We start from the raw sequence: 115,343 nt of genomic DNA, 5'->3' as shown, positions 1-115,343 counted from the left end.
CAAGCTGATGATGCGGGTTCGATTCCCGCTGCCCGCTCCAGCCTTCATGCAAAAAGCCCACTCCTGCGAGTGGGCTTTTTGTTGTCTGTTTTTTGATGCCGGCGAGAGTGCCAGCTTGACCAAGCTGGATGGCGCAGAAATGGAAAAGGCGCCATCGGCGCCTTTTCAACTCGGGGAGAGGGAGGATTACTCCTGCTCCAGCTCGCCGCAGAAGCGATAGCCTTCGCCGTGGATGGTGGCGATGATCTCGGGGGTGTCGTTGACGCTCTCGAAGTGCTTGCGGATGCGGCGGATGGTGACATCCACGGTACGGTCGTGGGGCTTGAGCTCACGGCCGGTCATCTTCTTGAGCAGCTCGGCGCGGGTCTGGATCTGGCCCGGGTTTTCGCAGAAGTGCAGCATGGCGCGGAATTCGGAGCGCGGCAGCTTGAACATGTCGCCAGCCGGACTGACCAAGGCGCGGCTGTTGATGTCCAGAGCCCAGCCGTTGAACAGGTAACGCTCCACCAGTTTCTTCTCTTCGCCACCGGCGGCCACGTTCATGGTGCGGCTCAGCAGGTTGCGGGCACGGATGGTCAGCTCACGGGGGTTGAACGGCTTGGTGATGTAATCGTCGGCACCGATCTCCAGACCCAGGATCTTGTCCACTTCGTTGTCACGACCGGTCAGGAACATCAGGGCGATGTTGTCGTCCTCACGCAGCTCGCGTGCCAGCAGCAGGCCATTCTTGCCCGGCAGGTTAATGTCCATGATCACCAGATTGATGGTGTGGGAAGTCAGAGCCTGATGCATCTCGTCGCCATTGTTGGCTTCGAGCACGATATAGCCCTCTGCCTCGAAGATGCTTTTCAGGGTATTGCGAGTGACCAGTTCGTCTTCGACGATCAGAATGTGTGGTGTTTGCATGAGTATTCCCAGATTCTTATCAGTTAGTTATCTAAATTTTAACACTCTTTGGCGTTACCCGACCGGTCCTGAAAATTTATTACGTCATCCTGGGTATGAATGTCAGGTCGGATTATCGCGAATTTGGCATCAGCGTTGGCAAACATCCCTGTGCCACACATAGGCTCTCAATAAGTCTGATCGAGAGAAGCCTGGAAAGGTAGTCCATTACAAAAGTGGCTGCATTTTATCAGTTAACAGGCGCATAACAACACTCTTTGCCGTCAGATAGCAACTTTTTAACTCTGGTTTGATATAGGTCAAACCCTGAGTTCACAGCATGATACTTGGGGTTGCCCCCATTTTCGCCCTTATAAAATGTAATGGAATGTAACATGTGGTTGACATGAATTTGTGGGAAAACTACAGAAAAATCTGCTTTATTGCACCCTTTTCGGCGCCGAAATGGCCTGCCTACGCCATTGTGACGGCCTGGAATCCTGCCAGCCGCCAGCTGGGAATGCGTCGCAATACCCGCCGTCAGCGGGCCCTGTGGCGGGCCATTGCGGCGGTTCTTCGTTGGCAGGTGATGGGGCCTTGTCGGGGCAGTTCGCTGGATGAAAACTGGAAGGAGTCGTCGCTGCTGCTGGCCTCCACGCGCAGCGAGGCCATCCAACTGGCGGCCCGCTTTGGCCAGAATGCCATCTACTGGGTGGAACAGGGGGAGCTGTGGCTGCTGCCAGTGTTGCTGGCGGGGGAGCCACACCATCTGGGCAGAATTGAATCCCACTGGATTGTCAGGGGCTCTGCTTGATGAAAGAATGAGCGAATTCATGTCCATGGAAGGAGACTTATGATGCTGGATCTACTGCCCGATCTCTGTGACGAGTACGGCGATGCTCTGCAGGTGGCGGAGCCGCTGTTTCAAAATTTTGGTGGCAAGGCGCTGTTTCACGGCCAGGCAGTCACTCTCTCCTGTTATGAGGACAACAGCTTGGTGCGGGAGCTGGTCAACCGGCCCGGGCAGGGGCGGGTGATGGTGATCGATGGCGGTGGTTCCCTGCGCCGCGCCCTGCTCGGCGATCAGCTGGCGATCAAGGCGGCGGAGCAGGGCTGGGAAGGCATCGTGATCTACGGCGCCGTGCGCGACGTGGGCACGCTGGCGACACTGGCGCTGGGGGTCAAGGCATTGGCGCCCTGCCCGGTTAAAACCGAGAAGCGGGGACAAGGGGAACTGGATGCCGTGGTGTCGTTTGCCGGGGTGACCATACACCCGGGTGACTACGTCTACGCCGATCTCAACGGCGTGCTGGTGAGCGCCACCCGGCTGATCTGATCTCGCTAGAAGTTGAAGCCGACCCCGACGCTGAGGGATTGTTCGGTGCTAAAGGCGCTGACGCCGTAATTGGCGGTGATGGCCAGTTGCGGGGTCAGCAGGAGGCTGGTGTTGAGCTCCAGCAGGGTGCTGGGTTTGTTCACTTCCAGCTGTTTGAGCTGGCTGCCGATGTTGAGCATGGGGGAGAGCTGATAGCGCACCCCCGAGCTCAGGTTGTAGCCGGATTGCTCGCTGCTGGGACCGATGGCCGGGCCTGCTTCCATGTAGAGGCTGACACCATCGTGCAGCGGATACTGATAGCCGGTATTGATGAGCCAGAGATCGAAACTGTCGTTGTGATGAGTCTGATTGCCGAGCAGCACGCCGGAGTAACTCTTGACGTAGAGCTGGCTGTTGGCGTCGTTCTTGAGGAAATCCCAGTCGGCGGCCTGGGCGGTAAGGCTGAGGCATGAGACGAGTGCGATGACGGATGATTTGACCATTCTTTTCCCCTCCCTGGGTCCGGAACAGGAATACAAGCATGGCACATGCCAGCTGGTAGTAAAGGGAACCCCGATCACAATAAAACAGTTTTGATTTGCTCCGCTCTCATGATACACAGGCCCCCATCACCATGTTTCTTCCCCTATTTTGCTGATATCAAGAGGTGAACCCATGAACAAAAAACTGACTCTGCTGGCCGTATTGGCCCTGGGAGGCTGCGCCATGGCAACTGGTTCCAAGCTGACTCAACTGCAAGCTTCCACCTGGCAACTGCAAGGGGCGAGCGGCGACACCTTCACCCTGCAAGTCGCCGGTGACAAGGTGGCGGGCAAGGGCGGCTGCAACCGCTATTTCGGCGCCATCACCCAGCAGGGTGACGGTGTGCTGGCGCTGGGCCCCATGGGTTCGACCCGCATGATGTGCATGGGCGATCTGGCTGGCAAGGAGATGCTCTATCTGCAGAAGCTGGAGAAAGTGGCGAGCTTCCAGATCAGCGGTCAGCAGCTGGTATTGAGCGACGCCAACAAGGCGGCGCTGCTCACCTTCGATGCCATGCCTGCCGCCAAGTAACTGACGGTTTTGTCAGGGACTGTCGTAGCGCGAGCTGACGGCCCAACGCAAAAGGGACGCTACGGCGTCCCTTTTGCTATTTGCACTCCCTTTTGCAACTGGGCTCCCGGACAGGCTAGCCCCCCCGTTGAAACTTGAAGCGCTTCTTGCGCCGATAGGGATAGACATCCTCGAATACCCCCTCCTTGATGTTGCTCTGCAGCATCTTCCAGTAGTTGGCATCGAACAGCTCCTTGTGCAGCTGCATCATGATGTCGCGCACCTGAGGTTTTTGCAGCAAGAAGGTGGCGAACTCTTCGGGGAAGATGTCGTTGGGGGCCACCGAATACCAGGGTTCGGCGCTCCACTCGTCCTCGGGATAGCGCGGCGGCGGGATCTGGCGGAAGTTGCACTCCGTCATGTAGCAGATCTCGTCGTAGTCGTAGAACACCACCCGACCGTGACGGGTGACCCCGAAGTTCTTGAACAGCATGTCCCCCGGGAAGATGTTGGCCGCCGCCAGCTGCTTGATGGCGTTGCCATACTCCTCCAGCGCGAGCCGGGTCTGCTGCTCGTCCGCCTTGTCCAGATAGAGGTTGAGCGGGATCATCTTGCGCTCGGTGTAGAGGTGCTTGATCACCAGCTTGTCGTCGGTGAGGGTGAGCGCAGACGGGGCCACCGTCTTGAGCTCGGCCAGCAGCTCGGGCGAGATGCGATCGAGCGGAAACTCAAAGTTGGTGAACTCCTGGGTATCGGCCATGCGGCCCACCCGGTCGTGCTGTTTTACCAACCGGTACTTCGCCTTCACCTGCTCGTGGCTCACATCTTTGGGCGGTGTGAACTCGTCTTTGATCACCTTGAACACCACGTCATAGGAGGAGAGGGTAAACACGCTCATCACCATCCCCTTGATGCCGGGGGCGATGACGAACTGCTCCCGGCTCTGGGCCAGGTGCTGCTGGTAGTGACGATAGAGCTCGGTCTTGCCGTGCTTCTGGCAGCCGATGGCGTTGTAGATCTCGTAGTCCGGCTTGTGGGGCATGATCTGGCGCAGAAACAGCACGAACAGCGCCGGCACGGGGGCATAGACCATGAAGTAGGCGCGGGCGAAGCCGAACACGATGGAGGCTAGCTCAGGCTCGAAGATGACGGTGTCCACATAGATGCTCTGGCCGGTACTGAGCAGCGGCAGAATGAAGGGAAAAACCTGCCCCTTGACCCGGATCAGCCCCACCAGATAGGCGCCCTTGTTGCGGTAGAACACCTCCTTCAGCAGCTCGATGGCGAACGGTTCATCGTGCAAGATGGCCGGCCCGTTCTCGGCAAGATGACGCTGGATGTCGACAATATCCCGCTGTTTGTCCTCATAGGGCAGGGTGAAGCTGTAATCTCCCAGCAGCTGGCTCAGGGTCTGCGGCAGGTGGGCGAGATCGGTGCGATAGATGCGCAGCAGGGCGCTCAGGTCGGGATGCTCCCCCCGGCTGCGAAACGGATGGATATAGAGGTTCTCGTCGCGAATGTTGCGATGGCGGAAGATGCGGCGATAGACGGAGTTGAAGAAGGACTCCGCCACCTCGAAGTTCTCGCACTTGGGCAGCAGATCGCTGAACGCCCCCTTCACCTGCTTGAGCAGGGCCTGGCTCGGCAGGGTCGCCCCCATCATCTGCTTGATCAGCGCCGTGGTGGCGCCGACGTGGTGATCGTAGAGGCGAATACGCTCGCGCCCGGCGAGCTGCACCCCCAGCCAGTCGCTGTTCTCGAAGCGGCTCTTGCTGCCCTGGGTGATTTCGAGAAACCGGCTGTAAAACGACTCGAAGCGTTGCAGAATCGTCTCGGCGACGGCCTGTTCCAATGGCTGCTGCATCTCTCTCTTCCTTGTGATCTGTCGGGCCGATGGCGCCTGGGATTGGCTGCAATTTGTTCACATTCCCGGCCACTATGGCAACATTCAAACGTCTGTTCAAGTGGCAATTTTCGGGTGAAAACGGTAGATTGCGCCCCTGTTTTGCCGATGATCCGCTGTTGTTTGCGCATTCGGCCCTGCCCAGGAGAAAACCCGATGAAACTCTATTTTGTGCTGGTGGCCCCCGCCCGCCCGGCCAACGTGGGCGCTGCCGCCCGCGCCATGAAAACCATGGGCTTTGATGCCATGCGACTGGTGGCAAGCCGGGTGCACGAAGAGGAGGAGGCGAGCTGGGTGGCCCACGGTGCGCAGGAGATCCTGACCCAGGCCCAGGCGTTCGACACCCTGGAAGAGGCGCTGGCCGACATGGATCTGGTGGTGGCTACCACGGCCCGCCAGCGCGGCCGTTATCAGCACTACCTCACGCCGGCCGAGATCCGCGACCAGATCAAGGCCAAGCCGTCGCTGGACAAGATCGCCATCGTGTTTGGCTGCGAGGAGTCGGGGCTCTCCAATGAGCAGCTGGCCCAGGTCGACCTCATCAGCTATCTGCCGCTCAAGGTGAGCTACCCGTCCCTGAACCTGGGGCAGGCGATCATGCTGTACGCCTACGAGCTGAGCCAGTTGCTCGATGAGCCCGAGGTGCTAGCAGAAAATGTTGATAACGCCGGACAGGTTCGGGTGCTTAAAAGCAAAACAGCAGAAATTCTCGGTGATCTCGGAGTTTCGCAGGATGAAAAACTGCATCAGTGGGTGATGGACCGAGTGCCCATGCTGCCGCAGCGGGATTTGAATATGCTTCACCTGCTCTGCAAAGACCTTGCCCGCAAACTTGGCAAAGAGGTTTAGGTTGACAGCCCTGCGCCCGGCGCGGTATTGCTAAAAGCCAGCTTCGTTCAAGAGTGTTCGTCATGCAGTTATTCACCAACGTCATCACCACCACCATTATTACCGGTACCACCACAGGTGGCACTGGGGCCGGTTGATGCGCTGACGAACAAGCACAGAAATCAGAAAAGGCCCGTACCCACCCAGTACGGGCCTTTTTGTTGGATGATTTTCAGAACCATTTTCGGGCAAATTTGCAAGGATCACAGGGAGAGAAAGCGATGAGAGTGTTGAAGTTTGGCGGGTCGTCACTGGCCGATGCAGAGCGTTTTTTACGGGTCGCCGATATCGCGGTGAATACCCACGGCCAATCCCAGGTTGCCCTGGTGCTGTCGGCACCGGCCAAGGTGACCAACCACTTGGTGGCGCTGGTGGAGCAGACCAGCCGCGGCATGGATGCCAGCAGCACATTGTTCGAGATCAACGGCATCTTCTCCCGCCTGCTGGCAGGCTTGAAGGCAGCCTATCCGGCGCTGGATGACAAGGCGCTGCAGGCTCGTCTCACCAGCGAACTGGATCAGGTGGAGCGACTGATGCAGGGCATCCGCCTGCTGGGGCTCTGCCCAGACAACGTGCAGGCCCGCATCCTGAGCCGGGGCGAGAACCTCTCGATCGCCTTCATGCACGAGCTGCTGCGGGTGCGCGGCCTCGAGCTGGACATCATAGTGCCGGAACAGCTGCTGGTGACCGACGGCGGTTATCTGGAGGCTCACGTCGACATCGAAGCCTCCCGCCTGCGTTTTGCCGCCAAGGGCCTGCGCTCCGATTGCCTCTACCTGATGCCGGGCTTCACCGGCGGCAGCGACAAGGGTGAGACCGTGCTGCTGGGTCGTAACGGCTCTGACTACTCCGCCGCCGTGCTGGCCGCCTGCGTCGATGCCGAGTGCTGCGAGATCTGGACCGACGTCGAGGGCTGCTACAACTGCGACCCGCGCCTGGTGCCGGACGCCTATCTGCTGAAAACCCTCTCCTACAAGGAGGCGATGGAGCTCTCCTACTTCGGTGCCAAGGTACTGCACCCGAAAACCATCGCGCCGGTGGCCCAGTTCCACATCCCCTGTCTCATCAAGAACAGCTTCAACCCGCAGGGGCCGGGCACCCTCATCGGGGTCGAGCAGGGGGATGATGACCTGAAAGTGAAGGCCATCTCTGATCTCTCCGGCATGTGCATGTTCAACGTCTCCGGCCCCGGCATGAAGGGCATGGTGGGCATGGCCGGCCGCATCTTCTCCGCCGTCTCCCGCGCCGGGGTCAGCATCGTCCTCATCACCCAGTCATCCTCCGAGTACAGCGTCAGCTTCTGTATCCACAGCTATGACTGCGACAAGACCCGCAAGGTGCTGGAGCGCGAGTTCGAGCTCGAATTCAAGAACCAGCTGCTGGATCCGCTGGAGATCATGCAGGATCTGGCGATCATCTCCCTCATCGGTGATGGCATGCGCACCTCCAAGGGGATGGCGGCCCGCTTCTTCACCTCGCTGGCACAAGCCTCCATCAACATCGTCGCCATCGCCCAGGGTTCGAGCGAGCGTTCCATCTCTGCGGTGGTGCGGGATCGCAAGGTGGCGGAAGCCATCAAGGCCTGCCACCAGAACTTCTTCGGCAGCCAGCAGTTCATCGACTTGTTCGTGGTCGGCGTCGGCGGTGTCGGCGCGGCCCTGGTGGATCAGATTGCCCGCCAGCAGCCGGTATTGGCCGAGCAGGGCACCGGCCTGCGGGTGGTAGGCATCGCCAACAGCCGCCAGATGGCGGTCAACAAGGATGGGCTGAACCTCGCCAACTGGCGTGAACAGCTGGTGGAGGCCCGTGACAGCTTCAGTCTGGAAGCGGTGCAAAAGCTGGTGGAAGAGAGCCACCTCATCAACCCGGTGATCGTCGATTGCACCTCCAGCGAGGCCATTGCCGTCCAGTATGCCGACTTCCTCGCCGCCGGTTTCCACGTGGTCACCCCGAACAAGAAGGCCAATACCGGGTCGCTGGATTACTACAAGGCGCTGCGTCGCACCGCCCGTCAGACCCGTCGCAAGTTCCTGTACGAGACCAACGTGGGGGCCGGCCTGCCGGTCATCGAGAACCTGCAGAACCTGATCAAGGCGGGTGACAAGCTGCGCGCCTTCGACGGCGTGCTGTCCGGTTCGCTCTCCTTTATCTTCGGCAAGCTGGATGAGGGGATGGCTTTCTCCGACGCCACCAAGATTGCCCGTGGCAACGGCTTTACCGAGCCGGATCCCCGCGACGATCTCAACGGCATGGACGTGGCCCGCAAGCTGCTCATTCTGGCTCGCGAGGCCGGCATGGCGCTGGAGCTCTCCGATGTGGAAGTGGAGCAGGCACTGCCACCGGGCTTTGATGTGAGCGGCGATGTGGAAGCCTTTATGGCCCGCCTGCCGGAGGCTGACGGCTGGTTCCGCGACCAGTTCGCGGCGGCCCAGCGTGAAGGCAAGGTGCTGCGCTACGTGGGTTCCATCGAGGGTGGCAAGTGCAAGGTCGCCATCAAGGCGGTCGGCGCCGACGAGCCGCTGTTCAAGGTCAAAGACGGGGAGAACGCGCTCGCCTTCTTCTCTACCTACTACCAGCCGATCCCGCTGGTGCTGCGCGGCTATGGCGCCGGTACCGAAGTGACCGCCGCGGGCGTCTTTGCCGACGTGCTGCGCACCCAGAACTGGAAGCAGGAGTTGTAAGCATGAGTTCAGACATGTACCAGAGCGGCAGCGTGGTGGCCTATGCCCCCGCCTCCAGCGCCAACCTGAGCGTGGGATTCGATGTACTGGGGGCGGCGCTCGCCCCCGTGGATGGCTCTCTGCTCGGGGATCGCGTCCAGGTCAAGGCGGCCGATGTACCGTTTGCCCTCTCTTCCGTGGGCCGTTACGCCCACAAGTTGCCGGCTGACCCGAAAAAGAACATCCTCCATGACTGCTGGCTCGCCTATGGCGAGGCGCTGGAGAAGCGCGGCATCAAACTCAAGCCGCTCGAAATGGTGCTGGAGAAGAACCTGCCGGTGGGCTCGGGCCTGGGTTCCAGCGCCTGCAGCGTGGTGGCGGCACTCGAAGGGCTCAACGCCTTTCACGGCGCCCCCCTCAATGAACACGACCTGCTGCTGCTGATGGGGGAGATGGAAGGCAAGATCTCCGGCTCCGTCCACTACGACAACGTCGCCCCCTGCTATCTGGGCGGCATGCAACTGGTGCTGGAAGAGCACGGCGTCATCAGCCAGGGCATTCCGGTGTTTGAGCAGTGGTACTGGGTGGTCTGCTACCCGGGCACAGTAGTATCCACCGCCGCCGCCCGCGCCATTCTGCCGGCCCAGTATCGCCGGCAGGATTGCCTCACCTATGGCCGCCGGCTGGCCGCCTTCGTGCACGCCAGCTACACCGGGCAGGAGGGGCTGGCGGCGAGCGTATTGAAAGACGTGATTGCCGAGCCCTACCGCGCGGCGCTGATCGAAGGTTTTGCCGAGGTGCGGGCCCAGGCCGCCCAGAACGGGGCGCTGGCCACCGGCATCTCGGGCTCCGGTCCCAGCGTGTTCGTGGTGATGAAGGATCTGGCCCAGGCCGAGCGGATGAAAGATTGGATGGACGCACATTTCGTGCAGAACGAAGATGGATTTGCCCGGGTTTGCAAACTCGACATGGCCGGGGCACGGGTAACAGGAAGCGAGCTATGAATCTTTACAATATCAAGGACAAGAGTGAACAGGTGAGCTTCGCCCAGGCGGTGCGTCAGGGTCTGGGCCGCGAACAGGGTCTGTTCTTCCCCGAGCGGCTTGAGCCGTTGGCCGATGTGGATGCCTTGCTGGATCTGCCGCTGGTGGAGCGCTCCGCCCGCATCCTCAGCCACCTGCTGGGGGACGAAGTGCCCGCGCCTCAGGTACACGAACTGGTCAAGGCCGCCTTCACCTTCCCGGCGCCGCTGGTGAAACTCAAAGATGGCACCTATGCCCTTGAGCTGTTCCACGGCCCGACCCTGGCGTTCAAGGATTTCGGCGGCCGCTTTATGGCTCAGTGCCTTGCAGCGTTCCGTACCAACGACAAGATCACCATCTTGACCGCCACCTCCGGCGACACCGGCGCCGCCGTGGCCCACGCCTTCTACGGGCTGGAGGGGATCGAGGTGGTGATCCTCTACCCGAAAGGCAAGATAAGCCCGCTGCAGGAGGCGCTGTTCTGCACCCTGGGTGGCAACATCCGCACCATCGCCATCGACGGCGACTTTGATGCCTGCCAGGCGCTGGTGAAGCAGTCCTTCGATGACGAGGAGCTGAAAAAGGCGATCGGTCTGAACTCCGCCAACTCCATCAACATCAGCCGCTTGCTGGCCCAGGTTTGCTACTACTTCGAGGCGCTGGCCCAGCTGCCGAAAGCCGATCGCGCCAAGGCGGTCATCAGCGTGCCGTCCGGCAACTTTGGCAACCTCACCGCGGGCCTTATCGCCAAGGCGCTGGGGCTGCCGGTGAAGCGCTTTATCGCCGCCACCAACGCCAACGACACCGTGCCGCGCTACCTGAAAACCGGTCAGTGGGAGCCGCACCAGACAGTGGCCACTCTGTCGAATGCCATGGATGTGAGCCGCCCCAACAACTGGCCTAGGGTAGAGGAGCTGTGCCGTCGCAACGGCTGGGCGCTGGAGACCCTGGGTTCTGGCATGCGCAGTGATGCCGAAACCCGCGCAGCCCTCAAACGCCTGCACCAGCTGGACTATCTGTGCGAACCCCATGGCGCCATTGCCTGGGATCTGCTGGGCGAACAGCTGGCCGAGGACGAAGTGGGGGTGTTCCTCTGTACCGCTCATCCGGCCAAGTTCAAGGAGTCGGTAGACGAGATCCTGGGGCTGGACGTACCGCTGCCCGGTCCGCTCGCCAAGCACGCCGTGCTGCCGCTCCTGTCCCACAACCTGCCGGCGGACTTTGCCCCGCTAAGAGCGTTTCTGATTGAGTAAGACTGGTTGAGCAAAATAGCCGGGTGCTGAATGGCAGCCATAAAAAATCCCCCGATATCGGGGGATTTTTGTTTTCTGCGTTGAGGTCGAGAGCAACCAGAAATCGGGAGCAAGTTATTCCACGGCCGTTTTTTCACAGCTCGGGTTGCCCAGATCATCGTGAACACTGCAATCCCAGTTGTGCACCCCATCGCTGAGCTGGTCGTATTCCACCTTGGCTGCGGCCAGGTTGACCCCTTCCAGTTCGGTTGGCTGGACGTTTACATACCACACGCGTGTGCCGTCGGTGACGAAGTTCTCCTGCAGCGGTTTGATAAGGGTGCTGTCGACCCCTTTTGGCAGGGGAGCGATCCGCTGGTTGCCGCTATAGAAGCCGTCCTTGGTCACGGCCGAAGAGAAGTTCAGGCAGTGGAAGCTGGCGGCATCCACCTCTTGCTGGGGTTCACCCTCGAAATAGAGGGTGCCATCAATGTTGGCCCACCCTTGGCAGACGTCGTACAACGCCACTTTTCCTCGATGAGGGGTGACCTTGGTCTGGTCGGCCACATAGTAGTAGTGGCGCTGGTCAGCAGCCTGACCATGGGCCGTCTTCAGGTGTTTGGGGTCCGCTCCCTCGAGCAGTTCGCCGGTGACGAGAAAAACATGGCGATCGTCGCTGGCAAAAGGGTGGTCAAGCAATGCGAAGGCGGCGGTATTCACTGGCACCTTGATCTGCTCGCAATAGGCATAGGCCTGCTGCCCGCTCAGCAGAAAACTGCCGAGCGCTTTGGCAGTGTTGAGATCGAAGCTGTCGGGCAGTGGCTGGGCATTGCAGAAATAGCGCCCCTGCGAGTGGGCAATGCTGAAATCATCGTTGCGGTATGTGACATCAAAGTCTGTCGGCACAGCTCCGGCCAGCGGGATCCCCGCTTGATTGCCATAGGGTTTGAAGATGACCTTGCCGGCATCAAGCTGATAGGGAGCAACAATTTCTGCATGGCTTGCCAGCGGCAGACAGCACGCCAACAGGGCGCAGTAGCGAACATTCATAAGGGCTCACTGTTCATTGAGAAGGTGGGTGATGATGCGAAATGGCCGCCAGGGTTGCGAGAGCACAGCATGCCCCAAAACAGTGCCGTTTGGCACCATTCGTAGGTGGGTTTCCATATGGCAAGCATTAAGCGCCATTCGGGCAGTGACCTGAGGGGGGATAGGTGGTTCAGCCGGATGCCTTAGTTGCCTCTTCTGCTGGCAGTAGCACGTTGTGGGGGAGACAACATAAAAAGAGCCCGGCGGGGCTCTTTTTATGGATCGATAGCGGGCTGCTTAATTGGCTTTGCCAATCACCTGAGGGCTCGCTTCGCAGAAGTCGTAACCGTCGCAGTACTGCACCTGATAGACATACTCCTTGCCGGGGATCAGAGGATTCTGGTCGCCATTGATGTCGATATAGCGGTCGTCGTTGATGCCAAGTTTGGCCAGTTCGACAAACTTCTGATCTTGCGGCTTGTCGAGTTTCTCGGCGCGGGAGATGCGGGTGTATTTAAGCTGACGGGTCGTGATGGCGCTGTTGTCGGCATTGCTCCAGGCGAGCTGGACTTCGCTGACCAGATCATTGCTGGCCTTGATCCCGGCAGGCTGGTTGAATCTTGGGTACTGCACCTTGATGGTGGAACTGGCGATGCGCAGTCTAAGGCTGGTCAATGAGTCGAAGGAGGCAATGTTGTTGCCGCACAGCGAGAGATATTTCGGCATCGCCTTGTCATATTTCGGCTGATCCTGCCCATCGTAGAAATGCATCGAGAGCTGGGTATCGCCGCTGGAATAAGAGGTCGCCCGCTCGATGTTCTTGCGCTGGGACAACATGAAGTTGTCGGGTGAGCTGCTGGCCCCGACGGAGAGGGTCATAAAGGTATAAGAGTCGCTGGTGGAGGGCTGATAGAGATTATTGGTGCCCCGCAGGGAGTAGCTGCGATATTTCGGGTCCGAATACATGTAGGAGTAGAGATCCATGGTACCGGCAGAGGCACCTCCCTCAGCATTGACGCCGGTGTCATTGAAGTTGTGCCCGAACAGCAGGGTGGCGCCTTGCGGGGTATTGAGGCGATACATCTGGCAGCCATCGATGATCTGCTGGTATGTCAGTGTGGCGAAGTGGTGGGCAACAGTCTGCTCGGCCATGGCGGGTGCAGTCAGCATGGTCAGAGCGGCGAAGAAAGCGCGTTTCATATAATCGAATCCCGAATGAAAAAAGAGCGCACATTCTAGATCATGTCATCGATCAATCATGCTCCATATGGGTATTGAACTATCTCTCTAGAGGTGGTTTTCGTACGAGCCTTTATGGCGGCCGGGATTGGCCGACAACAGGATCTGATCCAGATGATGTGTGTTGACCTGCCCGCATACGTCGGGTTAGCCTCTTGGCTCCTTTGATATATGAGTACTTCCTCCGATGCGCATTTAACCTGTCCGCACCCCGCTTTTTGATTCCTCTCCCGCCTGGGAGATCGGGTGCGTCTTACCGTGACAGGTTGATGCTGATTCCTTGTTTGTTTTCCCACTTGTGGACACGTGTCCCTGTCATTTGGCTTGGCTCTTGGCCTGCGGCTCCCGCATTGGCCCACAGGAGTTCAGATGACCCATATCGCATGTCATATCAACGCCTTGCAGCTGCCCTTCGGCGCCTGTACTGGGCCCCTTACCTTCACTTTGCCCGCTGCGGGCTGCACCCTGATCGGCCGCAACGGCATCGGCAAGAGCCTGCTGCTCGAACTGCTGGCGGGCCAGCGCCGCGCGGCTTCTGGCAAGATTGAGTGGTTGACCCCCATTAGCTGGTTGTCCCAGTTTGCACCCGCTCAAGATCATGACGGCGCAGCCAGCGTGGCCGACCTTATCGGCTGGGGCGAGCCGCTGCGGGCCCTTGAGCGCATCGAGCAGGGGAGCTGCGCCCTGGACGATTTCGAGCGGCTGGCTGATCGCTGGAACCTGCGCAGCGATCTTGCCGACCTGCTGGCCGAGGCGGGCCTCAGACTCGATGCCCATGCCCCGGTCAGCACCCTGAGCGGCGGCCAGCTCACTCGTTTGCGCCTGCTGGCACTGTTTGCGAGACCAGCTCACTTTCTGCTGCTCGATGAGCCGGACAACCACCTGGATGCTAGTGGCATCGCGTGGCTGAGCCAGCGATTGGCCAGCCACAGTGGTGGTTATCTGCTGGTAAGTCACGACCGGCGCCTGCTCAATCAGGCCAGCCAGATACTGGAGCTGGGCGAGCAGGGGCTGCAGAGCGCCGGCCTCTCGTTTGAGGCATTTTTGGCGCAGCAGGCCGAGTTGCAGGCTGCCCGTAGCGCCCGGCTGGCGCAGGCGGAGCGCCGTGAAAAGGCGGCGGCGCGCAGCGTGCAAAAGGTGCGCGAACAGGCGGCCAGACGAGCCAGCCAGGGGCGGCGCGAGCGCGGCTCCCAGGCCAAGATCCTGCTCGATTTCAAAGCGGAACAGGCGGGAAAATCCCTTGGCAAGGTGCTGGATCGCCACGAGCGGGGCCACAGTGCCCAGCTGGAGGCTCGCGCGGAAGCTGCGGCCGCGCTGGCTGCGGTGCAGCCGCTTGTCATGCAGTGGCCGTCGGAAAGCGATCGCAAGGGGGCGGCCCAGCCGCTGGTGATCACGGCGGCGCGCCACGGGCGCTGGCATGGTCAGCAGGTAGATCTGGTGCTGCAACGTGGGGCTCGCTGTCTGTTGGCCGGTCGCAATGGCAGCGGCAAGTCGAGCCTGCTGCAGATGCTGCGCGGCGAGCTGGCACCCGATGCCGGCAGCTTTCGCATCAATGGCCGGATGGCCTGTCTCGATCAGGGGCTCAGCCTGATTGCGCGAGACCTCAGCCCGCTGGCCAATCTGCTGGCGGTTGCACCGACACTGTCCGAGAGCGACGCAAGAACCCGGTTGGCGGGTATCAAACTGCGCGGCGATCGCGCTCTGATGCCCTGTCATGGTCTGAGCGGTGGCGAGCGACTAAAACTGGGCCTGCTGATGGTGCTGGCGCAACTGCCAGACCTGTTGCTGCTGGACGAGCCGGACAACCATCTGGATCATGTCTCGCGCCAGCTGCTTATTCAGGTGTTGGCCGACTATCCAGGCACCCTGCTGCTAGTCTCCCACGATCCCGACTTTGTAGCCGGGGTGGGGATTGAAAGGGAGTATTGGTTGGAAGAGAAGAAGCAGACGCTGAAAAGCGTATAAGCCTCTGCACAAGTTCAAGAAGTAGGTGGACGAGAACCTGAGTCTGGATATGCCGCTGCCCGGCCCGCTGGCCAAGCTGCCGCAGCTCTCCCACAACCTGTCAGCAGAGTTCACCCGGTTAAGAGCTTTTCTGCTGGCTTGAGCCCTTGCCGCGAGCTAACCGATAGAAATAAAAATCCCCCGGCAACGGGGGATTATTGTATGGGTAAAGTTGATTCACGTTCGGTCTGCTGTGCAATAAGGCGGATAACTATCTGGGTTACCCCTCACATTAGCTGCTAAGTAACTGATCTTAATAGTGCTATATCTTGCCGGACGCTCTGCGGTGTCAGGCATTTACGCTATCTGGTGACAAAGTCTGAAGTGAAAGGGCTTCAGCGCATGATGCGTACTCCATGTCACATGTAAAAGCTTCACGAACGCAATGACCTACTATTCGGAATAATGGAATGGACCCGTACGGTTTTTTTCGACTGAGGTGGGGATAAAACTTGAGCCAGCCAAGTAATTGCTGGCTCAGAAAAATGGATATCCCATATTTTTTTGTTCACGAAAATGGTGGAGTTTGTGAAAAAAGGTTGTCTCCACACTGTATGGCACGATCAAGTGACTTAATCATGAGCATTTCATCGGATGTCATTGGTAGTTTTACACTTGCACAGGTGCAGTACTCAATCAAAACTTTTAGTCTGTCATTGAGTGCTTTTATCATGTTTAGGTCTATTTCAAAACAAACTTTGAATGTTGGGCTATTCAAGTTATCCTTTAGATTATTATATGAGGCCAAATAATTATTTGGTCTGTGTTTAAGCTCATGTTTCTCTCTGGTATATTCTTTATTTAAATTGAACTCACGCTCATGTAATGGTATGTCGTTATAAACAGAATGGAATTTTGGAGTTGAATATCTATAAGGGTTCCTTTCTATATCATCAAATGGCCCAAGATTATACCCCGTAGATATCATGGCGGCTGCTATTTGTTCATCTATAGTTCTGTTTGCTTTATTTTGATAAACAGCCATGAATATATCATTGATTGTGGCTATGTCTCTATTTTTATTTGATGTTTGATCAAAAACTGTTTTAATTTTTTCTTTTGAGAGGATTTTCTTTGATTTTCTAACCCATTTCACCGCTCTTTTTTGATGTTGTTTATGGGTGCTGTTCTCATAAGCAAAGTCAGCTTGCGCCTTTGTGCCTTTATAGATGATGCCTGTAATCTCCTCTAAAATAGAGCTTTTTTCTATATCGGCAGGTGAGCAAAAATCTATGTTTGAGGATAAATTTATACCAATAGATGCATATGCCTGCGCAACCAATCGAGAACAAAATTGACCTCGTGTCAGAGAATATTGAGGTTTATTGTCATTCGTAACAATCAATGCTTCTCGGATGCTATATGCGCTCCCACACATATTTCTGGCATATGTACATAATTTATTTTTAGATTCATCATCTAAGCCTGCTTTTGGGCGGAGAATTCGTAAATAATTTCCATTAGGCACTACAATTCTATTTGGGACTCGACTGTAGACGCCTCCTTGTACGGTAGCTTCAATGAGGGTGCCCCCTACATATATCATTGCATGAGAAAAACTCCCCTTTGTTTTTTCCATGATTAACTTTGAGTGAATACCTAACCCGCGTTCAAGGATTATATCACCAGGGATTAGTTTTAGTTCGTTTAAAAAATAGTACTCGTTATCGTTTTTATCGTTTTTATCGTTTTTATCGTTTTTATCGTTTTTATTTAATATGTTCATAAGTTACGTGACTGTTAATGGTGGGAATTAGCCTGTCGAGCTAAAGAGGAATTAATCCCCTGAAATACAACAGGCGCTATGAAAAATAGATGATGCAACATCCTCCTAAGCAAGGCGTGTTTTATCCATTACGTATGTTGGGCTGTGCTCAGCACCAATCTACGCACTGCATCAATCACTGTGCAAAACCCTACGCTACCGCCCATGGATTACAGCTTCCAATATGCTCCATTGACCAGCGAGGGCAGCAGCCCATCACTGATGAATAGGCACCGGATGGCTATGTTAAGCCAATCGAATCTGCTCTCACCAGTCAAAAAGTGACGTAACTATCAGGAATCTCTGCGTTTTATGCGCTGGCTCAAGAAATCGTAGAGGCAGGAAGCTGGATTCCCATGGCCCTTGATTTTATTGGGGGTTGGCGGGCGTGGCTGGGACAAGAGTGGCTGGCTTGCCGTTAAGGCGGAGCTGGCCGGAGAGAATCCCGCTTAGCCAATCGGCGCTATAGTGCGGGCTATGGTGCCCTGTGCTCCGTGGCCCTGGCTGGCAAGGCGAGGGATCTGCGGCAACAATCAGCTGTTGTCATAACAGTTACTTGCAATCAGATCATCATGCAAACGGGTCACCATGCCAACACATCACAATAAGGAACGTCATATGAAGCGTATTGCCATCCTGTTCGGCCTGCTCTGCGGCAGCGTGCTGCTGGCCAATCCGGTCTTTGCCAACGACGCTGCCCAGTTGCAGTGCGAGGCGCAGGCCGCGGCGAAAAAACTGGCGGGCGCCGCCAAGACCAGCTTTGTCGGCAAGTGCGTGAAAGATGCCGCCGGTGCTGTGAGCGGCGAATGCGAGAAAGCCGCGGCTGACAAGAAGCTGGCCGGTGCGGCCAAGAACAGCTTTATCCAGAAGTGCGTGAAGACGGGGGCGGCGATCGATCCGGCGGCCAAGTGCGAGAAGGCGGCGGCCGACAAGAAGCTGGCTGGCGCGGCCAAGAACAGCTTTGTCCAGAAGTGCGTGAAGGATAGCGCCGCCAAGTAAGGGGTTTTCTTGTCCGGTGTGTTTGCGGGGGGCCAGCAGGCCCCCCGCGCTTTTTGGGGCGCAGGGGCGTTATTGCTGGGCGGGTGACACGGCCCTTGCCGCAAGGGCTGGGCTGATTAAGAGCCAATAAGCGGTGGTGGAGGGGGGCAAGCGGGGCTGCCATGGAGAAGTTGCCGGAACTGGGATCTCGATCGGGGCAACAGGACTTTTGTCCTGCAAGGGGCGAGGGGGCGGGGGCTAGGATGCCCTCATCCACACGAGTCAAACTGGAGCACAACAATAATGACCGCTCATATCAATGCCAACCCGGGCGATTTCGCCGAGACCGTCATCATGCCGGGGGACCCGCTGCGGGCCCGCTATATCGCCGAGACCTTTCTGACCGATGCGCGCGAGGTGACCAATGTGCGCAACATGCTGGGCTACACCGGCTACTACAACGGCCAGCGCATTTCGGTGATGGGCCACGGCATGGGGATCCCCTCCATGGTGCTCTACGCTCACGAGCTGGTGAACGACTTCGGGGTCAAGCGCATCATCCGCATCGGCAGTCTGGGGGCGACCCAGCGCCACGTGCAGATGCGTGACGTCATTCTGGCGCAGGCGGCGGGCACCGACTCCCCGACCAATGCCAAGCGCAGCGCCGGTTACCAGATGGCCACCTCGGCCGACTTCGCCCTGCTGCACAAGGCGTTTACCAAGGCGCAGGAGAAGGCGATTCCGGTCAAGGTGGGCAATATCTTCACCGGCGACCTCTATTACGATCCAGACGACAACCTGATTCCGGCGCTGGAGAAGTTCGGCGTGCTCGGCATCGACATGGAGGTGGCCGGTCTCTACGGGCTGGCCCATCAGCAGGGGATCGAGGCGCTCGCCATCCTGACTGTCTCCGACCACTGCCTGACCGGTGAAGAGACTAGTGCCTCCGAGCGGCAACTCTCCTTCAACCAGATGATCGAGCTGGCGCTGCACACCGCGCTGTAAGCGCCGCGGCCCCGCCCAACCCTGCACGCACCCTGACCCCAAGAGAGATCCAATATGAACAATAAGCTCTCCCTCACTGCCATCAGCTTCCTGGCCAACTTTGTGATGGCCGGTTTTGCGACCCAGTTCGGCATGCTGATTGACCCCATCGCCGCCAAGTTCGGCGCCGACGTCAATCAGGTGGCCTCCATCTTCTCCCTGCTCAACGGCGGGGCGCTGGCGGGCACCATTGCCGCCTTCTTCCTCATCGAGAAAGTGGGCCTCAAGCGGATGACGCTGCTCTGCTACGGCCTGATCGCGCTGGCGGCGGCCGCGCTCCATCTGACCGGCTCGCTCTATGTGGTGATGGCGGCCATGACGGTAATTGGCCTGTGCGGCGGGGTGGGGCTCTGCATTGCGGGGACCCTGGTGGTGAGCGTCTGGCAGGCGCGGATGCAGAGCACCATGCTGGTGGTGCAGGATGCCACCTTCAACGTGGCCGGGGTGGTCTTTCCGCTTATCACTACCTACACCCTGACTCACGCCATGGCGTGGAGCTGGAGCTATCTGGCGGTGGGGGTGGTGGCGCTGGCGACCATGCTGGTGGCGGTGCTGACCAACTTTCGCAGCTGCGAGGCGGGCGGCGAGAGCGCCGGCAACGAGCACTCGGAGTGGAACCTCGGCATCATCAGCGGCGGGGTGGGGCTTTTTCTGGGCATGCTGGCGCTCTACACCTTCCTCACCTGGGCGCCCATGTTCGTGAAGAACAAGTTCGGCATCCCCTTCGAGGAGGCGGGCAACATCATCACCCAGTACTGGACGGCGGCCCTGCTCGGCGCGCTGGTCTCGACCGCCATCGTGACCCGCGTTGCGATCCGCACCTTCCTCCTGGTGATCATCACGCTGGCGATGGGGATGACGGCGCTGATCGTCACCACCGACAACCTGAGCCAGCTGCCATACCTCACCTACGGTTACGGCTTTGTCTGCGCCGCGCTCTACAACGCCTTTATCGCCTACGGGGTGTCGTTTGTGCGGCAGGCATCGAGCAAGAACGTCTCCTACATCCTTATCAGCGGCAGTGCGGGGGCCATGTTCAGCCCGGCCATCAGCGCCCTGTTCGAGCAGGTGATCGGTCTGCAGGCGGTGATGTACGCCATCCCGCTTATCTATGGCGTGATCCTCGCCATGTTGGTGGCCTCGCTGCGCATGGCCCGGCCGCAGCCTTGTCTCGCCTGAGCGGGAGAGTAAACAGCAAGAGGGGCGGTATCGACCGCCCCTCTTTTTTTGTCTTTAACCGGCAACTGATACCCGCGACTTATGGCTGCTCCAGAAAGGCCCTGAGCCCCGCCAGATCGCGGATCTGCAACCCCTCCTCACCGCGCTCCACCAGTCCCTTCTCCATCAGCTCTTTCACCGCCCGCCGGTAGACCCGGTCGGTCGTGCCGAAGCGTTCCGCCTCCTGATACCCCTTGCGAAAGCCGCTCACCGGATTGTCGTGACAGTGGCTGTGATAGAGGTCGAGGGCGATGTTGTAGCTGATGGGGTAGAGCATGCGGCAGGTGAAGATATCCACCGTGTCCTGATAGTCGATGGCAATGGCGGTGGCAAAGAAGAGCGCCACCTTGGGGTGGGCGACCAGCGCCTGCTCCAGCTGCTCGCCGTCGATGCGGGCCACTTCCAGTGGCTCCTCGGCGATGATGTCGAGCTGGCAGCGGTAGCCGGTGAAGAACTCCATCTCGCCAAAGAGCTGGTGGTCGCACTCAAGGGTGCCGAGCTGAAAGCGGCGGCCATTCATGGCGGTGTGGCCCATGGCGATGCGGCCGCTCTTGACCAGCACCAGATCCCGCAGCGGTTCGCCCTGGCGCATCAGGGGCTCCCCCTCGGGGATGAGACGCCGCTCCGTGATGCAGGAGCTGACCACCTGTTCGATGAGATCGTGGCCGGCTTGCCAGTGGGGCTGAAAGCGCCCCTTGAGAAGGGGTTTGAGTTGCATGGGGTTCCGGGTCGTCGCCAAACACAAACGGCTATTACACACCCTGCCGCTGGCAGACTCCAGCCCGAAGGCGCTGAGGGCCGGCGTGAGCATGCGAGGGTGTGACGAAGATCGGGCTGACAGGACTGAAGCGGGCACGGCTGGAGCGGATACGGCGGGAGCACAGCCCACGCCATCCGGCCCAGATAATCAGACCGGGCTCAGGGCGCTGGTACTGCTCTGCTCAAGGCTGGCGAGGGCCGTGCGCAGCCGGGCCAGGCCGATGGGCTTGTAGAGGCACTCGTCCATGCCGGCGGCCAGGCACCGCTCCCGCTCGCGCGCGGTGGCGTGGGCGGTAAAGCCCCAGATGGGCAGGGTGTGGCCGCGGGCGCGCAGGCGGCGGGTCAGCTCGAAGCCATCCATCAGCGGCATCTGGCAGTCGGTGATGATGAGCTCGAAGTCCTGATTCTGGATGGCCCGCAGCGCCTCGGCGCCGTTGCCGCGCACGCTCACCTCGTGGCCCAGGTGCTTGAGCTGCTGGCGCAGCAGCACCTGGTTGGCGTGGTTGTCGTCCACCACCAGCACCCGCAGCCGGCCGGCGGCGGCAGGGGATGAGGGGCGCTTGGGGGAGGGCACCATGGCCGACGTGGCATCGAGCGGCGCAGGCAACGGCTCGCACGCTGGCTTTGGCTCTGGCGCCAGCGGGGTGAGCGGCAGCCGGATCCTGAGTTCGGTGCCGGCGCCAAGCTCGCTGCTGACCGCTATCTTGCCCCCCATCAGCTGGCACAGCATGCGGGCGATGTTGAGGCCAAGACCGGTGCCGGCAAACTGGTAGGGGTCGTGGGCGCGGTAGAAGGGGTTGAACAGCCCGGGCAGCTTGTCGGGGGCGATGCCCACCCCGCTGTCGCGAATAAGCAGGTGCAACTGGGGTTGCTGCGCGCTCCCCACGAGGCTGGCCTGCAGGCTCACCTCTCCCCGCTCGGTGAACTTGATGGCGTTGCCGAGCAGGTTGAAGACGATCTGGCGCAGGCGCGGCCCGTCGATCAGCACCCGCGGCAGGGGATCCAGCTCGACCCGGTAGTTGAGCCCCTTCTGCTCGGCCATGCCCGCAAAGGCGCGAGCCACCGATTGCAGCAGCGGCGCCAGCTCGCACGGCTCGGGGGCCAGGGTCAGCTGGCCCGACTCGATGCTGGAGATGTCCAGCACGTCGCCGATGAGATCCAGCAGGCCGTTGGCGGATTCGGAGGCGATGCGCAGCTGCTCGCCGGTGTTGGGGGCGAGGGCGGGATCCTGGCTCGCCAGCTCCAGCATGCCGAGGATGGCATTCATGGGGGTGCGGATTTCGTGGCTCATGGTGGCCAGAAAGTCGCTCTTGGCGCGGCTGGCGCGGTCGGCCTGCTCCTTGGCGCGGCGCAGCGCCTCCTCCATGGTCTTGCGCTCGGTGATGTCGATCCAGCCGTTGATCACCCCGCTGATGGCGCCGCGGTAGTCAAAGTAGGGCACCATCCAGTGGTAGACGAACTGGCGCGGGCCGCGCTGGCTGAAGATGCGATCCGACAAGATGGGGCTACCGCTTTGCAGCACCTGCTGAAAATCCTGCTCCAGGGTGGTGATGGCCTCGGCGCCCAGCAGCCCCTTGAGCCCCTCGGCAAACGAGGTGCCGAGCACCCGCTCGATGGGGGCGTTGAGGATGGCCAGGTACTTGCTGTTGCAGAGGATCACCTTGCCGCGCTTGTCACGCACCACGATGGGGTGGGGCAGGCTCTCGCCGAGCGCCTCGATGAAGCGCACGTGCTCCTCCAGCTGGCGGCGGGAGGCCTGCTCCGAGCGGGCCAGCCGGTTGAGCATGCGATTGCGATAGAGCAGCAGCAGGGCGATGGCGAACAGGCCGGCCAGCAGCAGGTAGAAGTAGGGGGCGTTGCGCTCCATGAAGGTGGGCGCCGGCAGTTTGCGGTTGCGCCATTGGTAGCTCATGGTGGCCAGCTCGTTGGGAGCGATGGAGAGGATGGTCTTGTCGATGACATCCATCAGTATCCGGTTGCCCGGCAGGCTGGCAAAGCCCATCCGGATAGGTTGGTTGTCGGCGGGGCCGGCGATGCGGATCTGGCTGAGCCGGCCGCACTCCACCGCATGCTGGGCAAAATAGAGCGGCACGATGGCGGCGTCGAGCCGGCCGTCGTCGACCGCCGCCATCGCCTCGTCGGCGCTCTCCAGATAGCTCACCCGGCTGTTGTCGAGCCGCCGGGCGATGGGGTTGTAGTGAGTGCTGCCCACCCGCTTGCCGGCGAGTTGTGCCAGATCGCCGCTCAAGGCATCCCCCTTGCGTGCCACCAGCACATAGATGTCGTCGGTGGCATAGGGCAGGGAGGGGCGCAGCCGGTAGCTCTCGGCCACCGGGCGGGAGATGGCGCCGATGAGATCCAGCTCGCCCCTGAGCAGGGCCTCGTTGCGCGTGAGCTCCGAGCCATAACTGACGAACTCGAAGCGCAGGCCGGAGCGCCGGCTGATCTTCTCCAGCATCTCCACCGACATGCCGGTGAGCTGGTTGTCGTAGTCGCGCACCCCGTAGGGGTAGAGATCGTCCATCAACCACACCCTGACCGGGCCGGCCGTCGCCAGCCAGGCGCGCTCCTCTGCGCTGTAGAGATCGCTGGGGCGCTCGACGATGTCGCGGATGGGGCCGTTCCACTGGCTGAAGATGAGGCTGTGGGTGATGTCGCTCACCCCCGCCAGGGCGTGATTGAGCAGCGCCAGCAGCCGGGGGCTGTCGGCCGAGACCGCAAAGCGAAAGCCGTCTGCCGCGATGGCGGGCTGCGCCTGGCTGCGCTGCCGGATCTTGTCGAAGCGCTCGCTGTTGAGGTAGTGCAGGGAGTGGGGGTCGCTTAGCAACAGCGGCTCGCGGCCGAAGAAGACCGCATCGAAGGCCGCCACGTTGGAGGGGTAGTTGACCAGCACCAGATCCGGGTAGTAGCGCTTGAAGGCGGCCTCGTCCACATAACCCTGCACGGTGGCGACCCGCTGGCCCGGCAGCAGCAGCGGGCCCTGTTCGGCGGCGAGCGCCGAGAAGACGGGGGCACTGCTGAAATAGCGCTGGCTGAGGGCGATGCCCGCCTGGTCGGGGCCGCTCAGGCTGAGGTTGCCGAGATTGACGAGGTCAAGCTCCCCCGCCCGCAGCGCCGCCAGTGCGCTGCGCTTGTCGTCGAACACCCGCAGCTCGACCGGCTTTTGCAGGGTCTTGGCGACGATGTCGAGATAGTCGGCGGAGATCCCCTCGAAGTGCTCGTCCGGCCCGGTCATGGCGAACGGGCGGTAGTCGTGGCGCAGCACACCGACGCGCAGCAGCTGGTGTTGGGCCAACCACTGCTGTTCGGCCGCCTGCGTGGGGGCCGGGCTGTTCTGCAGGTAGTGACGGCTGTGCAGGGTGAGCGCCTGGGCGCAGAGGGGAAACAGCAGGCAGAGCAGCAGCAGGGGTCGAATAAGGTTCATTGCCGGCTTGTGCCCCTCCCGCTGGTCAGATGGTGATCGAAAGCGGCGATTCTACCGAAGAGCGGCGGACAATGAACCTCTATTCAGCAGTTTGTCAGTGCTGGCGCCATAAAAAATGGCGGGAAGCGACCCGCCATCTTGCGTTGTCTGGGCTCAACCGAAGCGATAGGAGCCCATGTAGAGGCTGCCGCCATCCCAGCTGTCGTGCAGCTTGACCGGCTTGTCCTGGCCGGCGGCGCCGAGCGCCACAAACAGTGGTCGCAGGTGATCGTCGTGGGGATGGGATTCCACCGCCCCCGGCGCCCGTGCCCGGTAATCTTCCAGCGCGGTCCGATCGCCCTCGCTCATGGTCAGCTCCAGCCAGTTGACGAAGCTGCGGGCCCAGCCCGGCACCGGCGAGTTTTCCGGCCCCAGTGCCCGCAGGTTGTGGGTGATGGCGCCGGAGGCCAGGATGCCGATCCCCTGGGCGCGCAGCTGTTGCAACGCCTCCCCCAGTTGCCACAGCTGGCGCGGGGTGAAGCTGGCCGGGATGGAGAGCTGCACCAGCGGGACGCTGCTGGCGGGATCCATCAGCGAGAGCGGCGACCAGACCCCGTGATCCAGCTCGCGGCGCACCGGCTCGGCGGGCAGGCCCGCCAGCAGCAGCTGATCGCTCACCGCCTCCTGCAGCCAGCGCGGGCTGCTGGCCGGCCAGCGGATGTGGTAGAGCGGCTCGGGGAAGCCGTAGAAGTCGTACATCAAGGCCGGGTTGGGCTCGACGTTGATCTGCAGCTCGCTGCGGGTAAACCAGTGGGCCGAGATGACCACCAGCCCCTTGAGATCGCCAAGGCGCAAATTTTTGAGGAAATGGGTCGCCGGCTGGTCGCGCAGAACCAGATCCGGGGCGCCATGGGAGATGAACCAGACGGGGGCGATAGACATGACAGACTCCATATGCGTTGTGCCGGTGCGCGGCGCACCGAAAACTGTGGGCCAGGGCGACATGCCACTGACGATATGGTCATTATCTGCCCCGATAATGAAGTTAACAATCCAGCGTAATGAATAAGCACTGTTCACTATTGGTTGATAGTGATGGGTGGGAAAGAGGGGGGGTCACCAATAACAAGGCCGGCGCAGTGGCCGGCCCTGGGAGATCAAACAGGCGACAGGCCTGCCATCAACAACTTACTGAATACCCAGCAGTTCCATGTCGAAGATCAGCACGGGCGCTGGGTGGGATCTGGCCGGCTTACTGAATACCCAGCAGTTCCACATCGAAGATCAATACAGATCCCGGCGGAATTTTGCCGGCGGCGCGATCGCCGTAGGCCAGGTTGGCGGGGATGTAGAAGCGGGTCTTCTCCCCTTCCACCATCAGCTGCACCCCTTCGGTCCAGCCGGCGATCACCTGGTTGAGGCCAAACTCGATGGGCTCGCCGCGGGCGACCGAGCTGTCGAAGACGGTGCCATCCAGCAGCTTGCCCTCGTAGTGCACCTTCACCTTGCTGGTGGCGGTAGGGTGAACGGTGCCGGTGCCCGGGGTCAGCACTTCATACTGCAGGCCGGAGGCGGTGGTGGTCACCAGGGGTTTTTCCTTGTTGGCGGCGAGGAACTCGGCGCCCTTGCGCACGTTTTCCACGGCCTGCTTCTTGTTGTTGCTGCTCGAGTAGAAGTAGTAGGCGACGCCGGCAACCAGCAGCGCGATCAAAACGAATTTCATCGGGTATCCCTATGTCGTGAAATGCCGAAAGGGCAGTGAGAGCGGCATCTTATCCCAGCCGGGAGGCGAGGGCGAGCCGGCGGGCGGCAAGATGTGACTGGACGGGCAAAGCCTGAGCCAGAGTCAGAACCGAGGGACGCAGCGCATCCCCCGGCCCCTGTCGTTACTTGGCGGCCACCATCATCAGGGCGGGCAGGGCGAAGAAGAGGCCTGCCACGTAACCGAGCGCCAGCAGCTTGTTCTCGCTGCCGACCCGGGCCAGCCCCTCGGCCGCCTTGACCGGCAGCTCGCGCAGGAAGGGCACCCCGTAGATGAGCACCACGGCGAACAGGTTGAACAGCACGTGCACCAGGGCGATGGTCAGCGCCAGCTTGGCACCGGCGCCGCTGATGGCGGTGGCGGCCAGCAGGGCGGTGATGGTGGTGCCGATGTTGGCGCCCAGGGTGAAGGGGTAGAGCTGACGGGTGCTGAATACGCCGCCGCCGGCCAGCGGGATCATCAGGCTGGTGGTGGTGGAAGAGGACTGCACCATCACGGTGACCAGGGTGCCGGAGGCGATGCCGGTGAGCGGGCCGCGGCCCAGCGCCCGGTGCAGCAGATCTCTGGCACGGCCCACCAGCACCCGTTGCAGCACCTTGCCGAGCCAGGTGACGCAGCCGAGGATCAGCAGGATGCCGATGCAGATGGTGGCGATGGCTGGCCCTTTGCCCGGCAGGAAGGCTACCAGGCCGTCGATGAAGGTGAGGGCCGGGGAGAGCAGCGGCTTCATGAAGTCCATCCCCTGCATCGACATGTCGGCGGAGCCCGCCAGCAGGTCGGCCAGCGCCTCTGCGCTCTTTTGCAGCAGGCCGAACATCAGTTCCAGCGGCAGGAAGATGAACACCGCCAGCAGGTTGAAGAAGTCGTGCACGGTGGCGGCGGCAAAGGCGCGGCGAAACTCGCCCCGATCCCGGATATGACCGAGAGAGACGATGGTGTTGGTGATGGTGGTGCCGAGGTTGGCGCCCATCACCATGGGGATGGCCATGCCGATGGGCAGGCCGCCGGCCACCAGGCCGACGACGACCGAGGTCACCGTGCTGGAAGATTGCACCAGGGCGGTCGCCAGGATGCCGAGCAGCAGGGCGACGAAGGGGTTGCTGGCGAAGGCGAAGATCTGGGCCGCGCCCTCGGCGCCGCCGGAGAAGCCCTTGAAGCCGTGGGAGACGGCGCCGACGGCAACCAGGATCAGGTAGATCAGAGTGATGACAGCGAGCCAGTTGAACAGTGGGCCGGTACGACGGGTCTGCTGTTGTGCAAAAGATGGGGTGCTGTGCATGAAGCCTCTTGGGACAGTCTGCGTGAAAATGGACGGGCGCATTAGACCAAGGCTCCATGACAGAAATATGACAAAGTGACACTTTTGTGATGCTTTGATGACATGAAAGGCGGGGCCCATTGGACAGGAGGTGTCGGAGCAGGCCGGGATCCCGGCCGGTTTGACCGCAGATCCCCCGTGCGGCTTGCAGCCGGGAGTCAGGGCGCTATGCTGCCCCCTTTCCTTCCCTCAACGAGAGTGATGTTGTTATGCGTGCATGGGTGCTGTGTCTGTCCCTGGGTCTGCTGTCTGCCGGTGCGCAGGCGAGCGTGTTCAAATCCGAGTGCAACCTCGACAAGGCGGTGAAGAACGAGGCGCTCAACGCGACCCTGGGGGTCAAGGGCAACTGCGATACCGACAAGCTGGTGCGCCAGCAGAAAGAGAAGGCCAAGGCCGAGGTGAAGAAGAACACCACGGACGTGCTGGACCAGAAAACCGCCGGCCTCAAAGAGGGCAAGAGCCAGCTGCAGGGGACCCAGCAGAAGGTCAATCAGGCCGGCCAGCAGCTCAAGCAGACCCAGCAGGATGTGAAGGCGGTGGCCAAGGATCCGCTCAAGGCGGCCGCTACCGCGGTGATCAATCAGGGCTGATCAGCCTGCCTGCTTTGGGCGGGGCCGCGAGCGCGGCGTGCACAGCAAGAAGGGGAGCCATGGCTCCCCTTCTGCATTTGTGCTTGTTCTTGCCGCCCTTACTGGGTATCGGCCGCCTCTTCGTACTGACGGAAGGGGATGCGGAACACCGCGAGGCGCAGGAACAGGTAGGTGACGCCAAGGCCAGCCCAGATCAGGCCCAGCTCCAGCGAGCTCTGCTCCAGGTTGATCCAGAGCGCGCCTATGGTGGCGGCGCCCAGCAGCGGCAGCACCAGGAACAGCAGGTGCTCTTTGAGGCTCTTGTTGCGCTTCTCGCGCACCCAGAACTGGCCGATGACCGACAGGTTGACGAAGGTGAAGGCCACCAGGGCACCGAAGTTCACCAGCGCCAGCGCCATGTCCAGATCGAACGACACCGCGGAGAGCGCCAGGGCGCCCACCATCAGCACGTTGATGGCCGGGGTGCGGAATTTCGGGTGGATGTAGCCGAACACCCGCTCCGGGATCATCCGATCGCGCCCCATCACGTAGAGGATGCGCGATACGCCAGCGTGGGCGGCCATGCCAGAGGCCAGCACGGCGACCGTGGTGCACACCAGCACCACGCTCTGGAACAGGGTGCCGCCGACGTAGAGGGCGATCTCCGGCAGCACGGCGTCTGGCTCCTTGAAGCGGGCCAGATCCGGGAAGTAGAGCTGCAGGAAGTAGGAGACGGCCACGAAGATGATGCCGCCGATCAGCGCGGTCAGCACGATGGCGCGCGGGATCACCTTGCCGGCGTTGGGGGTCTCTTCGGAAAGCGAGCTCAAGCCGTCAAAGCCCAGGAACGAGAAGCAGAGGATGGTGGCGCCGGTAAACAGCGGCACCATGCCGGCCGACTCGAAGTGGAACGGCCGGCTGCTCAGCAGGGTCGCCGCCCCTTCACCGTGATAGATGCCCCAGCCCATCAGGCCGAGGAAGACGGTGATGATGGCGAGCTGGATGAAGACGATGACGCCGTTGAAGTTGGCCACCAGGTTGATGCCGCGCAGGTTGAGGAAGGTCATCACGGTCACCAGACCGAAGATGAAGATCCAGGGCTCGACGCCGGGGAACATGGCGGTCAGGTAGATCTTGGCCAGCAGGATGTTGATCATCGGCATGAACATATAGTCGAGCAGGGAGGACCAGCCGACCATGAAGCCGATGTAGGGGTTGAACACCTTCTGGGCATAGGTATAAGCCGAGCCCGCGGAGGGGAAGCGGCGCACCAGATGGCCGTAGCTGAAGGCGGTCAGCAGGATGCCGCCGAGCGCCAGCAGATAGGCGGTGGCGACGCGGCCTTCGGTAATGTCACCGACGATGGCAAAGGTATCGAATACCGCCATGGGGGTGAGGTAAGCCAGACCCATCACCACTACCTGGAAGAGGGTGAGCGTCTTGAGCAGCTTGGCACCGGCCATCACGCTTTCTCCTCTGCGATCGCCAGGTCGGCGAAGGGGGACGGGATCAGGGACGCAGCGCGTCGCTGGACACAGGGGACGCCGGTCTGCGGCACAGACGGGTGGCGTACGCCGGCGGGCACCGGCAGGAAAGCAGTGAAATGCCCCATGTTTTTCCTCACAACGTCGGGAGATTGCCTGGCAATCTCGATATCAATTCCGGTACAAAGTCCGGCCTCTTGGTGAATGTGGTTTTCCCCTAAAAAACGAAGAACCGATGCTGCAAAAAACATCGGCTCTCAGGGGCGGCGTATTGTGCCCTCAGGGGGGGGAGGACACAAGCAAAAAAGCCCCGGTCGGGGGATTTTGTTGACCTGGGTCAGGTCGGGCTGTGCCACCGGGCTGGCAGCCAGTGTTGACGGGGGCTGCAGCGACGCAGGTCACGCGCGAACATGGCTGTTGCGCAGGGCTGACAGGGGAAAAAAAAGCGCCCGCAGAGGGCGGGCGCAGTGAATGCAAAGGAGGCTTAAGAGGCGTCGGTTTCGGGCCGGCGCAGCTGGACCCGGAACACGGTGAGGCGCAGCAGCAGATAGAGGGCGCCGAGTGCGGCCCAAATCAGCCCCAGTTCGAAGGAGGCCGGCTCCAGGTTGAGCCAGAGCACGCCGATGCAGGCGGCCCCGCACAGGGGCAGCAGCAGGAACACCAGATGGTCCCGCAGCGTCTTGTTGTGACCGAGCTTGACGTAGAAGTGGGCGATCACCGCCAGGTTGACGAAGGTGAAGGCCACCAGGGCGCCGAAGTTGATCAGCGCCAGCGCCATCTCCAGATCGAACGACACCGCCGAGAGGGCCAGTACCCCCACCAGCAGCACGTTCAGGGCCGGGGTCTGCCAGGTCGGGTGAACGTAGGCGAAGAAGCGGCTCGGCAGGGCGCGATCCCGCCCCATCACGTAGAGCAGGCGCGACACGCCGGCGTGGGAGGCGAGCCCGGAGGCCAGCACCGCCACCGTGGTGCAGACCAGCACCACCGCCTGGAACAGCTTGCCGCCCACATAGAGGGCGATCTCCGGCAGCACCGCATCCGGTTGCTGGAAGCGGGAGATGTCCGGGAAGAACAGCTGCAGGAAGTAGGAGACGGAGATGAACAGCACGCCGCCGATCAGCGCCGTCAGCACGATGGCGCGGGGGATCACCCGGGAGGCGTCCGGGGTCTCTTCGCTCAATGTGGTGATGGCGTCAAAGCCGAGGAACGACAGGCAGAGAATGGAGGCGCCGGTCAGCAGAGGGGCCACATTCATGTGCTCGGAGAAGAAGGGACGGCTGCTCGCCACCGTGCCGAGCCCCTCGCCATGGTAGACACCCCAGGCGATGAGGCCGATGAAGACGGCGATGATGCTGAACTGCATGATGACGATCAGGCTGTTGAAGTTGGCCACCAGCTTGATGCCGCGCAGGTTGAGCAGGGTCATGACGGTGGCCAGACCGAGAATGTAGGTCCAGGGTTCCACGCTCGGGAACAGGGCCTCCATGTAGATCTTGGCCAGCAGCATGTTGATCATCGGCATGAACATGTAGTCGAGCAGGGAGACCCAGCCCACCATGAAACCCACGTAAGGGTGAAACACCTTCTGGGCATAGGTATAGGCGGAGCCTGCCGAGGGAAACTTGCGAACCAGGTGGCCGTAGCTCATGGCGGTGAACAGCATGCCGATGAGGGCGAACAGGTAGGCGGTGGGCACATGGCCTTCGGTGATCTCGGTGACGATGCCGAAGGTGTCGAACACGGCCATGGGGGTCAGGTAAGCCAGCCCCATGATGACCACGTGCCACAGTTTGAGGCTTTTTTTCAGGCCGACGGGTTGGGCATTCATTGTGCTTTCCCCTCAATCCGGGCCGAAGGGATCAGGCTGACGGTATCAACCTGGGCATAGGGGGCGCCAGAGACGCGGCGCAGACCGGCGTGGGCCGGCAGGAAAGCAGTGAAATACCCCATGGTGTTCCTCACTAGAGAAGCGGGTGTCGTGAGATGGCAACCCATCTCGCTATCATTTCCGGTCGGTTCCGGCCTCGTTGTGGATTTGTTTGCCGCAAAAAAAGAACCTGACTCAGCAAGTGGTCGGTCCTTTGTTGCGGCGGCGCATTGTGCATTCGTGTTGCCCCCTTGACAAGCATATCAAGGGGGCAAAAACGCATTTTTTTGCACTGATGAGCGGATGTTACGGTTCTGATCAGCCCTGGGCTGCCAGCAGGGCCTGCTCGAGCAGATCCAGCCCCTCGTCGACGAGGGCCGGCGAGGCCGTCAGCGGCGCCAGGAAGCGGATGACGTTGGCGCGCACACCGCAGGCCAGCAGCACCAGCCCACGCTTGCCCGCCTCGGCCACCAGCCGCTTGGTGAGGTCGGCATCCGGTCTGGCCGCATCGCGCTGTTTGACCAGCTCCATGGCCACCATGGCGCCGGGGCCGCGGATGTCGCCGATGCAGTCAAAACGCTCCGCCAGTTGCTGCAGACGGGCCTTGATCTGCTGGCCCTGAGCCTGGGCCCGTTGGTTGAGCTGCTCCTCTTCGATCACCTCCAGCACCGCCAGGGCGGCGGCGCAGGCGATGGGGGAGCCGGCATAGGTACCGCCCAGGCCACCCGGCTTGGCGGCGTTCATCACCTCCGCCTTGCCCACCACGGCGGAGAGCGGGAAGCCGCCGGCCAGGCTCTTGGCCAGGGTCATGATGTCCGGCTCGATGCCGGCATGTTCGGTGGCGAAGGTCTTGCCGGTGCGACAGAAACCGCTCTGGATCTCGTCGCAGATGAGCAGGATGCCGTGCTGATCGCACAGCTGGCGCAGGCGCTGCATGAAGCTGGCGGAGGCGGGGTAGAAGCCCCCTTCACCCTGCACCGGTTCGATGATGATGGCGGCGACCCGGGTCGGCTCGATATCCGAGCTGAAGCAGAGATCCAGCGCGGCCAGTGCATCGGCCTCGCTCACCCCCAGATAGTCGCTCGGGAAGGGCAGGTGATAGACCTCTCCCGGGAAGGGGCCGAAGCCAGTCTTGTAGGGCACCACCTTGCCGGTGAGCGCCATCCCCATCATGGTGCGGCCGTGAAAGCCCCCCTTGAAGGCGATGGTGCCGCTGCGGCCGGTGTGGGCGCGGGCGATCTTGATGGCGTTCTCCACCGCCTCGGCACCGGTGGAGAGAAACAGGGTGCGTTTCGGGGTGGGGCCGGGCACCAGAGCATTCAATTTTTCCGCCAGCTCGATATAGCCGGGGTAGGGGGTGACCTGGAAGCAGGTGTGGCTGAATTTTTCCAGCTGCGCGCGTACCGCCGCCACTACTTTCGGGTGGTTGTGGCCGGTGTTGAGCACGGCGATGCCGGAAGCAAAATCGATGTAGCGGTTGCCCTCCACATCCCACAGCTCGGCGTTTTGCGCCCGCTCGATAAACACCGGCAGCAGGGTGCCGACGCCGTTGACCACGGCGGCTTCACGGCGCGCTTGCCACGCCTTGTTTGATGCTGACTGACTCATCTTTCCTCCCTGAGGGGCCGGGGGCCCCTGTCTCAATGTGGCGAGGCCCCTTGGGAGCACTCACTTCGTCCTTGTGAACTGATATGGCTGCGCCGGCGGGTGGCGGGCCCCTGTTGCAGGCCCGGCCGCCGGCGCAAGATGTGACTGCCTAGCGGATGCCGCCGAAGCAGAGGTATTTGGTCTCGAGGTACTCCTCCAGCCCCTCGGTCGCCCCTTCACGACCCAGGCCCGACTCCTTGATGCCGCCAAAGGGGGCCAATTCGGTCGAGATGATCCCCTCGTTGATGCCGACCATGCCGTATTCGAGCTGCTCGGCCACCCGCCAGACGCGGGCGATGTCGCGGCCATAGAAGTAGGCGGCCAGGCCATAGGGGGTGTCGTTGGCCAGGGCGATGGCCTCGGCTTCGCTCTCGAAACGCACCAGCGGTGCCACCGGGCCGAAGATCTCCTCCTGCAGGATGGGGTTGGTTTTATCGACCTTGCCCAGAATGGTGGGCTGGTAGAAGAGCGGGCCGGCGGGGTGGGCTTCGCCCCCCAGCAGCAGCTCGGCGCCGGCGGCGGTGGCCTGTTTGACCAGCTCGGCCACCTTGCTGGCGGCGGCCGGGTTGATGAGCGGGCCTATCTGGGTGCCCTCGCTCATGCCGTCGCCCACCTTGAATGCCTTGACTGCGGCGGTGAGCTTCTCGGCGAAGGCGTCGTAGATGCCGGCCTGCACCAGGATGCGGTTGGCGCAGACACAGGTCTGGCCGGCGTTGCGGTATTTGGAGGCGAGTGCGCCGGCGATGGCGGCGTCGAGGTCGGCGTCGTCAAACACGATGAAGGGGGCGTTGCCGCCGAGCTCCAGCGACAGCTTCTTCATGGTGTCGGCGCACTGGCGCATCAACAGCTTGCCGATGCGGGTGGAGCCGGTGAAGGAGAGTTTGCGCACCGTCTTGTTGTTGCACAGCTCGTTGCCCACCGCCGCAGCCTGATGGCTGGTGACGATGTTGATGACCCCGGCCGGGATGCCCGCCTGCTCCGCCAGCGCCGCCAGTGCCAGCGCGCAGAGCGGGGTCTCGGCGGCCGGCTTGATGACGATGGTGCAACCGGCGGCCAGCGCCGGGCCCGCCTTGCGGGTGATCATGGCGATGGGGAAGTTCCAGGGGGTGATGGCGGCGACCACCCCGACCGGCTGCTTGATGGTGGCCAGCCGGCGATCGCTGGAGAAGCCCGGAATGGTGCGGCCGTAGGCGCGTTTGCCCTCTTCCGCAAACCACTGGATGAAGCTGGCGCCATAGGCCACTTCGCCCTTGGCCTCGGCCAGCGGCTTGCCCTGCTCGCAGGTCATGATGCGGGCCAGCTCCTCCTGGTTGGCCATGATGAGCTCGAACCAGGCGTAGAGCCGGTTGCTGCGCTCCTTGGCGGTGAGCGCCGCCCAGCCGGGCTGGGCCGCGTGGGCGGCGGCGATGGCGCGGCGGGTGTCGCCCTCGTCCATGTCGGGCACCTGGGTAATGACCTGACCGGTGGCCGGGTTGTGCACCTCGAACCGGCGTCCGCCGCCGGCTTCACACCAGCGGCCATCTATATAGGCAAGGGATTTGATCAAGGAGAGTGCGGGTTGTGATGCTGACATAGATAGCAAGCCTCGATTGTGGGTCAGGGGGCCGGCTCATCCTGCGCCGCCACCGTATAGAATAATAAGCACAGGAAGACCATAAATTGAGCTGAAATGTTTTTCAAGTGTTAAATATATTTGAGTAAACTGTGTCTCGCGTGCTAGAAATGGAGCTGTTGGAGCGATTTTACCGGTTTTTACGGTGCAGGGTGTGCAAAATAATGAACGGCATGCACTGTGCAGGATAACAAACAGGCCGGTTGGATTGACTCGCTATTTTAACCGGGTGCCCAGCTGGCACCTGACAGGCACACAGGGAGGTGGCCGAATGCAGCAACCACAGGGCGAGACGCGCTGGCAGTCCATGACCGACAACCCCATGACAGACAAGGGTGTGGCGCAGAGCATGGGCGAGCGTCTGGCGGCGACCCGGCGGCGGCTCGGGCTCTCCCAGCGGCGGGTCGCCGAGCTGAGCGGGCTGACCCATGGCGCCATCTGCATGATAGAGCAGGACAAGGTGAGCCCCTCGGTGGCCTCTTTGCAAAAGCTGCTCAGTGTCTATGAACTGCCGCTGTCGCGCTTCTTCGCGGAAGAGGAGGGCGGTACGCCGAGCGTGGTGATCAAGGCCGAGCAGCTGATCGAGCTGGGCAGCCAGGGGGTCTCCATGAAACTGGTGCACAACGGCAACAACCGCCGCCAGCTCGGTTTCATGCTGGAGACCTACGCCCCCGGTACCGACACCGGCGGCCAGGTCACGCATCTGGGGGAGGAGGTGGGCACCGTGCTGGAGGGATCTGTGATCCTGACGGTGGCGGGCCAGGCCTATCCGCTCAGCGCCGGGGACAGCTACGTGATCGACACGGGCGAACCCCACAGTTTCAGCAATCCGTCGGGGCAGGTGTGCCGCATCGTCAGCGCCCACACCCCGGCCAACTTCTAGTGCCGAGACATCGTCTCGTTTGGGAAAAGAACCGGTAAGGAAACAGGGATCATGACCGAACATGTAAACAGTTACTACGCAGCCAGTGCCAACAAACACGCGCCCTATCCGACGTTGACCGAACAGCTGGAGTGCGACGTCTGCGTCATCGGGGCAGGTTATACCGGCCTCTCCAGCGCGCTGCACCTGGTGGAAAAGGGCTATTCGGTGGTGGTGCTGGAGGCGGCCCGGGTGGGCTTTGGCGCCAGCGGTCGCAACGGTGGCCAGATCGTCAACTCTTACAGCCGTGACATCGACACCATAGAAGCGAACTGCCCGCCGGATCAGGCCAGGCTGCTCGGTTCCATGCTGTTTGAGGGGGGCCAAATCATCCGCGAGCGGATCAAGCGCTACAACATCCAGTGCGATCTGCAGGAGGGCGGTGTCTTTGCCGCCGAGACCGAGAAGCAGCTGCACGAGCTCAAGGCGCAGCAGGCGCGTTGGGAGAAGTGGGGCAATGACAAGCTGGAGCTGCTCGATGCCGACGGCGTGCGCGAGGTGGTGGCGAGCGATCGCTACGTCGGTGCCCTGCTCGACAAGAGCGGCGGCCACATCCACCCCCTCAACCTGGCGCTGGGGGAGGCGGAGGCCATCCGCTTGCAGGGGGGCAAGATCTTTGAGCAGTCCGCCGTCATCAGCATCACCCCGGGCACGCCTGCGCTGGTCAAGACTGCCAAGGGGGCGGTAAAGGCGCGCTTCGTGGTGGTGGCTGGCAACGCCTATCTCGGCAATCTGGTGCCTGAGCTTGCCGGCAAGAGCATGCCCTGCGGCACTCAGGTGATCGCCACCGAGGTGCTGGGGGAGGAGCGGGCCCGCTCGCTGCTGCCGCAAAACTACTGCCTGGAAGATTGCAACTACCTGCTCGACTACTACCGTACCTCCGGTGATCACCGGCTGATCTATGGCGGTGGCGTGGTCTATGGGGCGCGGGATCCGGCGGACATCGAGCGGCTGATCATCCCCAAGATGCTGAAAACCTTCCCCCAGCTGGCGGACGTCAAGGTGGAGTACACCTGGACCGGCAACTTCCTGCTCACCCTGTCGCGGCTGCCGCAGTTTGGCCGTATCGGCTCCAACATCTACTACATGCAGGGCTACAGTGGCCATGGCGTCACCTGTACCCATCTGGCGGGCAAGCTGCTCTCCGAGGTGTTGAGCGGTCAGGCTGAGCGCTTCGATGCCTTTGCCAAACTGCCGCACTACCCCTTCCCGGGTGGCCGCCTGTTCCGCATCCCCTTCACCGCCGCCGGCGCCGCCTGGTACACCCTGCGCGACCGGCTGGGGGTATGAGTCAGCGTGCGCCGAGTCTGATCAGCATGAAAAAAGAAACACCGCCAGTTGGCGGTGTTCTTCTTTATATGGGCTCTTATTGAGCCAGGGATTTCAGTTGCTGCTTGTCCGGCGGGTTGTTCCAGTCGATGGGGCCGTGGGTGAAGCGGTATTGCAGGCGCGGCAGGCTGGTTTCCAGCCACTCTTCACGAAAGTAGGCGTAGCCCTGATCCCAGTCCGGGTCGTTGGCCCAGCCGGTTTGCAGGAAGTAGAGCCGGGTGCCCTGGCCTTCCGGCACGAACCGCAGGCTGACCTGGGTCTTCTGCAGGCGGATGTGGGGCAGGGAGGGCGGGAAATTCCAGCTGAAGCTGAGCAGGTCGTGGGGCATGACGGCCATCACCCGGCAACCTTCGCTGCCACGTTCACCCAGCGGGGCATCGGGTCTGAAATAGATTTCGAAGGGACCATTCGGTTCGGGCACCATCAGGCACTCCGGCGCCAGAAAACTGCGCAGGCCACTCTCAGTTGTCCAGGCGCGCCAGACATCGTCGATATGGGCCGGAACAAAGATGTTGCCTTCTATCTGCTTGTTATCCATAAATCAGCGAGCCTCAAACCATCCATACATGGGACTCAGGCAGTATAGTCCCATGGCTCATGAAATGGACAGAGGTGTGTCACACCCCTGCCATCGCCGAGAGACTATTATGCCCGTGCGATTTGACATGGTGCCTGTGTTCCATTGAGAGTGGGATCAGGCAGTCACAATGACAAGGACGCTTTGATGATCAGAGTCATGCAAGAGACGGATATTCCCCAGCTGGCGCAGCTGTTTCTCAAAGGGCGGCGGCAGACTTTTCACTGGGTCGATCCCGCGCATTTTCGGCTGGAAGATTTTGACGAGCAGACCCGGGGCGAGCAGATCTGGGTAGCCGAGCAGGGGGGAGCGCCTTGCGGGTTTGTCTCCATCTGGGGAGATGAAAGCTTCGTTCACCACCTCTATGTCTCGGCCGACTGGCATGGGCAGGGGGTGGGGCGGGCCCTGCTGAGTCACGGGTTGGCCTCTTTTCAAAAGCCCGCCTCGCTCAAGGTGGCGACCCACAACACGGCGGCGCTGGCCTTTTACCATCGATTGGGATGGCAAAATACGGCAGAAACCGGCCACTGCGAGATCACCGGCCCCTGGCGGCGGTTGATCCTGGAATAGGGCGCCAGCGCCCTGCGACTGATCAGATCATGGTTGTAGAGCTGCATTGCCGGCAGTAACGAGCGGACGCTGCCGGTAATATATAGTGTCAATCGTCTACCTTGAGTCTCATGTGGGTGAGTCAGGTTTTAACAACCGTGGCCAATTGTAAAAATAGCGGTCGCAACTGTGATGGAAAATATAACGGGGCACATCTGTGCTATTTGCCATACCCGGTATGGGGAATTGCATGGCAAAAGATGAGCTGGCGTGACGTAATGGGTAATGGCTGAATAAAGTCAGCGGTATATTCAGCCGCACTTTTTGTTAAGAAAGTGACAGCGGCTATAAAATCATTATGTTGTCATCAAACAGCCGTGCTATTCTCAAGCTGTGTTATCCCTGTGACAAACAAAAATAATTCTGTGAGGAAGTAATGAACGAGTTTCTGAAAGTTCTGCTGAACATTCGCAGCCTGCGCGCTGCCATCCGTGAATTGCCGTTTGAACAGCTGCAAGAAGCAAAAGAAAAGTTCGAGCTGGTATATAACGAGCGTGCCGAGTCTGTTGAACAAGAGCGTGCCGAACAGGAAGAGCGTCAGCGCAAGCTGAGCGAGTTCACTGAAATGCTGCAGCAGGCCGGTATCGATCCCCGTGAGCTGCTGAACAGCGCCGCCGCCCCGGCTGCCGCTGCGGGTGCGACCAAGAGCAAGCGTGCCCCGCGTCCTGCCAAGTACAAGTACCAGGAAGATGGCCAGGAGAAAACCTGGACCGGTCAAGGTCGCATGCCGAAAGCCATTGCCGAACAAGTGGCACTGGGCAAGGATCTGAATGATTTCCTGATCTGATCCACGGGATCAATCATGAATGATGCCGCCCATGAGGCGGCATTATTATTTGTGCTCACCAAAAATATCTTCTGTCAATTCCCCAACTCCCCTGATACGGCCTTGCTGTGTCGCATTCAGACCGGCACTCTGCACGTCAATTGGTCGTCCCATGATGGAATGATTAATTGGATATGGTCGTACCGATAGCTCCCTGTACGCGCTTTTGTTGTCACGTGATCATCGAAATGTCAGCCATATCTGGACTCATATAGCCCGTCAGGTATTAGCTGGCTGACGATGTGGCAATGGGAAAAGCATTAAGTCAGTCGCAAGGCGTGCCTCTTTTTTGCTCCATAACCCGCCGGATTTTACTGCGTGGTTATCCACCCTGACCGGGGGAGGCTGCTGGTCTGCGGCCTGCAGTGGGTAATACCTGAGCCAATTTATTATTAATTCCAGCCGGATCCGAAAGTCAGCGTACTTTGCATGGAAAAAGAGTGAGCTGGTCATTTAATCGGTAGACCCGAGCAATCGACAGGGTGGGAATATCGGCAAAATAATAAGGCTCCCGTTGCGGAAGCCTTATTGCTGATGGTAGCTCAACTGGCCAGCTGGGCATGCCAGCGGGCGATGTCCGGTTGTGCCCGACCAGGGTGCTGGCGCCGTGTCTCGACGGCCTCTGCCAGCATGGCGAGCAGGGTCTGGGTATCGTCCCAGCACAGGCAAGCATCGGTGACCGACTGGCCATACACCAGCTCGGCCAGCGGCGCCGGTTTCTGGCTGCCTCCCTGCAGGAAGCTCTCGACCATGACGGCGGCGATGGTGTCGCTGCCTTCCCCCAGCTGGCGGCAGAGCTCTCCTGCCACCCGGATCTGGTTCTTGTGCAGTTTCTGGCTGTTGCCGTGGCTGCAATCCACCATCAGTCGGGGCGTGAGCCCCTGCCGTGCCAGGCGCTCGGCCGCCTCTTCCACATCGCTCTGGTGATAATTGGGGCGGGTGCCGCCACGCAAGATGATGTGGCCGGCCGGGTTGCCCTCACTCTTGATCACCACCATGCCGCCCTGGCTGCCAGGGGCGGTAAACAGGTGGGAGGCTTCGCTGGCCTGGATGGCATCGATGGCCACCCGGATGTTGCCATCCGTACCGTTCTTGAAGCCGATGGGGCAGGGCAGGGCAGAGGCCAGCTGCCGGTGCACCTGTGACTCCGTGGTCCGGGCGCCGATCGCTCCCCAGCTGATGAGATCGGCCAGGTAGAGGAAGCTGGTGGTATCGAGAAACTCGGTGGCGGTGGCCAGCCCCAGCCGGTTGATGTCGAGCAGCAACTGGCGTGCCAGCTGCAGGCCATGACCTATGTCGTTGCTGCCGTCCAGATGGGGGTCGAACACCAACCCCTTCCAGCCCACCGTGGTGCGGGGTTTCTCGAAATAGGTGCGCATCACTATCTGCAGCCGATCCCGATAGTCGTGGGCCAGCACCGCCAGCCGCCGGGCGTAATCGAGGGCGGCGAGGGGATCGTGAATGGAGCAGGGACCGATGACCACCAGCAGGCGATCGTCATCCCCGCTCAGGATCTGGCGAACCTGCTGACGGTGCTGATCGATCCCGGTTGCCAGGTCGGCGGGACAGGGGTGAAGTGCCAACAGGTCGGCAGGAGTGGGGAGAGCCTCCACCGCGAAGGCGCGCATTACCGAGTTCAAGACTGCCATCTGGATTACCTTGCTGTGCAAATGGAGTGAATGACGTGCACTCCACACCGGGACCCGGACGAGGGAGCTGCAATGGGGCGTCATCACCTGTTATTGTTGAGAGTGATTATCATTATCTTGTTGTCGGCCACAAATGCAAGCACAACCGAGCGGCATACCAGAATGGGGGGGAGAGCAGGCGGGTGGCATCGCACCAATGGCAATCAAGCCCATGGCCGGCAGACCATGAGCTTGATATTTCAGGACAAAATCAGCTGATTTAGCTGTCCATCACGTCGTGACGCGCGTGGTGATAGGCCTCTTCATCCTTGCCGTGGCGCCAGTAGGGCACGGCGTAGACCCGGGTGCGATCCACCTCGAGTGTGCGCCGTACGTGGCGGCGCATGGGGACCACCAATCCCTCTTCCCCGCCGAACCAGAAGTAGCTCTGTTGTTCTTCCAGCGGCAGGGCGGTGAAGTACTCCACCAGCGGCGCCGTCTCTTCGGGGGAGCCGACAAACCAGCGCAGGGTCACCCCGGCGGGCAGCGACAGATCCTGCACATCTTCCTGATAGGGCACCAGCAGGGCGATGTGGCCGCGGGCATCGGCGGGCATCACCTCGGCCATGGCGCTGATGGCGGGCAGGGCGGTGAGATCTCCCACCATGTAGTAGTGGCTGGCGGGCTGCAGCATGGGGTCCGGACCACCTGGGCCCGAGATGGCCAGCAGATCGCCAGGCTTGACCTCGTTGGCAAAGCGGCTGGCGGGGCCGCCATCGCCGTGCAGAGCGAAGTCGATGTCCAGCTCCAGCGCCTCGCGGCGAAACGCGCGAATGGTGAAGGTGCGCATGATGGGGCGCTGGCTCGGATCTTCCCAGCGCGGCCCCTGCGGGGTGGGGGTGGGCAATACGGCGTGGGCCTGGCCCGGCTGGGGCAGCATGATCTTGATATGGGCGCCGCCACAGGTGAAGGGGTAGTCAGCGAGCTCCGGGCTGGTCAGGCAGATCCGGCGCAGGTGCGGGCTCACATCCTGAATGTGCTTGACCGTGAGCAGACGGGGACGATTGACCGGGGCGGACTGGGACATGGGCATACTCCTGACTGATAATGGCACCCATTTTTCATTAAATGAAAATTATTATCAATTGCTTTGTGCGCCAGCGGTCAGGCCCTGGTCGAGGGGAAAAGGCACACAAGGGGAAAGAATAAGGGAGAGGCCTGATGCCCTCGCGCGGTGCGAGGGCATGAGGCAAGGCAGGTCAGCTGCGATCGCTGCCCCCCAGTGCCTTGTAGATCCTGGCCATGGTGTTGAGCTGCTCCTTCTGCTGGCCGAGCAGGGCGAGCTCGGCATCCCACAACCGGTTCTGCTCATCCAGCCAGGGTTGCACCCCGGTGGCGCCGGCCTGGTAGCGGGCTCTGGCCAGCCGCTCCGCCTCCTTGGCAAAGTCCAGCTGCTCAGCCAGGTAGCTCAGGCGCTGCTCGCCGTGGTGGCGGGCGGCCAGACCATCTTCCACCTCCACCAGCGCGCTGTAGAGCTGCTTGCGAAACTCCGCTTCGGCGATCTGGTAATCGAGCCTGGAGCCTGCGATGGCGAGCCTAGTCTTGTTGTACTCGAGGAAGGGCAGCGCCAGCGTGGCGCCCAGGGTACCCACCGGGTTTTGCAGCACCTGGGTCAGGGTGTCCGAGCTGCTGCTGGCCCCGCCGGTCAGGCTCAGGGTGGGGTAGAAACCGGTGCGGATCTCGTCCCCTTTCGCCAGGGTTTTGCGCAGGCGCAGCTCGGCGGCGCGCACGTCGGACCGCCGCGCCAGCACATCGGCCGGAATGCCGACCGCCAGCGTGGGGATGGGGGTCGTCGGCAGCGCCTTGGGTTCGAATGCCAGCGGGCCGCTGCTGCGACCGAGCAACAGCCGCAGGGCATTGCGGGCCTGCTCCTGCTGCATCAGGAGCGAGCTGAGCTCCGCCTGCTTGCCGGCTTTCTGCTGGCTGGCCTGCACCAGGTCGAGCCGGGTCATGGCGCCGGCCCGGTACTTGGCCTGGGTCAGCTGCTCGGCACGCTCATAGTTGGCGAGCTGCTGCTGGCCGAGGGTGATGGCCGAACCGAGATAGGCCAGCTGCCAATACTGCTCCAGCGCCTTGCCGATCAGCATCAGGCGGGTGGCAGCCAGATCTTGGGCGGAGGCCTCGGCCTCCCAGCTCGCCTGATCCCGCACCGAGGCGAGCCGGCCCCACAGATCCACCTCGTAGCCGAGGGTCAGGGAGGGGCCCATGCTGCCGCTGGCCTTGCCGCTCTTCAGCTCCTTGGTGCCATTGCCGCTGATGCCGGCATTGACCGAGGGGGTCAGGTTGGTGTCGGCCAGATCGGCGCCGAGCAGGGCACTGCGCAGGCGCAGGCCGGCTACCTGCATGTCCGGGTTGGCGGCCAGCACGGCCTCGATCAGCCGATCCAGCTCGGGGTCGTGGAAGCCTTGCCACCAGGGGCCGGCCTGCTGCCGGGTGAGGCCGCCGTCCGGCTGTTGCCAGTGGTCGGCCAGCGCCAGCTCCTGCCGCTGATAGCTACTCTGCTGGCTGCAGGCGCCGAGACCGAACGCCAGGGTGAGGCAGAGCCCCAGTTTGGATAAGTGGTACATTGTCATTCCCTCGCCAGCGCCTCGACCGGATCGAGCCGGGCGGCATTGCGGGCGGGCAGGTAGCCAAACAGGATCCCGATGAGCGAGGAACAGCCAAACGCCATCAGGATGGAAAAGAGCGAGAAGTGCATCTGGATGCTCTCCACGAACAGGGAGAAGAGCAGGCCGATGAAGAGGGAGACGCCGACCCCGAGCATGCCGCCCAGCAGGCTCACCATCACCGCTTCGATCAGAAACTGCTGCAGTATGTCGGACTGGCGGGCGCCGACCGCGATGCGGATGCCAATCTCGCGGGTACGCTCCACCACCGACACCAGCATGATGTTCATCACCCCGACGCCGCCGACGATGAGGGAGATCACCGCGATGGCGGAGACCAGCAGCGTCATGGTGGCGGTGGTCTTCTCCACCGACTTGATGATGCTGTCGCTGCTGAAGGTGAAGAAGTCCTTCACCCCGTGGCGCTGGGTCAGCAGCTCGATGGCGGCCTGTTCGGCCAGCGCCGGTTGCACCCCGTCCTTGACCCGGATGGTGAGCTGGCTGAAGTGGTTCTGGGAGATGAGACGGCTCATCACGGCGCTGTAGGGCAGCCAGACGTTCACCGACTGGCTGCTGCGGCCAAACCCGGTCTCCTCTTCCACCACGCCGATGATGCGCACCGGCAGGGTGCCGACCAGTACCACCTGGCCGACGGGATCCTGCTTGCCGAGCAGGCTCTCGATGGTCTTGCCGTCCACCACTGCCACCGCCGCCCGGTTCTGGATGTCGCGCTCGTCGAACAACCGGCCGTTGGTGAGCTTCATCCCCTTGACCCGGAAGAAGTCGTTGCCGACCCCCACTATGCTGCCGCTGCTGGTCTTGTTGCGATAACGCAGCTGGCCGGGGGCGGCTATCTGGGGACTGGCCCCTTCCAGATAGGGCTGACCGAGCAGGGCGTCGAGATCCCGCTTGTTGAGGGTCTGGATGCTGGCCGCCTTCTCGTCCCCCCAATCCTTGCCGGGGAAGATGTCGATGGTGTTGGTGCCCATGGCGTTGATCTGATCTATCACCTTGGCGCGGGCCCCCTGGCCGAGCGCCACCACGCTCACCACGGCGGCGATGCCGATGATGATGCCAAGCATGGTGAGGAAGGTGCGCATGCGGTGGGCCAGCATGGCGTGCAGCGCCATGCGCGCCGCTTCCCGGTAGCGATCCCAGTCGTGGCCTGCCCCTTCCTTGCTGGCAGGGGCGGCGGTCGGGGTCACGGGGACGGCCGCCGGCTTGCGGCCGCTGTCCTCCTGCACCCGGCCATCTTTCAGGGTGATGATCCGGTCGGCGTGGCTGGCCACCTCCATGTCGTGGGTCACCAGTATGATGGTGTGGCCCTGGGCGTGGAGCTCCTTGAGAATGGCCATCACCTCCTTGCCGCTCTGGCTGTCGAGGGCCCCGGTCGGTTCGTCCGCCAGGATCACCTCGCCGCCGTTGGCCAGCGCCCGGGCGATACTGACCCGCTGCTGCTGGCCGCCGGAGAGCTGGCTCGGGGTGTGATGGCTGCGATCGCTGAGCCCCAGCCGCGTGAGCAGCGCCTGGGAGCGGGCCTGGCGCTCGGCCCGTGGCGTACCGGCGTAGACGGCCGGGATCTCCACGTTGGCGGCGGCATTGAGGTGCGGCAGCAGGTGGTAGCGCTGAAAGATGAAGCCGAAGTGGTGGCAGCGCAACCGGGCGAGGGAGAGGGCATCCAGGGTCGCGGTATCCTGACCGCGGAACAGGTACTGGCCACTGCTCGGCCGATCGAGGCAGCCCAGCAGGTTCATCAGGGTCGACTTGCCGGAGCCGGAGGCGCCGACGATGGCGATCATTTCCCCCGCCTCGATGGTGAGGTCGAGCGGATGGAGCACGGTCACTTCCTGCTCCCCGCTCTGATAGCGGCGCTCTATCCCTTTGAGCTGGATCAGCGGCTCGCTCACAGCATGATCTCCACGTCATTGTTGCTGGCCGGCTTGCCCTGACCCAGGGTGACCTTCTCCTGCTCGCTCAGGCCGCTGACCACTTCGATCTTGATGTCGTCCTTCATGCCGGTCTTGATGCGGCGGGTCTCCTTCTGATCGCCCTCCTTGAGCAGGGTGACCTCGTACTCGTTCTCCCCGAGCTTCTTGCCAAGGGCGGTCTGCGGAATGGTCAGCACCTGCTTGCGCTCGCCGAGCACGATAGTGACCTGGGTGGTCATGGCGACCCGCAGGGTGTGATCGGGGTTTGGCACGTCGAACAGGGCGTAGTAGTAGACGGCGGCGTTGCTGGTGGCCGTGGTGCTGGTGGCCTGCTCGTTGATGTTGGTGGGAGCCAGCTCGACGGTGCGCAGGGTGCCGTGGTAGCGGGTATCCGGGTCACCCATCAGGGTGAAGTAGACCGGCATGCCGGCCTTGACCCGGGTGACGTCCGCTTCCGAGATCTGCGCCTTGACCGTCATGGTCTCCAGGTTGGCGAGCTTGAGCAGGGTCGGCACCGTCTGGCTGGCGGCCAGAGTCTGCCCCTGACGGGTCACAATGCTGACGACGGTGCCATCCATGGGGGCCTGAATGCGGTTGTAGCCGAGCTCGGTCTTGGTGCGTTCCACCTTGATCTGGGCATTCTCGACCTCGGCCTGGGCGCTTTGCAGCTCGGCCTTGGTCACGGCCAGGAGGGCTTCGGCGCTCTCCAGATCGGCGCGCGAGCTCGCTTCCTGCCTGAACATCTGTTGCTGACGGCGCCAGCTTAGCTCGTTCTGCTTGAGCTGGGCCTGCTTGATCTTGAGCTGGGCGCGGCGGCTGGCGAGATCCGCCTCGGCGGTCTTGAGGTTGTTCTGGGCGATGAGCGGGTCGATCTCAGCCAGCAAATCCCCCTGCTTGACCTTCTGGCCCGCCTCCACCGCGAGATAGGTGACCTGGCCGGAGACCTGGGCACCGACGTCCACCTGCTCGATGGCCTGCAGTACCCCGCTGGCCAGCACGGTCTGCTCCACGTCCTGACGGGTCACCTGGGCGGTCAGCACCGGCTCGGGCGTCTTGCTCGGCCAGATCAGCCAGCCGATGGCGAGCAAGAGGATGAGGGCGAGCAGGGCAATTTTTCTCTGCTGGGGAGTTATGTTCATGTTTCACCTGAAAGAAGCGAACGAAGGCGTGCAAGGGCAATATCCTGCAGCAAACGAGGCTTAAAAAACAGCGATGAATATGTAAGGAAACATGTAGATAGCCTTGTCATTAGGCCGGGGCAATGAGGAGGGCAAGCAGGGGATGGCGGGGTAAAAAGGACCCCGAAAGAGAGGTGGCAACAGGGTGCCCACCTCACGGGTGGGCACCCCGGTCATCAACCGACGGCTTTGAGCTGCTCGCTGTAGGGCTCGTGGCAGATCTGGATGTCGATCGGCAGCTTGTAGATGAGCAGGCGGGCCAGGGAGCCTTCCATCCAGTGGTGGCGGCTGCCGACCAGCAGCAGATCGGTCGGGTGGGCGGCCAGCCAGCGTTTCAGGTCGGGCACCACGTCATCGACCACCAGACACTGGTAATCCACCGGGTGCTGCAGGGTGGTGATGAGTTCGCTGATGATGGCCTTGGCATCCAGCGTGCCCTGGGCGCTGCGCTCCTCTTCCGACAGCGACAGGCTCTTGCGGCGCATCTTGCTGCTGTGGGTCAGGTGCAACAGGGTCAGCTCGCCCCCCATGGCTTGTGCCAATTGACTCGCTTTGGCCAGCGTCTCCTGCTCGTAATCCTTGCCTTCCAGCAACAGCACAATATTGGTTGAGGTCATAAGCAGTTCTCCCTTGGCATGGCGCGGGTCACCCGGGACAAACGGCCTGTCCCATACCACTGTGTGCCCGCTATGTGTCGCATAGCACGAACCTGGCTCTCTGTGCGGCAGGCGTCACCTCGTGTCGGTGATGCATCGCCAGGCCATGTTCGTTTACATCATCATAACAGACTGAGTTGAATGGAAAATGAAGGAAAACCGGGTTTTGGCGGGAAAATGAGGTACGAGGCGTTAAAAGTGTGAGCAAAGCATGAGTCGTCTGGCCGGGAAGCACCGTGAATGGGCCGGTGAGGCAGACGATGAAGGGGGGCTGAAAAGAGGAGTGGGCGACGAACCGGCAGAGGCCGGCCCGCCGCCTGGGGTCAGATCTGCTCGCCGGAGAGATAGCGGGTCAGCCAGGGCAGCCCCTCCTTCTTGCGGCTGACGGCACCAACCAGATGCGTCGGCTGCTCGGGCAGAATGCCGTTGCTGGCGAAGTAGAGCTGGCTGCCCCCCTTGGCCAGATCGGTCAGCATCAACACATAGGCATCCAGTTCGTCCTGCATCAGCCGCGCTTGCATGGCTTGTTCCAGCTCGGCCTGGCGGCTGTGCAGCTGGGCGGGATCCATCACGCAGATCTGGCTGACATAGAGCTGGTAGCCGGCGATCTGGTAGGCCTTCTCGTCGGCGGCAAGCAGTTCGGTCATGGGGGCGTCACCGAGCTGGGTGCGGCGTTCCAGCAGGGTCTGGGCAAAGGGCTCCAGCGCCAGATCGGCCAGCGGCAGCAGGGCATGGACGGCAGCGCGATCGCGGGCCGTGGTGGTGGGCGAGGTGAGGCTGAAGGTATCGCTGATGATGGCCCCCAGCAGCAGGCGAGCCTGGGCGCGGGAGAGGGTGTCATAGCCCATCAGATCCAGCAGCACGGTGGCGCTGCACCCGACGGCACGGATCCAGGCATCGAGCGGACCCCGGGTGATGAGGGTACCGATGCGATGGTGATCGATGAGGCCCTGCACGTCCGCCTCGGCCAGCCCTTCTGGGCCCTGCTCCAGCTCGCTGAAATCCACCAGGAACACCTCCTTGTTGGCCACGCTGCCTTGTAGCAGAGGCGGGGCGGCAACGCCGGCGGTTTCCAGAATGAAGCGGGTCTCGGCGATGGGCTCGCCGAGGGCGTAGGCCTGGGCCGCCCGGCCCTGATGATTGAGCCAGTCGGCGGCAACCAGAGCGGTACAGATACTGTCGCTGTCGGGATTCTTGTGACCAAACACGTGGAGCATGGTGCCATTCCTGCGGTTGATGACGTACCTGAGGCAAGCTCAGGTATGCGGGCAAATGGGAAAACAGGGGCTGGCCCCCGCTCTGGTTTCACTCTATGCGCCGTCCCCGCTGATGGCAACCGGCGCAAGCCGCTCTGCGGCGGGTGAAACCCTGTGGTCAAAGGGACGCACACTTCTGCTGCTGAATCGTCTTGGGGCAGGGAGGTAGACCAGGGCTGTAGATTAGGGCTGGAAGGGAGGCAAGCCCGGACAGGGAGACAAGCGGAAGGAGATAGTCGTGTGGCAAGCGCCGGCGGGCTCGCCCATCACCGCAAGGTTCACGTTGCAGGAGGTGGATAGGGGGATGGGCAAGCAAAGAGATAAGGCCGTGGCTCGGGTTGGTTAGCGACAAGGATGCTCCAACCCGGCCAGGCAGGCCGTGACCATCCAAACCGCCAGGGGGTGATCTCTCCAGAATGCGGCAACGGCGGCATGGTGATGGCGCCCAAGCCGCTAAGCGGCAAACCGCCGTCACCAGCAGGCGGGGTTACACGGGGTACCCGATGCTCACCGTGGGCCCCGCGTGCAGATGGCTGGCCTGTATCTCAGCAGGCCAGCAGTTCGCGGGCGTTGGCCAGGGTATTGTCGGTGATCTGATCCCCCCCCAGCAGGCGGGCCAGCTCGTTGAGGCGGGCCCCTTGATCCAGCGCTTGCATCTGGGTTTCCGTGGTCTTGCCATCGGTGTGCTTGCTGACCACCATGTGCTGATGGCCCTTACCCGCGACTTGCGGCAGGTGGGTGACCACCATCACCTGGGTGGATTCACCCAGCTGGCGCAGCAGGCGCCCCACCACGGCTGCAGTCGGGCCGCTGATCCCCACATCCACCTCGTCGAAGATCAGGGTGGGGGTGGAGACCTTGCGGGCGCTGATGACCACGATGGCCAGGCTGATGCGCGACAGTTCACCGCCGGAGGCCACCTTGCCGAGCGGCTGAATGGGCTGGCCCGGGTTGGTGGTGACCATGAACTCCACCCGATCGATGCCAAGGGGCGAGAGGCTGCTCTGGGCATCGGGGCGTACCTCGATAGCGAAGCGGCCATCCGGCATCGCCAGCTCGTGCATGCTGGCACTCACCTTGGCGCCAAGCTCCTCGGCGTAGCGCTGGCGACTCTGGCTCAGGGCCTCGGCAGCTTGTACGAAGGCCAGGCGGGCCTCGGCCAGCTCGTCTTCCATCCCCTCCAGCCGCTCCTCGTCGGAGTTAAGGCGCGCCAGATCGGCGGCCAGCTCCTGGTGGTGCAGGGCCAGCTCGGCCGGTTTGACGTGGTGCTTGCGGGCCAGGTTGATGGCCTTGGAGAGGCGGGCTTCCAGCTCGTTGAAACGCTCGGGATCCAGCTCCAGCCGGTCCAGATAATTACGCAGTTCGCTGTGGCTTTCCTGTACACCGATCAGCGCCTCGTTGAGCATGCCGAGCACGTCGCCAAGCCGGCTATCCATGGCGACCAGGCTCTCGGCCCGATCGACGACGGTCTGCAGCAGGCCGGCGATGGTGGTCTCCTCGTTGTCATAGAGCAGGTCGAGACAGGCGCCGCACTCCTGCATCAGCTCGGTGCCGTTGGCCAGCCGCTGGTGCTCCTCTTCAATCTCTTCAAACTCCCCCGGCTGCAGTGCGAACTCGTCCAGCTCCTGCACCTGATATTCGATGAGCTGGCGACGGGCCTCCCGCTGCTGCTGTTCGGCCTTGAGCCGGTTGAGTTCGTTCTGCAGCTGGCGCCACTGCTGGTAGTGGCGACGTACCTCATCGAGCAGCAGATGGTGGCCGGCGTAGCCATCGAGCAGGGCGAGCTGGTAGTCGGGCTTGAGCAACATCTGGTGGGCATGCTGACCGTGCACGTTGACCAGCAGCTGGCCCAGGTTCTTGAGCTGGGTGAGGGGGACGGGCACGCCGTTGATGTAGCTGCGTGAGCGCCCTTCGGCGGAGATGACCCGCCGCACGATACACTCCCCTTCGTTTTCCAGCTCGTTGGTGGCGAGCCAGGCGCGGGCGGCCGGGTTGCCGTCCAGCAGGAAGCGGGCGCTGACCTCGCTCTTGTCGCTGTCCGGTCGTACCATGCCGGCCTCGGCCCGTTCTCCCAGGCACAGGCCCAGGGCGTCGATGGCAATGGATTTACCGGCCCCGGTCTCACCCGTGATGCAGGTCATGCCCGGTTGCAGATCGAGTTCGAGAAACTTGACGATGGCGAAGTTGTTGACGGTCAGCTGGGTCAGCATGGTCTCATCCTGTATGGGCCAACATTACTGTGTATGCATCCAGTATATACTGGTTTTCCATACAGTAAAGAGTCGACCCGCAACAGGATGTGCAGGAACGTCCAGCGCGCGTCAGAACAGCTTGCTGCCCCAGCCGAGCTTGTTGCGCAGCACGTGGAAGTAGCTGTAGTCGAGCGGATGCACCAGATGCAGCTTGTGGCTGCTCTTCTTGATGAGGATCTCGTCACCCGGGTGGACAGCCAGGGTCACCTGACCGTCGCAGCTCACCTGCATGGCGTCGTCCTGATTGTCCGGTGAGACCAGCAGCCGCACTTCGCTGTCGGCGTCCAGCACGATGGGGCGGCTGCTCAGGGTGTGCGGGAACATGGGCACCAGCGTGATGGCATTGAGCTTGGGGGTGAGGATGGCGCCGCCCGCCGACAATGAGTAGGCGGTGGAGCCGGTGGGGGTGGCCACTATGATGCCGTCCGAGCGCTGGCTGTACATGAAGCTGCCGTCGATGTAGACCTCGAACTCGATCATGTGGGCAATCTTGCCCGGGTGCAGCACCGCCTCGTTGACCGCCAGATTGTTGGACTTGCGCTCGCCATGGCGATAAACCGCCGCCTCTAGCAGGAAGCGGTGCTCGCTCTTGTAGTGGCCGCACAGCACCTGCTCCAGCGGCAGCAGGTAATCCTGCGGCGAGAGATCGGTGAGAAAACCGAGGTTGCCCCGGTTCACCCCGATCACCGCCACGTCGAAGCGCGACAGTACCCGCGCGGCCCCCAGCATGTTGCCGTCACCGCCGACCACGATGGCGAGATCGGCCTGCTGGCCCAGCTGCACCAGATCCATCACGTTCTCGTCCATGATGCCGAGGGCTTGGGCCACCCGGCTCTCCACCAGTACCCGAAAACCGCGGGTGGTCAGGTATTGATGCAGGCCGGTCAGGGTCTGGTTGGCCCCTTCGTGGTGGGGTTTGCCAATCAGGGCGATGGTTTTGAACGGAGAATCCATAGTCTGTCGGGTCTGGGATGAGTATTGGGGGGAGTATACCGCGCTTTGGGGGGGATTTGTCTGCCACCGGCTGGTCCGGCCGCAGCGGATGCCGGGAAAAAGCCCCAAATTGCCCGCCGCCGCACGCTCTTGGCGATAATGGCGCCCTTTTCCCCTTGAAAGCCGGGGATCCATCCCCATAATAGCGCCAACATAGTCGGCCCATTGCCGTCCGGTCGCTCAACCGGGTGGTCGGGCCCTCAATAAGTAACCCCGGAATTGGAGATGTCATGAACCACGAAGAACAAAAGGTTGAAGCGATGGAGCAAGTGGAAGCCCAGCCAGTCGAGCCGACCGATGTAGACAGTGAAGTGACAGCCGAGCAGGCCCGCATTGCCGAGCTTGAGGCACAACTGGATGCCGCCCAGCAAGCCTCTGCCGAAGAGCGCGAGCGTGCCATTCGTGCCGTCGCCGAGATGGAAAACCTGCGTCGCCGTGCGGCCCAGGACGTGGAGAAGGCCCACAAGTTCGCGCTGGAGAAGTTCGCCGCCGAGCTCTTGCCGGTACTGGACAACCTGGAGCGTGCCATCGAGCTGGCCGACAAGGAAAACGAGGCGCTCAAGCCGATGATCGAAGGGGTCGAGCTGACCCTGAAGTCCATGCAGAGCTCGGTCGGCAAGTTCGGCCTCAATCCGCTGGACCCGCTCAATCAGCCGTTCGACCCCAATGCCCATCAGGCGATGAGCATGATCGAGAACGCCGAGCTTGCCCCCAACACCGTCATTGCGGTGATGCAGAAGGGTTACGAGCTCAACGGCCGCGTCATTCGTCCGGCCATGGTGATGGTTTCCAAGGCCCCGGCCTGAGCCCCATCGCTGTGCTGAGCCCGCCGCTCGGCGGGCTTTTTATTGGCAAGTGCCCCGGCCCTGTGGTCGCCGGGGGCACAGATAGCCGGTCTTCATCCTGCCAATGGCAATGAATGAAGGCAGGTTTTTTCAGGGCGGGGCTTGAAGCGGCGGCTTGCGACCCCATATAGGATGCAAGGCCACGGCGGCACAAAAAATTTGATGCCGGGAGCTTGAAAGCCAGATTGGCAGCCCCCACCTAGCCGTTAACGCATTAAGGCGAGCCCCTCGCCAGTTTATTCAAAGTATTTGGAGATTCGTCAAATGGGTAAAATCATCGGTATTGACCTGGGTACTACCAACTCCTGCGTCGCTATTCTGGATGGCGACCATGCTCGCGTGATCGAGAACGCGGAAGGTGACCGTACTACTCCGTCCATCATTGCCTATGCCGATGACGGCGAAATCCTGGTTGGTCAGCCGGCCAAGCGCCAAGCCATCACCAACCCGAAGAACACGCTGTTCGCTATCAAGCGTCTGATCGGCCGTCGTTTTGAAGATGACGAAGTACAGCGCGATCTGGAGATCATGCCGTACGCCATCGCCAAGGCCGACAACGGTGACGCCTGGGTAGAAGTCAAAGGCAAGAAAATGGCACCGCCGCAGATCTCTGCCGAAGTGCTGAAGAAGATGAAGAAGACCGCCGAAGATTATCTGGGCGAGCCGGTGACCGAAGCGGTCATCACAGTGCCGGCCTACTTCAACGATGCCCAGCGTCAGGCTACCAAGGATGCCGGTCGCATCGCCGGTCTGGATGTAAAACGCATCATCAACGAACCGACAGCCGCTGCTTTCGCCTACGGCGTGAACAAGGTCAAGGGCGAGCGCAAGGTTGCCGTGTATGACCTGGGTGGCGGTACCTTCGACATCTCCATTATCGAGATCGACGAAGTGGAAGGCGAGACCACCTTCGAAGTACTGGCGACCAACGGTAACACCCACCTGGGTGGTGAAGACTTCGACAACCGCGTCATCAACTACCTGGTTGAAGAGTTCAAGCGCGAGCAGGGCATCGACCTGCGCAAGGATCAGCTGGCCCTGCAACGTCTGAAAGACGCGGCCGAGAAAGCCAAGATCGAGCTCTCTTCCGCTCAGCAGACCGACGTCAACCTGCCGTACATCACTGCAGATGCCACCGGTCCGAAGCACATGAACATCAAGGTGACCCGCGCCAAGCTGGAATCCCTGGTGGAAGACATGGTGAAAGACTCCCTGGAGCCGGTCCGTGTCGCTCTGAAAGACTCCGGTCTGGCCGTTGGCGAGATCGACGACGTCATCCTGGTAGGCGGTCAGACCCGCATGCCGATGGTGCAGAAGGCCGTTGCCGACTTCTTCGGCAAAGAGCCGCGCAAAGACGTCAACCCGGACGAAGCCGTGGCCATGGGTGCTGCCATCCAGGGTGCCGTACTGTCCGGTGACAAGACCGACGTACTGCTGCTGGACGTGACCCCGCTCTCCCTGGGTATCGAAACCATGGGTAGCGTGATGACTGCGTTGATCGAGAAGAACACCACCATTCCGACCAAGAAGTCCCAGGTGTTCTCCACTGCCGAAGACAACCAGTCTGCCGTGACCATTCACGTGCTGCAGGGTGAGCGCAAGCGCGCCAGCGACAACAAGTCTCTGGGCCAGTTCAACCTGGAAGGCATCCGTCCGGCACCGCGTGGTCTGCCGCAGATTGAAGTGACCTTCGACATCGACGCCAACGGCATCCTGCACGTCTCCGCCAAAGACAAGGAGACCAACAAGGAGCAGAAGATCACCATCCAGGCCTCCTCTGGTCTGTCTGATGACGAGATCGAACGCATGGTACGCGAAGCCGAAGCCAACGCGGCCGAGGACAAGAAGTTCGAAGAGCTGGTGCAGACCCGCAACCAGGCTGATGGTCTGGTCCACTCCGTCCGCAAGCAGATCACCGAAGCCGGTGAAGCCCTGCCTGCCGACGACAAGACCAAGATCGAAGCCGCGCTGAGCGAGCTGGAAAGCGCCATCAAGGGTGACGACAAGGCTGCCATCGAAGCCAAACAGCAGGCTCTGCTGGAAGCGTCCCAGAAGCTGATGGAAATTGCCCAGCAGCAGGCTCAGGCGCAAGGTGCCGCGGGTGCTGATGCCGGTCAGTCCTCTTCTTCCGCCAAGGCTGACGATGACGTGGTCGACGCCGAGTTTGAAGAAGTGAAAGACGACAAGAAGTAAGCCCGACCCAGATGGGCGAAGCAGGCTTCGCCCATCGGCTCAGAATCTGTTCACGGTCTGTCGCGAGAGGCCGTCAGCAAGGTAAAGAGCAGCGCAAGAACCGGAGTGTATGTGAATACATGAGGATTCTGAGCAGCACATGAGCCTTGATCACGGCTTCGTAGTAAGAGTGTGAGCAGATTCGTCAATGAATTTACGGGCGTTGGGTGACCAACGCCCGTCTGCGTAACTGCTGATATAGCAACAGGATGAGTATGTCGAAGCGCGATTTCTACGAAGTGCTCGGGGTATCCAAGGATGCCGACGAACGCGAGATCAAGAAGGCGTACAAGCGTCTGGCCATGAAGTATCACCCTGACCGCAACCAGGGCGATGCCGGGGCCGAAGAGAAGTTCAAAGAGGTCAAGGAAGCTTACGAGATCCTGACCGATGCCAATCTGCGTGCCCGCTATGACCAGTACGGTCATGCCGGGGTGGATCAGAGCCAGGGTGGCGGTGGCCACGGCGGCTTTGGCGGCGGCGCCGATTTCGGCGACATCTTCGGCGACGTGTTTGGCGATATTTTTGGTGGCAGCCGTGGCGGCGGCCGTCGTGGCCCGGCCCGTGGCTCCGATCTGCGCTACACCATGGAGCTGACGCTGGAAGAGGCGGTACGCGGGGTCTCCAAGGAGATCAAGGTGCCGACCCTGGTTCACTGTGAAGTCTGTAACGGCTCCGGTGCCCACACCGGCAGCTCGGCCCAGACCTGCCCGACCTGCCACGGCTCCGGCCAGGTGCAGATGCGTCAGGGCTTCTTCGCGGTGCAGCAGGCGTGCCCGCACTGCCACGGTCGCGGCAAGATCATCAAGGATCCGTGCCGCAAGTGTCATGGCGAGGGACGCTACCAGAAGACCAAGACCCTGTCGGTCAAGATCCCGGCTGGCGTCGACACTGGCGATCGCATCCGTCTCTCCGGCGAAGGGGAAGCGGGGGAAGCCGGCGCACCGGCAGGCGATCTGTACGTACAGGTGCACGTCAAGGAGCACGAGATCTTCGTGCGTGACGGCAACAACCTCTACTGCGAAGTGCCCATCAGCTTTACCGCGGCAGCCCTCGGTGGCGAGATCGAAGTGCCGACCCTGGATGGCCGGGTCAAGCTCAAGGTCACTCCGGAGACCCAGACCGGCAAGATGTTCCGCATGCGGGGCAAGGGCGTGAAGTCCGTGCGCTCCGGCCAGGTGGGGGATCTGATGTGCAAGGTGGTGGTCGAGACCCCGGTCAAGCTGACCGAGTCCCAGAAAGAGCTGCTGCGCCAGCTGGACGAGTCCTTCAGCGGCGCCGCCGCCAAGACCCACAAGCCGAAATCGGAAGGCTTCTTCGAAGGGGTGAAACGCTTCTTCGACGATCTGACCAGCTGATTTTCGCGACCCAGATATAAAGAGCCGGCCCTGCGCCGGCTCTTTTTTTACCCCTGTTTTAGCAAGATCCCCGCTTGTTGAGTGGATCCCGATGAGGGATCTTCCTCACAACTTCCGCCAATTTCTGCTGTACGAATGTTATCCCGCTCACACTGCTGCTGAAACGGTTTAGCTGGCATATTGAGTTAGCTAAATTGGTTTAGCTATGCTCTCGTCGTCGATAACAACAGGCCCGACCGGGCAACAGATGACAGGTGAGGACGATGACGATGTGCAAGAACAAGTTGGCGCTGGCGGTAGCGCTGGGATTGGGGATGAGCAGCCCGCTGTGGGCGGCGGATGGTGGTATCGAGGCCCGTCTGGCGGCGCTGGAGGCGCGGGTGCAGGCCGCCGAGGCGCGCGCCACCGCCGCCGAAGCGCGGGCCGATGAGGCCCAGAGCAAGGCAAACGAAGCCCGCGAAACGGCCGTGGTGGCCAAGGCCCAGAGCGAGAAGGTGGACAAGCAGACCGCCGGGGCCCAGGGTTTCGAGTTCCACGGTTATGCCCGCTCGGGCCTCTTGGTCAACGGCAATGGCAACGGGGGCCGCGGCGGCCCCTACATCACCCCGGCCGGCTCGGTGGGCGGTGCCGTGGGTCGCCTTGGCAACGAGGATGACACCTACATGGAGGCCAATCTGCTGAAGACCCAGACCTTCGCCGATGGCAGCTGGGCCCGCTATAAGCTGATGCTGGCAGACGGGGTGGAGACCAGCAACGACTGGACCGCCAGCGATTCGAGCCTCAACACCCGTCAGGTGTTTGCCGAGATCGGCAATCTGGCGAGCTTCGAGGGCCCCTTCAAGAGTGCGGTGCTGTGGGCGGGCAAGCGCTTTGACCGGGACAACTTTGACATCCACTGGCTCGACTCGGACGTGGTGTTCCTGGCTGGCACCGGCGGCGGTGTCTACGACGTGCAGCTGGCCGACAGCTGGAAGGCCAACTTCTCTCTCTACGGGCGTGACTACGGCGACATCAGCGCCAGCGGCCTCTCCGACATCGAGAGCTACATCCTCACCATGAACAACCGCGTTGGCAACTGGCAGTGGATGGTGAACGGCCTCTCCGCCAAGGACAACGAGACCCGCATCAACGATGGTGGCGCGGGCAGCGAAGCGGCGAACAAGGGGGCGCACACCCTGCTGGCCTACCACGCCGACAGCTTCTTTGGCATCAACCCCGGCTTCTCCAAGGCGGCGGTGCTGTATGGTCATGGCCTGGGTGCCGAGCTCAAGGGGCTGGGCTCCGACAGCGAGCTGCTGCCGGACGCCGATGCGGTGCGGGTCGCCGTGTTTGGTGCCACCGACCTTGCCCCGCGCTGGCGTATCGCCCCGGCCCTGCTGGCCGAGCAGAGCAAGGATCGCTACGTGAAGGGGGACGAATACCGCTGGGTGACCCTCAATGGCCGGCTGGCCCAGGTGCTGAGCCAGAACGTCGAGCTGGTCTACGAGGCCACCTGGCAGTACATGGACCTGGATCCCAAGGGCTACAAGGGTCGCCAGGCGGTGAGCGGCGACTTCACCAAGCTCACTTTCGCCCCCACCTTCAAGGCGCAGACCGCCGGTTTCTTCGAGCGGCCCGAGTTGCGGGTGTTCGCCACCTGGATGGACTGGTCTTCCGAGCTCGACCACTACGCCAGCAACGATGCCATGGGCCAGAGCAACTTCACCGCCGGCGGTGAATGGAACTTTGGCGTGCAGATGGAAACCTGGTTCTAGTTCGTTATCCCGATCACAAAAATGGCAGCTGGTGCCGGGATCTGTTGGTTGGCTAAAACGGTTTAGCTGATAATGCCAGCCAACAGAGCAGAGTCCGGGTTTGGCAGTCGATCCGATGCAGCAGTGGAGTAGCAAGGTGACGAATCGTGTGTGGGTAATGGGGGATGCGGTGGTGGACTTGATCCCGGAAGGGGAGCGGCACTACCTCCAGTGTCCGGGTGGAGCGCCGGCCAATGTGGCGGTTGGCGTGGCTCGGCTTGGTGGCGATGCGGCCTTTATCGGGCGGGTTGGCGCCGATCCGTTCGGCCGCTTTATGGCCGACACCCTGAGCGGGGAGGGGGTGGATATCGCTGCGCTGCGGCTCGATCCTGACCATCGCACCTCTACCGTGCTGGTGGCACTCGATGAGGCAGGGGAGCGCAGCTTCACCTTCATGGTGCGCCCCAGTGCCGACCAGTTCCTCACCCCGAATGAGTTGCCCCGCTTCGATGCCGGTCAGTGGCTGCTCACCTGCTCCATTGCGCTTGCCAACGAACCGGTGCGCGGCAGTTGCCTGCAGGCCATGGCGGCCATCAAGGCGGCCGGGGGACGGGTCTGCTTCGACCCCAACTTGAGGCCCGAGGTGTGGGGCAACCCGGCCGAGATGCTGCCGCTGGTGCGCGAAGCCATCGCGCGGGCGGATGTGGTCAAGCTGTCGGTGGAGGAGCTGCAACTGCTGAGCGGTCTGGATGATCTGGTGGCGGGGCTCGCCACCATCGCGGGGCCGGCGCTGGTGCTGGTGACCCGGGGGGCGGCCGGTGTGGTGGCCCGTCTGGGTGATGAGCTGCTGGAGTGGGTGGGGCCGAAAGTGACCCCGCTCGACACCACGGGGGCGGGGGACGCCTTCGTGGCCGGTCTGCTGGCGGCCCTGGCCGGGCGGACCTCGCTGCCGACGCTGGCCGAGCTGCCCGCCATCCTGGCCCAGGCCCACGGCTGCGGGGCGCTTGCCACCACCGCCAAGGGGGCGATGACGGCGCTGCCGACCCGCACCGAACTGGATGAATTTTTGCGATCAGGCGCAGACGGCTGTTGAGCTGCGGCTAGAAGCCCGGCTCGACAGCCCCTACTCTCATGTGACAAGGGCCCGCCAGTGTGGCGGGTCATAAGAGGAAGAATATGAATATCAGTGCGATAGCCAAGGATCTGGTGCCCCTGCTCGGGGGCAGGGAGAACATCGTCAGCGCCGCCCACTGTGCCACCCGGCTGCGGCTGGTGCTGGCGGATGACAGCAAGGTGAACAAGGCCGCCATCGACAAGCTGGAGGGGGTCAAGGGGTGCTTCAGCAACGCGGGCCAGATCCAGGTGATCTTCGGCACCGGCCTAGTCAACAAGGTCTATGCGGAGTTCGTGGCGCTGACCGGTACCGGCACCGCCAGCAAGGCGGAGCTGACCGATCTGGCGACGGCCAAGCTCAACGTGGCCCAGCGGTTGGCACGGACCCTCTCCAACATCTTCGTGCCCATCATTCCGGCCATCGTCGCCTCGGGCCTGCTGATGGGGCTGCTCGGCATGGTGCGCACCTACGGCTGGGTCAACGCTGACAGCGCCCTGTTTGTGATGCTGGACATGTTCAGCTCGGCGGCCTTCATCATTCTGCCAATCCTCATCGGCTTTACGGCGGCGCGGGAGTTTGGCGGCAATCCCTATCTGGGGGCGACGCTGGGGGGCATTCTGACCCACCCGGCCTTGACCAACGCCTGGGGGGTGGCCGGTGGCTTCAAGACTATGGACTTTTTCGGGCTGGACGTGGCGATGATCGGCTACCAGGGCACCGTCTTCCCGGTGCTGCTGGCGGTCTGGTTCATGTCCCACCTGGAGAAACAGCTGAGAAGGCGCATCCCTGATGCGCTGGATCTCATCCTCACCCCGTTTTTGACCGTCATCATCACCGGCTTCGTGGCGCTGCTCTTCATCGGCCCCGCCGGGCGGGTGCTGGGGGATGGCATCTCGTTCGGCCTGAGCGCCCTCTATGAGCAGGCGGGTTGGTTGGCGGGGCTGGTGTTTGGCGGCACCTATTCGCTGATCGTCATCACCGGCATCCACCACAGCTTCCACGCCATCGAGGCGGGGCTGCTGGCCAATCCGCAGATCGGCGTCAACTTCTTGCTGCCCATCTGGGCCATGGCCAACGTGGCCCAGGGCGGGGCTTGTCTCGCGGTCTACTTCAAGACCCGGGATGTGAAGATCAAGGCCATCACGGTGCCGGCGGCCATGTCCTGCCTGCTCGGCATCACCGAGGCGGCGATCTTCGGGGTCAACCTGCGCTACATCAAGCCCTTCCTGGCCGGCCTGTTTGGCGGGGCCTGTGGCGGCGCCTACGTGGTGGCGGCCAAGGTGGGCATGACGGCGGTGGGGCTGACCGGTATTCCCGGCATGGCCATCGTCCAGCCCATGAGCCTCATCCACTACATTGTCGGGCTGGTGATCGCCTTTGGCGCCGCCTTCGTCGCCTCTTACCTGCTCAAGTACAAGGTGGAGTGATGAAGGACGTCGCATTGCTCAACCAGATTGTCCGGTCGCTGCTGGCCGGACAGCTCAAGGCGGCGGCCGATCCCCATCGGCCCCGCTGGCACCTGGCGGCCCCGGTGGGGCTGCTCAACGACCCCAACGGCTTTATCGAGCACGGTGGGCGCTACCACCTCTTCTACCAGTGGAATCCGCTCGGTTGCGAGCACCGCAACAAGGGCTGGGGGCACGTCACCTCCACCGATCTGCTGCATTGGCAGCACGAGCCGGTGGCGCTGTTGCCCACCGAAGCCTATGAGAGCCACGGCTGCTACTCGGGCTCGGCGGTCAGCGACGAGCAGGGGCGCCTGACCCTCATCTATACCGGCAACGTCAAATACCCGGACGGCAGTCGCACCGCCTATCAGTGTCTGGCCCGCGCCGACGATGAGGGGGGCTTTGCCAAGCTGGGGCCCGTGTTGGATCTGCCCGAAGGCTACAGCGGCCATGTGCGCGACCCCAAGGTGTGGCACGACGGCCAGCAGTGGCTGATGGTGCTGGGTGCTCGCACCCAGGATGACAAGGGTGAAGTGCTGCTCTATCGCGGCGACGCGCTGGATGCCTGGACGCTGGTGGGCCCCATCGCCGGCAGCGGGCACGGCGGTCTCGGCGAGTTTGGCTATATGTGGGAGTGCCCGGATCTGTTTGCGCTTGGTGAGCGCCACGTACTCATCAGCTGCCCGCAGGGGATTGCCCCCCGGGGAGAGGATTATCGCAACCTCTACCAGTGCGGCTGGCTTTCGGGCGACTTCGACGGCGAGCACTTCGCGCACGGGGCTTTCCACGAGCTGGACAGGGGCTTCGAGTTCTATGCCCCGCAGACCACCCAAGACAGCCAGGGGCGGCGCCTCTTGTTTGGCTGGCTGGGACTGCCCGAAGAGAACGAGATGAGCCAGCCCACTGTCGCTCACGGCTGGATCCACCAGATGAGCTGCCCGCGGGAGCTGTTCTGGCAAGGCGACTGGCTCTGCCAGCGGCCGGTGGCGGAGCTGGTGGCACTGAAGGGGGAGCAGACCCGCTTCGAGGGGATGCTCGGCGAATTTCCGGGGCAGGCCATCGATTCGGCCTGGCTCGATCTGAGTCTGTGCGGCGAGGGAAGCCTCTGGTTTGGCGCCGTGGTCGAGCTGTGCTGGCAGCCAGGGTGCCTGGTGCTGCGCCGCCTGAACTGGCAGAGCGGAGAGTGGGAGGAGCGATGCTGCTCCTGGCTGGGCGGCGGCATCACCGTCTTGTGCGATCGATCCAGTCTCGAGTGTTTCGTCGATGGCGGCCGCCATACCCTGTCGGCGCGCTATTTCCCTGGGCCAGGGCCGCAGCTTGCGCCGGGTAAACCGATCGCGGGCGGCAAAATTTGCCTCGATCACTGGCCGCTGGCGGCCTGCCTAGTACAATAGCCCGGTGTCAGTTTGCCGGGAGGCCAGGTGGAGAAGAAGAAACGGATCACGATTGCCCAGATAGCCGAGTTGGCGGGGGTGTCCAAGGCGACCGCCAGTCTGGTGCTCAACGGCAAGAGTGCGGAGTACCGCATCGCCGACGACACCCGCAAGCGGATCCAGGCGGTGGCGGACGAGTGCCACTACCAGCCGAGCTTTCATGCCCGCGCCCTGCGCGAGACCCGCAGTTACACCTGGGGGCTGGTGATCCCCGACCTCACCAACTTCGGCTTTGCCAGCATCGCCCGCGCCCTCGAGGCCCACTGCCGGGAGGCCGGGATCCAGCTGCTCATCGCCTGCTCCGAGGATGATCCTACCCTGGAGCAGCGGGTGGTGGACAACCTCATCAGCCGCCAGGTGGACGGGTTGATTGTCGCCTCCAGCGGCCACAGCGACGATATCTATGCCCGCATTCACGACCGCCTGCCGGTGGTGCAGCTCGACCGCCACATCGGCGAGTCGCGTCTGCCCATGGTGATCTCCGATGCCTGCAAGGCCACCGCGGAGCTGGTGCAGGAGATGGCCGGCCAGTGCGGCGAGGAGATCTACTACTTCGGCGGCCTGCTGGATCTCTCCCCCAGCCGCCACCGGCTGGCGGGCTATGAGCTGGGGCTGCACCGCGCCGGGCTGGAGGCGGACCCGGCCCGGGTGCGCCACCGCGACTACCAACCCAGCTCGGGCTATCAGTTGATGGCCGAGCTGGTGGCCGAGCTCGGCGCCCCCCCCAAGGGACTCTTCACTGCCTCCTTCACCCTGCTGGAGGGGGTGCTGCGCTACCTCAACGAGGCGGGGCTGATGGAGACGGGTATGCGGCTCTGTACCTTCGACGATCACGACCTGCTCGACTGCATCCCCATGCACATCGACTCGGTGGCCCAGGATTGTCCGGCCCTGGCCCGGGCGACCTTCGAGCTGATGCAAAAGCTTATCGCGGGCAACCCGCCGTCCCAGACCGCCCAAGTGATCAATCCGCGCATCCGCTGGCGCAGTCAGCGGGCTGCCCGGGTCGCCTGAGCTCCCCGCATGCTGAAACGCAAAAGCCCCGCCGGCAGTGGCGGGGCTTTTGCGTTTTCAATGGCGGAGTCTGGTGTCAGTCGGTGGTACTGGCGCGCCAGAACACCTGCTTGATGTGGGGGTGGATGCCGAGCTTCACCATCAGGGCGTCGAGCTCGTCGCCATCGATGGAGGTGGCCAGCAGCACCGCCGAAATTTCCAGATCCCGCTCGCCGAAGGGCTCGATGTCGAGCTCGCTCAACGGGTAATTGGCCTGCTCCAGCATCTCTTCCAGCCAGTGCAGCACCTCCTTCTGGTACTCGCGCTGGGTGAGGGCGGTCACCCGGTAGGTTACCTCGGTGTCGGTGTTGTCCACCGGGCGGCGGTTGATCTGGTTGACCAGCGGGCGCAGCAGGGTGTTGGCGGCGAGTACGAACAAGGCGCCAAGGATCGCCTCCATGGCCAGTCCGGCCCCGCTGGCAGCGCCAACCGCCGCCACGCCCCACAGGGTGGCCGCGGTGTTGATGCCACGGATGTTGCCGGACTCGCGCATGATGACGCCGGCGCCGAGAAAGCCGATACCGGAGACGATGTAGGCCACCACGTGCACCACCCCATAGGTGCCGCCGTGCAGGTCATAGATGCGCTGGGCCAGGTTGACGAACAGGGCCGCGCCCACCGCCACCAGCACGTTGGTGCGCAGGCCCGCAGTGCGCTGGCGATACTGGCGCTCCAGCCCTACCAGGCTGCCCAGCACGAAGGCCAGCAGCAGGCTGACCAGGGTGTCGAGCAGAGAGATCATGTCGAATTGCTGCCACATTCTCATGGCGTACTCCTTCTGTTGCAGATGGCCTTTCTGAAGGCGGGCGAGGGGACGGTACCCCGCCAACGGCCCCGTGCGTGCAGGCCATGAATTGACGAGAAACACGCACGAGGCGCCCGGCCCGTCCATCCAGGATGGCGGGCAGGGCGGTGAAGCGGATTGAAAGGGGCCAGCATGGCTGGCCCCGGATCTCAGTCGTGCACGCTCAATTGAGCACGAGTTCGGGGTCGCGGCGGGGATGCAACTCCCAGCGAACCGGGTGATGTACCCCCACCTGATGCACGAACTGCACCAGATAGCGACGCTGGGGCGGGGTGCAGTGCAGGTTGAGCACCAGCTCCCGCCCGCCGCTGCGGCCGGGTCGCAGGGACTGCAGGGGTTGCAGGCCCGCCGGCTGCAGGGTGTGGTTCACCAGATCCAGCACCTGCTCCATGTCGGCCCGATCCTCGCAACGGATCTGCAGCCGGTAGTGGTGCTGGCGCGGTTTACCACGCAGCCAGAGCGGCAGCAAGCCGCGGCCCAGTCTGCTCAGCAGGGGGTGAGTCCGGTTGGATACGGACAGAGTTGAAATAAAACGCATAGCAGCCTCCTTGTGGGAAGCAGAAACTATGCAGGCAAGGTGTCATGGCAAAGCCAGGTCACCTGACGTCAAGTGTAAAAAAGAGAAGAGGGGAGTGGATTTCCGCTTCTCGCAGGGCTGCGAGCATGCGGCAGAGGAAGACCTGCGGCTAGCTCGCGACCCGGGTACCGACGACGAGGGTCGGTCTACAACTGTCACTTGATGAGTTGCCCACTGATGGTCTCCGCTGTTGATTGACGGCCTGATGGTACTCATCCAGAGCGGTGAGGTAAAGCCTCATCACGCTTTCAGCAACATTTAGATACAAGTTTGTCAATAATCGGGGCCGGCTGGCTACTGCCAGGACGCTGAAAGAGCGGTGAGCACCCTCACCGCCCTCGTTCCACCTTCTGCTTTCCCCATCGTTACCCGTCACGCTATTTCAGCCCCAGCCGCTTGAGGATCATCGCGGCTGGACAGAAACCGGTGAAGGCGCTCTGGATCAGATTGACCCCGACAAAGACGCTCAGCAAGACAAACCCCGGGTGCACCCAGGTGGTGAGCAGCAGCGAGAGCAGCAACATGCAGCCCGCGACGACTCTGACCCCGTTATCTACCGTCATGACCTTCTCCCTAGTTAATTTAGATATTGCTAATTTAGTGTCGCTTTATACAATAGAACCAAATATCAGCAATTGCTAATTTACTGCCATGAGCCAATTCGACGAGATGAACAGACACGCGACAGCCGCCGCCTCCCTGCTCAAGGCGCTGGCTCATCCCGAGCGGCTGCTGGTGCTCTGCCAGCTGGTGGAGGGGGAGAAGGGGGTCGGGGAGTTGCTGGCTCACAGCCAGCTCGGCCAGTCCGCTTTCTCCCAGCAACTGTCGGTATTGAAGCGCCAGGGCCTTATCCGCTCGCGCAAGGTCTCCCAGCAGATCTACTACTCGCTGGTGAGCGAGGCCGCCGTCGATGTGCTGGCGGCGCTGCAAACCCATTTTTGTCACTCAGAAATTAAGGAATCTCGATGATGGAAAGCCAATGGCTGCTCTCTCTGGGCGGCGGCATGCTGGTGGGACTCGCGGCCCTGATCCTGATGCTGTTCAACGGCCGGGTGGCCGGGATCAGCGGCATTCTGGCCGGTGCGCTACAACACAGGGCGCCCTGGCGGCTGCTCTTCTTGCTGGGATTGGGGGCGGGGGCCTGGCTGGCGCTGAGCCTGGGCTGGGCCAGCATGCCCACATTCAGCACGTTGCCAGGCTGGCCACTGGTGCTGCTGGCCGGGCTGCTGGTCGGCATCGGCACCCGCCTTGGCAATGGCTGCACCAGCGGCCACGGCATCTGCGGGATGGGGCGGCTTTCAGTGCGATCCATCATCGCCACCCTCACCTTCATGGCGACCGGCTTTATCACCGTCTTCGTCACTCATCATCTGTTGTAAGGGGCTGATCGCCATGAAGTTGTTGACAAGTTTGCTCGCGGGTCTGCTGTTTGGTCTGGGTCTTGCCATCTCCGGCATGATAGATCCGGCCCGGGTCATCGGGTTTCTCGACCTGGCGGGTCACTGGGATCCCAGTCTGGCGTTCGTGATGGGCGGGGCACTGCTGGCGTTCATGCCGGGTTACTTACTGCTGGTCAAACCGCTCAAGCGCAGCCTGCTGGGGGAACCCATGGCCAGCGTGCCGGCCCCCAAACTGGATCGCCGCCTCATCGGGGGCTCTGCCCTGTTCGGCATTGGCTGGGGGTTGGCGGGGATCTGCCCGGGGCCAGGCTTGAGTCTCATTTCCAGCGGCCAGCCCATGGTACTGTTGTTTGTCGCCGCCATGGTGGCCGGGATTTTGCTTGTTGATCGGGTTTGGGTGAAGGTGCGGGAGAAGCGCTGCCACCCCCGCTCGGCCTGAATGGATTGCCCCTGCTGTCGGGGAAGGAGGAATATCATGGAACAGATCCGCGTGCTGGGGGCCACCATGCTGGCCGTGGTCTCCGCTCTTGTCTCTGCCATGACGCTGTCAACGGCATGGGCTGCCGAGGCGAATGGCGATGCAACCTTGACCCTTGCCCCTCGTCAGGTGACCGACTGGCTCACCTTGGATGGCACCGTCAGTGCCATCCATCAGGGGACGGTGGCGGCCCAGACCAGCGGCCGGGTCTCCCGCATGCTGGTGGATGTGAACGATGAGGTAGTGGCCGGGCAACCCCTGCTCGAGATCAGCGGCAAGGAGCAGTTTGCCGCCGTCACGGGGGCCCAGGCGCGACTGGCGCGGGCGCAGGCCCAGCAGGTGGAGGCAGAGCGCCAGCTCGCCCGCTTTCAGGCGCTGATCGCCAAAGGGGTGATCACCCGCGCCCAGCTCGACAATGCCCAGGCGACCGATCGCGCCGCCCGCGCCGAGGTGAATGCGGCCGACGCGGCCCTTACTCAGGCCCGCGAGGCCTACGGTTATACCCGCATTCTGGCCCCCTACGCCGGGGTGGTGACCAAGCGGCTGGTGGAGTTGGGGGAGACGGTAGCTCCCGGCACGCCGCTGCTCTCCGGCTTCTCTCTTGATGCGCTGCGGGTGGAGGTAGATCTGCCCCAATTTGCGCTCGCACTCGCCAGTCAGCCCGCGGATGTGCAGGTGCTGCTGCCGGATGGCCACACCGTTACCCCCCTCAAACTGACCCGCTTCAACTATGCCGACAGCCAGAGCCACGCCTTCAGGCTGCGCCTCGACCTGCCGCCGCAAACCGCGGGGGTGCTGCCCGGCATGTGGCTCAAGGTGCAGCTCAAACAGGGCGAACGCCCGCTGTTGCAGGTGCCGGAGCAGGCCCTGCTCAGGCAGGGGGAGTTCAGCGGTCTCTACCTCAAGCAGGGGGATGGCTGGGTGCTGACGCCGGTGCGGGTGGGTCACTGTCCGGTGGGGCTGTGCGACATTCTGGCAGGCGTCCAGAGCGGCGATCAGGTAGCGGCAGATGGCTGGGCTCGCCAGCAGGCGGTGTCACATGAGTAATGATGTTGACGGCAACAAAGGCAAGCTGGGGCCAGCTGGCCGACTGGCGGCGCTGTTTCAGGGCTCGGCCATCACCCCGCTGCTGGCGCTAGTGGGGCTCTTGCTCGGCCTGTTTGCTGTGCTGGTGACCCCCAAGGAGGAGGAGCCGCAGATAGATGTCACCTTCGCCGATGTCTATATCCCCTTCCCGGGAGCCACCCAGGCAGAGGTGGAATCCCTCGTCACCACCCCTGCCGAGCAGGTGGTCTCCCAGATAAAGGGGGTCGATACCTTCTACTCGTTCTCTCGCCCTGATGGTGCCCTGCTGGTGGTGGTGTTCAAGGTAGGGGTGAGCCGCGAGCAGGCCATCATCGATCTCAACAACCAGCTCGACTCCAACCGCGATTGGCTGCCACAGGGGATCGGGGTCGGGCAACCACTGGTAAAACCGAGAGGGATCGACGATGTTCCCATCGTCAGCCTCACCCTTTGGAGCAAGGAGTGGCAAAAACAGCTGGGCGCCGCCGAACTGACCCGGGTCGCCCATGAACTGGAGACCGAGCTCAAGCGACTGCCCGGCACCCGCGATATCTACAGCCTGGGCAGCCAGCGTGCCGTACTGCGGGTGATGCCGGATCCGGCGGCCCTCAGCGCCCATGGCATCAGCTGGGGCGAGCTGAGCCAGCGACTTGCGGCCGCCAATCAGGTAGGCACGACACAGGCCATCGAGCAAGACAACCGGGAGATCAAGGTGCAGGTGGGGCAGTTCCTGCAAAGCGAGCAGGAGGCCCGCGAGCTGGTGGTGGGGCTGCAGGGCGACAAGCCGGTCTACCTTGGCGATGTGGCGAGCGTGGCGCTCGGGGAGGAGACCCCGGTGCAGCGCAGCTGGATGGGGCAGGGGGATCGCAGTTATCCGGCGGTGACGCTGGCCATCGGCAAGCAGCCGGGCCAGAACGCGGTCGAGGTGGCCAAGCGGGTGGAGGCGCGGGTCGAGAGCCTCAAGAATCGACTCATCCCTGCTGGTGTCGAGGTGACGGTGACCCGTGACTACGGCGTCACCGCCGAGACCAAATCCAACACCCTGATCGGCAAGCTGATTTTTGCTACCACGGCGGTGGTGCTGCTGGTGCTGGTGAGCATGGGCTGGCGCGAGGCGCTGGTGGTGGGGGTTGCCATCGTTATCACCCTGGCGCTGACCCTGTTTGCCAGCTGGGCCTGGGGCTTTACCCTCAACCGGGTGTCGCTGTTTGCGCTGATCTTCTCCATCGGTATTCTGGTGGATGACGCCATCGTGGTGGTGGAGAACATCCACCGCCATCGTGGCCTGGGCAAGGGTTCCCTCAAGGAGCTCATTCCGGGGGCGGTGGACGAGGTGGGCGGGCCGACCATACTGGCGACCCTGACCGTGATCGCGGCCCTGCTGCCGATGGCCTTTGTCAGCGGGCTGATGGGCCCCTACATGAGCCCCATCCCCATCAATGCCAGCATGGGGATGCTCATCTCCCTGCTGGTGGCCTTTATCTTCTCCCCCTGGCTGGCGAGTCATTTGCTCAAGGGTGAGGTGCACGGTGCCCACGGCGAGGTCAAAGTGGGTCTCTTTCAGCGACTGATGACCCCTTTCCTGATTGGCGCTGGCGCCAGGAGTGCGAGACACAAGCTCTGGCTGGCCATCCTGCTGCTGGTAGCGGGCGCCGCCGCCATGCCCATGGTGCAGTGGGTGGTGCTCAAGATGCTCCCCTTCGACAACAAGTCGGAATTCCAGCTGGTGCTCGACATGCCGGAGGGGGCGACCCTAGAGCAGACCGAGCGCACCCTGCTGGCGGTCGGGCGGGAGCTTGCCAAGGTGCCCGAGGTGAAGGATTACCAGATCTACGCCGGCACCGCCGCCCCCATCAACTTCAACGGGCTGGTGCGCCACTACTTCATTCGCAGCGGTGCCAACGTGGGGGATATTCAGGTCAATCTGGTGGACAAGCATGAGCGCCATCGCAGCAGCCACCAGATTGCCCAGTCGGTGCGGGCCCCGCTGCAGGCCATCGCCAGCGCGGTGGGGGGCAACCTGAAAGTCGTTGAGGTGCCGCCCGGTCCGCCGGTCTGGTCCCCCATAGTTGCCGAAGTGTATGGCCCGACGCCTGCCACCCGCGAGGAGGCAGCTCGCGCCGTACAGGCCCGTTTTGTAGCGACGCCGGATCTGGTGGACGTGGATATCTATCTGACCGACCCGCAGCCCAAGTGGCGGCTGGTGGTGGATCGCAGCAAGGCGGCCCTGCTCGGGGTCGATCTTAGGGATCTGGTGAACACCCTCAATGGCGGAGTGGGTTATCAGGATGCCAGCTGGCTGCAGGGGCACGGCGCCAAGTATCCGGTGCCGATCCGCATCGAACTGGCTTCCGGTGACAAACGGGATCTGGCGGGTGTGCTGGCCCTCAAGGTGCGCAGCCAGAGCGGCCAGCTGGTGCGGGTCTCCGAGCTGGTGAGTCGCCGCGATGAGCTGGCCCCCAGCTACATCATGCACAAGAACATGCAGCCCATGGTGATGGTGGTGGCCGACATGGGTGGCCACACCGACAGCCCGCTCTACGGCATGTTTGTCGCCGGTGCCAATATCGACCTGCCCCAATATTACGTACAGCAGCCCGACAAGCTGGGGGAGGTGGCGCTGTTGTGGGACGGGGAGTGGAAGGTAACCTACGAGACCTTCCGCGACATGGGGCTAGCCTACGCCGTGGGGATGATCCTCATCTATCTGCTGGTGGTGGCCCAGTTCCGCTCCTATCTGCTGCCGCTCATCATCATGGCCCCCATTCCGCTCACCCTCATCGGGGTGATGCCGGGCCACGCCCTGCTGGGGGCCCAGTTTACCGCCACCTCGATGATCGGGATGATCGCGCTGGCCGGGATCATCGTGCGCAACAGCATCCTGCTGGTGGACTTTATCGAACAGCAGCGGGCGAGTGGCGTGGCGTTCGAGCAGGCGGTGATTGCGGCGGCGCAGGTGCGGGCCAAACCCATCATGCTGACGGCGCTGGCGGCGATGATCGGGGCCCTGTTCATCCTCGATGACCCCATCTTCAACGGGCTGGCCATCAGCCTGATCTTCGGGATCCTGGTCTCCACCTTGCTCACTCTGGTGGTGATCCCGCTGCTCTACTACAGCCTGATGTCGCGCCGTGAAGTCGCGATCACGGCAAACGAGCCGGGCGCACAATGACAGAAGGGCCACCTCGGTGGCCCTTCTCGTTTCACACGTTCAGGTGGCTGGGGCGCTGGGTCAGCGTCCTTTCATCAGCGGGAAGTAGCGCCGATCGGCCTGGCTCATGTGGCCGACAACCAGCTCCTGAATGATGAAGTTGAGCAACTCGTCGTTGCCCAGGGTGCCCGCCCTGGCGGCGGTCATCAGCTGGCTGGCTTTTTGCAGCAGCAGCTGGTGGTCTTGCTGGTGGCTGGCCAGCTCCGGATAGCCGAGTTCGGCCAGCATCTGCTCTTCAAAGGCGAAGTGGTGGCGGGCCACGTCGAACAGGCTCTCCATGCACTCCAGGAACAGGGCCGGGTGCTCCTGGTGATCCTTCATGTGTTCCAGCAGCCGGTTGGTCAGCACGAACAGCTGACGATGCTCGGCATCGATGCGGGGATGGCCGCATTCGTGGCTGCTCTGCCACACCAGCGAGCCCTGCTCCGGATCCAGCCCGGCGGTGAACAGACAGACCCGGCCCCGCCCTCTGCCCTTTGCCTGATACATGGCCTGATCGGCGTGGTGCATCAGGGTCTTGGGATCGGTGCCGTGCTCCGGATAGAGCGCCACCCCTATGCTGCTGGAGATGCGCGCTCCTGCTCCTCGTCGATGCGAAACGGATGGCGCAGGCTCTGGTGCAGATGGTCGGCCACCGCCAGCGCCTCGTCCCCGGTATCGGGCAGCAGGATCACGAATTCGTCCCCTCCCAGCCGTGCCACCAGATCCCGCTCCCGCACGCAGTGGCGCATCCGTTCCGCCACCATGTTGAGCAGCACGTCGCCGGTCTCGTGGCCGAAGGTGTCGTTGATCGGCTTGAAGTGGTCGAGATCGATGAACAGCAGGGCCAGCTGCACTTCGCCCTCCATGGCCTCCTTCAACCGCTGCTGCAGCAGCCGGCGGTTGGGCAGGTTGGTGAGGGGATCGTAGAAGGCGAGCCGGCGCATCATCTCCTCGCGGGCGGCCCGCTCGGTGATGTCACGGGTCACCCCCAGAATCGCCTCCGGCTCCCCCTGCTCGTTGCCGTGCAGGGTGGTGACCGTTTCGGTGGCCACCAGATGTCCCTCTTTGTGACGCAGCTGGGTACGAATGACACAGCGGGTCTGCTCGTGGTCGCCGCGTTGCCAGGCGGCGAGGGAACCGCTCAGCTCGGCGCGCAGCTGCTTTCTGGATGTCTCCGGAATAAGCTGCCTGATGGGGAGGGTCAGCACGTCGATCGCCTCGTAACCGCTGAGCGGCAAGATGGCCGGGCTGACGTAGCGAAAGCGCAGGGTGGCGGTGTCCATGGTCCAGATGACGTCGGCGCTGTTCTCCGCCACGAAGCGGTAGTGCTGCTCGCTCTGGGCCAGCTCGCGGGTGAGCCGCTGGCGGTCGCGCGCCTCCTGGCGCAGGCGCAGGTAGAGGTAACAGAAGATGCCGAGCAGGGTCAGCAGGGAGAAGGTCACCAGCATGGCCACCGCCACGCTCTTGTCGAGCAGCTGGCGCTGCTGGCGGATCCGCTCCCGATCCGGGTTGTAGAGGAAGTGCTCGAGGTCTGGCAGGGCCGAGAGCAGGCCGGCCTCGAGGTAGCTTCTGGCGATCTGCTGCCAGCGCTCCGGCTGCATGTAGCCGGGCTCGACCAGATCTGGCTGCATCAGCTCCCGGGTGGCACTGGCTTCGAACTCCAGTTGCTCGCGGCCATAACCGCTTGGGTACTGCTCCATGATCCAGTTGATCATCTCGGCCGGATTTTCCATGGCATAGCGCCATCCCTTGAGGCTCGCCTGCTGAAAGGCATAGACCCGCTCCGGCCGGTTGTTCAGCTCGCGCTCCGAGGTGAACAGGTTGTCACCGTAGAAATCGAAGTCGATGCTGCGGGGGGAGAACACCCGGTAGGGGATCCCCATCCGGGCCAGATAGAAGGGCTCGGTGGTGCTGTAGGCACTGATAGCGTCCACCTGGCCGGCGAGCAGCGCCTTCAGCCCCTGTTCATAAGGCAGCTTGCTCCAGCTGCCCGGCGGGGCATGGCGATTGAGGTAGATCTGCAGCTCCTGGGAGCCGGGCTCCAGCATCAGCCGTTTGCCCGCCAGATCCGCCGGTTGGCGAATGTCGGGCCGCTCCAGGGTGAGCAGCACCAGCGGGGAATGCTGCAGCATGGAGGCCAGCACCACGACCGGCTGGCCACTGGCGCGCGCCAGCAGCAGATCGCTGCCGCTGACCCCGTACTGGGCATTGCCCGACATCACCTCGTTGACCACATTGGTGCCGGTGACGGCGGGTCGCAAGGTGACATCCAGCCCGGCATCTCGATAGAAGCCTCTGGCCTGGGCCGCGTAATAACCGGCAAACTGGAACTGATGTTGCCAGGGGAGTTGCACCACTATCTTGTCCACCGCCTTGGATGGCAGGGAGAAAAGGGTGCAAAACATCGCTGAACCAAGCATGGGCAGATACCGGAGCAGGCGATGAAGGGAGGAATTTACGACACTCATACTCATTCCTCTCGGGAGACGGGGGTCAGTCCTAGAGTCAAACAATTCCTTGTTGCCCGCAAGGGGGCGAAAGGGCGCTGGAATGGGGGATACGCAACAGAAAAAAAGATTTCTGTGTCACTCATCACATTTGGCTTTCCTGCTCGGTATTTTTGGCAATTATGCGAATAATTACGGAGCCATATGACCAATAAAAACGGTCGCATTTTAATCGTATTTGCCAGTCGTTTACCTCAATATCAGTGAGTGATTACTTAATTTTCAGCGCAATGCGTCAGCCTGTGTCGCCGTATCAACGGATACATTCATGTTGCTGTCAGATTGTGTCGAACTTTCAATTGTTGCGTTATCAGTCAGTAACGGGCCGAAACAGGCAGAGGGGGGCCGGATCCTGTCGACCCCGGTGCTATGATAGCGACTCTTCCATCTCGATGAGGACTTCTCATGTCCCGATTGCGTCTGTTGCTGTCCGACTCTCACGACCCCCTGTTCAACCTGGCGGTGGAGGAGTGCATCTTCCGCCAGATGGATCCGAACCAGCGGGTGCTGTTCCTGTGGCGCAACGCCAATACCGTGGTGATTGGCCGGGCCCAGAACCCCTGGAAGGAGTGCAACACCCGCCGCATGGAGGAGGACGGCGTGACCCTGGCCAGGCGCAGCAGCGGCGGCGGCGCCGTGTTTCACGACCTTGGTAACAGCTGCTTCACCTTCATGGCGGGCAAGCCGGAGTATGACAAGAGCATCTCCACCGCCATCGTGCTGGACGCGCTCACGCGGCTCGGGGTCGAGGCTTTCGCCTCCGGGCGCAACGATCTGCTGGTGGCGACTCAGGATGGGGAGCGCAAGGTGTCTGGCTCGGCCTATCGGGAGACCCATGATCGCGGCTTTCACCACGGCACCCTGCTGCTGGACGCCGACCTCGGCCGGCTCGCCAACTACCTCAATCCCGACCCCAAGAAGCTGGCGGCCAAGGGCATCAGCTCGGTGCGCAGCCGGGTGGCCAACCTCTGCGAGCTGCTGCCGGGCATCGATCATCAACAGGTGAGCGAGGCGCTGCAGGAGGCCTTCTTCAGCCACTATGGCGAGCGGGTGCAGCCCGAGCATATCTCCCCTGAGCAGATGCCCGATCTGCCCGGCTTTGCCGACACCTTCGCCCGCCAGCGCAGCTGGGAGTGGAACTTCGGCCATGCGCCGGCCTTCAGCCATCAGCTGGACGAGCGCTTCAGCTGGGGCGGGGTGGAGCTGCACTTCGACGTGGAGAAGGGGGTGATCGGGCGGGCGCAGATCTTCAGCGACAGCCTGGATCCGGCGCCGCTCGATGCGCTGGCCGCGCGGTTGCCCGGCACGGCCTACCGCGCCGATGCCCTCGACGACTTGCTGCGCCAGTGGCGCAGCGAGTTTGCGGCCCGCCAGAGCGAGCTGGAGGAGCTCTCTCGCTGGTTGCTGGCGGCGCTGCGCTGACGCTTTTCTCGCCGATGGGGCGGGTGGATCACAAAATCAAAAGAGGCGCCCGAAAGGCGCCTTTTTGCCAGCCGCCGTCCGCCCTCATGCATGACAAAAAGTAGGGGAGGCCATTAGATATTGTCGCTGTTTCAAACGGCGACCCGGGGGTATAAGGACTGCACATTTGCTGTACTAATGGTATAAAAATGAGTGACTTGGTCTATTTGAAAGATGAAGGCGTCAACGCCATCCACCCCGAATTCGAACGTCGTTTTACCACAGTCAAAGCCAACTTCTTCTCGCGCAACCCCGATCTCTGGCCGGTCTTTCGTGAACCCGGTTTTGCCACCCTCAACGAGTTTCGCGCCCGCGGCCTGGCCCCGGCGGCGCGGCTCAATGCCTGGCCCGATGGCCGCGCCCGCCTCGCTGACTTGTGCGAGACCATGCCGGTGCCAGCCACCATGCGCACCCCAGGCGAGCCCATGGCCGAGTTGCTGTTTGCCGGCGCCCTGTCCAAAGACTGGGAGAACCCCTCCAGCGTCGAGAACGTTATCACCATGTCGGCGGATCCCGCCATCTACGGCGCCCAGATGGGGATCCTCGCCAACCCCAACCTGGTCTACTCCGAGTATGCCGGGGTGGCCGAGGAGCTGGAGAAGAAGGTGGTACGCCAGATAGCGCTGCTGGCGGGTTACGATCCGGCCCGCGCCACCGGCATCTTCACCCAGGGGGGGACCTTCTGTAACCTCTATGGCTACCTGCTCGGCATCCGCAAGAGCCTGCCGGAGGCCAAGCACAAGGGGCTCGGCCACTATCAGGATTACCGCATCATCAACTCCCAGGGAGGCCACTACTCCAACATCACCAACCTCTCCCTGCTCGGGGTCGACATCGAGAACAAGACCATCCGCATCCAGGTCGGCGAGAACAACGACATCGATCTCGACCACCTGGAGCGCACCCTGACCGCCTGCTTCGCTCTGAAACACGTGGTGCCCACCATCATGCTCACCATGGGCACCACCGACACCTTCGGGGTGGACCAGGTGAAACCCGTGGTCGAGCTGCGGGATCGGCTCTGCGAGCGCTTCGAGGTGGCGGTCAAGCCGCACATCCACGTCGACGCCGCCATCGGCTGGTCGATGATCTTCTTCCTGGACTACGACTTTGCCGCCAACCCGCTGGCCATCAACAGCGCCACCCTGGCGGGGATCGAGCGCAACGTGAGCCGCTTCGCCGAGCTCAAATACGCCGACTCCTTCACCGTTGACTTCCAGAAGTGGGGCTATGTGCCCTACACCTCCAGCCTGGTGATGATCAAGGAGCAGGACGACCTCAAGGCGATGGAGAACGACCCGGAGAACTTCTCCTACTTTGAGCGGGATATTCAGGGCCAGACCCACCTGCAGTCCACCATCGAGTGCTCCCGCGGGGCGAGCGGCCTGTTCGGTGCCTATGCGGCGCTCAACTACCTGGGGGTGGAGGGCTATCGCACCGTGCTGGCTCACTGCCTGCAAAACGCCAACTACTTTCGCTTCCGGTTAAGCCAGCTCGGTAACGTCATGCTGGTGGCCCAAGAGAACCAGGGGCCGAGCGTGGGTTTCAAGATCTACAACTCCGAGTGGGTGCAGGACCCCGACGCCGAGTTCGCCTTCGAGCTGGCGCGCAGCCCGGATGCGGCCTACAAGGCGCGCTTGCAGCGCAACACCGACTACCACCGCAGCCTGTTTACCGGGCGCGGCAAGGTGGGGCTCTACACCAACTGGGTGGAGGCCATCGCTCACTCCGACTATGACGCCCGCGGCAAGTACTCCTACATCGCCGGGGAGAAGGCGGTCTTCATGAACCCGGCCTGCGGCCGCGAACAGATCGACGCCTTTATCGACCATATCCGCGGTTGATGGTGCAGCAGTGACGGGGCGCAGGCGGGTTTCCCCCTGCGCCCTGTTTTTTGATGCGCCAAGCAATTGAATCAAAAGGGCTTGCTTGCGAATGGCTCGGGAAGTGTGAGGCGCTGCACGTTCCTCCCTTCTGTCTCCCTTTCTGACTTTTATCCCCCTGTTTTTTCCGTACGGTATGGACTCCAACGGGTTGATTTTCAGCCGTGGACATCAACAAAGGAGTCGTTATGGACAAGCACAGACGCAGAGTGACCCTGGGGCTGTTGAGTACCCCCCTGATCGCCACCCTGGCCGGTTGCAACAGCAGCAATGACAGCCAGGGGAGTGCGGCGGATTTTCGCACCACCCTGACCGATCGGCTGAGCGCCGAGCTGCACGACGAGCAGACGGCCCGCCAGCTGGCCCCCTTCATCGAGGAGGCCTGCTTCAACATGACCCCGTCCCGGGTCGCCATCGACCAGGCCCATTGCGTCATCGCCTTTGCCTTCGGCAACCGCCCCAACGCCTCGGGCGACCCGGATGAACTGGCCGAGCCCGGCCCCATGAACGAGGCGCTGGCCGCCTGCTGCGCGGCCCTCTATCGGCAAAAGCCGGTGCCCATGTACGTGCAGTGGGAGATCGCCCGCTTCCTCGACTCGGCCCGCTATCCGGACATTCCGGCCCGGGATGTCATCTCCATCGAGCCTTACTGGGATGATGAGGGCAAGCTGGTCTACCTCAGCACGGACGGGGTGGTGGAGGCCATCGTCAGGGATTATGCCGGCGGAGAGGCCGCCTCCCTCGGCACGGCGGCCGTCATAGGTCATCGCGACCACGTCAAACGCTGCATCATCACCTGCCGTGCCCGCAAGGTGACGAGCCATGCCCCGGAGGGGATCGAACTGCCCGTCTGGTATGACGAGCAATCCGATCAACCCTGGACCCGTCGCCGCGACCTCTATGTATTGCAGGACATGTCTGTTCAGTTGCTCGGGATAGCTCAGGCGAATATCGCTCAGGCTTATCCGAACGGCTGAGGACGCCGCTCGGCGGATGGTGCAGTAGCGGATGGTGCAGTAGATGGTGCAGTAAAAGAAAACGGCGGGATGATCCCGCCGTCTTTTATTGAAATGACTCCGCTTACTGTTTCTGGATGGCGGTCACGGTGAGCTTGCCGGCCGGGTTCTCGGCGTGAAAGCGCACCGCATCCCCCACCTTCAGATCCTGGAGCAGGGCCGGATCGGCCACCCGAAAGACCATGGTCATGGCGGGCATCTTGAGGTTGTCGATCGCCTCGTGCTTGATGCCGACCTTGCCGTTGGCCGCGTCGATGCGGCTGATGACCCCCTGGGTCATCGCCATCTCGCCCATCTCGTTCATGCCTTCCATCTGGCTCATATCGTGGCCGGCATGGTTCATCATCTCCTCGGCCTGCAGGCCGGTGTGGGTAGCAAGGCCAAGCAGCAGGGTCAGGGTCAGCGTCTTGTAGTTCATGGTGTTTCCTCGTCGTTTATTCAGATTCTTGGTTGTCAAAAAGGGCGCTGCTACCGGGTTAGCCGGCGGGTTGCTGCTCGGTCGCGCCCAGGTGCCGGCTGCGCCACAGGTAGTAGGCGGCGGGCAGCACCAGCAGGGTCAGCACCAGCGCACTCACCATGCCGCCGATCATGGGGGCGGCGATGCGCTGCATCACCTCGGAGCCGGTACCGTGGCTCCACATGATGGGCAGCAGGCCGGCGATGATGGTCACCACCGTCATCATCTTGGGGCGCAGGCGCAGGGCGGCGCCGTGGATCACCGCCCGGTGCAGGCCCGCCTGGTCCGGCTTGCCGCTGGCCACGAGGTCATCCCAGGCGTGGTTGAGGTAGACCAGCATCAGGACGCCGGTCTCCACCGCCACCCCGGCCAGGGCGATAAAGCCCACTCCGACCGCCACCGAGAGGTTGAAGTCCAGCAGCCAGAGGGTCCAGATCCCGCCCACCACCGCCAGCGGCAAGGTGGTGAGAATGAGCAGCACCTCCTGGAAGCGGCGAAACGCCAGATAGAGCAGCAGCACTATGATGGCGACCGTGAGCGGCACCACGTAGGCGAGGCGCGCCTTGGCCCGCTCCATGTATTCGAACTGACCGGACCAGGTGAGGGCGTAGCCCGCCGGCAGCACCAGCTGTTTGTCCACTTGTGCTTTGGCTTCATCGACGAAGGAGCCGATGTCGCGGCCGCGAATGTCGACGTAGACCCAGCCGTTGAGGCGCGCGTTTTCACTGCGCAGCATGGGGGCCTCGTCGCTGATGTAGACCCGCGCCACGTCCGCCAGCGCGATGCGCGCACCGCTCGGGGTGACCAGCGGCAGCAGTTCCAGGCTGGCCACCGAATCGCGATAGCTCTGGGGATAGCGCAGGTTGATGGGGTAGCGCTCGCGCCCCTCGATGGTCTGGCCCACCTCCATGCCGCCCACCGCGGTGGCGAGCACCGCCTGCACGTCGGCGATGTTGAGGCCGTAGCGGGCCGCCTTGAGCCGGTCGATATCCACCTTCACATAACGGCCACCGGCCACCCGCTCGGCATAGACCGATGAGGCGCCCTCCACCTTGCCGACGATCTGTTCCAGCTGCTGGCCGAGCTGCTGGATCACCTTGAGGTCGGGCCCCGCTATCTTGATGCCTACCGGGGTCTTGATGCCGGTGGCCAGCATGTCGATGCGGGTTTTTATGGGGGGCACCCAGGCGTTGGTGAGGCCGGGGAAGCGGATGAGGGAGTCGAGCTCTTCTTTCAGCTTCTCCGGGGTCATGCCGGGGCGCCACTGGTCGCGTGGTTTGAGCTGGATGCTGGTCTCCATCATCACCAGATCGGCGGGGTCGGTGGCCGATTCGGCGCGCCCCGCCTTGCCGAACACGTTCTGCACCTCGGGCACGGTACGAATCAGCTTGTCGGTCTGCTGCAAAATCTCCCGCGCCTTGCCCACCGAGATATTGGCCGCGGTGGTGGGCATGTACATGATGTCCCCCTCGTCCAGCGGCGGTATGAACTCGGAGCCCAGGTACTTGAGCGGCCAGAAGCCCGCCACCGTCACCACGGCGGCGATGGCCAGGGTGGTTTTCGGACGGGCCAGCACGGCCTTGAGCAGCGGCACATAGCCCTGGCTCAGCCAGCGGTTGAGCGGGTTGGCCTGCTCCGCCAGCACCTTGCCACGGATGAAGTAGCCCATGATCACCGGCACCAGCGTGATGGCGAGCCCGGCCGCCGCCGCCATGGCATAGGTCTTGGTGTAGGCGAGCGGGTGGAACATCCGCCCCTCCTGTGCCTCCAGCGCGAACACCGGCAGGAAGCTGATGGTGATGATCAGCAGGGAGAAGAAGATGGCGGGGCCTACCTCGATACTCGCCTCGGTGATGATGCGCCAGCGGTTCTTGTCGGTGAGCGCCTCCCGCTCCATGTGTTTGTGGACGTTCTCAATCATCACGATGGCACCATCCACCATGGCACCGATGGCGATGGCGATGCCGCCGAGCGACATGATGTTGGCGTTGATCCCCTGCAGGTGCATCACGATAAAGGCGGTCAAAATCGCAATAGGGAGGGAGATGACCACCACCAGGGATGAGCGCAGGTGGAACAGGAAGGCGAGACAGACCAGCACCACCACCGCGAACTCCTCCACCAGCTTGCCGGAGAGGTTGTCGATGGCGCGCTGGATAAGGTCGGAGCGATCGTAGACGGTGACGACCTCGACCCCCTCCGGCAGGCTGCTTTTCAGCTGGGCCAGCCGCGCCTTGACCCCGTCGATGGTGTGCTGGGCATTCTCGCCATAGCGCATGACGATGATGCCGCCCACCACTTCTCCCTCGCCGTTGAGCTCGGCCAGACCGCGCCGGCTCTGGGGCCCGGTGACCACATCCGCCACGTCACCCAGCAGCAGCGGGGCGCCGCGCACATTGGTACCGAGCGGGATCTGCTTCAGATCCTCCACGCTTTTCAGATAGCCGTTGGAGCGCACCATGTACTCCGCTTCCGCCATCTCGATGACGGAGGCGCCGGTCTCCTGATTGCCCTGCTTGATGGCGGTTTCGATAAGGGAGAGCGGGATGCCGTAGGCGCGCAGCTTGTCCGGGTCGACCCGCACCTGATACTGGCGCACCATGCCGCCCACGGTGGCGACCTCGGAGACTCCGTCCACCGTCTGCAACTCGTACTTGAGGAACCAGTTCTGCAGCGAGGTGAGCTCGCTCAGGTCATGCTTGCCGGTTCTGTCCACCAGTGCGTACTGGTAGACCCAGCCCACCCCGGTGGCATCGGGGCCGAGCTGGGGACGGGCGGAGGCGGGCAGGTTGGGCGCAACCTGGCTCAAATACTCCAGCACCCGGGCGCGAGCCCAGTAGAGGTCGGTGTTGTCGTCAAACAGCACATAGACGAAGGAGTCGCCGAAGAAGGAGTAGCCGCGTACCGTGGTGGCCCCTGGCACCGCCAGCATGGCGGTGGTGAGCGGATAGGTCACCTGATCCTCCACCACCTGGGGTGCCTGGCCCGGATAGGCCGTCTTGATGATCACCTGCACGTCGGAGAGATCCGGCAGGGCGTCCACCGGGGTCTGTTTGACCGACCAGAGCCCCCAGGCGGTGAGCATGAGGGTCAATAGCAGCACCAGAAAGCGGTTGCCCACGGACCAGCGAATGATGGAGGGGATCATGATCTGGCTCCTCCCTCTTGGCGTGGCGTGAACGGCAGGACATGGTTGCTAGTCAAACGGTAAGAGCTCGACGGGATCATGACTTGGCTCCCATATCGTGCTGGCTATGGTCCTTGCCTTCCATCTTGCCCATCTCATCCGTTGCGGGCTTGGTGGTGTCACTGCTTGCCGGCGTTTGCTCCTGATGGATGCTGGTGATGCGGTACTCATCCCCCTCCTGCATTACTTGCAGGTGCAGGGTCTGTCCCTCGGCCAGCTTGCTGATATCGACCTCATCGGCGACGGCGAACTCCATTTCCATGGCGGGCCACTGCCACTCGGGGATGGGCTGGTGGGAGACCATCAGGGTGCGGTTGGCCAGATCGATGCTTTCAACCTCGCCCTGGGTCCACACCTGGGCGGGGCGCACCGCCGTCATGCGCTGGAAGTCAGAATCGATGGCCGATTCAGAGTCGAGCAGGAACTGGGCCGAGCTGACGATGCTGTCCCCCGCTTCGACTCCCTCTTTGATGGCAACCTTGTCACCAAACTGGGGACCCAGGGTGACGGCGACCGACTTGAAGCTGCCATCCCCCAGTGCCAGCACCAGCCGGTCCTGGCTGCCGGTACGGATCACCGCTTCGCTCGGTACCACCAGCCGGGGTTCTCCCTGACCGGTGCGAATGCTCACCTTGGCGAACATATTGGGTTTCAGAAACTCGTCCGGGTTGGCAAAGCGCAGCCGCACCTTGAGAGTACGGGTGGCGGCATCCAGGGTCGGGTAGAGGTAATCGACCCGGCCCTGCCAGTGGCGGCCGGGGGCGTAGTCCAGGGTCATGGTGACCGGATCGCCCACCTTCAGCTGGGCCGCCTGGCGCTCGAACACCTCGGCGCTCACCCACACCTGCTTGAGAGTGCTGATATTAAAGAGCGCCGCGGCGGGCTCCACATACTGGCCTTCGCGCACCTTCAGCTCGGAGACATAACCGCTGCTGGGGGCATAGATGCGCACCGTCTCCTGCACCTGACGGCTGCGCTTGAGGGCTGCTATTTGATCCGCCGGCACCTGCAGGGACTTGAGCTTGCCCTCGGCGGCGCGCAGCAGCAGCGGGTTGGCTGTGTTGAGGGCGAGCAGGTATTCGTGCTGGGCGTTGACCAGATCCGGGGCGTAGAGCTCGTAAATCAGGCTCCCCTTGCTCACCTTCTGCCCCTCGCTCTTGATGACGAGGGTGCGGATCCAGCCCGCCATGCGGGCGTTGACCGCCTCCAGCCTGTCCTCGTCATAGCCGACGTAGCCCACCGTCTCGATCTGCTGGTGGATGGGCAGTTTCTCCACCTTGGCGAGCCGAACCCCCAGGTTCTGTTGGATCTCGGGGCTGATGGTGACTGTGCCCGGTGAGCCGCCCTGTTTTTCCTCATAGACGGGGATGAAGTCCATCCCCATGTTGTCCTTGGCGGGGGCATCGCGCTTGTCGCGCGGATCCATGGGGTTGACCCAGTAGAGCGGTGTCTTCTCCTTGGCTGCAGTGCCAGTTGTGGTCTGTTTGGCGGCCCAGTAGCCGCCACCGGCACCGAGGGCCAGCAGCAGGGCCGATACCAGCAGTTTCTGGCTCATCGCACACCCCCATTCAGTGGCAGGGGGACAAGGTTCTTGGCGGCGATAAGGCCGGTAACAGGGACAAGTGACATCATATCTCTTCTCTTGTGCAGGCCGCCGGACGGGAGATGGACAAGGCATCACTCGAGGGATTGGCGGCAAACGGGGCGCAGCTGTGTCAGCGCGCACGGCTCCCTGCGAGCGGGCCGGTTTGGCCAGAGCGCAGGGTCAGGCAAGGCGGCAGAAAACGGGCAAGCCGAGGCTTGCTGTTGCCGCGAGAGAAGATCTTTCTAGTGGCGCAGCACCGACAACATCAAGTGTCGGCGCGGCCAGGAGGGAGGGTGGGTGCCGCGGGATCGCAGGAAGGGATCCCGCAACCAGTTGTCCAGCACGCTGCTCGCCGTCCCGAGGGGCAGCAGCAGCGGCAGAGCGAGCAGGGTCAGCAGGGCGGCCAGCAGCGGCAGGCCGGGAGTGCCGGTCGAGGTGAGCCCGCCGTGCATCTGGCACTCCTGGCTGGCGGCATCTTGCGCTCCCGCCTCCGGGCTTGCCCCGTGACAGGAGAGCCCCTGCATGGCGCTGTCGCTCATGGCCTGATTGCCGTGAGTCATGGCGGCGTTGAGGGCATCCACCCCGTGCCAGCCGATGCAGAGGGTGAGATTGCAGACGAGCATCAGCCCCAGCAACAGCCGGGCAATGCGTTCGATGGGCAATCTCGCTACGAGCATGGGGAAAATCCTGACAATGACTAGGGGCACTGTAAACCTTACCTTGAGAGCAAGGTCAAGGTATGTGGGCAACGGGATGTCGGCTGCGTGATCCCGCTCGCGGCTCGGGCCCGGATGCTGGGTGTTGGCCCGCCTGGCGGATAAAAAAAGCCCCCGCATGGCGGGGGCTGTGACTCAGGATTTACGACTTGGGTTGCACCGTCTTGCCGCCGGCGCGTTCCGAGCGCCGCATGATGAGGCGGAAGAACAGCGGGATGAAGAAGATGGCGATGAAGGTCGCCGCCAGCATGCCGCCGATGACCGGCCAGCCGAGGGCATGACGGCTCGCCGCCCCGGCGCCGCTGGAGGTGACCAGCGGCACACAGCCGAGGATGAAGGCCAGCGAGGTCATCACGATGGGGCGAAAACGCAGCCGCGCCGCCTCCAGCGCCGACTCGATGAGACTCATGCCTTCTTCGTGCTTCATCACCGCGAACTCCACGATCAGGATGGCGTTCTTGGCCGCCAGGCCCACCAGGGTCACCAACCCTATCTGGAAGTAGACGTTGTTGGTCAGACCCACCAGCCAGGTGGCCAGCAGGGCACCGAACAGGGCGAACGGGACGGCGGTGATCACCGCAAACGGCAGGCTCCAGCGTTCGTACTGGGCCGCCAGGATGAGGAAGATCATCACGATGCCGAAGCCGAACGCGGTGCCCGCACTGCCGGCGGCCGCTTTCTCCTGATAGGCGGAGCCGGTCCACTCCAGCTTGGCGTCGTTGCCGAGGGACTCATCGGCCACGGCTTCCAGCGCGGCGATGGCCTGGCCGGAGCTGTAGCCCGGCGCCGGCTGCGCCATGATCTTGGCCGCCTGGAAGATGTTGAAGCGCTCCACCAGTTCGGGGCCGGTGGCATCACGCACCGTCACCAGGCTGCTGAGCGGGATCATCTCCCCCTTGTCGGAGCGCACATAGACGTTGCGGATGTCGCTCTTCTTGGCGCGGTAGTCCGCCTCGGACTGCAACTGCACCCGGTAGGTACGGCCGAACTGGTTGAAGTCGTTGACATAGACCTGGCCGAAGGTGGCCTGCATGGTGTCGAACACGGCGTTGATGGGCAGCCCCAGCGCCTTGGCCTTCTCGCGATCCAGATCGAGATAGACCTGGGGCACGTTGGCGCGGTAGGTGCTGGTCACGCTGGCGAACTCGGGGCGCTGCTTGGCCGCCTCGAGGAAGCGCTGCACCTCGGCCGAGAAAGACTGGGCATTGCCGGTGCTGCGGTTTTGCAGGTAGGCCTCCAGCCCGCCGGTGGTGGACATGCCGGTGATGGGGGGCGGGTTGAAGGAGGCGACGAAGCCGTCCGCCAGCCCCATCAGGCTCATGCCCTGGAAGGTCTTGGCCAGGGAGAAGGAGTCCTGCCCGGCACCTTGCCGCTCGCTCCAGTCCTTGAGGGTGATGAAGCTGATGCCGCTGTTGCTGATGATGGCGTTGGATAGGATGTCAAAGCCCGAGAAGGTGATGACGTCCTTCACGTTGGGGTTGGCCATCGCCATCTGGTCGAAGTCGTTCGCCACCGCCTGGGTGCGGGTGAGGGAGGCCGCATCCGGCAGCATGACGGCGGAGAGCAGGTAGCCCTGATCTTCGTTCGGCACCAGCTCGCCCGGCACCTTCATCAGCAGGCCGTAGATGGAGACCAGGATGAAGGCGATGATGGTGAACGCCACCCCAACCCGGCGGTTGAGGAAGGCGACCCCGCGCACGTAACGGCGGGTGAGGCCGTCGAAGGCGTTGTTGAACCAGACGAAGAAGCGGGCCGGCTTGTGGTGGCCCTCTTTGAGCAACACGGCACAGAGGGCCGGCGACAGGGTCAGCGCCACCAGACCGGAGATGGCCACCGACACCGCCACCGTGATGGCGAACTGCTTGTACATGACCCCGGTCATGCCGCCCATGAAGGCGACCGGCAGGAACACGGCGCACAGCACCAGCACGATGGCGACCACCGGACCGGAGACCTCCTGCATGGCGAGGATGGCCGCCTCTTTGGGCGAGCACTTCTTCTCCTGCATGATCCGCTCGACGTTCTCCAGCACCACGATGGCGTCATCCACCACGATACCGATGGCGAGCACCATGCCGAACAGGGTCAGCAGGTTGATGGAGAAGCCTAGCACCAGCATGCCGGCGAAGGTCCCGATCAGCGACACCGGCACCGCAATACAGGGGATCAGGGTGGCGCGCAAATTCTGCAGGAACAGGTAGACCACCACGAACACCAGCACGATCGCCTCGAACAGGGTGTGTACCACCTCCTCGATGGAGATCTTCACGAACTCGGTGGTGTCGTAGGGGATCTGGTATTCGATGTCCTGCGGGAAGCGCTCCTTGAGGCGCAGCATGGTGGCGTGCACCTGATCGGCCACCGCCACGGCGTTGGCGCCCGGTTGCAGATAGGTGGCGATGCCGATGGCCGGTTTGCCGTTGGCCTTGGCCAGCAGGTCGTAGTCCTTGCCGCCGAGCTCGACCCTGGCCACGTCCTTGACCCGGATCTTCGAGCCGTCCGGCATGGAGCGGATGATGATGTTCTGGAACTCGCGCACATCCTCCAGCCGTCCCTTGGTCTGCACCGTGTAGGTGAAGTCGATGGGAGCCGTGGTGGGCTGGGCGCCGATCTTGCCGGCCGCGAACTGGGTGTTCTGCTCGCGGATGGCGCCGATCACGTCGCTCGGGGTGAGCTCGAGCTGGGCCAGTCGATCTGGCCTGAGCCAGATGCGCATGGCGTAGTCGGTGCCGCCGAACAGGGTGGTGTCACCGACCCCGGGAATCCGCTTGAGCTCGTCGATGATGTTGAGCAGGGCGTAGTTCGACAGGTAGGTGGTATCGAAGGTGCCGTCAGGCGATTGCAGGGTCACCACCTGCAGGATCGAGGTCGATTTCTTCTTGACCGTCACCCCCTGCTTCTTCACCTCTTCCGGCAGCTGGGCCATGGCGGCCGAGACCCGGTTGTTGACGTTGATGGTGGCCTGATCCGGATCGGTGCCGATCTCGAAGTAGACGTTGAGGTTCATCTGGCCGTTGGAGGCCGACCCCGACTGCATGTAGAGCATCCGCTCCACGCCGTTGATCTGCTGCTCGAGCGGCGCGGCAACGGTCTGGGAGATCACCTCGGGGGTGGCGCCCGGATAGAAGGCGGTGACCGACACTACCGGCGGGGTGATCTGCGGGTACTGCTCGATGGGCAGGGATCGCATCGCCGCCAACCCGCCCAGCACTATGATGATCGAAATCACGCTGGCGAAGATGGGGCGTTCGATGAAGAACTTGGAAAACATACGAACTCCTTACTTGGCCGCGGCCTGGCCGACCATCTTGGTGGTGATCGCCTTCATCTCTTCGGCGGATACGGGCTTGACCACGGCGCCGGGCCGGGCCTTCATCAGCCCCTCGACGATGTAACGCTCACCGGGTTCGAGGCCGCTGTCGATCAGCACGCCGCTGTCGACCACGGAACCCAGCTTGACCGGACGGGGCACCACCTTGTTCTCTTTGTCCACCACCATCACCATGCGGTCGGCCTGGGACTGGACGATGGCGCGCGGCGGCACCAGGATGGCATTTTTGCGGGTGCCCAGATCGATGGTCATGCGCACGAACTGGCCCGGCAGCAGCACGCCGTCCTTGTTGTCGAAGATGGCGCGGGCCCGGATGGTGCCGGTCTGCGGGTCGACCCGGCTGTCGGAGAAGTTGAGCTTGCCCGCCTCGGGATAGACGGAGCCGTCTGCCAGCCGGATGTGGGTGCGCCAGTTGGTGGCATCCTTGGCCTCAATCAATCCCTTTTTCACCGAGTTCTCGAAGTTGAGGCGATCCTGCTCCGAGTAGGAGAAGTTGACGTAGAGGGGATCGAACTGGGTGATGGTGGTGAGCAGGCCGTTTTCGCCGCTGGTGGAGATGAGGCTGCCCTCGGACTGGGAGCTCTTGCTCGCCATGCCGTTGATGGGGGCGGTGACCTGGGTGTAGCTGAGGTTCAGTTCGGCCTCTTTCACCTTGGCCTGGGCGGCCTGATGGCTGGCGATGGCGGCCTCGTAGTTGGCGATGGTGTCGTCATAGTCCTTGCGGCTCACCACCTGGCGCTTGAACAGCGGGATGATGCGATCCCGGTCGGCGCGCGCCTTGTTGAGGCGGGCCTGCTCCTGGGCCAGGGTGCCCTTGGCCTGCTCCAGCGCCACCTTGTAGGGCTCGGGGTCGATCAGGAACAGCGCCTGACCGGCGGTGACCGGCTGCCCCTCGATGTAGGTGCGCTTGAGCAGGATGCCGCTCACCCGGGAACGCACGTCAATTTCGCGAAAACCGGCGGTCTCGCCCACCATCTCGGTGGTCATCGGCACGTCGGTCAGCTTGACCTCGGCCACCACCACGGGCACCGGCGGCAGCGCCTGGGCTCCGGCGGTTGGTTCATCACCACAGGCGGTCAGTGCGCTGGCCAGTGCCAGGGCGATACAGCCGCGTTTGAACATCTCTTCCCTGACGTATTGCACCTTCATCATCACACTCCTGTGGGATGGTGCGCGATTGCCGCGCCCAGCCTTTTTCTTCATGAACATGGTTAACTGCATGGTTACAAATTTAACTCATTGGATTACTGACAGTTTTCTAATGATAGAGCACGAATATTGAACCCAGGCTGCTCGACACTGAAAGTTGTCGGTGTCGATCGCGCAGTGGCGGAGGGGGCCGCGACAATTTGTGTCAGGCAGGCAGACCCTGCATCGTGACCTTGCTGGGGAGCAGGAGACCCGAAGGGAATTATAAGAAGGAAAAAGCGGGGGAAGTGGGGGCTTGGTCACAGAGGGGGCTTCAAATGCCCCCTCTGTTGTCGTTATCAGGCGAAGCATGCCCAGATGGGGGCGTGATCCGAAGGCTTGTCGATGCCGCGCAGCTCGTAGTCGATGCCGGTCTCGGTCACGGTGTCCTTGAGGGCGTCGGAAGCCATGATGAGGTCGATGCGCAGGCCCCGATTCTCGTCAAAGCCCCTGGAGCGGTAGTCAAACCAGGAGAAGCGCTCGCACTCGGTGGGGTTGGCGGCGCGGAAGGTGTCGGTCAGGCCGAACCCTTTCAGGCGCTCCATCCATTCGCGCTCGATGGGCAGGAAGGAGCACTTGCCATCCCGCAGCCAGCGCTTGCGATTGGCCTCGCCGATGCCGATGTCGAGATCGGTGGGGGAGATATTCATATCCCCGATCAGCACCAGCTGATCGCCCGGGGTGTGGTGGGTCTCCAGATAGTGCTGCAGATCCTCGTAGAACTTCTGCTTGGCCGGGAACTTGGTCTCGTGATCCTGGCTTTCACCCTGCGGGAAGTAGCCGTTCATCACCTTGATGAGGGAGCCGTCTTCGCGCTCGAAGGTGGCCATGATCATCCGGCGCTGGGCCTCTTCATCGTCGGTGGGGAAGCCTTTCTCCACCTTGACCGGCTTCTGCTTGCTCATGATGGCCACCCCGTAGTGAGCCTTCTGGCCGTGAAACTCTACGTGATAGCCCATGGCCTCCACGTCGGCCAGCGGGAAGGCCTCGTCGTGTACCTTGATCTCCTGCAGGCCGATCACATCCGGCTGATGCTTGTCGATGATGGCTTGCAGCTGGTGCAGGCGGGCGCGCAGGCCATTGATATTGAAAGAGATGATCTTCATGTCCGGGATGCTCATGTCATTTTTATAAGTGGCTATTGGACTAGGAATCCGCCGTGGATGCAAGTGAAGGCGAGGGGCCACATCCGGGGCGGGCCGCCCGCCGTAGCGGGCTCAGCGGGTCATCTTCTTGACGAACACCACCACAAACAGCGCCAGCGTGAAGCTGCCGGTGAAGGCCTCGAAGGCGGCGAAGAGCCTTGAGAGGCCGATGGGGGTGAAGTCGCCATAACCCAGGGTGGTGAAGGTCACCACGCTGTAGTAGAGGCACTCCAGCAGGAAGATGGCGTTCTGCTCAACAGGGGCGCCGGGCCGGTAGATGAGGTGGTTGCCGTTGAAGCTCAGGCCAAAGAAGAAGTAGAAGATGCTGCAGATGAAGATGAGCAGCAGGGAGAAGAGCACCACCCGCATGGGGGCCTCGCCGTAACCGCAGAACAGATCGACGATCCAGGAGGTGAAGCGCTGGGTCGACCAGAACGGCAGCTGCAGCCGGCGCATGGTCAGCTCCTGTTGGATGTAACGGCCGGACATGGTGAAGATACCTTGCGCTTCCGAGGCCTTGCGCAGATCGCGATAGGTCTCTTCGGCCTCCTTCAGCCAGATGCGGGCCTGCACCGGGTCGCGTTCCTTGCGGCCGCGCCGCTCCTGCATCAGCCGCTTGCCGGTATCCAGGTTGTCGAGGCGGGTGTTGTGCCAGCGAATGCCGAGCAAGTTGACGTCATCAAGGGTGGCGCAGTGCAGGTTGGCTTCGCTGAGATCCGCCTTCATCAGGCTGCCGCCCTTGATGCGAATGCCGTAGAGGTGAGCCCCCTGCAGATTGGCACGGTAGAGGTTGCACTGCTCCAGCAGGAACCCCTGCGGGGCCCCTTTTTTCACCAGGTTGAGGCCCGCCAGATTGGCGCGGGCCAGTTGCAGGCCGTGACACAGCCCGCCCTGCTGGATGTAGTGCTCCAGCTCGCGGGCGGTGTGGGGATCCTGATGATTGGCGTGGGGATCGTGCCAGCGGCACAGATCATGGTCTCCCGCCTCTTCGCTGCAGTGGCGGCCGTCCGCCACCAGATATCGACACATGGCCATCGCCACTCTCCTCCCTTTGCCGAGTCAGTATCAGCATAGGCGAGCGGGCCCTGGTCAGCTGAGCTGGGTAAACTCCTGACGCAGCTTGCGAAAACGATCCTGCTGGGCCGGATTGAGGGGGATGCCGTCCAGCACCTCCAGGGTCTCCTTGCACTCGGCGCCAAACTCCGGGCTCTTGCGGTTTTTCTGCATCAGCTGCAGCAGCACCTGGATCTTGTTGAGGGCGGCGCCGGTATTGGCCGGGGCCCGGCGCAGCGCTTCGCGAAAGTGGCCGAGCGCCTGCTCCAGCTCGCCGCTCTGATAGGCCTTGATGCCCAGCTCGTTGAGCTGCTGGTAGCGTTGGCGACGCTCGAGCACCGTCTTGTCGTCGCGGGTGGCCTGGATGCAGGTGGTGAGCAGCCGATCCTCGTCTTCGGCCAGCAGCGCCTGCAGGCTCTCGGCATATTCGAATTCGCCGAGCTGATAGAGGGCGAGGATGGTCTCGCCCAGCAGGCTGGGGGGCATGGTGGCCGGCTGATCGAGCCAGTTCTGGTTGGCGCGGTAGAGCATCTTCTTGCCCTTGAGCAGCTCGCCGAGGGCGATCTGCACCCGGGCCTGGCAGATCTGCTCGAACACCGGGTAGTTGAACTCCGACATCATCAGCGAATCGCGGATGCGCGACAGGGCCGAGTTGACCTGCTTTTGCAGGTTGGCGATGTGGTAGATGTCGTTGCTGTTGAGGGCGTAGAGGGTCAGCGACTGGATATAGGCCCCCAGGTAATGAGGGGTGCGATGGATGGAGTTGCGCGACAGGTCGATGAGCGACAGCAGCACATCCTTGGCCTGGGCGTAGTCGTGGCGCAGCAGGCACACCTCCGCCAGCCGGCGGGAGAGCTGTACCGACTGGGGCGAGATGTCGACCGCCCGCTTGAGCTCCTGCTGGGCCTGTTCGTCATTGCCGAGCGCGAGCTGGGACTCTGCCAGCCAGAGGTGGGCCTCTACCATCAGCGGGGTGTTCTTGAGGGTGGCCTGCAGGTGGCTCACCGCCTCTTCGTTCAGCCCCAGGGTGTGGCACGCTTTGCCGAGGGTGAGCCGGGCCCAGCTGTTCTCCTGACCGGCCAGCAGCTGGCGCATCAGGCTGCGGGCCTCCTTGGCCTGGCCCAGCTTGAGCTGGGTGTCGGCCTGCAGACAGCGGCAGAAGTTGGCAAAGCGCGGCACCGCGTCGGCCCGCTCGGCGCAGGCGGCGAGCAGGGTGGGCAGATCCTCTTTGGCAAGGGCGCTGAACACGCTCTCCAGCGCCTGACGGCGGGCGAGGGCGCGTTTGAGACGAAACGAAAACTGCTCCTGGGAGAAGGGCTTCATCAGGTATTCGTCGGGTTCGGCCTCCAGCGCACTCAGCACCATGGCGCGGGAGCTGTCGCCGCTCACCATGATCACCACGCTCTGGGGCGGAATGAGCTTCTGATCCCGCAGGCTCTCCAGCAGCTGGCGACCGTTCTCACCGACCCCCAGCTCGTAATCGAGCAGGTAGATGTCAAAGGTCTCTTTCTGGCAGCGCCGTCTCGCCTCTTCGGCCGAGTTGGCATAGGTGATGCGACTGATGCCGATGTTGATCAGCATCGCCTTCATCATCACCTGAAAGGAGCGCTGTTCGTTGACCAGCAGGATGCGCTTCGGTTTGGGTGGGGCTTTTTTCTCTGGCTCGGATTCCGGTGTCTGCATCTGTCTGGTCAGGGCGCTACGGGCGGATAACAGAAGTGTGCCACCAAAGCGCGCAGACAGGCAATTGAACATGGGGCGCTGCCGCGGTTTTTCCGCCAAGCCCCGCCGTTCATGGCTTCTGCCGGACCAAATAGGGGGTGAACTGGGAGAGGGCAGATGGCGAACGCCTGCCTGACCTGAACGATGAAGCCGCCCACCGACCGGTGCTGAGCTCGTCCCTGCGGCGGTTTTTTTCAGGGCGGGGATTGTGCGCTCAGGTGTCTTTTGATACCACTGAATGCTTTCCCCTGCGGATCAGCTGCCATTGCGCGACAAGGAGTTCCCATGCGCCTGCCCCCCTTTCCTCCGCTGGTCTGGATCGTGATCCTGGGCACCTTCATGGTGCGCACCAGTTTCTTCATGGTCTGGCCCTTTCTCTCGATCCTGCTCTATCGGGAGTATGATCTCTCGGCGTCCGGCATCGGGATGCTGCTGGGCGGCGCGGCCGTGCTCTCCTGCCTCATCGGCTTCTACATCGGCTGGCTCTCCGACCGGCTCGGCCGGCGCACCATACTGCTGCTCGGCTGCGCCCTGTCGTGCGGCGCCTACCTGCTGCTCGGGTTCGGCCACTCCCTCTGGCTCATCGCCCTCGGGGTGTTTGGCTCGGGTCTCTCCTACGCCTTCATCGACACGCCGGGCAAGGCGCTGATGGGGGATCTGCTGCCCGAGAAGGCGCAGCGGGAGCTGGCTCAGCACCTGCGCTACTTCCTGCTCAACGTGGGGGCGGGGGTGGGGCCCCTCATCGGCGTCATGGTGGGGCTGGGTGCGCGCCAGGAGACCTTCGTGGTGACGGCCGCCAGCTATGGCCTGCTCGGCATCGCCTTCCTGCTCGGTTTTCGCCGCGAGTGCACGGGTCGGCCGGATGCGGGCCTCACCCTGGGGGCCATGCTCAGGGTGGTGGGGCGGGATCGGGCCTTCATGCTGTTCATCCTCGCCAACCTGCTGATGATGCTGGTCTACGCCCAGGTGGAGTCGCCGCTGATCCAGTACCTGACCCGCGCCGGCGCCCCCGAGGTGGAGACCCTGGTGGCCCTGCTGGTGGCCACCAATGCGCTGACCATCATCACCCTGCAGTTTCCGCTGCTGCACCTGACCCGGCGCTGGCGGGTGAGCTTGCGGCTGCAGTTCTCCATCCTGCTGATGGCGTCCGCCCAGGTGTTGTTCGCCCTGTCGAGCCCGGCCCTGCTGTGGCCCTGGCTGGTGGCGGTGTTCTTGCTGAGCGTGGGGGAGGCGGTGCTGTTCCCGCTCTTCAACGTGCTGATCGACGAGATGGCGCCGGCCCACCTCAAGGGGAGCTACTTCGGGGCCAGCGCCCTGGCCGGGCTTGGCTGGGCGCTCTCGCCCCTGGTGGGGGGCTGGCTGTTGCAGGTGTGGGGCGGCCCGGCCCTGTTCGCCGTGATGACCGCGATTTGCGTGCTGGTGTTTCTCCTCTATGGGGCGGGCAACCGGGTGGCGCGCCCGTCCGCCGACTCGGCCGGCTGCGGGGAGTAGCATGAAAGCAGCCGGTCGGCGGTCACTGGCCTGATGCCAAGCTGCCGGTGGCCCCGGCGCCTCGGTGCATTCCCATCGACTAACACAGACGTGAAGACAAGGAGGCCCCGCAGTGCGGGGCCTCTTTTTTATGGCGGCGGATTTATGGCTGTTTGGCCACCAGGTAGGGGGCGAACTGGGGGGTATGGCTGGCGGCGAAGCCCTGCTCGGTCTTGACGATGAGATAGACCGCGAGACCGTGCGCCTTGGCAAAGGCCATTGCCTGCTCCGGCCCCATCACCATGAGGGCGGTGTCGAGGGCGTCGGCCTCGAGCGCGGTCGGGGTGATGACGCTGGCGGAGACCAGCTTGTGGCTGATGGGCTGGCCGGTGGCGGGGTCGATGATGTGGGAGTAGCGCTTGCCGTCGAGCTCGTAGTAGTTGCGATAGCTGCCGGCGGTGCTGAGGGCCATGCCGTTGGGGATCACCACGTCCGAGAAGGCGCCGGGCTGGTCGGACGGTTCGACGATGGCCACTCGCCAGGGCTTGCCCTTGGCGTTGTTGCCCTTGCTGCGCACGGCGCCGGCCACCTCGATGAGGTAGTTGTGCACTCCCTTTTGCTCCAGCAGGCCGGCAATCTCGTCAGAGGCGGCTCCCTCGCCCAGGGTGGAGAGATCGAGGTAGAGGTCGGGGATGCGCTTGCCGAGCAGGAAGTGCTCACCCTCGGGCACCAACGTCAGCCGGTCGATGCCCACCTTGTGACGGGCGCTGGCGATCTGCTCGGCGCTGGGCCGTTTGACGGGCCGCTTGTCCGGCCCGAATCCCCACAGGTTGACCAGCGGGCCTACGGTGACGTCGAGCTTGCCTGCGGTGAGATGGCCGGCGTCGATGCCCTGCTGCACGATGTTGGCCATGGTGGCGGGAATGGCCATGGGGGGCTGGCCGCTGCCCTGATTGAAGCGGGAGATGAGGGAGTTCGGGTCGTAGGTGGAGATCTCGTGATTCATGCGTACCAGCAGGGCATCGACCTCTTTCTGCAGCGCCGGCTCGCCGCCCGGGAAGGGGTCGCTCAGGGTCACCGCGTAAAAGGTCCCCATGGTCTTGCCCTGAATGCGGGTCTGGGTCGGGGTCGGCTGACAGGCGGTCAGCATCAGCAGCAGGGTCAACAACAGGCCACGGTGGGCCGGGCGAGCAAGAAGCGACATGACGGATCTCTTTGGCTGAAACGGATGGCACTGGAGGCAAGCGTGCCGGGGTCGCCAGCTTAGCCAAGGGGGCGACGGCGGGCGAGTCGCGGCTGGACAAAAGTGCGGGTGATAATTAAACAAAGAGTGGTTAGTGGGTGGCGCGGCCGGTTCGTCCAGACAAAAAATGGGGGCAATCTGGTGACCTGACCCGCAGCTTTGCGCTAAAGACATAGCCGAATGACGACAGTTGAGTAGAATAAGGTCGATTTTGACAGCATGTTTGCCAGCCATGGTGCGAGCCCGCAGGCAATTGTGTTGCCATCTATTGCCAATCAAAGGAGAGGATGATGAAAAAGGCGATTACCCTGCTGTTTCTGAGCACCCTGGCGGCCCCGGCTCTGGCCGATGAGTGCGCGTTGGTCATCGAAGGCAATGATGCCATGCAGTACAACCTCAAGGAGATGAGCGTCCCGGCCACCTGCAAAGAGGTAACCGTGACCCTGAACCATACCGGCAAGATGCCGGTGACCGCCATGGGCCACAACTGGGCGCTGGCCAACACCGCCGACTATCAGGCCGTTGCCACCGCGGGCATGAGCGCCGGTGCCGACAACAACTACCTGCCCAAGGATGACCCGCGCGTGCTGGCCCACACCAAACTGGTGGGCGGTGGCGAGAGCACCAGCGTCACCTTCAAGACCGACGGCCTGGCCGGCAAAGATCTCACCTTCTTCTGCTCCTTCCCCGGCCACTTCGCCATGATGAAGGGCACCTTCAAGGTCGGCTAAACACCGCTTGTCGACCCAGAAGCCGGGTACTGCCCGGCTTTTTTGTGCCCGCTTGCGGCGATTTTGGCGTCAGTTGGATGCCGGTGCGGGCGCTATGGCGCGCCGTTTTATGATCCGGCGCCGGGTGAGCGGGGGAGTGAGCGGGTAAAATAGGCGCCTTTCGGGCCTGTTGGGTCCGCTCAAGAGGAAGCAAGGCCATCATGAAAGCCATGAAATGGGTGATCAGCGGTTGCCTGCTGCTGGTGTGCGCCATCGCGCTGGCAGCAGAGCCGCCGGTCAAGAAGAGCAGAAACGGTATCTGCCATCCCCAGGGCGGCACCTATTACAGCCGCACCAAGCACTACACCCCCTACGACTCCATGCAGGCCTGCCTAGACAGCGGCGGACGGGCGCCCAAACGCTGACCGGTGTCAGGCCTGCTCCTGCCGCCTATTTGGGCTGCAGGGTAAAGAAGGCGATGGCGCTCTTCTTCTGGCAGTCGAAGTGGATGCTCTGCTCGCCGCTGATCAGCAGGGTCTCGTTGACTGCCATGGGGTGGCCTGCCGCCGCGAGCTGGCCGCTCAACAGGTAACAGAGATAGGTCTTGTCCGCTTCCAGGGTGAGGGTGAGCGGGAAGGGCAGGTTGAGCACCCGCACATTGGCGCTGAGGCGGGCCGGATCATAGATGAGCCCCAGATCCGTCACCTCTTTTTTCAGCAGTTCGCAGTGGGTGTCGTCATCCCCGCTGAAGTGGGCCGCCTCGAAGGTGGCGTAGGGGTGGCCGTTGAGCACGAAGCCGGCCCCGCTGATGGGCAGCAGGATGCGCTGATAGCCGGGAAATTTCGAGAAGGGGCCGGCCCCCTTGATGGGCGCCGAGCTCAGCCGGTAGGCAAAATCGAGCTTGTCGAGGCTGGCGCCGGCAGGGGAGATGAGGATCTGGGCTGTGGTGCCCTGCTTGTTCTTCCAGGGCATCTTCAGCTGGTCGGACTCTTTTATCAGGGTGATCAATGGCGCCTCGGCAGGTGGTGAGCGGGGTGAATCGTGAGGCCAGTGATACCACCCCGCCCGCCGCTTCACAAGGTTGCCGCCGTCCACGGTCATCCGCTTGCCCACTATTTCGCCGATGCCATCCGGTTCGCCTCTCCTTGTCCCCTGCAGCGTCGTCATCCCTGTATGAAATACCGCCACAAGGTTGCCGCCGTCCCCGGCCATCCACTTGCCCACTATTTCGCCGGCGCCACCCACTTCACCCCTACTTGTCCCCTGCCGCGTCATCATCCCTGTATGAAATGCCGCCACTTGGGCAAGGCGGGCAAGGGCAAAGCCTCAGGCTGTGATCCCGGCGCTGTTAAAGCGGCGGCGGCTCGCTACACTGGCTGCTCTGTTGCCCAAGGAGGCCCCATGACTCACAAGATCATTCTGGATACCGATCCCGGTATCGATGACGCCATGGCAATTCTGTTTGCCGAAGCCCATCCCGCCATCGAGCTGCTCGCCATCACCACCGTATTTGGCAACGCCACCATCGAGAACGGTACCCGCAACGCCCTCTGGCTCAAGCAGCAATACGGCATGAAGGCGGACGTGGCGCAGGGGGCGGCCGCCCCGCTGCGGCGCGAGCCGGTGGGCCCGACCACCGTGGTGCACGGGCCGAGCGGGTTTGGGGACGTGACGGCGGGGGAAGTGACCCTGGCGCCGGATCCCCGGCCGGCCTGGCAGTATATCGTCGAGGCGGTGAAGGCCGCGCCCGGCGAGATCACCCTGGTCACCATAGGTCCGCTCACCAACCTGGCGCTGGCGCTGCAAGAGGCCCCCGAGATCACCGGCCTGGTGAAGCAGGTGGTGGTGATGGGGGGCGCTTTTGGCGTCAACGGTCATCGCGGCAACGTGACTCCCTATGCCGAGGCCAACATCCACGACGATCCGGATGCTGCCGACCGGGTGTTCACCGCCGACTGGCCGGTGGTGATCATCGGGCTGGACGTGACCCAGCAGAGTTTCTTCAGCAGCGCCTATCTCGACGCGCTGCGCGACGACGCGGGCGAACCGGGGCGCTTCCTGTGGGATGTCAGCCGCTTCTATCTGCGCTTCTATTCGGAGCGGATCGGGCTCGACGGCTGCCACGTGCACGACCCGTCCGCCATCGCCTACGTGATCGATCCGACCCTGTTCACCCTGCGCGAGGGGCCGGTGCGGGTCATCAACGAGGGGCCCGCCATCGGTCACACCCTGCAGAAATTTGACGGCAAGTCCCACCCCCATGACGGCTGGGCCGATTATCCTGCCCAGCAGGTCGGGGTGGCGGTGCGGGATCAGGCGCTGCTGGCGCTCTATCGGGAGACGCTGGTGGCCTGGGGTCGCAGCCGCTAGGGGGCTCGGCGAGCAGGGTGGCTTGCGGCCGGGCTTGAGGCGCGGCTGTGATCCGCGCCAAACAATCGGGGGCCAGTTGCGGCTTATACTGGCAGCAACCGTGTGAAGAAGGAGAAACAGGATGGCCTGGTTGTCGTTGCTGGTGGCGATCGCCCTCATCTGGTGGTTGATGAAGCTGGGGCGTGGCGCCCTGTTCGAGATCCGGCTTGCGCCCGGCAAGGTGCAGGTCAAACGGGGCAAGGTGTCGCCGGCGTTCATCGAGCAGGCCAGGCAGATCCTGCGCCACGAGACGGTGCGTGGGCGCATCCTGGGTCAGCGCGATGGCGATGGGGTCAAGCTGGTCTTCTCCCGCTCCATTCCCGAGCCGGTTGCGCAGCGCTTTCGCAATATCTTCCCCTATGGTGATTACCGGCTGGGGGCGGTGCCGCTCTCCGGCTCCAAACCGCGCAAGGGGTGAGTCGTCACTCACATAGCAAACGGGCCTCCACTGGAGGCCCGTTTCGTTATGGTCGGCGTGACTTATTGGTGCAGGGCGCGCTGGGCCTTGACCGTCTCCGGCTTGATGGCGACCCCTTCATTGCCCCAGGAAGCGCGCAGGGTGTTGACCAGCTCGGCGATCTGCTGATCGTTGAGGGTCCAGCCATAACCCGGCATGTGGTAGCCGATGTTGCCCTGGGTGACCGGGGTCTCGGCGCCGTGCAGCAGCACGTTGAGCAGGCTGCTCGGATCCTCGGCCAGCACGGTCTGGTTGCCCACCAGGGAGGGGATGACGTGGTCATTGCCCTGGCCGTTGACCCCGTGGCAGGTGGAGCAGTACATGGCGTAGTCCGCCTTGCCACCGGCGCTGGCGTAGGCCCGGTTGCCCTTGCTGGCCGCCGCGTCGTCGCCGAGTTCGGTCAGGTAGGTGGCGATGCTGGCCAGATCGGCATCGCTGAAATACTGGCTGCTGTGCGTGATCACTTCCGCCATGGGGCCGCTGACGGCCTGATGCTGGCTGCGGCCGGTTTTCAGCAGATCGATCAGCGCCTGCTTGTCATAGCGGGTGCCGCGAATGTTGGGGGCATACCAGCCATCCAGGGTGGCACCGCTCAGATAGAGTGGATCCGCCTCGGTCAGGGCCTTTTCCTGCATGCCGAGCCCGCGCGGGGTGTGGCAGCTGCCGCAGTGGCCCGCCCCCTGCACCAGATAGGCGCCGCGATTCCACTCCTCGCTCTTGCCGGCCACCGGGGTAAAGCGACTGTCATCGTGATAGACCCAGTTCCAGCCGTTGAGCGGCCAGCGCATGTTGAGCGGCCAGGGGATGTCGCTCTCCTTGTTGGCAACAGCTTGCGGCTGCACATTCTGCATCAGGTAGTGGTAGAGGGCGGTGAGATCCTCGTCGCTCATCTTGGCGTAGGCGGTGTAGGGCATGGCCGGGTAGAGGGGATCGCCGCTGCGGGTGATCCCTTCGCGCATCACCTTGATGAACTCGGGCAGGCTGTAGTTGCCGATGCCGTGGGTCTTGTCGGGGGTGATGTTGGTGGCGTAGACGGTGCCGATGGGGGTGGGGAAGCCCTTGCCGCCCGCCAGCGGCTTGCTTGCCTCGCTGGTGTGGCAGGCGGCGCAGTCCCCCAGCTTGGCCACGTATTCGCCAGCCGACATGGCAGGCGCAGCCTGCAGGGTGAAGGCGGGCAGGGCCAGCAGCACGGCGCTGGCTGTCAGGGTCAGGGAACGGATCATTTGGCACCTCCCTTGTGCATGGCAACCAGCTCGTTGACGGCGCGCCAGGCCTGATCGATGGCTGAGTGGGCGTAGGGGCTCCAGTCCGAGTCGGAGTTGGCGATGGTGATGTTGCCGACCGGCTGGCGGCCCAGCTCGATCCACTTGTCGCACTGCTCCTCGTCATCAAACAGGGTGTTGGTGATGTAGGAGTAGCCGTGGGACCAGCGGTTGACCGTGATGGCGAGGATATCCTGCTCGTGGTTGAAACCGGCGCCGCCCAGCATCCCCTGCAACTGTTCGCGGATCATCTGCTCGTGCTGCTCGAACGGCATGCCGAGGATCATGGCGCGCCCTTTGCGGGACTGCTCGCGGGCCGAGAGGCCGCTGCCCGGCAGGGTCGGTACGTAGACCATGTGCAGGCACATGGGCTGATCCGGGTTCTTGGGATGCTCGTAGCCGCCGAGGTTGACCGGGTAGTCGAGCTTGACCCGGCTGTAGGGGGCGGCCGGGGAGTAGACCTCGTGCACCCCCAGCTTGACGAAGGACTGCCAGTTCTTGATCACCACCTTGGTGTAGACCAGCGGCGCCTTGACGTTCTGGCGCAGCGCCTCCTTCTGGGGCTCCGCCATCTCGGGCACCATGTAGGGGATCATCATGTTGTAGCCGGCCATGATGGACTGCCTGGCCCTCACCCGGTGCAGTTTCCCCTCCTTGATGTAAGTGACATCCACTCCCTGTTTGCCGTCTTTGAGCGGCACGTTTTTGGCCTGCAGCGCCGTGCTGCCAAGGCGCAGCTGCACCTTGTGCTCGGGCAGGTCGAGCTTGCTGTAGTCAAACTTGGCCAGCACCACGTCCTGCATGGTGTGGCCGGGGGCCACCTGCGGGATGAGCTTGCGCACCATCAAGCGGGTCAGGCCGGCGTTGCCGTCCGGGAAGTGGAAGATGTAAGGATCGTCCAGCTCCGCCTGCTCCTCGGCATCGAGGGGGGTCAGGTTCATGCCGCCAAAACCGGGCAGGGCGCACAGGCGTGCATCGGCGCAGGCGGTGGCGTCGATGCCGACCGCCTGGAAGTCGTTGGTGCGTTGCTGGAAGTAGGTGATGGCCCGCTCGCTCAGGCCCACCTTGTCGCGCAGGAAGGTGGTGTAGCTGTTGCGGGTCATCCAGAGGTCTTTTTCCGCCTGAGTCATGCCGCTCAGGTAGTCGGTCTTCTCCTCATGCAGCGCCAGCAGGGCCGCCTTGTCACTCTCATCGAGCGGGAAGTCGCCGATGAACTCTGCCAGCGGCCGGCCGTTCAGGCGATCGCGCGGGATGTCGTCGGCCACGTTGTGGCCCGGGTCGCCGCTCACCACCTTGTTGACGCCAAAGTGCTTCTCGTCGAAGTAGACGCCGCGGCTCAGGCCCAGATCCGGGTAGAAGGTCTGCTGGAAGCCTTTGGCCAGCTCGTCGATGTTGACCTCCAGCGTCTTGAGCAGCCCCAGTGCCACCGGGCTGTAGACGGAGCGCGGTGATTGCAGGGATTCGCTGCCGCCGTAACCCAGCCGCAGGCCGTCGGGAGTGGTGAACTCGTTGCGCTTGGCGTGGCCGCCGAAGTCATCGTGGTTGTCGAGCAGCAGGATCTTTTTGTCCGCGCCGAGCAGTTGCTGATAGAAGCAAGCCGCCGCCAGACCGCTGATGCCGGCGCCGACGATCACCAGATCGTATTCGCCCTCGAGGGGAATGTTGGCGAAGTCATACTGTTTGCCGTCGCGGGCGATGCTGTGGGCCGGTTCGAAGGAGCCCGGGTGGTTGCCGCGCAGCCCGGTGAGGGCGGGCGGGTAGACCAGCGTTTTTTCAGCCAGCGCCGTGCCGCTTTCGGCCGCTTGCAGCAGCTTGATGGGGGCAACTCCGGCCGCAATGGTGATGGCGACGCCGTTGAGAAAGTCTCTGCGTGTGATGCTCATGGCAATCCCTGTGTATGAAGAGTCGAATGGAAAATGGGATAGGGTTGAATTCGTGACTGGCGAGTAACGAAGGGGCGCAACCTACCGCCATATCCGGATGGAGTCCATGGGTTTGATAATAACTTATTAAACAAAATGATGGACCCTGTGATCGACCAGGTCGCATGAGACGTATGTGGTGTGCATGTTTGCGGGTAAAGCCGCACCAACCTCATGGAATTAATTGAAATTTAATTTGATTAATTATGGTTAATTTCGAGTCCCGTTATTGTTCGGCCCTGAGCGGCCAAATGTGCACGGATTTCAGCCCGGAATTTCGCCGGTTAGCCACAAAGGGGTGTCATTTGTCCTTGTTAAGTAAAGGGTTAAATCGCGGAGTGTCTGTTTAATAAACAGATGCAGGGTGAAATGGCACCAGCTGGCGATGAAAGGGGGTCGAGGTGGTTTTGATAATTTTCATGACGTCAAGGCATTAACATGCAACACACAGAAATCGCAATCCACACACAAGTGAAAGATTAATTTTTCATGTTGTTCACATCCCCCCCGGGTGAAATAGAATGCTGCGTTTTTCTTACAACTTTAGCCCTGCGAAGATGAGGACATTGCATGAGACCTTTTGATGTAAAGAGGGGCTTGGGCGCTTTGCTGTTGCTCGCGACTGCCGGTTTGCTGAGCGGCTGCGACATGGCTCTGATGAGCCCCAAGGGACAAGTTGGTCTGGAGCAGAAGTCACTGATACTGACCGCACTCGGCTTGATGCTGATTGTGGTGGTGCCGGTGATTGTGATGGCGGTGGCGTTCGCTTACAAATACCGAGCGTCCAACACCAAGGCCACCTATGCACCGGACTGGGCCCACTCCAACAAGATTGAAGCGGTCGTCTGGACCGTACCCGTCATCATTATCGCCATCCTGGCGGTGATCACCTGGAAAACCTCCCATTCTCTGGATCCCTACAAACCGTTGGAATCCGAGGTGAAACCGATCCAGGTCGATGTCATCTCCCTTGACTGGAAATGGTTGTTTGTCTATCCGGAACTGGGCATCGCCTCGGTCAACGAGCTGGCATTCCCGGTCAACACCCCGGTCAATTTCCGGGTGACGTCTGACACCGTGATGAACTCCTTCTTCATTCCCCAGCTGGGTGGCCAGATCTACGCCATGGCGGGCATGCAGACCAAGCTGCACCTGATCGCCAACGAGGCAGGCCAGTACAAGGGCATCTCGGGTGGCTACAGCGGCGCCGGTTTCTCAGGCATGAAGTTCAACGCCATCGCGACTCAGGATCAAGCCGGTTTCGACGCCTGGGTTGCCAAGGTGAAGGCCTCCTCCAAGGCGCTCAACACCATGGATGAGTTCAATGCCCTGGCCAAGAAGAGCGAAAACCACCCGGTGGAGTATTTCGCCAGCGTCGATCCCAAGCTGTTCGTCAACATCATCAACAAGTTCATGGGTGACATGAAGCACGGCGAGCATGCCGCCATGCAACACGGCGAAAAGCAGGCCGCGATGTCCCATGACGAGTCCATGAGCCACGAGGGGATGGAGCATGATGCCTCCATGAACCACGCAGGCATGGAGCACGGCGACGCCATGCACCATGAGGCCCAGGGCGAGCAGATGGACCACGCCGGCCACATGCCGGCCGACAAGACTGTGAAAGCGGGTACTAACTGATGTTTGGAAAATTAACACTCGACGCTATTCCGTACCATGAACCCATCATCATGGTCACGATAGCCGGTATCATTCTGGGGGGCCTGGCCGTCGCCGGGCTCATCACCTATTTCGGCAAGTGGCAATATCTGTGGAAAGAGTGGCTCACCTCGGTGGACCACAAACGCCTCGGTATCATGTATCTCATCCTCGGCATGGTGATGCTGCTGCGCGGCTTTGCCGATGCGGTGATGATGCGTACCCAGCAGGTCATGGCCTCAGCCGGTGGCGAGGGCATACTGCCACCGCACCACTACGACCAGATCTTCACCGCCCACGGCGTCATCATGATCTTCTTCGTGGCGATGCCGCTGGTGATCGGTCTGATGAACATCGTGGTGCCGCTGCAGATCGGTGCCCGTGACGTCGCCTTCCCCTTCCTGAACAACCTGAGCTTCTGGTTCACCGCCGCTGCCGTGGTGCTGATCAACGTCTCCCTCGGGGTCGGTGAATTCGCCCAGACCGGCTGGCTGGCCTATCCGCCCTTGTCGGGGCTGGAGTTCAGTCCCGGGGTCGGGGTCGATTACTGGATCTGGAGTCTGCAGATCTCGGGTCTGGGAACCCTGCTGACCGGCGTGAACTTCTTCGCCACCATCATCAAGATGCGCGCCCCTGGCATGACCATGATGCGCCTGCCGGTGTTCACCTGGACCGCCCTGTGCGCCAACGTGCTGATCATCGCCTCCTTCCCGATCCTGACCGTCACCATCGCCCTGCTGACCGCAGACCGTTACCTGGGTACCCATTTCTTTACCAATGACATGGGTGGCAACATGATGATGTACATCAACCTGATCTGGGCCTGGGGTCACCCCGAGGTGTACATCCTGGTACTGCCGGTGTTCGGGATCTTCTCCGAAGTGGTGGCCACCTTCTGCAAGAAGAAGCTGTTCGGTTACACCTCGCTGGTGTGGGCGACCATCGCCATTACCGTGCTCTCCTTCATCGTCTGGCTGCACCACTTCTTTACCATGGGGTCGGGCGCCAACGTGAATGCCTTCTTCGGCATCACCACCATGATCATCTCCATCCCGACCGGGGTGAAGATCTTCAACTGGCTGTTCACCATGTACCGCGGTCGCATCGAGTTCACCTCGCCCATGCTGTGGACCGTCGGTTTCATCATCACCTTCACCGTGGGTGGCATGACCGGGGTACTGCTCTCCGTGCCGGCCGCCAACTTCGTGCTGCACAACAGCCTGTTCCTGATCGCCCACTTCCACAACGTCATCATCGGCGGCGTGGTGTTCGGCTGCTTCGCCGGTATCACCTACTGGTTCCCGAAAGCGTTCGGCTTCAAGCTGGATGACGTCTGGGGCAAGCGTGCCTTCTGGTGCTGGATCACCGGCTTCTTCGTTGCCTTCATGCCGCTCTACGTACTGGGCTTCATGGGCATGACCCGTCGCGTCAGCCAGAACATCGATCCCGAGTTCCACGGCTGGCTGGTGGTGGCTGCCTGCGGCGCCGGTCTCATCGCGCTGGGCGTACTGTGCCAGGTGATCCAGATCGTGGTCAGCATCCGCGACCGCGAGAAGAACCGCGACCTGACTGGCGATCCCTGGGGCGGTCGTACCCTGGAGTGGTCCACTTCCTCGCCGCCCCCCTTCTACAACTTCGCCATCGAGCCGAAGATCAAGGGACTGGATGCGTTCTGGGAAGCCAAGCAGGACGGTTCCGCTTATCAGCAGCCCAAGCACTATGACCCGATCCACATGCCGAAAAACTCCGGTGCCGGCGTCATCATCGCCGCCTTCAGTGTGGTGTTCGGCTTTGCCATGATCTGGCACATCTGGTGGATGGCCATCGCCGGCTTCGTCGGCATGATCGCCACCTGGATCATCCACAGCTTCAACGATGACGTGGACTACTACGTGCAGGTTGACGAGATCGAGCGGATCGAGCGTCAGCATTTTGAAAATATCAACAAGGTGGCTTAATTCCATGGCGACTGACGTTCTACATCACACCCAGGGTGCCCATGAGGATGGGCACCACGATGCCGGTGCCAACAAGGTATTCGGCTTCTGGATCTACCTGATGAGTGACTGCATCCTGTTCGCGACCCTGTTCGCGACCTATGCGGTCCTGGTCAACGGCACTGCCGGCGGCCCGAGCGGCAAGGACATCTTCGAACTGCCGTTCGTGTTTGCCGAAACCATGCTGCTGCTGCTGAGCTCCATCACCTTCGGCTTCGGCATGCTGGCCATGAACAAGAACAAGGTCGCGGCGGTGAACACCTGGTTGTTCATCACCTTCCTGTTCGGCGCCGGCTTCATCGCGATGGAAATCTATGAATTCCATCACCTGATTGCCGAGGGCTACGGTCCGGATCGCAGTGGCTTCCTCTCCGCCTTCTTTACCCTGGTGGGCACCCACGGTATCCACGTGACCAGCGGTCTTATTTGGATCATCGTGATGATGGTGCTGGTAGCCAAGAAGGGGCTGACCGATCGCAACCGCACCCGTCTGATGTGCCTGAGCCTGTTCTGGCACTTCCTCGACGTGGTGTGGATCTGCGTCTTCACCGTGGTCTATCTGATGGGGGTCATGTAATGAGTCATTCCGTTGACAATCACGGCGCCAGCCACGGCAGCGCCAAGAGCTACCTGATCGGCTTCGTGCTGTCCCTGATCCTGACCGCGGTGCCGTTCTGGATGGTGATGGACGGTTCTGCCTCCCACACTACCGTGCTGGCCACCGTGGTCGGCATGGCGGTGGTGCAGATCTTCGTGCACCTGGTCTACTTCCTGCACATGAACACCTCGTCCGAGGAGCGCTGGAACCTGGTGGCACTGATCTTTACCGTGCTCATCATCGCCATCGTGGTCGTGGGTTCCCTGTGGATCATGTACAACCTCAACATCAACATGATGGTTCACTGAGCAGGTTGGCAATGATGATGAAGCAATACCTGCAAGTGACCAAGCCGGGCATCATCTTCGGTAACCTCATCTCGGTTATCGGAGGGTTCCTGCTGGCCTCCAAGGGGAGCCTGGATGTGCCCCTGTTCATTCTGACCATGGCTGGTGTATCACTGGTGGTCGCCTCCGGTTGCGTGTTCAACAACTACATCGACCGTGACATCGACTGCATCATGGAGCGCACCAAGAACCGTGCTCTGGTGAAGGGTCTGATCGCCCCCGGCGTATCGCTCTGGTATGCCACCGCGCTCGGCATTGCGGGCATTGCACTGCTCTACTTTGCGGCCAATCCGTTGGCCGCCTTGCTGGCGGTGCTGGGCTTCATTGTCTATGTGGGGGTCTACAGCCTCTACATGAAGCGTCACTCGGTCTACGGCACCCTGGTCGGCAGCCTCTCCGGCGCCGCGCCGCCGGTCATCGGCTACTGCGCGGTGAGCGGTCAGTTCGACTCGGGCGCCTTGATCCTGCTGGCGATCTTCAGCCTGTGGCAGATGCCGCACTCCTATGCGATCGCCATCTTCCGCTTCAAGGATTACCAGGCGGCCAACATCCCGGTGTTGCCGGTGGTGAAGGGGATCCCGGTGGCCAAGCTCCACATCACCCTCTATATCCTGGCCTTCATGGTGCCGACCTTGATGCTGTTCCTCGGCGGTTATGCCGGTTACAAGTATCTGGTGGTGGCCACCGCGGTCAGCGTCTGGTGGCTGGGGATGGCGTTGTCTGGCTACAAGGCGGCGGTGGATGACTCCCTCTGGGCGCGCAAGCTGTTCATGTTCTCTATCGTTACCATCACTTGCCTGAGCGTGATGATGTCGGTGGACTTCCAGCCTGAGGCCGAGCCTGCGGTGCTGGTGAGCATGCTGCCCTGATAGTGTGAGTTGTGCCCCTAAATGCATGAAATCCAGAGCCGGGAACCTTCCCGGCTCTGTTATTATGGGGCCGCCCCGTCGGGCACTTTTCCCCTCTGTCGGGTGTGGCATGGCATCTGTCGGCCACCCCTTGAGTCTTCCTTTTCCCTGACCTATCGAGGCCATCATGAATGATTTCACCATGACGAGGGGCGAGCGCCGTGCCACCTGGGCGCTCGGCTCCGTCTTCTCGTTGCGCATGCTCGGCATGTTTATGGTGCTGCCGGTACTGACCACCTACGGCATGTCGCTGGCGGGGGCCTCCGAGGCGCTCATCGGCCTGGCCATCGGCATCTACGGCATGACCCAGGCGCTGTTCCAGATCCCGTTCGGCCTGCTCTCCGACAAGGTGGGCCGCAAGCCCCTCATCGTCGGCGGCCTGCTGATGTTTGCCCTCGGCAGCGTGATCGCGGCGCTGACCCACTCCATCTGGGGTGTGATCCTCGGCCGTGCCCTGCAGGGCAGCGGCGCCATCTCGGCTGCCGTGATGGCGCTCTTGTCGGATCTCACCCGCGAGCAAAACCGCACCAAGGCGATGGCCTTCATCGGGGTGAGCTTTGGCATCACTTTCGCCATCGCCATGGTGACCGGCCCCCTCATCACCCATGCGCTGGGGCTCTCCGGCCTGTTCTGGCTGATCGCCCTGCTGGCGCTGGCAGGCATCGCCGTCACCCTTTGGCTGGTGCCGACTCCGAGCGGTCACCTGCTCAACCGCGAGTCCGGCATGGTGAAGGGGGGGATGCGCACCGTGCTGACCAACCCGCGCCTGCTCAAGCTCAACTTCGGCATCCTCTGCGTGCACACCCTGCTGATGTCGAGCTTCGTGGCGCTGCCGCCGCTGCTGGAGCGCGCCGGTTTGCCCCGCGACAGCCAGTGGCAGGCCTATCTGGTCACCATGCTGATCGCCTTCGTCAGCGTAGTGCCGTTCATCATCTATGCCGAGAAGCGCAGAAAGATGAAGCGGGTGTTCCAGATCTGCGTGCTGGTGATGCTCATCGCCGAGCTGGTGCTCTGGCAAAGCGGCCTGCAGCTGTGGGGCCTGCTCGCCGGCCTGCAGATCTTCTTCATCGGTTTCAACGTGATGGAGGCACTGCTGCCTTCTCTTATCAGCAAGGAGTCGCCCCCCGGCTACAAGGGCACCGCCATGGGGATCTACTCCACCAGCCAGTTCATCGGGGTGGCCATCGGCGGCAGCCTCGGCGGCCTGCTCTTCAGCCTGGGCGGCGGCCCCCTGGTGTTTGGCGGCTGCGCCGCGTTGGCTCTGGTCTGGCTCGGGGTGAGCCTCACCATGGCCGAGCCCCCCTATGTGAGCAGCCTGCGCATCGTGTTGCCGGAAGGGGTGGCGGCCGACGCGGCGCTCGAGCAGAAGATCCGTGCCTGCGAGGGGGTGAGCGACGTGCTGCTGGCCGCCTCGGAGCGCTCCGTCTATGTGAAGGTGGACAGCAAGCGCCTGAGCCGGCGCGATCTGGAGTCGCTGGTTGCCGCCTGAGGACGCCTGCCGGCATGAAAAAGCCCGCCAATTCGGCGGGCTTTTTATTGGGCAGTATTCAGCTGGATTGTGCTCAGCTGGGTCGTGCTCCGTCAGTCAGCCAGGCAACGCTGCTCGGCGGGCAGGCTCGCGGCCTCCCCCAACAGCAGGGTGCTGAGGGCCGCCTGGGCGCAGCGGGAGCTGCTGAGCTGGCCATGCTGGTTGCTCTGCGCCACCTGCACCATTCGCGCGGCGCTGCCAAAGGCGGCCTGCATCTGGCGGGCACCGGCGAAGGGGGTATTGGGATCGTACTCGGCGCCGAGTACCAGGGCCTTGGCATCATCCGGCAGTTTTATCTCGCCGGCGCCGTAGCTGGCGATGGGCTGGCGTGGATAGGGCCAGTCGGCGCAGGTGTTGAAGCTCTTGGCCAGCAGCAGGGCGCCGGCCCCCTGGAAGGCGGCATCTTCCGGGTCCAGCGTTTGCCAGTTGTAGGGCTCGCTGTTGTCGGTGCAGTGGATGGCGCTGAAGAAGGGCATCTCCAGCAGCGTTGAATAGGGGTTTTCGTCGGCCTGCTCCTTGGCGAGGCGGGCCAGCAGGGGGCCGGCATCGTCCTGCTGCCAGAAGGCGAGCTGATCGTCGCGCTGGCTGCCGCTGATGGCATCGCTCATCACCGCTTCCCAGTGGTCGCGGTCGAGCACATTGCCCTGGTTGTCCACATAGCGGCCGTTGTCGCGAACCTGGCGGGTCACCGCCATGCTGCGCTGCAGCGCCTGATCTCCGAAGCGCCAGGCCAGGATGCGGTTGGCGTTCTCGGCGTCGCCGCGGAAGATGGCCGGGTAGCGGCTCTCGGCGGGGGACATCGGCGAGTCGACCACCAGATTGGCCACGTGGCTCGGGTAGCGGGCGGCATAGAGGGCAGCCAGGCGAGTGCCGTAGGAGAAGGTGATGGGGGTGATCCGCTCGCGCCCCAGGTGCTGGCGCAGGCGCTCCATGTCCTCGACCACGGCCCGCGAGCCCAGGTGCGGCGCATGCAGCCGCAACGGCTCGTCGCAGCGCGCCAAGAGGGCCGTGCTGAAGGCCTTGCCCTGATCCGCCCCGCTCTGGAGCGCCGGCAGGGCGCCCTTGTCCCGGCTGGCGAACAGCTGGGCGAGCTGCGCCGGGCTCATGTCCGGCCGAACGCCTTGCTTGTCGGTCAGCAGGCAGCTGCGCAGTTCGTGGCCGAGGGCGCTGTAACCGGCCCCGCGGGGATCCAGAGTGACGATGTCGTAGTGCTCAAGGATGGCGGGATTGGCGCTGCGCAGCAGGTCGAGCAGAAGGCCAAGGTCCGGGGTGGCCGAGGTGGGGCCGCCCGGGTTGTAGAACAGGGTGCCGCGATAGTCGCCGCTGGCGCGATAGTGCAGATAGAAGATATCCAGGGTGTCGCCCTTGACCGTGCGGGTCTCCTGTTTGACATGGGGGCGGACGGGTTTGTCCGACCAGGAGGGGAAGCGGGGGCTGTTGTCGGCGAAGAGGGAACTGTCGGCGCGTGCAGCGGAGCGCTTTTCCCACTTGGTCTCCTTGATCTGGACCCACTCTTTGTCGTAATCGAGCGGCACCGTCAGGTAGTGGCAACTGACCTGACTGGCGGGTATGGCGATGCCGTCCTCCTGCCAGCCCTGGCGCAGCTGTTGGCAGACCTGGCCGGCGTCATAGCCGGCGCGAATATGGCGAGTCTGGAAGGGCTCTTCTTTCTTTTCCAGATTGCAGCCTGCCAGCAATGCCGGTGCCAGCAGGGTCATGAGCAGCGTGTATTTCATTATTTATTTCCATTTATCTAGCCTGAACCCCGAAATAGTACGGGGACGGGCCGACCGGATGGCAGCCGGAAGTTGTATGGAAATATTGCAAGGTGTGTCGATTTACATATTTCTGGTGATATTTGATGGCCTCGTTGATCTATTTGAAAATAATGACCGGCAACGTGCGCCGTTATTTTATTTCGGATCAATAACGGCGGCGCAACCGGTCGGTGCTGGGCAGATGTTGGCGTTACGCGGGCGCGCGCCAGAACGGCTTGTCCCCCAGCACGGTGGCCCTGTGCATCACTCGCCGGGCGGGCAGATAGTCGGCGTTGGCGTAATGTTGGGTGACCCGGTTGTCCCAGATGGCGATGTCGTGCTCCCGCCAGCGCCAGCGCACCTGATACTCGGGCTTGGTGACATGGCGAAACAGGAAGGCGAGCAGCGCCTCGCTCTCTTGCGCCGGCAAGTCGGGCAGGCGGGTGGTGAAGCCTTCATTGACGAACAGTGCCTGCCGGCCGCTCAAGGGGTGGGTGCGAACCACTGGGTGGCGCAGCGGCGGGTGACGGGCCGCCGCCTCTTGCCAGCGCTGGTATTCGGCCGGGCTGGCGTTGTGGCGATGGGCCGGGAACGATTTGGTGAAGTCGTGTTCGGCTTCCAGCCCTGCCAGCAGCTGTTGCAGACTGGGGGAGAGTCCCTCGAAGGCGGCGATGCCGCTGGCCCACAGGGTATCGCCCCCCACCGGCGGCAGCTGCTTGGCGGCCAGAATGGCCAGGGCCGGTGGCGTCTCGATGAAGGTGACGTCGGTGTGCCAGTTGTCGTTGTCCGGCGGGTTGTCGTCGTGGGTGTCGAGCACGATGATCTCCTCGGCCTCCGGCGCGTGGGGATAGACAGGGTGAATGTGCAGATCGCCGAAGCGGTTGGCCAGCGCCCGCTGCTGGCGGGGGTTGATGGGCTGATCCCGAAAGAACAGCACCTGGTGGGTCAGCAGGGCCTGCTGCAACTGCGCGAACTTGCCCTCATCGAGCGGCCCGGCCAGGCTGATGCCGCTGATCTCGGCGCCGATATGGGGGCCAAGGGGGGTGATTTGCAGGGAATTGCTCATAGTCCTTCTCCATGCCACGGCGTCAGGCGACGCTGCAGCGCACGTAAACCAAGTTCCAGAGTGAAGGCGATCAGGGCGATCACCAGAATGCCCGCCAGCACCACGTCGGTGGCGAGAAACTCGCCGGCAGCTTGTACCATGAAGCCCACGCCGCGGGTGGCGGCGATGAGCTCGGCCGCCACCAGGGTGGACCAGCCGACCCCGAGCCCGATGCGCAGTCCGGTGAGAATGTCTGGCAGGGCGCCGGGCACGATGACATACCACAGCACCTGCCAGCGGTTGGCGCCGAGCGCCCGGGCGGCCCGCAGTCGCACCTGCTTGGCGCCCTGCACCCCGGCCAGGGTGGCCATGGCGACCGGCGCGAAGATGGCCAGATAGATGAGCAGCACCTTCGATGTCTCGCCGATGCCAAACCAGATCACCATGAGCGGCAGGTAGGCAAGGGGCGGCACCGGCCGGTAGAGCTCGATCAGCGGGTCGAGCATGCCGTGCAGGGTGGGGCTGAGCCCCATGGCGAGGCCCACCGTCACGCCGCACAGGGTGGCGGCTGCGAGGGCGATGAGGATGCGCTGCAAACTGGCGGCGAGGTGCTGCCAGAGGGTGGCGTCCATGAAGCCTTGCGGCCCGGCAAGGGTGGCAAACTGCTGCAGCACCTGGGCGGGAGGCGGCAGGAACAGCGGGCTTATCAGCCCGAGCCTGGCCACCAGCCACCAGAGCGCCAGTAGGGCACAGAGGGTCAGCAGGCTCACCCCAAGCCGGCGCGGCAGCGGCCAGCGCAGGCGTATCCGGCGGGCAGGGTCGAGCGGGCGGGAGAGGGTGAGGCTCATGCAAACACCTCCCGCTCGGCAAAGACCCGCTCCAGCACATACTCGCGCCGCGCGATGAAGGCGGGATCCGACTTGATGCTGCGGCAGGGCTCGCCGGCGGCGAAGCGGCGGCCGAAGTCCAGGGTCAGCCGTTCCATGACTCGCCCCGGCGCCGGGGAGAGCAGCACCAGCTCGGTGGCCATGAACACCGCCTCCTCGATATCGTGGGTGATGAGCAGCACCTGCCGACGCTGCTCGTGCCACAGGCGCAGCAGCAGGGTCTGCATCTGCTCGCGGGTAAAGGCGTCGAGGGCGCCGAAGGGCTCGTCGAGCAGCAGCAGTTGCGGCTGGGTGGCCAGCGCCCGGGCGATGCCGACCCGCTGGCGTTGACCGCCGGAGAGCTGCCAGACCGGCTTGGCGTGGGCCTCCTCCAGCCCCACCTTGCGCAGCATGGCCAGCGCGCTGGCCTCGCGTTCGCGGCGCGGCACGCCGGCCAGCTGCAGGCCGAAGGCAACGTTGTCCAGTACGTTGCGCCAGGGCAGCAGGCCATCGTGCTGAAAAACCACCCCCCGCTCGGCGCCGGGGCCGCTCACCGGCCGCCCCTGCAGAGTGATGGTGCCCTGCTGGGCGGTCTGAAAACCGGCGATGAGGTTGAGCAAGGTGGTCTTGCCGCAGCCGGAGGGGCCGAGCACCACCATCAGCTCGCCCGCATCCAGGGTCAGGTTGATGTTGTCGAGGACTCTGCGCCCGGCGTAATCGGCACAAAGGTGAGTGAGCTGCAGCATGCATGCCTCCTTGTGATGTAGGGTCAGCGGGCGTGAGCCTTGACGAAACGGTCGGTCACGTAGGCGCGATAATCGCTGCCGGCACTCTGCACCTTGCCTTGCTCCTTGAGAAAGCGGCTGGTATCCACCAGGGTCTGGTTCACCAGATCCTCCAGCTCGGCGCCCTGCTGGCTGGCGCTCAGGTAGGTGTTGCCCCTGACCAGCGCGGGCACGTCGCTGGCCGGCACGCCGCTCAGTTTGGCCAGCTTGGCGAGGTTGTCCGGCTTGGTCAGCCAGCCGTCGGGGTTGGCCAGGTAGTCGCGCTGGGCCGCCAGGGTGCTGTCGACGAAGGCCTGCACCAGCTCGGGATGGGCCTTGGCGAACTCCTTGCGCACCACCCAGACATCCAGGGTGGGGGCTCCCCACTCGCCCACCTGGGCCGAGTCGGTCAGTACCTTGCCGCCCTTGGTCAGCTCGTTGAGGGCTGGCGCCCAGACATAGGCGCCATCGATGTCACCCCGCTGCCAGGCGGCGATGATGGCCGGCGGCTGCAGGTTGACGATCTGCAGGCTGGCCGGATCCACTCCCCAGTGCCGCAGCGCGGCCAGCAGGCTGTAGTGGGTGGTGGAGGTAAAGGGCACGGCGATGCGCTTGCCGCTGAGCGCCGTGGCGGAGGTGAGCTCGGGCTTGACCACCAGCGCTTCCGAGTTGCCGAGCTTGGAGGCGAGCAGGAACACCTCGATGGGCACCTGCTGGTTGGCGGCCACCGCCAGCGGGCTGGAGCCGATGTTGCCGATCTGCACGTCGCCGGAGGCGAGCGCCCGCACCACGCTGGCGCCGCTGTCAAACTTGAGCCACTTCACCGTGGCGCCGCTGGTGCGGGCAAAGGTGTCGTCGGCCTGGGCCACTTTGGCCGGTTCGGCAGATGTCTGGTAGGCCACCGTGACTTCCACGGCCTTGGCTTGCAGGCTGAGCAGGGCGAGCGCCGCCAGCCAGAGGGAATGTCCTTTTCCTGTCATGATATTGCTCCATCGGGGGAATGAAGCGGCAGTTTTCCCATTTATCGGGGCGCTGAGGAAAGACCGAAAATATATGGCTGATGAGATATGGTTCTTAGAAAAAGAACGGCAACCCAATCCGTTTATTTATATATCTCAATATGGCAAGTCGATATTTGAAGGTTGGCAATAGGTGCCGAAAAACGGCTTGAAATATCGGCAAACCTATTCTGATATGGCAATGCTTGCCCATTTATTGAATATCGAACCGGTTAGGCTGATTGGGCGGATAAAATAAAACCCGCCGGTTGGGTGGGTTGGTTAGGGTCAGGTGATGCCGGTACTGCAAGGAGCGCGCAGGCAACGGGCCGGGCGAGAACGGCCCACCCGGAATCAGCGCTCCAGCAGGGGGGCGGAGCGGTAGCTCCAGAGCCCATAGGTGCGCAAGGCATCCCGGTAGATGCCGAGCAGCTCGCTGCCGCTCACCTTGGCAAGCTCGGAGAGCGGCTTGTCGGGATAGCTGACGCTGTCTATCCGGATCCCGGCCGGCCCGCTCTGCCAGCAGGCGATCTCCAGCAGGGTCTGGCCCCGGCGCACATGGCTGGCGGAGCTCACCAGGGTGGCGTACTCGATCTGGTGGCGGGCGAGGGCATAGCCGCTGTAGAGGGCGTTCTCCACCGTGCTGGTGGCGTAGTTCTCCTCGATGATGCGCGAGCGATCTATCCCCTTCTTCACCAGCCAGTCCGCCATCAGCTTGCCCTCGGTCTGGCGGTTCTGGGGCACCCCGCCGGTCAGGATGATGAGGGCCGTCGGGTTGGCCTTGGCCAGCGCCCGGGTGGTTTCCAGCCGGCCCAGCAGGATGTCGTGCATGGAGCCGTCGGGATTGAGGGCATAACCCAGGGTGACGATGGCCCGGTTGCCCGGCTTGGGTGAGCGCTCCCCCTGCTCCTTGAGTGGGGTGGCGACGACGCGATCGACCGTGTCGAAGATGCGCTGCAGATCGGCGGCCCGGCCCGGATTGAGGGTCGCCAGCTTGCTCTGATACCCCTTGGCGGCGGCCTCGTTGTGCTTGAAGGTCTGCCAGGTGGCGAGGTAGCTCAGCAGGTCGATGTCATCGGGCGCGGTGCTGAGGGCCTGCTCGAACAGGCCGATGGCCTTGTCCACGTTGCCGTTGTAGATCTGGGCGTTGGCCGCCGAGATGAGCAGGTCGGTGCGATAGGGCTCGAGCTGGTAGGCCTGCAGCAGCAGCTCGGTCACCTGCTCCATGTTGCTCGGCATCTTGGCGGTGAAGCCGGCGGTGGAGATACGGGCGGGGGATTTGAAGATCTGCCAGGCATCTGCCAGCAGCTGATCCACCACCTGGCGCTTGCTGATGTACTGGTCGTAATTCTGCTCCTTTTGCAGGGAGCGTACCGGGGCAGCCCAGGCTGCGGAAGGGAGCACGGCAGGCAGTGTCAGCAGGCTGGCCAGCGTCAGGGCAATCGCGGTTCTTTTCATCATGATGGCGTTCCACCGAAGGTTGATGGCACCAGGCCATTCCAGGATCATGGGGCTTTTTCAATAAAAACATAAACTTGGTGATTGGCCAGTGTACCGCGTCGTGGCGTGAAAAAACGTGAACCGCTTCGGTTATCCGGGGAAGGGGGAGCACCTGCCCTATTCGGGGGGAGCGAGACCTGGTTTCCCTGTGCGTTCGCTCAGTTGTGGCACAATCCTGCCGCGTTTTGGGTAAGGCTCGCCGCTGCCGTGAAAAAGTTGGCGGGGCCAATCGTTTTACCGCTTTTTCTGTGCCAGCGATCACTGTACCATCGCCGCCCGACCTGCCACCCGGCCGCAGCTCCCCCTGCGACGGCGCTGGCGTCACCCGATACTCGCCGTCACCCGGAACGTGAATGACCCCAGGATGGGACCCGCCACTAACCTGTAGGTTTGTGGTCTGCGTGTCGCGGGGTCGGCACCTCTCCCGCCCGCTCCCTGCGAT

At 62.7% G+C, this 115,343-nt stretch carries 93 protein-coding genes, 1 tRNA gene and 1 pseudogene (1 of these 95 only partly in view); 45 read left to right on the top strand and 50 right to left on the bottom strand.

Going from position 1 to position 115,343, the window contains the following annotated elements; all coding sequences use genetic code 11:
• Window positions 1-40, top strand: a tRNA-Gly gene (locus OKC29_RS14080); it begins 35 nt to the left of the window's first position.
• Window positions 41-186: 146 nt separating this feature from the next.
• Here the strand turns inward: OKC29_RS14080 and arcA are convergent.
• Window positions 187-906 (bottom strand): two-component system response regulator ArcA, encoded by a 720-nt coding sequence (arcA, locus tag OKC29_RS14075; RefSeq protein WP_011706824.1) that lies wholly within the window; start codon window positions 904-906, stop codon window positions 187-189.
• A gap of 376 nt (window positions 907-1,282) precedes the next feature.
• Here arcA and OKC29_RS14070 point away from each other — a divergent pair, with 376 nt between their 5' ends.
• The gene (locus OKC29_RS14070) at window positions 1,283-1,699 is read left to right on the top strand and encodes a DUF3293 domain-containing protein (RefSeq protein WP_073351093.1); all 417 of its coding nucleotides are present in this window, start codon (window positions 1,283-1,285) and stop codon (window positions 1,697-1,699) included.
• Window positions 1,700-1,741: 42 nt separating this feature from the next.
• Entirely contained in the window at window positions 1,742-2,221 is a 480-nt protein-coding gene (locus tag OKC29_RS14065) for a putative 4-hydroxy-4-methyl-2-oxoglutarate aldolase (protein WP_011706822.1), read from the top strand.
• Window positions 2,222-2,226: 5 nt separating this feature from the next.
• On the opposite strand, the gene OKC29_RS14060 is transcribed toward OKC29_RS14065, so the two are convergent.
• Window positions 2,227-2,703 (bottom strand): hypothetical protein, encoded by a 477-nt coding sequence (locus OKC29_RS14060; RefSeq protein ID WP_024943683.1) that lies wholly within the window; start codon window positions 2,701-2,703, stop codon window positions 2,227-2,229.
• A gap of 172 nt (window positions 2,704-2,875) precedes the next feature.
• Between OKC29_RS14060 and OKC29_RS14055 the strand changes: the two genes are divergently transcribed.
• The gene (locus OKC29_RS14055; RefSeq protein WP_024943684.1) at window positions 2,876-3,274 is read left to right on the top strand and encodes an META domain-containing protein; all 399 of its coding nucleotides are present in this window, start codon (window positions 2,876-2,878) and stop codon (window positions 3,272-3,274) included.
• A 115-nt stretch (window positions 3,275-3,389) separates the two neighbouring features.
• Here OKC29_RS14055 and aceK read toward each other — a convergent pair whose 3' ends face one another.
• Window positions 3,390-5,117 (bottom strand): bifunctional isocitrate dehydrogenase kinase/phosphatase, encoded by a 1,728-nt coding sequence (gene aceK / locus OKC29_RS14050; RefSeq protein WP_073351091.1) that lies wholly within the window; start codon window positions 5,115-5,117, stop codon window positions 3,390-3,392.
• A gap of 195 nt (window positions 5,118-5,312) precedes the next feature.
• On the opposite strand from aceK, the gene OKC29_RS14045 reads away from it, so the two are divergent.
• The 4 genes from OKC29_RS14045 to thrC all read left to right on the top strand — a co-directional run bounded on the left by OKC29_RS14045 (window position 5,313) and on the right by thrC (window position 10,979).
• Window positions 5,313-6,005, top strand: coding sequence for a tRNA/rRNA methyltransferase (locus tag OKC29_RS14045; RefSeq protein ID WP_073351089.1), 693 nt, complete (start codon window positions 5,313-5,315; stop codon window positions 6,003-6,005).
• 260 nt (window positions 6,006-6,265) lie between these two features.
• Window positions 6,266-8,725 (top strand): bifunctional aspartate kinase/homoserine dehydrogenase I, encoded by a 2,460-nt coding sequence (gene thrA, locus OKC29_RS14040; RefSeq protein WP_073351087.1) that lies wholly within the window; start codon window positions 6,266-6,268, stop codon window positions 8,723-8,725.
• Between the two features lie 2 nt (window positions 8,726-8,727).
• On the top strand, window positions 8,728-9,708 hold the full coding sequence (gene thrB, locus OKC29_RS14035; RefSeq protein ID WP_073351085.1) for a homoserine kinase: 981 nt from the start codon (window positions 8,728-8,730) through the stop codon (window positions 9,706-9,708).
• Entirely contained in the window at window positions 9,705-10,979 is a 1,275-nt protein-coding gene (gene thrC, locus OKC29_RS14030; protein ID WP_073351083.1) for a threonine synthase, read from the top strand. The genes thrB and thrC overlap by 4 nt, the downstream gene beginning before the upstream one ends.
• A gap of 114 nt (window positions 10,980-11,093) precedes the next feature.
• Here the strand turns inward: thrC and OKC29_RS14025 are convergent, their stop codons facing one another.
• The gene (locus tag OKC29_RS14025; protein ID WP_073351081.1) at window positions 11,094-12,008 is read right to left on the bottom strand and encodes a DKNYY domain-containing protein; all 915 of its coding nucleotides are present in this window, start codon (window positions 12,006-12,008) and stop codon (window positions 11,094-11,096) included.
• Window positions 12,009-12,284: 276 nt separating this feature from the next.
• Entirely contained in the window at window positions 12,285-13,187 is a 903-nt protein-coding gene (locus OKC29_RS14020; RefSeq protein WP_073351080.1) for a hypothetical protein, read from the bottom strand.
• Between the two features lie 408 nt (window positions 13,188-13,595).
• On the opposite strand from OKC29_RS14020, the gene OKC29_RS14015 reads away from it, so the two are divergent.
• Together OKC29_RS14015 and OKC29_RS14010 are read left to right on the top strand one after the other, a co-directional pair.
• Entirely contained in the window at window positions 13,596-15,191 is a 1,596-nt protein-coding gene (locus OKC29_RS14015; RefSeq protein ID WP_073351078.1) for an ATP-binding cassette domain-containing protein, read from the top strand.
• Window positions 15,192-15,216: 25 nt separating this feature from the next.
• The gene (locus OKC29_RS14010; protein WP_073351076.1) at window positions 15,217-15,333 is read left to right on the top strand and encodes a threonine synthase; all 117 of its coding nucleotides are present in this window, start codon (window positions 15,217-15,219) and stop codon (window positions 15,331-15,333) included.
• 405 nt (window positions 15,334-15,738) lie between these two features.
• On the opposite strand, the gene OKC29_RS14005 is transcribed toward OKC29_RS14010, so the two are convergent.
• The gene (locus OKC29_RS14005) at window positions 15,739-16,956 is read right to left on the bottom strand and encodes a hypothetical protein (RefSeq protein ID WP_073351073.1); all 1,218 of its coding nucleotides are present in this window, start codon (window positions 16,954-16,956) and stop codon (window positions 15,739-15,741) included.
• A gap of 657 nt (window positions 16,957-17,613) precedes the next feature.
• On the opposite strand from OKC29_RS14005, the gene OKC29_RS14000 reads away from it, so the two are divergent.
• The 3 genes from OKC29_RS14000 (at window position 17,614) to tsgA (ending at window position 20,196) form a co-directional block, all read left to right on the top strand.
• Window positions 17,614-17,994, top strand: a complete 381-nt coding sequence (locus OKC29_RS14000) for a hypothetical protein (protein WP_162275748.1) — start codon at window positions 17,614-17,616, stop codon at window positions 17,992-17,994.
• 282 nt (window positions 17,995-18,276) lie between these two features.
• On the top strand, window positions 18,277-18,978 hold the full coding sequence (gene deoD, locus OKC29_RS13995) for a purine-nucleoside phosphorylase (RefSeq protein WP_049048959.1): 702 nt from the start codon (window positions 18,277-18,279) through the stop codon (window positions 18,976-18,978).
• Between the two features lie 54 nt (window positions 18,979-19,032).
• Complete coding sequence (gene tsgA, locus OKC29_RS13990; protein ID WP_073351070.1) at window positions 19,033-20,196, top strand: MFS transporter TsgA; 1,164 nt, start codon at window positions 19,033-19,035, stop codon at window positions 20,194-20,196.
• Between the two features lie 79 nt (window positions 20,197-20,275).
• Here tsgA and OKC29_RS13985 read toward each other — a convergent pair whose 3' ends face one another.
• The 5 genes from OKC29_RS13985 to OKC29_RS13965 all read right to left on the bottom strand — a co-directional run bounded on the left by OKC29_RS13985 (window position 20,276) and on the right by OKC29_RS13965 (window position 27,438).
• Window positions 20,276-20,953 carry a Crp/Fnr family transcriptional regulator gene (locus OKC29_RS13985; RefSeq protein ID WP_073351069.1) on the bottom strand — a complete coding sequence of 226 codons (678 nt, stop codon included), beginning with the start codon at window positions 20,951-20,953 and terminating at the stop codon, window positions 20,276-20,278.
• Between the two features lie 189 nt (window positions 20,954-21,142).
• Entirely contained in the window at window positions 21,143-24,418 is a 3,276-nt protein-coding gene (locus tag OKC29_RS13980) for a response regulator (protein WP_073351067.1), read from the bottom strand.
• Between the two features lie 153 nt (window positions 24,419-24,571).
• Complete coding sequence (locus tag OKC29_RS13975; RefSeq protein WP_073351065.1) at window positions 24,572-25,339, bottom strand: DODA-type extradiol aromatic ring-opening family dioxygenase; 768 nt, start codon at window positions 25,337-25,339, stop codon at window positions 24,572-24,574.
• Between the two features lie 310 nt (window positions 25,340-25,649).
• Window positions 25,650-26,120 (bottom strand): FKBP-type peptidyl-prolyl cis-trans isomerase, encoded by a 471-nt coding sequence (locus tag OKC29_RS13970; RefSeq protein WP_016351483.1) that lies wholly within the window; start codon window positions 26,118-26,120, stop codon window positions 25,650-25,652.
• 163 nt (window positions 26,121-26,283) lie between these two features.
• Window positions 26,284-27,438: a sodium:phosphate symporter gene (locus OKC29_RS13965; protein WP_073351063.1), complete on the bottom strand. Its 1,155-nt coding sequence runs from the start codon at window positions 27,436-27,438 to the stop codon at window positions 26,284-26,286.
• Window positions 27,439-27,686: 248 nt separating this feature from the next.
• Here OKC29_RS13965 and OKC29_RS13960 point away from each other — a divergent pair, with 248 nt between their 5' ends.
• A complete protein-coding gene (locus OKC29_RS13960) occupies window positions 27,687-28,067 on the top strand; it encodes a hypothetical protein (protein WP_016351481.1) in 381 nt (126 codons plus the stop codon).
• 98 nt (window positions 28,068-28,165) lie between these two features.
• Here OKC29_RS13960 and OKC29_RS13955 read toward each other — a convergent pair whose 3' ends face one another.
• The 6 genes from OKC29_RS13955 to OKC29_RS13930 all read right to left on the bottom strand — a co-directional run bounded on the left by OKC29_RS13955 (window position 28,166) and on the right by OKC29_RS13930 (window position 34,617).
• Window positions 28,166-29,509: an APC family permease gene (locus OKC29_RS13955; protein WP_011706802.1), complete on the bottom strand. Its 1,344-nt coding sequence runs from the start codon at window positions 29,507-29,509 to the stop codon at window positions 28,166-28,168.
• Window positions 29,509-29,658 carry a hypothetical protein gene (locus OKC29_RS13950; RefSeq protein WP_162837661.1) on the bottom strand — a complete coding sequence of 50 codons (150 nt, stop codon included), beginning with the start codon at window positions 29,656-29,658 and terminating at the stop codon, window positions 29,509-29,511. The genes OKC29_RS13955 and OKC29_RS13950 overlap by 1 nt, the downstream gene beginning before the upstream one ends.
• A 356-nt stretch (window positions 29,659-30,014) precedes the next feature.
• Window positions 30,015-31,358, bottom strand: a complete 1,344-nt coding sequence (locus OKC29_RS13945) for an APC family permease (RefSeq protein WP_011706801.1) — start codon at window positions 31,356-31,358, stop codon at window positions 30,015-30,017.
• A complete protein-coding gene (locus tag OKC29_RS13940) occupies window positions 31,355-31,480 on the bottom strand; it encodes a hypothetical protein (protein WP_254902341.1) in 126 nt (41 codons plus the stop codon). Before OKC29_RS13940 ends, OKC29_RS13945 begins: the two co-directional genes overlap by 4 nt.
• A 235-nt stretch (window positions 31,481-31,715) precedes the next feature.
• Window positions 31,716-33,005 (bottom strand): 4-aminobutyrate--2-oxoglutarate transaminase, encoded by a 1,290-nt coding sequence (gabT, locus tag OKC29_RS13935; RefSeq protein ID WP_073351061.1) that lies wholly within the window; start codon window positions 33,003-33,005, stop codon window positions 31,716-31,718.
• A 148-nt stretch (window positions 33,006-33,153) separates the two neighbouring features.
• Entirely contained in the window at window positions 33,154-34,617 is a 1,464-nt protein-coding gene (locus OKC29_RS13930) for an NAD-dependent succinate-semialdehyde dehydrogenase (RefSeq protein WP_073351059.1), read from the bottom strand.
• A 310-nt stretch (window positions 34,618-34,927) separates the two neighbouring features.
• On the opposite strand from OKC29_RS13930, the gene puuR reads away from it, so the two are divergent.
• Together puuR and OKC29_RS13920 are read left to right on the top strand one after the other, a co-directional pair.
• Window positions 34,928-35,539: an HTH-type transcriptional regulator PuuR gene (gene puuR, locus OKC29_RS13925; protein WP_011706798.1), complete on the top strand. Its 612-nt coding sequence runs from the start codon at window positions 34,928-34,930 to the stop codon at window positions 35,537-35,539.
• A 51-nt stretch (window positions 35,540-35,590) separates the two neighbouring features.
• A complete protein-coding gene (locus OKC29_RS13920; protein WP_024945092.1) occupies window positions 35,591-36,868 on the top strand; it encodes an NAD(P)/FAD-dependent oxidoreductase in 1,278 nt (425 codons plus the stop codon).
• Window positions 36,869-36,944: 76 nt separating this feature from the next.
• Here OKC29_RS13920 and OKC29_RS13915 read toward each other — a convergent pair whose 3' ends face one another.
• Window positions 36,945-37,445: an SRPBCC family protein gene (locus OKC29_RS13915; RefSeq protein WP_011706794.1), complete on the bottom strand. Its 501-nt coding sequence runs from the start codon at window positions 37,443-37,445 to the stop codon at window positions 36,945-36,947.
• A gap of 186 nt (window positions 37,446-37,631) precedes the next feature.
• Here OKC29_RS13915 and OKC29_RS13910 point away from each other — a divergent pair, with 186 nt between their 5' ends.
• Window positions 37,632-38,054 carry a GNAT family N-acetyltransferase gene (locus OKC29_RS13910; RefSeq protein WP_041213686.1) on the top strand — a complete coding sequence of 141 codons (423 nt, stop codon included), beginning with the start codon at window positions 37,632-37,634 and terminating at the stop codon, window positions 38,052-38,054.
• A 415-nt stretch (window positions 38,055-38,469) separates the two neighbouring features.
• Window positions 38,470-38,880, top strand: a complete 411-nt coding sequence (locus OKC29_RS13905) for an H-NS family histone-like protein (protein WP_017410727.1) — start codon at window positions 38,470-38,472, stop codon at window positions 38,878-38,880.
• Between the two features lie 581 nt (window positions 38,881-39,461).
• Here the strand turns inward: OKC29_RS13905 and OKC29_RS13900 are convergent.
• From OKC29_RS13900 to nadK, 9 genes are all read right to left on the bottom strand, one after another.
• Window positions 39,462-40,568 (bottom strand): 3-deoxy-7-phosphoheptulonate synthase, encoded by a 1,107-nt coding sequence (locus OKC29_RS13900; RefSeq protein ID WP_162275747.1) that lies wholly within the window; start codon window positions 40,566-40,568, stop codon window positions 39,462-39,464.
• 259 nt (window positions 40,569-40,827) lie between these two features.
• On the bottom strand, window positions 40,828-41,634 hold the full coding sequence (locus OKC29_RS13895; protein WP_042065747.1) for a siderophore-interacting protein: 807 nt from the start codon (window positions 41,632-41,634) through the stop codon (window positions 40,828-40,830).
• Window positions 41,635-41,806: 172 nt separating this feature from the next.
• On the bottom strand, window positions 41,807-43,180 hold the full coding sequence (locus OKC29_RS13890; RefSeq protein ID WP_073351057.1) for an efflux transporter outer membrane subunit: 1,374 nt from the start codon (window positions 43,178-43,180) through the stop codon (window positions 41,807-41,809).
• Window positions 43,177-45,120 carry a MacB family efflux pump subunit gene (locus OKC29_RS13885; RefSeq protein WP_024945087.1) on the bottom strand — a complete coding sequence of 648 codons (1,944 nt, stop codon included), beginning with the start codon at window positions 45,118-45,120 and terminating at the stop codon, window positions 43,177-43,179. Before OKC29_RS13885 ends, OKC29_RS13890 begins: the two co-directional genes overlap by 4 nt.
• The gene (macA, locus tag OKC29_RS13880; protein ID WP_073351055.1) at window positions 45,117-46,280 is read right to left on the bottom strand and encodes a macrolide transporter subunit MacA; all 1,164 of its coding nucleotides are present in this window, start codon (window positions 46,278-46,280) and stop codon (window positions 45,117-45,119) included. Before macA ends, OKC29_RS13885 begins: the two co-directional genes overlap by 4 nt.
• Before the next feature lie 215 nt (window positions 46,281-46,495).
• Window positions 46,496-46,936: a universal stress protein gene (locus OKC29_RS13875; protein ID WP_016351469.1), complete on the bottom strand. Its 441-nt coding sequence runs from the start codon at window positions 46,934-46,936 to the stop codon at window positions 46,496-46,498.
• Window positions 46,937-47,298: 362 nt separating this feature from the next.
• Entirely contained in the window at window positions 47,299-48,192 is an 894-nt protein-coding gene (locus OKC29_RS13870) for a DHHA2 domain-containing protein (RefSeq protein ID WP_073351053.1), read from the bottom strand.
• A gap of 584 nt (window positions 48,193-48,776) precedes the next feature.
• Window positions 48,777-50,441 (bottom strand): DNA repair protein RecN, encoded by a 1,665-nt coding sequence (gene recN, locus OKC29_RS13865; RefSeq protein WP_011706784.1) that lies wholly within the window; start codon window positions 50,439-50,441, stop codon window positions 48,777-48,779.
• A 111-nt stretch (window positions 50,442-50,552) separates the two neighbouring features.
• Window positions 50,553-51,437, bottom strand: coding sequence for an NAD(+) kinase (nadK, locus tag OKC29_RS13860; RefSeq protein WP_145980027.1), 885 nt, complete (start codon window positions 51,435-51,437; stop codon window positions 50,553-50,555).
• Window positions 51,438-51,706: 269 nt separating this feature from the next.
• Here nadK and grpE point away from each other — a divergent pair, with 269 nt between their 5' ends.
• From grpE to OKC29_RS13820, 8 genes are all read left to right on the top strand, one after another.
• Entirely contained in the window at window positions 51,707-52,282 is a 576-nt protein-coding gene (gene grpE / locus OKC29_RS13855) for a nucleotide exchange factor GrpE (protein WP_017410718.1), read from the top strand.
• A gap of 303 nt (window positions 52,283-52,585) precedes the next feature.
• Window positions 52,586-54,514, top strand: a complete 1,929-nt coding sequence (gene dnaK / locus OKC29_RS13850) for a molecular chaperone DnaK (RefSeq protein ID WP_011706781.1) — start codon at window positions 52,586-52,588, stop codon at window positions 54,512-54,514.
• Window positions 54,515-54,768: 254 nt separating this feature from the next.
• Window positions 54,769-55,911, top strand: a complete 1,143-nt coding sequence (gene dnaJ / locus OKC29_RS13845; protein ID WP_011706780.1) for a molecular chaperone DnaJ — start codon at window positions 54,769-54,771, stop codon at window positions 55,909-55,911.
• A gap of 263 nt (window positions 55,912-56,174) precedes the next feature.
• On the top strand, window positions 56,175-57,665 hold the full coding sequence (locus OKC29_RS13840; protein WP_073351050.1) for a carbohydrate porin: 1,491 nt from the start codon (window positions 56,175-56,177) through the stop codon (window positions 57,663-57,665).
• A gap of 115 nt (window positions 57,666-57,780) precedes the next feature.
• Entirely contained in the window at window positions 57,781-58,737 is a 957-nt protein-coding gene (locus tag OKC29_RS13835) for an aminoimidazole riboside kinase (protein WP_073351049.1), read from the top strand.
• 83 nt (window positions 58,738-58,820) lie between these two features.
• Window positions 58,821-60,185: a sucrose-specific PTS transporter subunit IIBC gene (locus OKC29_RS13830; RefSeq protein WP_073351047.1), complete on the top strand. Its 1,365-nt coding sequence runs from the start codon at window positions 58,821-58,823 to the stop codon at window positions 60,183-60,185.
• Complete coding sequence (locus OKC29_RS13825; RefSeq protein ID WP_073351045.1) at window positions 60,185-61,600, top strand: glycoside hydrolase family 32 protein; 1,416 nt, start codon at window positions 60,185-60,187, stop codon at window positions 61,598-61,600. Before OKC29_RS13830 ends, OKC29_RS13825 begins: the two co-directional genes overlap by 1 nt.
• Window positions 61,601-61,627: 27 nt before the next feature.
• Window positions 61,628-62,653 (top strand): substrate-binding domain-containing protein, encoded by a 1,026-nt coding sequence (locus OKC29_RS13820; protein ID WP_024945079.1) that lies wholly within the window; start codon window positions 61,628-61,630, stop codon window positions 62,651-62,653.
• Between the two features lie 76 nt (window positions 62,654-62,729).
• Here OKC29_RS13820 and OKC29_RS13815 read toward each other — a convergent pair whose 3' ends face one another.
• The 3 genes from OKC29_RS13815 to OKC29_RS13805 form a co-directional block, all read right to left on the bottom strand.
• Window positions 62,730-63,458, bottom strand: coding sequence for an MgtC/SapB family protein (locus OKC29_RS13815; RefSeq protein WP_039213423.1), 729 nt, complete (start codon window positions 63,456-63,458; stop codon window positions 62,730-62,732).
• Between the two features lie 202 nt (window positions 63,459-63,660).
• Window positions 63,661-64,035: a hypothetical protein gene (locus OKC29_RS13810; RefSeq protein WP_011706773.1), complete on the bottom strand. Its 375-nt coding sequence runs from the start codon at window positions 64,033-64,035 to the stop codon at window positions 63,661-63,663.
• A 416-nt stretch (window positions 64,036-64,451) separates the two neighbouring features.
• Entirely contained in the window at window positions 64,452-64,637 is a 186-nt protein-coding gene (locus OKC29_RS13805; RefSeq protein ID WP_073351042.1) for a YgaP family membrane protein, read from the bottom strand.
• Window positions 64,638-64,725: 88 nt separating this feature from the next.
• On the opposite strand from OKC29_RS13805, the gene OKC29_RS13800 reads away from it, so the two are divergent.
• The 5 genes from OKC29_RS13800 to OKC29_RS13780 are packed head-to-tail and all read left to right on the top strand — an operon-like array spanning window position 64,726 to window position 70,189.
• Complete coding sequence (locus tag OKC29_RS13800) at window positions 64,726-65,043, top strand: ArsR/SmtB family transcription factor (RefSeq protein ID WP_024945075.1); 318 nt, start codon at window positions 64,726-64,728, stop codon at window positions 65,041-65,043.
• The gene (locus OKC29_RS13795; protein WP_042862873.1) at window positions 65,040-65,453 is read left to right on the top strand and encodes a YeeE/YedE family protein; all 414 of its coding nucleotides are present in this window, start codon (window positions 65,040-65,042) and stop codon (window positions 65,451-65,453) included. The genes OKC29_RS13800 and OKC29_RS13795 overlap by 4 nt, the downstream gene beginning before the upstream one ends.
• A 13-nt stretch (window positions 65,454-65,466) precedes the next feature.
• Window positions 65,467-65,913 carry a YeeE/YedE family protein gene (locus OKC29_RS13790; protein WP_162275746.1) on the top strand — a complete coding sequence of 149 codons (447 nt, stop codon included), beginning with the start codon at window positions 65,467-65,469 and terminating at the stop codon, window positions 65,911-65,913.
• A gap of 36 nt (window positions 65,914-65,949) precedes the next feature.
• Window positions 65,950-66,999, top strand: a complete 1,050-nt coding sequence (locus OKC29_RS13785; protein WP_073351040.1) for an efflux RND transporter periplasmic adaptor subunit — start codon at window positions 65,950-65,952, stop codon at window positions 66,997-66,999.
• On the top strand, window positions 66,992-70,189 hold the full coding sequence (locus OKC29_RS13780; RefSeq protein ID WP_073351038.1) for an efflux RND transporter permease subunit: 3,198 nt from the start codon (window positions 66,992-66,994) through the stop codon (window positions 70,187-70,189). Before OKC29_RS13785 ends, OKC29_RS13780 begins: the two co-directional genes overlap by 8 nt.
• A gap of 60 nt (window positions 70,190-70,249) precedes the next feature.
• Here the strand turns inward: OKC29_RS13780 and OKC29_RS13775 are convergent.
• Window positions 70,250-72,678: pseudogene (locus OKC29_RS13775) on the bottom strand (diguanylate cyclase domain-containing protein).
• 444 nt (window positions 72,679-73,122) lie between these two features.
• On the opposite strand from OKC29_RS13775, the gene OKC29_RS13770 reads away from it, so the two are divergent.
• The 3 genes from OKC29_RS13770 (at window position 73,123) to OKC29_RS13760 (ending at window position 77,038) form a co-directional block, all read left to right on the top strand.
• Window positions 73,123-74,139, top strand: coding sequence for a lipoate--protein ligase A (locus OKC29_RS13770; protein WP_073351034.1), 1,017 nt, complete (start codon window positions 73,123-73,125; stop codon window positions 74,137-74,139).
• A gap of 188 nt (window positions 74,140-74,327) precedes the next feature.
• Window positions 74,328-76,022 carry a pyridoxal phosphate-dependent decarboxylase family protein gene (locus OKC29_RS13765; RefSeq protein WP_073351033.1) on the top strand — a complete coding sequence of 565 codons (1,695 nt, stop codon included), beginning with the start codon at window positions 74,328-74,330 and terminating at the stop codon, window positions 76,020-76,022.
• 227 nt (window positions 76,023-76,249) lie between these two features.
• Window positions 76,250-77,038, top strand: a complete 789-nt coding sequence (locus OKC29_RS13760; RefSeq protein WP_073351031.1) for a hypothetical protein — start codon at window positions 76,250-76,252, stop codon at window positions 77,036-77,038.
• Between the two features lie 103 nt (window positions 77,039-77,141).
• Here the strand turns inward: OKC29_RS13760 and OKC29_RS13755 are convergent, their stop codons facing one another.
• The 9 genes from OKC29_RS13755 to OKC29_RS13715 all read right to left on the bottom strand — a co-directional run bounded on the left by OKC29_RS13755 (window position 77,142) and on the right by OKC29_RS13715 (window position 91,422).
• The gene (locus tag OKC29_RS13755; protein WP_073351029.1) at window positions 77,142-77,495 is read right to left on the bottom strand and encodes a copper-binding protein; all 354 of its coding nucleotides are present in this window, start codon (window positions 77,493-77,495) and stop codon (window positions 77,142-77,144) included.
• Window positions 77,496-77,553: 58 nt separating this feature from the next.
• Entirely contained in the window at window positions 77,554-80,682 is a 3,129-nt protein-coding gene (locus OKC29_RS13750; protein WP_073351027.1) for an efflux RND transporter permease subunit, read from the bottom strand.
• Window positions 80,683-80,758: 76 nt separating this feature from the next.
• Window positions 80,759-82,276, bottom strand: a complete 1,518-nt coding sequence (locus OKC29_RS13745) for an efflux RND transporter periplasmic adaptor subunit (RefSeq protein WP_073351025.1) — start codon at window positions 82,274-82,276, stop codon at window positions 80,759-80,761.
• Between the two features lie 272 nt (window positions 82,277-82,548).
• Complete coding sequence (locus OKC29_RS13740) at window positions 82,549-82,983, bottom strand: hypothetical protein (RefSeq protein WP_162275745.1); 435 nt, start codon at window positions 82,981-82,983, stop codon at window positions 82,549-82,551.
• A 181-nt stretch (window positions 82,984-83,164) separates the two neighbouring features.
• A complete protein-coding gene (locus OKC29_RS13735) occupies window positions 83,165-86,293 on the bottom strand; it encodes an efflux RND transporter permease subunit (protein WP_073351021.1) in 3,129 nt (1,042 codons plus the stop codon).
• Window positions 86,294-86,302: 9 nt separating this feature from the next.
• The gene (locus OKC29_RS13730) at window positions 86,303-87,502 is read right to left on the bottom strand and encodes an efflux RND transporter periplasmic adaptor subunit (RefSeq protein ID WP_073351020.1); all 1,200 of its coding nucleotides are present in this window, start codon (window positions 87,500-87,502) and stop codon (window positions 86,303-86,305) included.
• A gap of 338 nt (window positions 87,503-87,840) precedes the next feature.
• Window positions 87,841-88,647, bottom strand: a complete 807-nt coding sequence (gene xthA / locus OKC29_RS13725) for an exodeoxyribonuclease III (protein ID WP_017410695.1) — start codon at window positions 88,645-88,647, stop codon at window positions 87,841-87,843.
• Between the two features lie 111 nt (window positions 88,648-88,758).
• Entirely contained in the window at window positions 88,759-89,721 is a 963-nt protein-coding gene (locus OKC29_RS13720; RefSeq protein WP_039213408.1) for an ion channel, read from the bottom strand.
• Between the two features lie 54 nt (window positions 89,722-89,775).
• Entirely contained in the window at window positions 89,776-91,422 is a 1,647-nt protein-coding gene (locus OKC29_RS13715; RefSeq protein ID WP_024945060.1) for a tetratricopeptide repeat-containing response regulator, read from the bottom strand.
• A gap of 324 nt (window positions 91,423-91,746) precedes the next feature.
• Between OKC29_RS13715 and OKC29_RS13710 the strand changes: the two genes are divergently transcribed.
• Window positions 91,747-92,952 (top strand): MDR family MFS transporter, encoded by a 1,206-nt coding sequence (locus OKC29_RS13710; RefSeq protein ID WP_073351018.1) that lies wholly within the window; start codon window positions 91,747-91,749, stop codon window positions 92,950-92,952.
• Window positions 92,953-93,094: 142 nt separating this feature from the next.
• Here OKC29_RS13710 and OKC29_RS13705 read toward each other — a convergent pair whose 3' ends face one another.
• On the bottom strand, window positions 93,095-94,135 hold the full coding sequence (locus OKC29_RS13705) for an FAD:protein FMN transferase (protein ID WP_073351016.1): 1,041 nt from the start codon (window positions 94,133-94,135) through the stop codon (window positions 93,095-93,097).
• A 329-nt stretch (window positions 94,136-94,464) separates the two neighbouring features.
• Here OKC29_RS13705 and azu point away from each other — a divergent pair, with 329 nt between their 5' ends.
• Window positions 94,465-94,905, top strand: a complete 441-nt coding sequence (gene azu, locus OKC29_RS13700) for an azurin (RefSeq protein WP_016351438.1) — start codon at window positions 94,465-94,467, stop codon at window positions 94,903-94,905.
• A gap of 200 nt (window positions 94,906-95,105) precedes the next feature.
• Window positions 95,106-95,309, top strand: coding sequence for a hypothetical protein (locus OKC29_RS13695; protein WP_011706750.1), 204 nt, complete (start codon window positions 95,106-95,108; stop codon window positions 95,307-95,309).
• 25 nt (window positions 95,310-95,334) lie between these two features.
• On the opposite strand, the gene OKC29_RS13690 is transcribed toward OKC29_RS13695, so the two are convergent.
• Window positions 95,335-95,892 (bottom strand): HutD family protein, encoded by a 558-nt coding sequence (locus tag OKC29_RS13690; RefSeq protein WP_073351014.1) that lies wholly within the window; start codon window positions 95,890-95,892, stop codon window positions 95,335-95,337.
• A gap of 393 nt (window positions 95,893-96,285) precedes the next feature.
• Between OKC29_RS13690 and OKC29_RS13685 the strand changes: the two genes are divergently transcribed.
• The gene (locus tag OKC29_RS13685; RefSeq protein WP_073351012.1) at window positions 96,286-97,254 is read left to right on the top strand and encodes a nucleoside hydrolase; all 969 of its coding nucleotides are present in this window, start codon (window positions 96,286-96,288) and stop codon (window positions 97,252-97,254) included.
• 121 nt (window positions 97,255-97,375) lie between these two features.
• Window positions 97,376-97,711 (top strand): DUF3634 family protein, encoded by a 336-nt coding sequence (locus OKC29_RS13680; RefSeq protein ID WP_017410690.1) that lies wholly within the window; start codon window positions 97,376-97,378, stop codon window positions 97,709-97,711.
• Between the two features lie 62 nt (window positions 97,712-97,773).
• Here the strand turns inward: OKC29_RS13680 and OKC29_RS13675 are convergent, their stop codons facing one another.
• Together OKC29_RS13675 and OKC29_RS13670 are read right to left on the bottom strand one after the other, a co-directional pair.
• Window positions 97,774-98,973: a c-type cytochrome gene (locus OKC29_RS13675; RefSeq protein ID WP_073351010.1), complete on the bottom strand. Its 1,200-nt coding sequence runs from the start codon at window positions 98,971-98,973 to the stop codon at window positions 97,774-97,776.
• A complete protein-coding gene (locus OKC29_RS13670; protein WP_073351008.1) occupies window positions 98,970-100,895 on the bottom strand; it encodes an NAD(P)-binding protein in 1,926 nt (641 codons plus the stop codon). The genes OKC29_RS13675 and OKC29_RS13670 overlap by 4 nt, the downstream gene beginning before the upstream one ends.
• 609 nt (window positions 100,896-101,504) lie before the next feature.
• Here OKC29_RS13670 and cyoA point away from each other — a divergent pair.
• The 6 genes from cyoA (at window position 101,505) to OKC29_RS13640 (ending at window position 107,932) form a co-directional block, all read left to right on the top strand.
• On the top strand, window positions 101,505-102,575 hold the full coding sequence (gene cyoA, locus OKC29_RS13665) for a cytochrome o ubiquinol oxidase subunit II (protein ID WP_083557462.1): 1,071 nt from the start codon (window positions 101,505-101,507) through the stop codon (window positions 102,573-102,575).
• Window positions 102,575-104,551 carry a cytochrome o ubiquinol oxidase subunit I gene (gene cyoB, locus OKC29_RS13660; protein WP_016351430.1) on the top strand — a complete coding sequence of 659 codons (1,977 nt, stop codon included), beginning with the start codon at window positions 102,575-102,577 and terminating at the stop codon, window positions 104,549-104,551. The genes cyoA and cyoB overlap by 1 nt, the downstream gene beginning before the upstream one ends.
• A 4-nt stretch (window positions 104,552-104,555) precedes the next feature.
• A complete protein-coding gene (locus OKC29_RS13655) occupies window positions 104,556-105,167 on the top strand; it encodes a cytochrome o ubiquinol oxidase subunit III (RefSeq protein ID WP_011706742.1) in 612 nt (203 codons plus the stop codon).
• Window positions 105,167-105,496: a cytochrome o ubiquinol oxidase subunit IV gene (locus OKC29_RS13650; RefSeq protein WP_005302933.1), complete on the top strand. Its 330-nt coding sequence runs from the start codon at window positions 105,167-105,169 to the stop codon at window positions 105,494-105,496. The genes OKC29_RS13655 and OKC29_RS13650 overlap by 1 nt, the downstream gene beginning before the upstream one ends.
• An 11-nt stretch (window positions 105,497-105,507) precedes the next feature.
• Complete coding sequence (gene cyoE, locus OKC29_RS13645) at window positions 105,508-106,404, top strand: heme o synthase (RefSeq protein WP_005302932.1); 897 nt, start codon at window positions 105,508-105,510, stop codon at window positions 106,402-106,404.
• 166 nt (window positions 106,405-106,570) lie between these two features.
• Window positions 106,571-107,932, top strand: a complete 1,362-nt coding sequence (locus OKC29_RS13640) for an MFS transporter (protein WP_073351004.1) — start codon at window positions 106,571-106,573, stop codon at window positions 107,930-107,932.
• A gap of 92 nt (window positions 107,933-108,024) precedes the next feature.
• Here the strand turns inward: OKC29_RS13640 and OKC29_RS13635 are convergent, their stop codons facing one another.
• The 6 genes from OKC29_RS13635 to OKC29_RS13610 form a co-directional block, all read right to left on the bottom strand.
• On the bottom strand, window positions 108,025-109,707 hold the full coding sequence (locus OKC29_RS13635) for an alpha/beta hydrolase (protein WP_162275744.1): 1,683 nt from the start codon (window positions 109,705-109,707) through the stop codon (window positions 108,025-108,027).
• A 232-nt stretch (window positions 109,708-109,939) separates the two neighbouring features.
• Window positions 109,940-110,794 carry a taurine dioxygenase gene (gene tauD, locus OKC29_RS13630; RefSeq protein ID WP_073351002.1) on the bottom strand — a complete coding sequence of 285 codons (855 nt, stop codon included), beginning with the start codon at window positions 110,792-110,794 and terminating at the stop codon, window positions 109,940-109,942.
• Window positions 110,791-111,621: a taurine ABC transporter permease TauC gene (tauC, locus tag OKC29_RS13625; protein WP_073351000.1), complete on the bottom strand. Its 831-nt coding sequence runs from the start codon at window positions 111,619-111,621 to the stop codon at window positions 110,791-110,793. Before tauC ends, tauD begins: the two co-directional genes overlap by 4 nt.
• The gene (gene tauB / locus OKC29_RS13620; RefSeq protein WP_073350999.1) at window positions 111,618-112,385 is read right to left on the bottom strand and encodes a taurine ABC transporter ATP-binding subunit; all 768 of its coding nucleotides are present in this window, start codon (window positions 112,383-112,385) and stop codon (window positions 111,618-111,620) included. Before tauB ends, tauC begins: the two co-directional genes overlap by 4 nt.
• Window positions 112,386-112,408: 23 nt before the next feature.
• A complete protein-coding gene (tauA, locus tag OKC29_RS13615) occupies window positions 112,409-113,383 on the bottom strand; it encodes a taurine ABC transporter substrate-binding protein (RefSeq protein ID WP_073350997.1) in 975 nt (324 codons plus the stop codon).
• A 372-nt stretch (window positions 113,384-113,755) separates the two neighbouring features.
• Window positions 113,756-114,910 carry a YdcF family protein gene (locus OKC29_RS13610; RefSeq protein WP_174892447.1) on the bottom strand — a complete coding sequence of 385 codons (1,155 nt, stop codon included), beginning with the start codon at window positions 114,908-114,910 and terminating at the stop codon, window positions 113,756-113,758.
• Window positions 114,911-115,343: the final 433 nt, after the last annotated feature.

The organism is Aeromonas sp. QDB34 (assembly GCF_027705405.1).
Taxonomy (GTDB): domain Bacteria; phylum Pseudomonadota; class Gammaproteobacteria; order Enterobacterales; family Aeromonadaceae; genus Aeromonas; species Aeromonas hydrophila.
This window is presented reverse-complemented; position numbering and strand designations above follow the sequence as displayed.

Excerpts from the sequence above, each read along its gene's own strand:
- arcA (WP_011706824.1), bottom strand. The coding sequence starts at position 906 with ATGCAAACACCACACATTCTGATCGTCGAAGACGAACTGGTCACTCGC.
- OKC29_RS14065 (WP_011706822.1), top strand. The coding sequence starts at position 1,742 with ATGCTGGATCTACTGCCCGATCTCTGTGACGAGTACGGCGATGCTCTG.
- OKC29_RS14060 (WP_024943683.1), bottom strand. The coding sequence starts at position 2,703 with ATGGTCAAATCATCCGTCATCGCACTCGTCTCATGCCTCAGCCTTACC.
- OKC29_RS14055 (WP_024943684.1), top strand. The coding sequence starts at position 2,876 with ATGAACAAAAAACTGACTCTGCTGGCCGTATTGGCCCTGGGAGGCTGC.
- aceK (WP_073351091.1), bottom strand. The coding sequence starts at position 5,117 with ATGCAGCAGCCATTGGAACAGGCCGTCGCCGAGACGATTCTGCAACGC.
- OKC29_RS14045 (WP_073351089.1), top strand. The coding sequence starts at position 5,313 with ATGAAACTCTATTTTGTGCTGGTGGCCCCCGCCCGCCCGGCCAACGTG.
- thrA (WP_073351087.1), top strand. The coding sequence starts at position 6,266 with ATGAGAGTGTTGAAGTTTGGCGGGTCGTCACTGGCCGATGCAGAGCGT.
- thrB (WP_073351085.1), top strand. The coding sequence starts at position 8,728 with ATGAGTTCAGACATGTACCAGAGCGGCAGCGTGGTGGCCTATGCCCCC.
- thrC (WP_073351083.1), top strand. The coding sequence starts at position 9,705 with ATGAATCTTTACAATATCAAGGACAAGAGTGAACAGGTGAGCTTCGCC.
- OKC29_RS14025 (WP_073351081.1), bottom strand. The coding sequence starts at position 12,008 with ATGAATGTTCGCTACTGCGCCCTGTTGGCGTGCTGTCTGCCGCTGGCA.
- OKC29_RS14020 (WP_073351080.1), bottom strand. The coding sequence starts at position 13,187 with ATGAAACGCGCTTTCTTCGCCGCTCTGACCATGCTGACTGCACCCGCC.
- OKC29_RS14015 (WP_073351078.1), top strand. The coding sequence starts at position 13,596 with ATGACCCATATCGCATGTCATATCAACGCCTTGCAGCTGCCCTTCGGC.
- OKC29_RS14005 (WP_073351073.1), bottom strand. The coding sequence starts at position 16,956 with ATGAACATATTAAATAAAAACGATAAAAACGATAAAAACGATAAAAAC.
- OKC29_RS14000 (WP_162275748.1), top strand. The coding sequence starts at position 17,614 with ATGAAGCGTATTGCCATCCTGTTCGGCCTGCTCTGCGGCAGCGTGCTG.
- deoD (WP_049048959.1), top strand. The coding sequence starts at position 18,277 with ATGACCGCTCATATCAATGCCAACCCGGGCGATTTCGCCGAGACCGTC.
- tsgA (WP_073351070.1), top strand. The coding sequence starts at position 19,033 with ATGAACAATAAGCTCTCCCTCACTGCCATCAGCTTCCTGGCCAACTTT.
- OKC29_RS13985 (WP_073351069.1), bottom strand. The coding sequence starts at position 20,953 with ATGCAACTCAAACCCCTTCTCAAGGGGCGCTTTCAGCCCCACTGGCAA.
- OKC29_RS13980 (WP_073351067.1), bottom strand. The coding sequence starts at position 24,418 with ATGAACCTTATTCGACCCCTGCTGCTGCTCTGCCTGCTGTTTCCCCTC.
- OKC29_RS13975 (WP_073351065.1), bottom strand. The coding sequence starts at position 25,339 with ATGTCTATCGCCCCCGTCTGGTTCATCTCCCATGGCGCCCCGGATCTG.
- OKC29_RS13970 (WP_016351483.1), bottom strand. The coding sequence starts at position 26,120 with ATGAAATTCGTTTTGATCGCGCTGCTGGTTGCCGGCGTCGCCTACTAC.
- OKC29_RS13965 (WP_073351063.1), bottom strand. The coding sequence starts at position 27,438 with ATGCACAGCACCCCATCTTTTGCACAACAGCAGACCCGTCGTACCGGC.
- OKC29_RS13960 (WP_016351481.1), top strand. The coding sequence starts at position 27,687 with ATGCGTGCATGGGTGCTGTGTCTGTCCCTGGGTCTGCTGTCTGCCGGT.
- OKC29_RS13955 (WP_011706802.1), bottom strand. The coding sequence starts at position 29,509 with ATGGCCGGTGCCAAGCTGCTCAAGACGCTCACCCTCTTCCAGGTAGTG.
- OKC29_RS13950 (WP_162837661.1), bottom strand. The coding sequence starts at position 29,658 with ATGGGGCATTTCACTGCTTTCCTGCCGGTGCCCGCCGGCGTACGCCAC.
- OKC29_RS13945 (WP_011706801.1), bottom strand. The coding sequence starts at position 31,358 with ATGAATGCCCAACCCGTCGGCCTGAAAAAAAGCCTCAAACTGTGGCAC.
- OKC29_RS13940 (WP_254902341.1), bottom strand. The coding sequence starts at position 31,480 with ATGGGGTATTTCACTGCTTTCCTGCCGGCCCACGCCGGTCTGCGCCGC.
- gabT (WP_073351061.1), bottom strand. The coding sequence starts at position 33,005 with ATGAGTCAGTCAGCATCAAACAAGGCGTGGCAAGCGCGCCGTGAAGCC.
- OKC29_RS13930 (WP_073351059.1), bottom strand. The coding sequence starts at position 34,617 with ATGTCAGCATCACAACCCGCACTCTCCTTGATCAAATCCCTTGCCTAT.
- puuR (WP_011706798.1), top strand. The coding sequence starts at position 34,928 with ATGCAGCAACCACAGGGCGAGACGCGCTGGCAGTCCATGACCGACAAC.
- OKC29_RS13920 (WP_024945092.1), top strand. The coding sequence starts at position 35,591 with ATGACCGAACATGTAAACAGTTACTACGCAGCCAGTGCCAACAAACAC.
- OKC29_RS13915 (WP_011706794.1), bottom strand. The coding sequence starts at position 37,445 with ATGGATAACAAGCAGATAGAAGGCAACATCTTTGTTCCGGCCCATATC.
- OKC29_RS13910 (WP_041213686.1), top strand. The coding sequence starts at position 37,632 with ATGATCAGAGTCATGCAAGAGACGGATATTCCCCAGCTGGCGCAGCTG.
- OKC29_RS13905 (WP_017410727.1), top strand. The coding sequence starts at position 38,470 with ATGAACGAGTTTCTGAAAGTTCTGCTGAACATTCGCAGCCTGCGCGCT.
- OKC29_RS13900 (WP_162275747.1), bottom strand. The coding sequence starts at position 40,568 with ATGGCAGTCTTGAACTCGGTAATGCGCGCCTTCGCGGTGGAGGCTCTC.
- OKC29_RS13895 (WP_042065747.1), bottom strand. The coding sequence starts at position 41,634 with ATGTCCCAGTCCGCCCCGGTCAATCGTCCCCGTCTGCTCACGGTCAAG.
- OKC29_RS13890 (WP_073351057.1), bottom strand. The coding sequence starts at position 43,180 with ATGACAATGTACCACTTATCCAAACTGGGGCTCTGCCTCACCCTGGCG.
- macA (WP_073351055.1), bottom strand. The coding sequence starts at position 46,280 with ATGAACATAACTCCCCAGCAGAGAAAAATTGCCCTGCTCGCCCTCATC.
- OKC29_RS13875 (WP_016351469.1), bottom strand. The coding sequence starts at position 46,936 with ATGACCTCAACCAATATTGTGCTGTTGCTGGAAGGCAAGGATTACGAG.
- OKC29_RS13870 (WP_073351053.1), bottom strand. The coding sequence starts at position 48,192 with ATGCTCCACGTGTTTGGTCACAAGAATCCCGACAGCGACAGTATCTGT.
- recN (WP_011706784.1), bottom strand. The coding sequence starts at position 50,441 with ATGCTGACCCAGCTGACCGTCAACAACTTCGCCATCGTCAAGTTTCTC.
- nadK (WP_145980027.1), bottom strand. The coding sequence starts at position 51,437 with ATGGATTCTCCGTTCAAAACCATCGCCCTGATTGGCAAACCCCACCAC.
- grpE (WP_017410718.1), top strand. The coding sequence starts at position 51,707 with ATGAACCACGAAGAACAAAAGGTTGAAGCGATGGAGCAAGTGGAAGCC.
- dnaK (WP_011706781.1), top strand. The coding sequence starts at position 52,586 with ATGGGTAAAATCATCGGTATTGACCTGGGTACTACCAACTCCTGCGTC.
- dnaJ (WP_011706780.1), top strand. The coding sequence starts at position 54,769 with ATGTCGAAGCGCGATTTCTACGAAGTGCTCGGGGTATCCAAGGATGCC.
- OKC29_RS13840 (WP_073351050.1), top strand. The coding sequence starts at position 56,175 with ATGACGATGTGCAAGAACAAGTTGGCGCTGGCGGTAGCGCTGGGATTG.
- OKC29_RS13835 (WP_073351049.1), top strand. The coding sequence starts at position 57,781 with ATGCAGCAGTGGAGTAGCAAGGTGACGAATCGTGTGTGGGTAATGGGG.
- OKC29_RS13830 (WP_073351047.1), top strand. The coding sequence starts at position 58,821 with ATGAATATCAGTGCGATAGCCAAGGATCTGGTGCCCCTGCTCGGGGGC.
- OKC29_RS13825 (WP_073351045.1), top strand. The coding sequence starts at position 60,185 with ATGAAGGACGTCGCATTGCTCAACCAGATTGTCCGGTCGCTGCTGGCC.
- OKC29_RS13815 (WP_039213423.1), bottom strand. The coding sequence starts at position 63,458 with ATGAGAATGTGGCAGCAATTCGACATGATCTCTCTGCTCGACACCCTG.
- OKC29_RS13810 (WP_011706773.1), bottom strand. The coding sequence starts at position 64,035 with ATGCGTTTTATTTCAACTCTGTCCGTATCCAACCGGACTCACCCCCTG.
- OKC29_RS13805 (WP_073351042.1), bottom strand. The coding sequence starts at position 64,637 with ATGACGGTAGATAACGGGGTCAGAGTCGTCGCGGGCTGCATGTTGCTG.
- OKC29_RS13800 (WP_024945075.1), top strand. The coding sequence starts at position 64,726 with ATGAGCCAATTCGACGAGATGAACAGACACGCGACAGCCGCCGCCTCC.
- OKC29_RS13795 (WP_042862873.1), top strand. The coding sequence starts at position 65,040 with ATGATGGAAAGCCAATGGCTGCTCTCTCTGGGCGGCGGCATGCTGGTG.
- OKC29_RS13790 (WP_162275746.1), top strand. The coding sequence starts at position 65,467 with ATGAAGTTGTTGACAAGTTTGCTCGCGGGTCTGCTGTTTGGTCTGGGT.
- OKC29_RS13785 (WP_073351040.1), top strand. The coding sequence starts at position 65,950 with ATGGAACAGATCCGCGTGCTGGGGGCCACCATGCTGGCCGTGGTCTCC.
- OKC29_RS13780 (WP_073351038.1), top strand. The coding sequence starts at position 66,992 with ATGAGTAATGATGTTGACGGCAACAAAGGCAAGCTGGGGCCAGCTGGC.
- OKC29_RS13770 (WP_073351034.1), top strand. The coding sequence starts at position 73,123 with ATGTCCCGATTGCGTCTGTTGCTGTCCGACTCTCACGACCCCCTGTTC.
- OKC29_RS13765 (WP_073351033.1), top strand. The coding sequence starts at position 74,328 with ATGAGTGACTTGGTCTATTTGAAAGATGAAGGCGTCAACGCCATCCAC.
- OKC29_RS13760 (WP_073351031.1), top strand. The coding sequence starts at position 76,250 with ATGGACAAGCACAGACGCAGAGTGACCCTGGGGCTGTTGAGTACCCCC.
- OKC29_RS13755 (WP_073351029.1), bottom strand. The coding sequence starts at position 77,495 with ATGAACTACAAGACGCTGACCCTGACCCTGCTGCTTGGCCTTGCTACC.
- OKC29_RS13750 (WP_073351027.1), bottom strand. The coding sequence starts at position 80,682 with ATGATCCCCTCCATCATTCGCTGGTCCGTGGGCAACCGCTTTCTGGTG.
- OKC29_RS13745 (WP_073351025.1), bottom strand. The coding sequence starts at position 82,276 with ATGAGCCAGAAACTGCTGGTATCGGCCCTGCTGCTGGCCCTCGGTGCC.
- OKC29_RS13740 (WP_162275745.1), bottom strand. The coding sequence starts at position 82,983 with ATGCTCGTAGCGAGATTGCCCATCGAACGCATTGCCCGGCTGTTGCTG.
- OKC29_RS13735 (WP_073351021.1), bottom strand. The coding sequence starts at position 86,293 with ATGTTTTCCAAGTTCTTCATCGAACGCCCCATCTTCGCCAGCGTGATT.
- OKC29_RS13730 (WP_073351020.1), bottom strand. The coding sequence starts at position 87,502 with ATGAAGGTGCAATACGTCAGGGAAGAGATGTTCAAACGCGGCTGTATC.
- xthA (WP_017410695.1), bottom strand. The coding sequence starts at position 88,647 with ATGAAGATCATCTCTTTCAATATCAATGGCCTGCGCGCCCGCCTGCAC.
- OKC29_RS13720 (WP_039213408.1), bottom strand. The coding sequence starts at position 89,721 with ATGGCCATGTGTCGATATCTGGTGGCGGACGGCCGCCACTGCAGCGAA.
- OKC29_RS13715 (WP_024945060.1), bottom strand. The coding sequence starts at position 91,422 with ATGCAGACACCGGAATCCGAGCCAGAGAAAAAAGCCCCACCCAAACCG.
- OKC29_RS13710 (WP_073351018.1), top strand. The coding sequence starts at position 91,747 with ATGCGCCTGCCCCCCTTTCCTCCGCTGGTCTGGATCGTGATCCTGGGC.
- OKC29_RS13705 (WP_073351016.1), bottom strand. The coding sequence starts at position 94,135 with ATGTCGCTTCTTGCTCGCCCGGCCCACCGTGGCCTGTTGTTGACCCTG.
- azu (WP_016351438.1), top strand. The coding sequence starts at position 94,465 with ATGAAAAAGGCGATTACCCTGCTGTTTCTGAGCACCCTGGCGGCCCCG.
- OKC29_RS13695 (WP_011706750.1), top strand. The coding sequence starts at position 95,106 with ATGAAAGCCATGAAATGGGTGATCAGCGGTTGCCTGCTGCTGGTGTGC.
- OKC29_RS13685 (WP_073351012.1), top strand. The coding sequence starts at position 96,286 with ATGACTCACAAGATCATTCTGGATACCGATCCCGGTATCGATGACGCC.
- OKC29_RS13680 (WP_017410690.1), top strand. The coding sequence starts at position 97,376 with ATGGCCTGGTTGTCGTTGCTGGTGGCGATCGCCCTCATCTGGTGGTTG.
- OKC29_RS13675 (WP_073351010.1), bottom strand. The coding sequence starts at position 98,973 with ATGATCCGTTCCCTGACCCTGACAGCCAGCGCCGTGCTGCTGGCCCTG.
- OKC29_RS13670 (WP_073351008.1), bottom strand. The coding sequence starts at position 100,895 with ATGAGCATCACACGCAGAGACTTTCTCAACGGCGTCGCCATCACCATT.
- cyoA (WP_083557462.1), top strand. The coding sequence starts at position 101,505 with ATGAGACCTTTTGATGTAAAGAGGGGCTTGGGCGCTTTGCTGTTGCTC.
- cyoB (WP_016351430.1), top strand. The coding sequence starts at position 102,575 with ATGTTTGGAAAATTAACACTCGACGCTATTCCGTACCATGAACCCATC.
- OKC29_RS13655 (WP_011706742.1), top strand. The coding sequence starts at position 104,556 with ATGGCGACTGACGTTCTACATCACACCCAGGGTGCCCATGAGGATGGG.
- OKC29_RS13650 (WP_005302933.1), top strand. The coding sequence starts at position 105,167 with ATGAGTCATTCCGTTGACAATCACGGCGCCAGCCACGGCAGCGCCAAG.
- cyoE (WP_005302932.1), top strand. The coding sequence starts at position 105,508 with ATGATGATGAAGCAATACCTGCAAGTGACCAAGCCGGGCATCATCTTC.
- OKC29_RS13640 (WP_073351004.1), top strand. The coding sequence starts at position 106,571 with ATGAATGATTTCACCATGACGAGGGGCGAGCGCCGTGCCACCTGGGCG.
- OKC29_RS13635 (WP_162275744.1), bottom strand. The coding sequence starts at position 109,707 with ATGAAATACACGCTGCTCATGACCCTGCTGGCACCGGCATTGCTGGCA.
- tauD (WP_073351002.1), bottom strand. The coding sequence starts at position 110,794 with ATGAGCAATTCCCTGCAAATCACCCCCCTTGGCCCCCATATCGGCGCC.
- tauC (WP_073351000.1), bottom strand. The coding sequence starts at position 111,621 with ATGAGCCTCACCCTCTCCCGCCCGCTCGACCCTGCCCGCCGGATACGC.
- tauB (WP_073350999.1), bottom strand. The coding sequence starts at position 112,385 with ATGCTGCAGCTCACTCACCTTTGTGCCGATTACGCCGGGCGCAGAGTC.
- tauA (WP_073350997.1), bottom strand. The coding sequence starts at position 113,383 with ATGACAGGAAAAGGACATTCCCTCTGGCTGGCGGCGCTCGCCCTGCTC.
- OKC29_RS13610 (WP_174892447.1), bottom strand. The coding sequence starts at position 114,910 with ATGATCCTGGAATGGCCTGGTGCCATCAACCTTCGGTGGAACGCCATC.